This is a genomic window from Bacillus sp. 0909A (assembly GCF_036765115.1).
GTDB classification, from domain to species: Bacteria; Bacillota; Bacilli; order Bacillales; family Bacillaceae; genus Bacillus; species Bacillus mojavensis.
In genome coordinates this window covers 1-115,343 of the sequence record NZ_JBAIZU010000007.1, presented here as the reverse complement: position 1 = coordinate 115,343, position 115,343 = coordinate 1, and the positions used below count along the sequence as shown (strand labels likewise).

The 115,343-nt window shown below is 45.1% G+C and carries 113 protein-coding genes and 1 pseudogene (1 of these 114 running past the window's edge); 41 read left to right on the top strand and 73 right to left on the bottom strand.

Annotation, left to right across the window (positions count from 1 at the left end; genetic code table 11):
• The 4 genes from V6D42_RS19150 to V6D42_RS19135 form a co-directional block, all read right to left on the bottom strand.
• Nucleotides 1-337, bottom strand: partial view of a hypothetical protein gene (locus V6D42_RS19150; protein WP_333514318.1) — the 5' portion only. The gene continues 35 nt to the left of window position 1, outside the view; the window shows 337 of its 372 coding nt (coding positions 1-337); it begins with the start codon at nucleotides 335-337; the stop codon falls past the left edge of the window.
• Between the two features lie 58 nt (nucleotides 338-395).
• A complete protein-coding gene (locus tag V6D42_RS19145; protein WP_010331654.1) occupies nucleotides 396-1,748 on the bottom strand; it encodes a glucose-6-phosphate isomerase in 1,353 nt (450 codons plus the stop codon).
• A gap of 111 nt (nucleotides 1,749-1,859) precedes the next feature.
• Entirely contained in the window at nucleotides 1,860-3,032 is a 1,173-nt protein-coding gene (locus V6D42_RS19140) for an iron-containing alcohol dehydrogenase (protein ID WP_333514285.1), read from the bottom strand.
• A 101-nt stretch (nucleotides 3,033-3,133) separates the two neighbouring features.
• The gene (locus V6D42_RS19135) at nucleotides 3,134-4,297 is read right to left on the bottom strand and encodes an iron-containing alcohol dehydrogenase (protein WP_010331656.1); all 1,164 of its coding nucleotides are present in this window, start codon (nucleotides 4,295-4,297) and stop codon (nucleotides 3,134-3,136) included.
• Between the two features lie 240 nt (nucleotides 4,298-4,537).
• Between V6D42_RS19135 and V6D42_RS19130 the strand changes: the two genes are divergently transcribed.
• Nucleotides 4,538-4,774 carry a DUF378 domain-containing protein gene (locus V6D42_RS19130; RefSeq protein ID WP_010331657.1) on the top strand — a complete coding sequence of 79 codons (237 nt, stop codon included), beginning with the start codon at nucleotides 4,538-4,540 and terminating at the stop codon, nucleotides 4,772-4,774.
• Between the two features lie 45 nt (nucleotides 4,775-4,819).
• On the opposite strand, the gene yugI is transcribed toward V6D42_RS19130, so the two are convergent.
• From yugI to V6D42_RS19115, 3 genes are all read right to left on the bottom strand, one after another.
• Nucleotides 4,820-5,212, bottom strand: coding sequence for a S1 domain-containing post-transcriptional regulator GSP13 (gene yugI / locus V6D42_RS19125; protein WP_010331658.1), 393 nt, complete (start codon nucleotides 5,210-5,212; stop codon nucleotides 4,820-4,822).
• Nucleotides 5,213-5,411: 199 nt separating this feature from the next.
• Nucleotides 5,412-6,572 (bottom strand): aminotransferase, encoded by a 1,161-nt coding sequence (locus V6D42_RS19120; RefSeq protein WP_326218254.1) that lies wholly within the window; start codon nucleotides 6,570-6,572, stop codon nucleotides 5,412-5,414.
• Nucleotides 6,573-7,073: an Lrp/AsnC family transcriptional regulator gene (locus V6D42_RS19115; protein ID WP_010331660.1), complete on the bottom strand. Its 501-nt coding sequence runs from the start codon at nucleotides 7,071-7,073 to the stop codon at nucleotides 6,573-6,575.
• Between the two features lie 150 nt (nucleotides 7,074-7,223).
• On the opposite strand from V6D42_RS19115, the gene V6D42_RS19110 reads away from it, so the two are divergent.
• On the top strand, nucleotides 7,224-8,048 hold the full coding sequence (locus tag V6D42_RS19110; RefSeq protein ID WP_333514284.1) for an alpha/beta fold hydrolase: 825 nt from the start codon (nucleotides 7,224-7,226) through the stop codon (nucleotides 8,046-8,048).
• 25 nt (nucleotides 8,049-8,073) lie between these two features.
• Here V6D42_RS19110 and V6D42_RS19105 read toward each other — a convergent pair whose 3' ends face one another.
• Nucleotides 8,074-8,334: a YugE family protein gene (locus tag V6D42_RS19105; protein ID WP_010331662.1), complete on the bottom strand. Its 261-nt coding sequence runs from the start codon at nucleotides 8,332-8,334 to the stop codon at nucleotides 8,074-8,076.
• A gap of 88 nt (nucleotides 8,335-8,422) precedes the next feature.
• Here V6D42_RS19105 and V6D42_RS19100 point away from each other — a divergent pair, with 88 nt between their 5' ends.
• The 3 genes from V6D42_RS19100 (at nucleotide 8,423) to V6D42_RS19090 (ending at nucleotide 11,430) form a co-directional block, all read left to right on the top strand.
• A complete protein-coding gene (locus V6D42_RS19100) occupies nucleotides 8,423-9,586 on the top strand; it encodes a MalY/PatB family protein (protein WP_333514283.1) in 1,164 nt (387 codons plus the stop codon).
• A gap of 125 nt (nucleotides 9,587-9,711) precedes the next feature.
• Nucleotides 9,712-10,998: a HAMP domain-containing sensor histidine kinase gene (locus V6D42_RS19095; protein ID WP_333514282.1), complete on the top strand. Its 1,287-nt coding sequence runs from the start codon at nucleotides 9,712-9,714 to the stop codon at nucleotides 10,996-10,998.
• A gap of 45 nt (nucleotides 10,999-11,043) precedes the next feature.
• Nucleotides 11,044-11,430 (top strand): kinase-associated lipoprotein B, encoded by a 387-nt coding sequence (locus V6D42_RS19090; protein ID WP_333514281.1) that lies wholly within the window; start codon nucleotides 11,044-11,046, stop codon nucleotides 11,428-11,430.
• 27 nt (nucleotides 11,431-11,457) lie between these two features.
• On the opposite strand, the gene kapD is transcribed toward V6D42_RS19090, so the two are convergent.
• Together kapD and V6D42_RS19080 are read right to left on the bottom strand one after the other, a co-directional pair.
• On the bottom strand, nucleotides 11,458-12,075 hold the full coding sequence (gene kapD, locus V6D42_RS19085) for a 3'-5' exonuclease KapD (RefSeq protein ID WP_010331666.1): 618 nt from the start codon (nucleotides 12,073-12,075) through the stop codon (nucleotides 11,458-11,460).
• 77 nt (nucleotides 12,076-12,152) lie between these two features.
• The gene (locus tag V6D42_RS19080; protein ID WP_333514317.1) at nucleotides 12,153-12,356 is read right to left on the bottom strand and encodes a hypothetical protein; all 204 of its coding nucleotides are present in this window, start codon (nucleotides 12,354-12,356) and stop codon (nucleotides 12,153-12,155) included.
• On the opposite strand from V6D42_RS19080, the gene V6D42_RS19075 reads away from it, so the two are divergent.
• The 3 genes from V6D42_RS19075 (at nucleotide 12,259) to V6D42_RS19065 (ending at nucleotide 15,866) form a co-directional block, all read left to right on the top strand.
• On the top strand, nucleotides 12,259-13,467 hold the full coding sequence (locus V6D42_RS19075; RefSeq protein ID WP_442893263.1) for a multidrug efflux MFS transporter: 1,209 nt from the start codon (nucleotides 12,259-12,261) through the stop codon (nucleotides 13,465-13,467). The two genes, V6D42_RS19080 and V6D42_RS19075, sit on opposite strands and share 98 nt — an antisense overlap.
• 92 nt (nucleotides 13,468-13,559) lie before the next feature.
• The gene (locus V6D42_RS19070) at nucleotides 13,560-15,434 is read left to right on the top strand and encodes a transglycosylase domain-containing protein (protein WP_168748634.1); all 1,875 of its coding nucleotides are present in this window, start codon (nucleotides 13,560-13,562) and stop codon (nucleotides 15,432-15,434) included.
• An 18-nt stretch (nucleotides 15,435-15,452) separates the two neighbouring features.
• On the top strand, nucleotides 15,453-15,866 hold the full coding sequence (locus V6D42_RS19065; protein WP_333514279.1) for a thiol-disulfide oxidoreductase DCC family protein: 414 nt from the start codon (nucleotides 15,453-15,455) through the stop codon (nucleotides 15,864-15,866).
• A 17-nt stretch (nucleotides 15,867-15,883) separates the two neighbouring features.
• On the opposite strand, the gene V6D42_RS19060 is transcribed toward V6D42_RS19065, so the two are convergent.
• Complete coding sequence (locus tag V6D42_RS19060; protein WP_268471507.1) at nucleotides 15,884-16,441, bottom strand: YufK family protein; 558 nt, start codon at nucleotides 16,439-16,441, stop codon at nucleotides 15,884-15,886.
• Between the two features lie 177 nt (nucleotides 16,442-16,618).
• On the opposite strand from V6D42_RS19060, the gene maeL reads away from it, so the two are divergent.
• The 7 genes from maeL (at nucleotide 16,619) to maeN (ending at nucleotide 25,630) form a co-directional block, all read left to right on the top strand.
• On the top strand, nucleotides 16,619-18,220 hold the full coding sequence (maeL, locus tag V6D42_RS19055) for a two-component system sensor histidine kinase MaeL (protein WP_333514278.1): 1,602 nt from the start codon (nucleotides 16,619-16,621) through the stop codon (nucleotides 18,218-18,220).
• Nucleotides 18,213-18,920 (top strand): two-component system response regulator MaeM, encoded by a 708-nt coding sequence (maeM, locus tag V6D42_RS19050; protein WP_024122665.1) that lies wholly within the window; start codon nucleotides 18,213-18,215, stop codon nucleotides 18,918-18,920. The genes maeL and maeM overlap by 8 nt, the downstream gene beginning before the upstream one ends.
• Before the next feature lie 469 nt (nucleotides 18,921-19,389).
• Nucleotides 19,390-20,469 (top strand): BMP family lipoprotein, encoded by a 1,080-nt coding sequence (locus V6D42_RS19045; RefSeq protein ID WP_333514277.1) that lies wholly within the window; start codon nucleotides 19,390-19,392, stop codon nucleotides 20,467-20,469.
• Nucleotides 20,470-20,598: 129 nt separating this feature from the next.
• Complete coding sequence (locus tag V6D42_RS19040) at nucleotides 20,599-22,131, top strand: ABC transporter ATP-binding protein (protein ID WP_333514276.1); 1,533 nt, start codon at nucleotides 20,599-20,601, stop codon at nucleotides 22,129-22,131.
• Nucleotides 22,124-23,170: an ABC transporter permease gene (locus V6D42_RS19035; protein WP_333514275.1), complete on the top strand. Its 1,047-nt coding sequence runs from the start codon at nucleotides 22,124-22,126 to the stop codon at nucleotides 23,168-23,170. The genes V6D42_RS19040 and V6D42_RS19035 overlap by 8 nt, the downstream gene beginning before the upstream one ends.
• The gene (gene nupQ / locus V6D42_RS19030) at nucleotides 23,171-24,130 is read left to right on the top strand and encodes a guanosine ABC transporter permease NupQ (RefSeq protein ID WP_268504715.1); all 960 of its coding nucleotides are present in this window, start codon (nucleotides 23,171-23,173) and stop codon (nucleotides 24,128-24,130) included.
• 153 nt (nucleotides 24,131-24,283) lie between these two features.
• Nucleotides 24,284-25,630, top strand: a complete 1,347-nt coding sequence (gene maeN / locus V6D42_RS19025) for a sodium/malate symporter MaeN (protein ID WP_333514274.1) — start codon at nucleotides 24,284-24,286, stop codon at nucleotides 25,628-25,630.
• A gap of 36 nt (nucleotides 25,631-25,666) precedes the next feature.
• Here the strand turns inward: maeN and V6D42_RS19020 are convergent, their stop codons facing one another.
• The gene (locus V6D42_RS19020; RefSeq protein ID WP_010331681.1) at nucleotides 25,667-25,882 is read right to left on the bottom strand and encodes a hypothetical protein; all 216 of its coding nucleotides are present in this window, start codon (nucleotides 25,880-25,882) and stop codon (nucleotides 25,667-25,669) included.
• Between the two features lie 233 nt (nucleotides 25,883-26,115).
• Between V6D42_RS19020 and V6D42_RS19015 the strand changes: the two genes are divergently transcribed.
• From V6D42_RS19015 to mnhG, 7 genes are read left to right on the top strand one after another with little or no spacing between them, the layout of a single operon-like run.
• Nucleotides 26,116-28,521 (top strand): Na+/H+ antiporter subunit A, encoded by a 2,406-nt coding sequence (locus V6D42_RS19015; RefSeq protein ID WP_268471513.1) that lies wholly within the window; start codon nucleotides 26,116-26,118, stop codon nucleotides 28,519-28,521.
• Nucleotides 28,514-28,945 (top strand): Na(+)/H(+) antiporter subunit B, encoded by a 432-nt coding sequence (locus V6D42_RS19010; RefSeq protein WP_024122673.1) that lies wholly within the window; start codon nucleotides 28,514-28,516, stop codon nucleotides 28,943-28,945. Before V6D42_RS19015 ends, V6D42_RS19010 begins: the two co-directional genes overlap by 8 nt.
• Nucleotides 28,945-29,286, top strand: coding sequence for a Na(+)/H(+) antiporter subunit C (locus V6D42_RS19005; protein WP_010331684.1), 342 nt, complete (start codon nucleotides 28,945-28,947; stop codon nucleotides 29,284-29,286). Before V6D42_RS19010 ends, V6D42_RS19005 begins: the two co-directional genes overlap by 1 nt.
• The gene (locus V6D42_RS19000; protein WP_333514273.1) at nucleotides 29,279-30,760 is read left to right on the top strand and encodes a Na+/H+ antiporter subunit D; all 1,482 of its coding nucleotides are present in this window, start codon (nucleotides 29,279-29,281) and stop codon (nucleotides 30,758-30,760) included. Before V6D42_RS19005 ends, V6D42_RS19000 begins: the two co-directional genes overlap by 8 nt.
• A gap of 5 nt (nucleotides 30,761-30,765) precedes the next feature.
• Nucleotides 30,766-31,242 carry a Na+/H+ antiporter subunit E gene (locus V6D42_RS18995; RefSeq protein WP_010331686.1) on the top strand — a complete coding sequence of 159 codons (477 nt, stop codon included), beginning with the start codon at nucleotides 30,766-30,768 and terminating at the stop codon, nucleotides 31,240-31,242.
• On the top strand, nucleotides 31,242-31,526 hold the full coding sequence (locus tag V6D42_RS18990; RefSeq protein ID WP_024122677.1) for a Na(+)/H(+) antiporter subunit F1: 285 nt from the start codon (nucleotides 31,242-31,244) through the stop codon (nucleotides 31,524-31,526). The genes V6D42_RS18995 and V6D42_RS18990 overlap by 1 nt, the downstream gene beginning before the upstream one ends.
• Nucleotides 31,510-31,884 (top strand): monovalent cation/H(+) antiporter subunit G, encoded by a 375-nt coding sequence (gene mnhG, locus V6D42_RS18985; RefSeq protein WP_333514272.1) that lies wholly within the window; start codon nucleotides 31,510-31,512, stop codon nucleotides 31,882-31,884. Before V6D42_RS18990 ends, mnhG begins: the two co-directional genes overlap by 17 nt.
• 38 nt (nucleotides 31,885-31,922) lie before the next feature.
• Here the strand turns inward: mnhG and V6D42_RS18980 are convergent, their stop codons facing one another.
• The 6 genes from V6D42_RS18980 to degQ all read right to left on the bottom strand — a co-directional run bounded on the left by V6D42_RS18980 (nucleotide 31,923) and on the right by degQ (nucleotide 36,710).
• Nucleotides 31,923-32,303, bottom strand: a complete 381-nt coding sequence (locus tag V6D42_RS18980) for a hotdog fold thioesterase (RefSeq protein ID WP_333514271.1) — start codon at nucleotides 32,301-32,303, stop codon at nucleotides 31,923-31,925.
• A gap of 17 nt (nucleotides 32,304-32,320) precedes the next feature.
• The gene (gene comA / locus V6D42_RS18975; RefSeq protein ID WP_010331690.1) at nucleotides 32,321-32,965 is read right to left on the bottom strand and encodes a two-component system response regulator ComA; all 645 of its coding nucleotides are present in this window, start codon (nucleotides 32,963-32,965) and stop codon (nucleotides 32,321-32,323) included.
• A gap of 80 nt (nucleotides 32,966-33,045) precedes the next feature.
• Nucleotides 33,046-35,349 carry a histidine kinase gene (locus tag V6D42_RS18970; protein ID WP_333514270.1) on the bottom strand — a complete coding sequence of 768 codons (2,304 nt, stop codon included), beginning with the start codon at nucleotides 35,347-35,349 and terminating at the stop codon, nucleotides 33,046-33,048.
• 13 nt (nucleotides 35,350-35,362) lie between these two features.
• Nucleotides 35,363-35,536, bottom strand: coding sequence for a competence pheromone ComX (comX, locus tag V6D42_RS18965; RefSeq protein WP_326130752.1), 174 nt, complete (start codon nucleotides 35,534-35,536; stop codon nucleotides 35,363-35,365).
• The gene (locus V6D42_RS18960; protein ID WP_164848141.1) at nucleotides 35,505-36,362 is read right to left on the bottom strand and encodes a polyprenyl synthetase family protein; all 858 of its coding nucleotides are present in this window, start codon (nucleotides 36,360-36,362) and stop codon (nucleotides 35,505-35,507) included. The genes comX and V6D42_RS18960 overlap by 32 nt, the downstream gene beginning before the upstream one ends.
• 207 nt (nucleotides 36,363-36,569) lie before the next feature.
• The gene (degQ, locus tag V6D42_RS18955; protein WP_010331694.1) at nucleotides 36,570-36,710 is read right to left on the bottom strand and encodes a degradation enzyme regulation protein DegQ; all 141 of its coding nucleotides are present in this window, start codon (nucleotides 36,708-36,710) and stop codon (nucleotides 36,570-36,572) included.
• A gap of 460 nt (nucleotides 36,711-37,170) precedes the next feature.
• Here degQ and V6D42_RS18950 point away from each other — a divergent pair, with 460 nt between their 5' ends.
• On the top strand, nucleotides 37,171-37,539 hold the full coding sequence (locus V6D42_RS18950; protein WP_333514269.1) for a hypothetical protein: 369 nt from the start codon (nucleotides 37,171-37,173) through the stop codon (nucleotides 37,537-37,539).
• On the opposite strand, the gene V6D42_RS18945 is transcribed toward V6D42_RS18950, so the two are convergent.
• The 16 genes from V6D42_RS18945 to V6D42_RS18870 all read right to left on the bottom strand — a co-directional run bounded on the left by V6D42_RS18945 (nucleotide 37,515) and on the right by V6D42_RS18870 (nucleotide 55,853).
• Complete coding sequence (locus V6D42_RS18945) at nucleotides 37,515-38,744, bottom strand: EAL and HDOD domain-containing protein (protein ID WP_333514268.1); 1,230 nt, start codon at nucleotides 38,742-38,744, stop codon at nucleotides 37,515-37,517. The two genes, V6D42_RS18950 and V6D42_RS18945, sit on opposite strands and share 25 nt — an antisense overlap.
• A gap of 135 nt (nucleotides 38,745-38,879) precedes the next feature.
• Nucleotides 38,880-40,349, bottom strand: coding sequence for a nicotinate phosphoribosyltransferase (locus V6D42_RS18940; RefSeq protein ID WP_229149092.1), 1,470 nt, complete (start codon nucleotides 40,347-40,349; stop codon nucleotides 38,880-38,882).
• A gap of 15 nt (nucleotides 40,350-40,364) precedes the next feature.
• The gene (locus V6D42_RS18935; RefSeq protein WP_044158950.1) at nucleotides 40,365-40,916 is read right to left on the bottom strand and encodes a cysteine hydrolase family protein; all 552 of its coding nucleotides are present in this window, start codon (nucleotides 40,914-40,916) and stop codon (nucleotides 40,365-40,367) included.
• 96 nt (nucleotides 40,917-41,012) lie between these two features.
• A complete protein-coding gene (locus V6D42_RS18930; protein ID WP_333514267.1) occupies nucleotides 41,013-41,411 on the bottom strand; it encodes a YueI family protein in 399 nt (132 codons plus the stop codon).
• Nucleotides 41,412-41,481: 70 nt separating this feature from the next.
• Nucleotides 41,482-41,730, bottom strand: coding sequence for a YueH family protein (locus V6D42_RS18925; RefSeq protein ID WP_333514266.1), 249 nt, complete (start codon nucleotides 41,728-41,730; stop codon nucleotides 41,482-41,484).
• A 73-nt stretch (nucleotides 41,731-41,803) separates the two neighbouring features.
• Nucleotides 41,804-42,025: a spore germination protein gene (locus V6D42_RS18920; protein WP_333514265.1), complete on the bottom strand. Its 222-nt coding sequence runs from the start codon at nucleotides 42,023-42,025 to the stop codon at nucleotides 41,804-41,806.
• Nucleotides 42,026-42,084: 59 nt separating this feature from the next.
• Entirely contained in the window at nucleotides 42,085-43,194 is a 1,110-nt protein-coding gene (locus V6D42_RS18915) for an AI-2E family transporter (RefSeq protein WP_229149095.1), read from the bottom strand.
• 485 nt (nucleotides 43,195-43,679) lie between these two features.
• Nucleotides 43,680-43,916 (bottom strand): YuzF family protein, encoded by a 237-nt coding sequence (locus V6D42_RS18910; protein ID WP_010331703.1) that lies wholly within the window; start codon nucleotides 43,914-43,916, stop codon nucleotides 43,680-43,682.
• 185 nt (nucleotides 43,917-44,101) lie between these two features.
• Nucleotides 44,102-44,632, bottom strand: coding sequence for an HD domain-containing protein (locus tag V6D42_RS18905; RefSeq protein ID WP_333514264.1), 531 nt, complete (start codon nucleotides 44,630-44,632; stop codon nucleotides 44,102-44,104).
• Between the two features lie 197 nt (nucleotides 44,633-44,829).
• Nucleotides 44,830-45,561: a (S)-benzoin forming benzil reductase gene (locus V6D42_RS18900; RefSeq protein WP_333514263.1), complete on the bottom strand. Its 732-nt coding sequence runs from the start codon at nucleotides 45,559-45,561 to the stop codon at nucleotides 44,830-44,832.
• Nucleotides 45,562-45,624: 63 nt separating this feature from the next.
• On the bottom strand, nucleotides 45,625-46,077 hold the full coding sequence (gene essA / locus V6D42_RS18895; RefSeq protein WP_333514316.1) for a type VII secretion protein EssA: 453 nt from the start codon (nucleotides 46,075-46,077) through the stop codon (nucleotides 45,625-45,627).
• 31 nt (nucleotides 46,078-46,108) lie between these two features.
• A complete protein-coding gene (gene esaA, locus V6D42_RS18890; RefSeq protein WP_333514262.1) occupies nucleotides 46,109-49,336 on the bottom strand; it encodes a type VII secretion protein EsaA in 3,228 nt (1,075 codons plus the stop codon).
• Nucleotides 49,333-53,820, bottom strand: coding sequence for a type VII secretion protein EssC (essC, locus tag V6D42_RS18885; protein ID WP_333514261.1), 4,488 nt, complete (start codon nucleotides 53,818-53,820; stop codon nucleotides 49,333-49,335). The genes esaA and essC overlap by 4 nt, the downstream gene beginning before the upstream one ends.
• Before the next feature lie 60 nt (nucleotides 53,821-53,880).
• Complete coding sequence (gene essB / locus V6D42_RS18880; protein ID WP_333514260.1) at nucleotides 53,881-55,236, bottom strand: type VII secretion protein EssB; 1,356 nt, start codon at nucleotides 55,234-55,236, stop codon at nucleotides 53,881-53,883.
• A gap of 14 nt (nucleotides 55,237-55,250) precedes the next feature.
• Entirely contained in the window at nucleotides 55,251-55,490 is a 240-nt protein-coding gene (yukD, locus tag V6D42_RS18875; protein ID WP_010331710.1) for an ESX secretion system protein YukD, read from the bottom strand.
• 69 nt (nucleotides 55,491-55,559) lie between these two features.
• Entirely contained in the window at nucleotides 55,560-55,853 is a 294-nt protein-coding gene (locus V6D42_RS18870) for a WXG100 family type VII secretion target (RefSeq protein WP_003220661.1), read from the bottom strand.
• Between the two features lie 511 nt (nucleotides 55,854-56,364).
• Between V6D42_RS18870 and V6D42_RS18865 the strand changes: the two genes are divergently transcribed.
• From V6D42_RS18865 to V6D42_RS18855, 3 genes are all read left to right on the top strand, one after another.
• Entirely contained in the window at nucleotides 56,365-57,588 is a 1,224-nt protein-coding gene (locus V6D42_RS18865) for a PucR family transcriptional regulator (protein WP_333514315.1), read from the top strand.
• 101 nt (nucleotides 57,589-57,689) lie between these two features.
• Nucleotides 57,690-58,826 carry an alanine dehydrogenase gene (gene ald / locus V6D42_RS18860; RefSeq protein ID WP_333514259.1) on the top strand — a complete coding sequence of 379 codons (1,137 nt, stop codon included), beginning with the start codon at nucleotides 57,690-57,692 and terminating at the stop codon, nucleotides 58,824-58,826.
• A 113-nt stretch (nucleotides 58,827-58,939) separates the two neighbouring features.
• The gene (locus V6D42_RS18855; protein ID WP_333514258.1) at nucleotides 58,940-59,617 is read left to right on the top strand and encodes a YukJ family protein; all 678 of its coding nucleotides are present in this window, start codon (nucleotides 58,940-58,942) and stop codon (nucleotides 59,615-59,617) included.
• Nucleotides 59,618-59,666: 49 nt separating this feature from the next.
• Here V6D42_RS18855 and V6D42_RS18850 read toward each other — a convergent pair whose 3' ends face one another.
• The 8 genes from V6D42_RS18850 to V6D42_RS18815 all read right to left on the bottom strand — a co-directional run bounded on the left by V6D42_RS18850 (nucleotide 59,667) and on the right by V6D42_RS18815 (nucleotide 73,530).
• Nucleotides 59,667-59,876, bottom strand: coding sequence for an MbtH family protein (locus V6D42_RS18850; protein ID WP_333514257.1), 210 nt, complete (start codon nucleotides 59,874-59,876; stop codon nucleotides 59,667-59,669).
• Nucleotides 59,877-59,889: 13 nt separating this feature from the next.
• A complete protein-coding gene (locus tag V6D42_RS18845; protein ID WP_333514256.1) occupies nucleotides 59,890-67,029 on the bottom strand; it encodes an amino acid adenylation domain-containing protein in 7,140 nt (2,379 codons plus the stop codon).
• A gap of 18 nt (nucleotides 67,030-67,047) precedes the next feature.
• Nucleotides 67,048-67,983 carry an isochorismatase gene (locus V6D42_RS18840; protein ID WP_333514255.1) on the bottom strand — a complete coding sequence of 312 codons (936 nt, stop codon included), beginning with the start codon at nucleotides 67,981-67,983 and terminating at the stop codon, nucleotides 67,048-67,050.
• Between the two features lie 25 nt (nucleotides 67,984-68,008).
• Nucleotides 68,009-69,628, bottom strand: coding sequence for a (2,3-dihydroxybenzoyl)adenylate synthase (locus tag V6D42_RS18835; protein WP_333514254.1), 1,620 nt, complete (start codon nucleotides 69,626-69,628; stop codon nucleotides 68,009-68,011).
• A 28-nt stretch (nucleotides 69,629-69,656) separates the two neighbouring features.
• Entirely contained in the window at nucleotides 69,657-70,853 is a 1,197-nt protein-coding gene (gene dhbC, locus V6D42_RS18830; RefSeq protein ID WP_333514253.1) for an isochorismate synthase DhbC, read from the bottom strand.
• A gap of 25 nt (nucleotides 70,854-70,878) precedes the next feature.
• Nucleotides 70,879-71,664, bottom strand: a complete 786-nt coding sequence (locus V6D42_RS18825; RefSeq protein ID WP_333514252.1) for a 2,3-dihydro-2,3-dihydroxybenzoate dehydrogenase — start codon at nucleotides 71,662-71,664, stop codon at nucleotides 70,879-70,881.
• A gap of 187 nt (nucleotides 71,665-71,851) precedes the next feature.
• Nucleotides 71,852-72,721 carry a ferri-bacillibactin esterase BesA gene (gene besA, locus V6D42_RS18820; RefSeq protein WP_333514251.1) on the bottom strand — a complete coding sequence of 290 codons (870 nt, stop codon included), beginning with the start codon at nucleotides 72,719-72,721 and terminating at the stop codon, nucleotides 71,852-71,854.
• Nucleotides 72,722-72,933: 212 nt separating this feature from the next.
• A complete protein-coding gene (locus tag V6D42_RS18815; protein ID WP_333514250.1) occupies nucleotides 72,934-73,530 on the bottom strand; it encodes a sulfite oxidase-like oxidoreductase in 597 nt (198 codons plus the stop codon).
• Nucleotides 73,531-73,631: 101 nt separating this feature from the next.
• Between V6D42_RS18815 and V6D42_RS18810 the strand changes: the two genes are divergently transcribed.
• The gene (locus tag V6D42_RS18810; RefSeq protein ID WP_333514249.1) at nucleotides 73,632-74,234 is read left to right on the top strand and encodes a biotin transporter BioY; all 603 of its coding nucleotides are present in this window, start codon (nucleotides 73,632-73,634) and stop codon (nucleotides 74,232-74,234) included.
• Nucleotides 74,235-74,306: 72 nt separating this feature from the next.
• Here the strand turns inward: V6D42_RS18810 and V6D42_RS18805 are convergent, their stop codons facing one another.
• On the bottom strand, nucleotides 74,307-75,635 hold the full coding sequence (locus tag V6D42_RS18805) for a Na+/H+ antiporter family protein (protein WP_333514248.1): 1,329 nt from the start codon (nucleotides 75,633-75,635) through the stop codon (nucleotides 74,307-74,309).
• A 144-nt stretch (nucleotides 75,636-75,779) separates the two neighbouring features.
• A complete protein-coding gene (locus tag V6D42_RS18800) occupies nucleotides 75,780-77,282 on the bottom strand; it encodes a leucyl aminopeptidase (protein WP_333514247.1) in 1,503 nt (500 codons plus the stop codon).
• Between the two features lie 156 nt (nucleotides 77,283-77,438).
• Between V6D42_RS18800 and V6D42_RS18795 the strand changes: the two genes are divergently transcribed.
• Nucleotides 77,439-77,915, top strand: a complete 477-nt coding sequence (locus tag V6D42_RS18795; protein ID WP_044158979.1) for a divergent PAP2 family protein — start codon at nucleotides 77,439-77,441, stop codon at nucleotides 77,913-77,915.
• 32 nt (nucleotides 77,916-77,947) lie between these two features.
• Here V6D42_RS18795 and V6D42_RS18790 read toward each other — a convergent pair whose 3' ends face one another.
• The 4 genes from V6D42_RS18790 to V6D42_RS18775 all read right to left on the bottom strand — a co-directional run bounded on the left by V6D42_RS18790 (nucleotide 77,948) and on the right by V6D42_RS18775 (nucleotide 80,608).
• The gene (locus tag V6D42_RS18790) at nucleotides 77,948-78,595 is read right to left on the bottom strand and encodes a 3D domain-containing protein (protein WP_333514314.1); all 648 of its coding nucleotides are present in this window, start codon (nucleotides 78,593-78,595) and stop codon (nucleotides 77,948-77,950) included.
• A gap of 103 nt (nucleotides 78,596-78,698) precedes the next feature.
• Nucleotides 78,699-79,019, bottom strand: coding sequence for a YuiB family protein (locus tag V6D42_RS18785; RefSeq protein WP_010331727.1), 321 nt, complete (start codon nucleotides 79,017-79,019; stop codon nucleotides 78,699-78,701).
• Between the two features lie 50 nt (nucleotides 79,020-79,069).
• On the bottom strand, nucleotides 79,070-79,213 hold the full coding sequence (locus V6D42_RS18780; RefSeq protein WP_024122716.1) for a YuiA family protein: 144 nt from the start codon (nucleotides 79,211-79,213) through the stop codon (nucleotides 79,070-79,072).
• A 174-nt stretch (nucleotides 79,214-79,387) separates the two neighbouring features.
• A complete protein-coding gene (locus V6D42_RS18775; protein WP_333514246.1) occupies nucleotides 79,388-80,608 on the bottom strand; it encodes an NAD(P)/FAD-dependent oxidoreductase in 1,221 nt (406 codons plus the stop codon).
• A gap of 330 nt (nucleotides 80,609-80,938) precedes the next feature.
• Here V6D42_RS18775 and yumC point away from each other — a divergent pair, with 330 nt between their 5' ends.
• Nucleotides 80,939-81,937 carry a ferredoxin--NADP reductase 2 gene (gene yumC / locus V6D42_RS18770; RefSeq protein ID WP_010331730.1) on the top strand — a complete coding sequence of 333 codons (999 nt, stop codon included), beginning with the start codon at nucleotides 80,939-80,941 and terminating at the stop codon, nucleotides 81,935-81,937.
• Between the two features lie 40 nt (nucleotides 81,938-81,977).
• Here yumC and V6D42_RS18765 read toward each other — a convergent pair whose 3' ends face one another.
• Nucleotides 81,978-82,118, bottom strand: coding sequence for a hypothetical protein (locus tag V6D42_RS18765; protein ID WP_010331731.1), 141 nt, complete (start codon nucleotides 82,116-82,118; stop codon nucleotides 81,978-81,980).
• A 277-nt stretch (nucleotides 82,119-82,395) separates the two neighbouring features.
• Here V6D42_RS18765 and guaC point away from each other — a divergent pair, with 277 nt between their 5' ends.
• A complete protein-coding gene (guaC, locus tag V6D42_RS18760) occupies nucleotides 82,396-83,376 on the top strand; it encodes a GMP reductase (protein ID WP_333514245.1) in 981 nt (326 codons plus the stop codon).
• A 48-nt stretch (nucleotides 83,377-83,424) separates the two neighbouring features.
• Here the strand turns inward: guaC and V6D42_RS18755 are convergent, their stop codons facing one another.
• The 4 genes from V6D42_RS18755 to V6D42_RS18740 all read right to left on the bottom strand — a co-directional run bounded on the left by V6D42_RS18755 (nucleotide 83,425) and on the right by V6D42_RS18740 (nucleotide 86,430).
• The gene (locus V6D42_RS18755) at nucleotides 83,425-83,787 is read right to left on the bottom strand and encodes a HesB/IscA family protein (protein WP_010331733.1); all 363 of its coding nucleotides are present in this window, start codon (nucleotides 83,785-83,787) and stop codon (nucleotides 83,425-83,427) included.
• Nucleotides 83,788-83,865: 78 nt separating this feature from the next.
• Entirely contained in the window at nucleotides 83,866-84,720 is an 855-nt protein-coding gene (gene dapF / locus V6D42_RS18750) for a diaminopimelate epimerase (protein WP_326203606.1), read from the bottom strand.
• 122 nt (nucleotides 84,721-84,842) lie between these two features.
• Nucleotides 84,843-86,057 carry a NupC/NupG family nucleoside CNT transporter gene (locus V6D42_RS18745; protein ID WP_326130145.1) on the bottom strand — a complete coding sequence of 405 codons (1,215 nt, stop codon included), beginning with the start codon at nucleotides 86,055-86,057 and terminating at the stop codon, nucleotides 84,843-84,845.
• Nucleotides 86,058-86,193: 136 nt separating this feature from the next.
• Complete coding sequence (locus V6D42_RS18740; RefSeq protein WP_010331736.1) at nucleotides 86,194-86,430, bottom strand: YuzB family protein; 237 nt, start codon at nucleotides 86,428-86,430, stop codon at nucleotides 86,194-86,196.
• 262 nt (nucleotides 86,431-86,692) lie between these two features.
• On the opposite strand from V6D42_RS18740, the gene V6D42_RS18735 reads away from it, so the two are divergent.
• Nucleotides 86,693-87,760, top strand: a complete 1,068-nt coding sequence (locus tag V6D42_RS18735) for an NAD(P)/FAD-dependent oxidoreductase (RefSeq protein ID WP_010331737.1) — start codon at nucleotides 86,693-86,695, stop codon at nucleotides 87,758-87,760.
• A gap of 20 nt (nucleotides 87,761-87,780) precedes the next feature.
• On the opposite strand, the gene V6D42_RS18730 is transcribed toward V6D42_RS18735, so the two are convergent.
• The gene (locus V6D42_RS18730) at nucleotides 87,781-88,107 is read right to left on the bottom strand and encodes a YuzD family protein (protein WP_333514244.1); all 327 of its coding nucleotides are present in this window, start codon (nucleotides 88,105-88,107) and stop codon (nucleotides 87,781-87,783) included.
• A 101-nt stretch (nucleotides 88,108-88,208) separates the two neighbouring features.
• On the opposite strand from V6D42_RS18730, the gene V6D42_RS18725 reads away from it, so the two are divergent.
• Entirely contained in the window at nucleotides 88,209-88,544 is a 336-nt protein-coding gene (locus V6D42_RS18725) for a NifU family protein (RefSeq protein ID WP_173400510.1), read from the top strand.
• 39 nt (nucleotides 88,545-88,583) lie between these two features.
• On the opposite strand, the gene V6D42_RS18720 is transcribed toward V6D42_RS18725, so the two are convergent.
• The 5 genes from V6D42_RS18720 to yutH form a co-directional block, all read right to left on the bottom strand.
• On the bottom strand, nucleotides 88,584-90,560 hold the full coding sequence (locus V6D42_RS18720) for a S9 family peptidase (protein WP_333514243.1): 1,977 nt from the start codon (nucleotides 90,558-90,560) through the stop codon (nucleotides 88,584-88,586).
• A gap of 108 nt (nucleotides 90,561-90,668) precedes the next feature.
• Complete coding sequence (thrB, locus tag V6D42_RS18715) at nucleotides 90,669-91,598, bottom strand: homoserine kinase (RefSeq protein WP_333514242.1); 930 nt, start codon at nucleotides 91,596-91,598, stop codon at nucleotides 90,669-90,671.
• Nucleotides 91,595-92,653: a threonine synthase gene (gene thrC, locus V6D42_RS18710; protein ID WP_333514313.1), complete on the bottom strand. Its 1,059-nt coding sequence runs from the start codon at nucleotides 92,651-92,653 to the stop codon at nucleotides 91,595-91,597. The genes thrB and thrC overlap by 4 nt, the downstream gene beginning before the upstream one ends.
• Before the next feature lie 5 nt (nucleotides 92,654-92,658).
• The gene (locus tag V6D42_RS18705) at nucleotides 92,659-93,954 is read right to left on the bottom strand and encodes a homoserine dehydrogenase (RefSeq protein WP_333514241.1); all 1,296 of its coding nucleotides are present in this window, start codon (nucleotides 93,952-93,954) and stop codon (nucleotides 92,659-92,661) included.
• A gap of 204 nt (nucleotides 93,955-94,158) precedes the next feature.
• Nucleotides 94,159-95,172, bottom strand: coding sequence for a spore coat putative kinase YutH (yutH, locus tag V6D42_RS18700; protein WP_029441126.1), 1,014 nt, complete (start codon nucleotides 95,170-95,172; stop codon nucleotides 94,159-94,161).
• Between the two features lie 154 nt (nucleotides 95,173-95,326).
• Between yutH and V6D42_RS18695 the strand changes: the two genes are divergently transcribed.
• Entirely contained in the window at nucleotides 95,327-95,827 is a 501-nt protein-coding gene (locus V6D42_RS18695; RefSeq protein WP_024122730.1) for a phosphatidylglycerophosphatase A family protein, read from the top strand.
• 26 nt (nucleotides 95,828-95,853) lie between these two features.
• On the opposite strand, the gene nucF is transcribed toward V6D42_RS18695, so the two are convergent.
• Genes nucF through V6D42_RS18680 form a run of 3 tightly spaced genes read right to left on the bottom strand, consistent with a single transcriptional unit; the run spans nucleotide 95,854 to nucleotide 97,387 of the window.
• Nucleotides 95,854-96,624: a 5' nucleotidase NucF gene (nucF, locus tag V6D42_RS18690; protein WP_333514240.1), complete on the bottom strand. Its 771-nt coding sequence runs from the start codon at nucleotides 96,622-96,624 to the stop codon at nucleotides 95,854-95,856.
• 28 nt (nucleotides 96,625-96,652) lie between these two features.
• Nucleotides 96,653-97,087, bottom strand: coding sequence for a DUF86 domain-containing protein (locus tag V6D42_RS18685; RefSeq protein ID WP_333514239.1), 435 nt, complete (start codon nucleotides 97,085-97,087; stop codon nucleotides 96,653-96,655).
• A 24-nt stretch (nucleotides 97,088-97,111) separates the two neighbouring features.
• Nucleotides 97,112-97,387: a YutD family protein gene (locus tag V6D42_RS18680; protein ID WP_003228682.1), complete on the bottom strand. Its 276-nt coding sequence runs from the start codon at nucleotides 97,385-97,387 to the stop codon at nucleotides 97,112-97,114.
• Nucleotides 97,388-97,499: 112 nt separating this feature from the next.
• Here V6D42_RS18680 and V6D42_RS18675 point away from each other — a divergent pair, with 112 nt between their 5' ends.
• On the top strand, nucleotides 97,500-98,126 hold the full coding sequence (locus V6D42_RS18675; RefSeq protein WP_333514238.1) for a YhcN/YlaJ family sporulation lipoprotein: 627 nt from the start codon (nucleotides 97,500-97,502) through the stop codon (nucleotides 98,124-98,126).
• Between the two features lie 15 nt (nucleotides 98,127-98,141).
• Here the strand turns inward: V6D42_RS18675 and lipA are convergent, their stop codons facing one another.
• Nucleotides 98,142-99,038 (bottom strand): lipoyl synthase, encoded by an 897-nt coding sequence (lipA, locus tag V6D42_RS18670; RefSeq protein WP_010331747.1) that lies wholly within the window; start codon nucleotides 99,036-99,038, stop codon nucleotides 98,142-98,144.
• Nucleotides 99,039-99,275: 237 nt separating this feature from the next.
• Here lipA and lytH point away from each other — a divergent pair, with 237 nt between their 5' ends.
• On the top strand, nucleotides 99,276-100,256 hold the full coding sequence (gene lytH, locus V6D42_RS18665; RefSeq protein ID WP_333514237.1) for an L-Ala--D-Glu endopeptidase: 981 nt from the start codon (nucleotides 99,276-99,278) through the stop codon (nucleotides 100,254-100,256).
• Between the two features lie 27 nt (nucleotides 100,257-100,283).
• On the opposite strand, the gene yunB is transcribed toward lytH, so the two are convergent.
• The 7 genes from yunB to V6D42_RS18630 all read right to left on the bottom strand — a co-directional run bounded on the left by yunB (nucleotide 100,284) and on the right by V6D42_RS18630 (nucleotide 106,416).
• A complete protein-coding gene (gene yunB, locus V6D42_RS18660) occupies nucleotides 100,284-101,051 on the bottom strand; it encodes a sporulation protein YunB (RefSeq protein ID WP_333514236.1) in 768 nt (255 codons plus the stop codon).
• 71 nt (nucleotides 101,052-101,122) lie between these two features.
• A complete protein-coding gene (locus tag V6D42_RS18655) occupies nucleotides 101,123-101,428 on the bottom strand; it encodes a YunC family protein (RefSeq protein ID WP_010331750.1) in 306 nt (101 codons plus the stop codon).
• Between the two features lie 65 nt (nucleotides 101,429-101,493).
• Nucleotides 101,494-102,882: a bifunctional metallophosphatase/5'-nucleotidase gene (locus tag V6D42_RS18650; protein WP_333514235.1), complete on the bottom strand. Its 1,389-nt coding sequence runs from the start codon at nucleotides 102,880-102,882 to the stop codon at nucleotides 101,494-101,496.
• Between the two features lie 19 nt (nucleotides 102,883-102,901).
• Nucleotides 102,902-103,723 (bottom strand): sulfite exporter TauE/SafE family protein, encoded by an 822-nt coding sequence (locus V6D42_RS18645; protein ID WP_326203592.1) that lies wholly within the window; start codon nucleotides 103,721-103,723, stop codon nucleotides 102,902-102,904.
• A gap of 17 nt (nucleotides 103,724-103,740) precedes the next feature.
• Nucleotides 103,741-104,589 carry a DUF72 domain-containing protein gene (locus V6D42_RS18640; protein ID WP_333514312.1) on the bottom strand — a complete coding sequence of 283 codons (849 nt, stop codon included), beginning with the start codon at nucleotides 104,587-104,589 and terminating at the stop codon, nucleotides 103,741-103,743.
• A gap of 37 nt (nucleotides 104,590-104,626) precedes the next feature.
• Nucleotides 104,627-104,974 carry a YunG family protein gene (locus V6D42_RS18635; protein ID WP_333514234.1) on the bottom strand — a complete coding sequence of 116 codons (348 nt, stop codon included), beginning with the start codon at nucleotides 104,972-104,974 and terminating at the stop codon, nucleotides 104,627-104,629.
• Between the two features lie 98 nt (nucleotides 104,975-105,072).
• Complete coding sequence (locus V6D42_RS18630) at nucleotides 105,073-106,416, bottom strand: allantoinase (RefSeq protein WP_333514233.1); 1,344 nt, start codon at nucleotides 106,414-106,416, stop codon at nucleotides 105,073-105,075.
• A gap of 179 nt (nucleotides 106,417-106,595) precedes the next feature.
• On the opposite strand from V6D42_RS18630, the gene V6D42_RS18625 reads away from it, so the two are divergent.
• The 5 genes from V6D42_RS18625 to uraH all read left to right on the top strand — a co-directional run bounded on the left by V6D42_RS18625 (nucleotide 106,596) and on the right by uraH (nucleotide 112,838).
• Nucleotides 106,596-108,191 (top strand): PucR family transcriptional regulator, encoded by a 1,596-nt coding sequence (locus tag V6D42_RS18625; RefSeq protein ID WP_326332082.1) that lies wholly within the window; start codon nucleotides 106,596-106,598, stop codon nucleotides 108,189-108,191.
• A 200-nt stretch (nucleotides 108,192-108,391) separates the two neighbouring features.
• Nucleotides 108,392-109,687, top strand: a complete 1,296-nt coding sequence (locus V6D42_RS18620) for a nucleobase:cation symporter-2 family protein (RefSeq protein WP_442893262.1) — start codon at nucleotides 108,392-108,394, stop codon at nucleotides 109,685-109,687.
• A 6-nt stretch (nucleotides 109,688-109,693) separates the two neighbouring features.
• Nucleotides 109,694-110,986 (top strand): nucleobase:cation symporter-2 family protein, encoded by a 1,293-nt coding sequence (locus V6D42_RS18615; protein ID WP_333514231.1) that lies wholly within the window; start codon nucleotides 109,694-109,696, stop codon nucleotides 110,984-110,986.
• 14 nt (nucleotides 110,987-111,000) lie between these two features.
• Nucleotides 111,001-112,485, top strand: a complete 1,485-nt coding sequence (pucL, locus tag V6D42_RS18610; protein ID WP_333514230.1) for a factor-independent urate hydroxylase — start codon at nucleotides 111,001-111,003, stop codon at nucleotides 112,483-112,485.
• On the top strand, nucleotides 112,485-112,838 hold the full coding sequence (gene uraH / locus V6D42_RS18605; protein WP_333514229.1) for a hydroxyisourate hydrolase: 354 nt from the start codon (nucleotides 112,485-112,487) through the stop codon (nucleotides 112,836-112,838). Before pucL ends, uraH begins: the two co-directional genes overlap by 1 nt.
• Nucleotides 112,839-112,953: 115 nt before the next feature.
• Here uraH and terS read toward each other — a convergent pair.
• A pseudogene (gene terS / locus V6D42_RS18600) lies at nucleotides 112,954-113,289 on the bottom strand (phage terminase small subunit); the annotation flags it as partial.
• 166 nt (nucleotides 113,290-113,455) lie between these two features.
• On the opposite strand from terS, the gene V6D42_RS18595 reads away from it, so the two are divergent.
• Nucleotides 113,456-113,533: a YjcZ family sporulation protein gene (locus V6D42_RS18595; RefSeq protein ID WP_072175780.1), complete on the top strand. Its 78-nt coding sequence runs from the start codon at nucleotides 113,456-113,458 to the stop codon at nucleotides 113,531-113,533.
• 1,129 nt (nucleotides 113,534-114,662) lie between these two features.
• Here the strand turns inward: V6D42_RS18595 and pucE are convergent.
• Nucleotides 114,663-115,223: a xanthine dehydrogenase subunit E gene (gene pucE / locus V6D42_RS18590; RefSeq protein WP_333514228.1), complete on the bottom strand. Its 561-nt coding sequence runs from the start codon at nucleotides 115,221-115,223 to the stop codon at nucleotides 114,663-114,665.
• Nucleotides 115,214-115,343, bottom strand: a 130-nt coding sequence (locus V6D42_RS18585; protein ID WP_333514311.1) for a hypothetical protein, incomplete at its 5' end; no start/stop codon positions are given. The genes pucE and V6D42_RS18585, both read right to left, overlap by 10 nt.

Here is a 115,343-nt window from a genome sequence, read left to right as displayed (position 1 = left end):
CCGAAAAGAAAGCGCATTCAATTAAGAAGTAAACAGCTATCGCTGCAGCAATCCCCGCCGCAGATTCCCATGAAACATATACAACAGCCGCATAGAGTCCTAACTTTGTTAAAAGGGTGTGAGATTGCTTCAATTGCAAAATCTGATGCACTGCATCAGTAAAAATGGCAAGCGGAAGCCCGATCAGAAGAAAGGTGTGGATAAAAAAGTGTGAGAGTGTGCCGCCAAGGTGGGAAGAAAACTCTGTATTCACGGCATCAAAGGATATGAGAATAACTAAAACAGCTGCCGATAAGCCCGCGATGATGAGATGTTTGACCATTTGTTTCATGAACATCAGCACCTTTCTGATTTTATAAAAAGCCGACCGGCAAATGCCAGTCAGCTTTCTTACATTAATCTTCGAGACGTTTTTCAAGCTCAGCCTTTTTCTCTTCAAAGCCAGGTTTGCCAAGCAATGCAAACATATTGACTTTATATGCTTCTACTCCTGGCTGGTCAAAAGGATTGACGCCGAGGAGATATCCGCTCATCGCACAGGCTTTTTCGAAGAAATATACAAGATATCCAAAAGTATATGCATTCAGCTCAGGAATGTTGACGATTAAGTTCGGAACATTTCCGTCTGTATGAGCTAGCATTGTACCTTGGAATGCTTTTTTGTTAACGAAGTCTACCGTTTTTCCGGCTAAATAGTTTAAGCCGTCAAGGTCGCTATCCGCTTCTTCGATTGTCAGCTCGTGTTTAGGTTTTTCGACATTCAGCACCGTTTCGAACAAGTCTCTGCGGCCTTCCTGTACGTACTGTCCTAATGAGTGAAGGTCTGTTGAATAGTTGGCAGAAGAAGGATAAATGCCCTTCTCGTCTTTGCCTTCACTTTCGCCGAACAGCTGCTTCCACCACTCCGCAAAATATTGAAGCGCTGGCTCATAGTTGATAAGCATTTCAATCGTTTTGCCTTTATTGTAAAGCACATTGCGAACGACCGCATACTGGTATGCAGGGTTTTCTTCCAATTCTGATGTGGCAAAATCCTTGCTCGCATCAAATGCGCCTTTCATCATGTCGTCAATGTTGACGCCGCTGACAGCAATCGGCAGGAGACCAACAGCTGTTAAGACAGAATAACGGCCGCCGACATCATCAGGAATGACAAATGATTCGAAGCCTTCTTCGTTAGAGAGTGTTTTTAACGCGCCGCGCTCTTTATCAGTTGTCGCGTAAATCCGCGCTTTCGCTTCTTCCTTCCCGTATTTCTCTTCCAGAAGCTTGCGGAAAATACGGAAAGCGATTGCAGGTTCAGTTGTTGTACCTGATTTAGAGATCACGTTAATGGAGAAGTCAACATCTTCGAGAAGATCCATGACATCTCTCATATATGATGAACTGATGTTGTTTCCGATAAAAATGACTTGCGGATTGCCTCGTTTTGCTTTTGGCAGTGTATTGTAAAACGCGTGATTAAGCGCTTCAATCGCTGCCCGCGCGCCGAGGTAAGACCCGCCGATACCGACAACAAGCAATACATCAGAGTCAGATTTAATTTTTTCCGCGCTTTTTTTAATACGCGCAAATTCTTCTTTATCATAATGTTCAGGGAGGTCCACCCAGCCTAGAAAATCGCTGCCCGCGCCTGTTTTTTCATGAATATTATGGTGTGCTGTTTTTACAAAGTCGCGCAAATATGTAAGTTCATGTTCGTTGAAGAAAGTCAACGCTTTTGAGTAGTCAAAGCGTACATGCGTCATTGCTTGTCCCTCCATAACGGTATAATGTTTTCATCTTTCACTTTATATGAACTTATCTGTGAAATCAAGTCAAGAAGAAAGGACGGAATGACTGCATTCCGTCCTTTGACATTAGAGTGACGCGCGAAGGATGGCAAGCACGTCATCTTTGTTCAGTTTTTGGAAGTTGCCGAAGCCGCCGTGCTCCATTTCTTTGGCTGCGATATCAGCAATCAGTTCCAGTTTTTCTTCTCCAATCTCGTAGTCGGATAGACGGGAAGGCGCACCCAGACTTGTCCAGAACGCAGACAGCTTGTCGATTCCTTCAAGCGCAATTTCTTTATCCGTTTTGCCCTCTGTATCAATGTCAAACATATTGAGCATGAGGTTTTTAAAACGGCCGACATTCGTATCAAGCGTGTATCTCATCCAGTTCGGGAACAGGATCGCAAGTCCGCCGGCATGCGGAATATCATATACAGCTGATACGGCATGCTCCATGGTGTGAGAAGCCCAGTCGCCGAAGTAGCCCATTTGAAGCGTGCCATTCAGAGCGATAGTGCCTGCATATAAAATCGTCTCACGATGTTTATAATTTTCCAGATCCTCCAATAGTTTTGGAGCTGTTTCAATCACCGTCTGCAGAACGGCAAAGCACATTCTGTCTTGCAGCGGTGTGTTTTCGACATTATGGAAGTATTGTTCAAACACGTGGCTCATCATGTCAACCATGCCGTAAACCGTTTGATTTTCAGGCACTGTGAACGTATTTTCAGGGTCTAAAATCGAGAACCGCGGATGAGTTACATTGCTTCCCCATACAAATTTCTCATTTGTTTCCCAGTTTGTAATCACAGAGTCAGGGTTCATTTCAGAACCTGTGGCAGCAAGGGTTAGAACTGTACCAAACGGCAGTGCATCCTCGGCTGTTACTTTCTTGCTGAAAATATCCCAAGCGTCTCCGTCGTATTTCACTCCCGCAGCAATCGCTTTTGTGCAGTCAATGACACTTCCGCCACCCACAGCAAGCAGAAAATCAATATCATGCTGTCTGCATAGGTCAATGCCTTTTTCCACAGTCGCAAGACGCGGGTTCGGCTCGACCCCTGACAGTTCATGGACAGCCGCGCCTTCTTCTTTTAATATGCCTGTTACTTGGTCATAAAGGCCATTACGTTTAATGCTTCCGCCTCCGTAGACAAGCAGAACATTTTTACCGTATTGCTTTAATTCTTTTCTTAATTGTTCAAGCTGGCCTTTTCCGAAGATCAGCTTCGTCGGGTTATAATAAGTGAAATTTTCCATTGTAAAACCTCCATATATTCCTGTATCAAAAAACAGGTTAACAATTCTAACATAAGTTCAAAGAAAAAGGGAAGCAGCCTGATCGGCTGTTTCCCCTTTTGTTATAGAGATGCTTTTAAGATAGCAAGTACATCTTCTTTGTGTAGTGATTTAAACTGGCCGAACGTACCGTTGGCCATTGCCTTGTCGGCAATTGTGTCGAGCTGTTCGTCATTGATATCGTAATCAGCCAGTCGATTTGGAGCGCCGAGGCTTGTCCAGAAAGCAGACAGCTTGTCGATACCTTCCAGCGCAATTTCCTCATCTGATTTTCCAGCTTCTTCTACACCAAATACACGCACCGCAAGCTGCTTCATGCGAGCCGGGTTTTCTGACAATGTATGTCTCATCCAGTTCGGGAAGAGTATTGCGAGTCCGCCGGCATGCGGAATATCGTAAACGGCTGAAACGGCATGTTCTATATTATGAGTGGCCCAATCCCCTCTTGCACCCATTGACAGCATACCGTTTAAAGCGATTGTCCCTGTGTAAAGAATCGTTTCACGGAGTTCGTAATTTTCAAGATCATTGATCAGCTTAGGCGCTGTTTCGATGACTGTGCGTAAGAGCGATTCGCACATGCGATCCTGGTAAGGTGTGTTTGATACATGGTGGAAGTATTGCTCAAACACGTGGCTCATCATATCAACCATTCCGTAGATCGTGTGATTTTTAGGAACAGTAAACGTGTTCACTGGATCCAAAATAGAGAACTTAGGGAACACGAGCGGGCTTCCCCAGCCATATTTCTCTTTTGTTTCCCAGTTTGTAATAACTGAACCTGAGTTCATTTCAGAGCCAGTTGCAGCGAGAGTCAAAACAGTTCCGAACGGTAAAGCTTCCTTCGGCTGGTGTTTTTTCGTTACGATATCCCACGCGTCACCATCATACTTTGCCCCCGCAGCAATCGCCTTTGCACAGTCGATGACACTGCCGCCGCCGACAGCCAATAAGAAATCAATGTTGTTTTCTTTGCAGATCGCAACACCTTTATTAACAGTCGACACACGCGGGTTCGGCTCTACGCCTGCTAATTCATGTACCGTGACACCGGCTTTATTCAGCTGTTCCATCACTTGGTCATAAAGGCCGCTGCGTTTAATGCTTCCGCCTCCGTAGACTAACAATACATTTTTTCCGTAAGGTTTCAGTTCCTCCGGTAGTTTTTCAACTTCGCCGCGGCCGAAAATTAATTTCGTCGGGTTCCAATATGTAAAGTTTTGCATGACATCTCCTCCTTAGATTTTTATTATGCAGAATGCCTGCGCTCCATGTAAAGCAATCAGCTCGTTCTGTTTTCAGCGTATCAGGCAGTTTTGATTTGCAAGATGCTGGGAAAGGAACAGATACAAGCTGAGTTTGAGCCGTTTCGTCCGGCTTCTCACAATATGGAGAATGCATGTATAGATTCTCCAATATGTCACAATCTATAACTGTTTTAATAATTCATGGAGGAGGTTGTAAACATGAGTACTATTCAGAGAATTTGTCTTGTATTAACGATCATTGGCGCTATTAACTGGGGACTGATCGGATTTTTCCAATTTGATTTAGTAGCAGCCATCTTTGGCGGCCAAGGGTCAGCCCTTTCCCGTATCATTTACGGACTTGTCGGAATCGCCGGCTTAATCAACCTCGGTTTGCTGTTTAAGCCAAACGAAGAAGCTTCACGAGAAGAAGCAGCGAAGCCTGAAATGCGATAGGATAAAAAAAAGCACCGAACATTCCTGTCCGGTGCTTTTTCATGCTTACTTTTTGATAAGATCTTTGCGGTTGGACATTTCGATCCACTCTTCAAGCTTATCTTTTAATGTGTTGAAACCTTGTGGTGCAGAAGCTTCTTCGCTCACTTGTGCTGATTTAGGTTTTCTTGGTTTGCTTTCTTTTTTCTCAGGTGCAGCTTGTGTCGCACGAATAGAAAGGCTGATTTTTCCTTTTTCTTCGTCAACAGCTAGTACTTTTACTTGTACTTCGTCACCAACAGAAAGGTGCTCGTTGATGTCTTTTACGAAACCATGAGTTACTTCAGAAATGTGTACCAGACCTTGAGTCTCTTCATCTAATGCAACAAACGCACCATACGCTTGTAATCCTGTAACTTTGCCAGTGTAAACACTGCCCACTTCAAATTTTGCTGCCATTCATAACAACTCCTAAGTTAAATTAAATATCAGTTTATACGCAATTTAAAATTATATCATACATGTCTCATTTCCGCAAAGAAAACTTTTTTATGATATCAGGTTTAAGCATATCAAAAGAGGGGTATACTGCAAATACCAAAGGCTTTCTAGTATTCCCCCTTTTATTGGATGCGAACCAAAAGTTCGTATCTTTTTTTTATGTTGTTTTGTGTAAGAAGCGTTTCATTCTGACCAATGCTTCTTGCAGCTGTTCAATTGATGTCGCATATGAACAGCGGATATATCCTTCTCCGCTCGGCCCAAACACATTACCCGGAACAACGGCTACTTTTTCCTGCAGCAGGAGCTCCTCGGCAAACTGTTCTGAGCTCATCCCAGTGCTCTTGATGGATGGGAAAGCATAAAAAGCACCGCTCGGATGGTGGCAGCTGAGACCGATTTCATTAAGCGTTTCGACAAACAAATTACGTCTTCTTCGGTAGCTCTTTTTCATCTTTTCTACATCTTCTATTCCGTTTTTTAACCCTTCAAGCGCTGCGTATTGCGCCATTGCAGGCGCGCACATCATCGCATACTGGTGGATTTTAAGCATCGCGTTGCGAATTTCTGAAGGCGCCGCGGCAAAACCGAGTCTCCAGCCTGTCATGGCAAACGCCTTTGAAAATCCTGAAATGACAACTGTCCGCTCTTTCATTCCCGGTAACGCTGCTATGCTCGTGAATTCCTCATCGTATGTCAGTTCAGCATAAATCTCGTCGGCCAGTACAATCAAATCATGTTTTTTGGCAAACTCAGCAATTTCATGTAACTCTTTCTTTGAGTAAACCGAGCCGGTCGGATTCGAAGGCGAACAAATGAGAATAGCCTTTGTCTTTTCGGTCACTGCCGCTTCAAAATCCTCAGCCGTCGCTTTAAATCCTTTATCAGCCGTCGTATGGACATGAACCGGAACGCCGCCTGTCAAAGAGACAAGCGATTCATACGCCACAAAACACGGTTCTGGAATAATCACTTCCTCACTTGGATTTACAATGGCGCGGATTGCAATATCCAAAGCCTGGCTCGCCCCTACCGTCACAATCAGTTCATCGTCAGGTGAGTATGTAAGATTAAACCGGCTGCTTACATAACGGCTGATTTCCTCTCGCAATGAGTATAAACCGGCATTAGCGGTATATGACGTATACCCTTGTTCAAGGGAAAGAATGCTTGCTTCACGGACATTCCAAGCCGTTACAAAGTCAGGTTCTCCGACTCCTAAAGAAATAACCCCTTCCATCGTTGCCGCCAAATCAAAGAATCTGCGGATGCCGGATGGTTTTATTTGTTGTACATAATCGGATAAATAAGAAGTCATTTACGGTGACACCACGATTCTTTTGTCGTCGTCTCCCGTTTCAAATACTTTGCCGTCGTGCTTGTATTTTTTCAGGATAAAATGTGTTGTCGTAGACACAACTGAATCAAGAGTTGACAGTTTATCAGATACAAAACGCGCAACGTCAGACATTGAATTGCCGCGGATCACGACAGACAGGTCATATACGCCTGACATCAGGTAGACTGATTCTACCTCTTGGAATCGGTAAATCCGCTCCGCCACTTCGTCAAAACCGACTCCGCGCTTTGGAGTGACTTTAACATCAATCATGGCAGTCACGCCTTCATGGCCGTCCACTTTCCGCCAGTCGATCATAGCGGAATAATCGATAATAACCTTTTCTTTTTCCAATTTGTCAATGATCGCTTTTACTTCATTTACAGGGATACCGGCCATTTTTGCGATTGTTTCCAGGTCGGCGCGGCTGTTTTCGTCTAAAATTTCTAATATTTCTGTTTCTTTATCGGTCAATTTCATTCATTTCACACCTTTGCAATGTCAAGAAATCTTCATGACATTATATCACGTTTTTTGACGAATGCTAAGAAAAAACGAGGAGAAACTTCCGCTAGAACTGACAATTTCAGGGCATAATACAGGACATCCTATGAAGGGAGTGACGGCAAAATGGAGGCGATTACACCAATAAGGCGTATTAAAGTCGGAGGCGTAAATGTATATTATGAGCACTATCAAAACCCGGGCAAACAAACAATTGTCTGCGTACACGGTTTTTTATCTTCTGCTTTCAGCTTCAGAAAATTAATCCCCTTGCTTCGGGACCAGTATGACATCATCGCGCTCGATTTGCCTCCTTTCGGCCAATCAGAAAAATCAAGGACATTTAGATATACCTATCAAAACCTCGCAATGCTTATCATCGGACTCCTCGAGCACTTGCAAGTCAAACAGGCGGCGCTTGTCGGGCATTCGATGGGAGGGCAGATATCGCTGTCGGCTGCTCTATTAAAGCCTGAGCTCTTCTCGAAGATTGTGCTTCTTTGCAGTTCAGGTTATTTAAAACGCTCACACCCGACGATTATTTTCGGGACTCACCTCCCATATTTTCATCTTTATATCAAACGCTGGCTTTCCAAAGAAGGCGTGATGAAAAACTTATTAAATGTCGTCCACAACAAATCGCTGATTGACGAGGAGATGATTGACGGCTACGGCAAACCTTTTCAAGATGAACAGATTTTCAAAGCTATGACAAAATTCATCCGGCACAGGGAAGGAGATTTACAGTCTGAGGAATTGAAAAAAATGAACAAACCCGCCTTATTAATTTGGGGCGAAGAAGACAAGGTGGTTCCGGTGAAAATCGGCGAACGTCTGCACCATGACCTGCCGGATTCCAAACTGTATTCATTGCGGGAAACAGGCCATTTGGTGCCGGAGGAACGCCCTGAATTCGTTTCCGAACGAATTGCAGAGTTTATCACAGAATAAAAAAACCGGTTTGTATACCGGTTTTTCAAGGCGTGCAAGAGCTGCTGTCTTTAATGAACAGCAGCTGTCCAGCCACATTCAGGCAGCTGTCGATCGGAAGTGTTTGTTCAAAAGAAGCTTCGAAAATATGCTGTATGCTTTTCGCTAACACTTTAGGATCGTCCTCATCATAGACGGCCTGAACGACATCAACAGCCTCCGTTTCATAAAAATCTTCACCATATTTAAACGGGTCCCATTTGGCAATGACATTGATCATTTCCCTGACAGCTTGACTTTCTTCCATTTTCATCACCGCTTATAATAAAATTTGCAGATCTATTTTATCATAGTTACGCTAAGAAAAATAAACATACATAAGAGGTGGAAACAGAATGAACTTTGATAAACAAGAACAGCGCCTCGGCACCCAATCCGTCAAATGGGACAAGATCGGCGAATTATTCGGCGTGACAGACGCACTCCCGATGTGGGTGGCGGATATGGATTTTCGTGCGCCGGAAGCCATAACAGAAGCATTAAAACAGCGCCTAGAACAAGGGATCTTCGGGTATACAGCGCCAGATCAGAAAACAAAAGATGCAGTGTGTGCATGGATGCATAACCGGCACCGCTGGAAGGTGAACCCGGAAAGCATTACATTCAGTCCCGGGGTGGTCACAGCTTTAAGCATGGCGGTTCAGGCTTTTACAGAACCAAAGGATCAAGTGATTGTCCAATCCCCTGTTTACACGCCTTTTTACCATATGATTGAGAAAAACGGCCGGCGTATTTTACATAATCCGCTTAAAGAAAAAGACGGAACTTATGTAATGGATTTTGAAGATTTGAAAACAAAAATCAGTGATCCGAGCGTAAAATTGTTTATTTTATGCAATCCGCATAATCCTTCAGGGCGGGCATGGGGCCGGGAAGATTTACTGAAGCTCGGCGAATTATGCCTTGAACACGGCGTCACAGTCGTTTCAGATGAAATTCATTCCGATTTGATGCTGTACGGAAATGACCATACGCCGTTTGCCTCTCTTTCTGACGAATTCGCTGAGATTTCTGTGACTTGCGCGGCACCGAGCAAAACGTTTAATATCGCGGGTTTGCAGGCGTCAGCAATCATTATTCCAGACCGGCTGAAGCGCGCCAAATTTTCAGCCAGCCTGCAGCGGAACGGTTTAGGCGGATTAAACGCGTTTGCCGTGAGCGCAATCGAAGCCGCTTACTCAAAAGGCGGGCCATGGCTCGATGAACTGATTTCTTATCTTGAGAAAAACATGGACGAGGCTGCAGCCTTTTTGACCAGCGAGCTCCCAAATGTCAAGATGATGAAGCCTGATGCGTCTTACCTGATCTGGCTCGATTTCCGCGCATATGGCTTGTCTGATGCAGAGCTGCAGCAAAAGATGCTGCACAAAGGGAAAATTATTTTGGAGCCTGGCACGAAATACGGCCCTGGCGGAGAAGGATTTATGCGTTTGAATGCAGGATGCCCTCTGGCAACCTTGCAGGACGGACTGCGCCGAATAAAAACAGCGGTAGAGTAAATATTCGTCACAAACGCCTTTACGTATCACTCGTAAAGGCGTTCTTTATTAAGAAATTTTGTATTTTACTTCTTATGATAAGTGTTATAATAGATTCATATTTTATACGAAAGGATTTCACTCGAATGGAAATTCTAAAAGACTATCTCCTACATATCTGCTTTATTTTGTTTCCTATTCTTCTTTATCAAGTGTTTTGGCTTGGAAAACCGTCGATCATTGTACCAAAAATCAACAACGTATTGGTCACAATATTTGCATGCGGCGCCTCAGTTTTATGCATTATATTCCCTATACAGGAAATGGACTACATCCAATATGGCCTTCAAATCATTCCTGTCATCATTTGTTTATTATACATAAACACTGCTTCCGGGCTAACAGTCGCCGCATCCGTCTTATGTTTTGAACTGCTGTTTTTTGAGCCTTCCGCCATTTTTGTATACGTTTTGCTGCCTTTTCATATCATCATTCCAACTCTACTTCAAAAAAAGTGGCCATTCATGTCCAAAGCGAGAAAACTGCTGCTGTCTTTATTCATCGGTTGCTTGGAGATCTTCTTATTTTCCGCCTCCATCTTGGTTTTTTCTGCCGTGAATATTTTAAATTTTCAAAATTCAGAAATGATATATTATGAGGCAGCTGTCTCAGGTCTGTTCCGCTGCACCGTTCTTCTTTTAAGCATTTATCTGATAGAAAGCATCGCAGAAAATATCGCCCTCCGTTCCCAGCTTATCCATTCGGAAAAAATGGAAATTGTGAGTGAACTTGCGGCAAGTGTGGCTCATGAAGTAAGAAATCCGCTGACAGTTGTCCGGGGATTTGTCCAGCTGCTTTTTAATGATGAATCCCTTCAAAACAAATCCAGTGCGGATTATCAAAAGCTTGTGCTGTCAGAGCTTGACCGGGCTCAGGGCATTATTACAAATTATCTTGATATCGCCAAACAGCAATTGTACGAAAAAGAGATTTTTGATCTATCTTCTCTTATCAAAGAGACGAGCTCCCTTATGATTTCGTATGCCAATTATAAATCTGTGACAGTAGAGGCGGACGCCGAGCCGGACCTTTTGGTATACGGGGATGCAACAAAGCTGAAGCAGGCTGTAATCAACCTCATGAAAAACAGCATTGAAGCTGTTCCTACGGGTAAAGGGGTTATCCAAGTTTCAGCAAAAAAAATCGGCCATATAATTGTAATCAAAATCTCAGATAACGGTGTTGGCATGACGGATCACCAAATGCAGAAGCTGGGTGAACCTTATTATTCTTTAAAAACGAATGGAACGGGACTTGGGCTGACTGTGACGTTTTCCATCATTGAACATCACCACGGAACCATTTCGTTCAGCAGCAGCTTTCAAAGAGGAACCATTGTGACGATTAAGCTCCCCGCCGACCTTCCTCACTAGCAAATCAATTGGAACTTTTATAGAATGAATGCGAGGTGATAACAGATGAGTACATTTGAGAAAGGCTCTATCGTAAAAGGATTTTACAAAACAGGTACATACATAGGAGAAATTACAGATTGCAGACCGCAGCATTATTTAGTCAAAATTAAGGCGGTTCTCACCCATCCCGCTCAAGGAGACCTTCACCATCCAAAACAGGCAGATGTGCCGTTTTTCCATGAAAGAAGAGCACTTGCTTTCGGCGAACAAACTAATATCCCTCATCATATGGTGAAGCCCTATGACAGTGAAGTGCCGGATTATAACGAGTCTTTGCGGGAAGCGGTTGCACAGCTGAGAGCCAAACTGGCCGGAGATGATTCACAATGGGCAAAGCGATCCCTGAACAATCTGGACGTTTTAGAAAAAGAATACTTTACCCGGTCATAACCCAGTCTGACGAAAGATTGGGTTTTTTTATGTTGCGCGCCGGAATAGTTCAGATAAATCAATCCTCTCGCCGATTGTCGGGGGTTTTGGTTTTTCTAGGTACTGCTTATCCTGCTCGACAAGCTTAAAAAGCTTATAGGCTGTAAGAGCATCGTCAAGCGCCTTATGATGGGTGCCGGTTCCCTTATCTCCGTACTCTTCCGCAGCCTTCCACAAGCCGGTCAGTGTCCGGTCTCCAAAAAAGTTTTTATATTCAAGCGATAAATCTCTCATCTCCCCTTTAAACGGGAAAGGAATATGGTTAAACATACAATTTTGCTTCAGCACTTTCATATCCATGTTACCCCACGTGATGATCGTGCAATTTTTTTCAGGGTCAAGCTCATTTAATTTACGGATAAAGTCCTCGAACCTCATCCCCTCATCTACTTGGTTTTGCGTAATGTTTAAAAATGATTTGCAGCGCTTCGTCAGCTTGGGGAATTTTTTCGGCCTAATGTAACTTGAAAACGTCTCAACTACTTCACCATTAACCGACTTTACAATTCCTGCTTCAATGATTTCCGGAAAAAAATTTTGCGGACTGTATTTTCCTTCGGGCATCGTAAATTCGAAATCAATAATGAGTAAGTTGCCTGCCTCCACTATTTTTACACCTACCTTTCCTCCGATCAGAAGAATGCTATCTTTATAGTATATCAATTCTCCTTCTCTTCATTTCTTCATTTTCTAAAAATAATGAAATTTCCCAGCCGCATTGTTTCTTTTAAATGGTGCACTGTTTCTTTATAATTAGTAAGGAACCCGAAATAATAAGAAGGTGATGTTATTTCTATCCGCAAGAAAAACTTTGTCATTGTGTGGCTGGCGAATTTCTTTGTATCAGCCAGCACAACAATGATCGTCCCTTTTCTCTCCTTGTATATCGAGACGCTTAGCACCTTTTCCAACGGCTTTGTGCAAAGGTGGAGCGGTTATGTGTTCGGCATTACATTTTTAATGGCTTTTTTGGTATCCCCGTTCTGGGGGCGGTTCGGAGACAAACGCGGTTACAAGAAAATCCTTTTGACAACCGGAATCGGTATTGCTGTCAGCATTTTATTAATGGGCTTTGTCACATCGGTTTATCAATTGTTTTTTCTGCGTATGGCTATGGGGCTTGTAACCGGATTTATTCCGACATCCCTTGCAATGATTTCCGCGCAGACGCCTAAAAGCTCAGCCGGCAAAACGCTTGGCACACTCCAAATGGGGCAAGTGTCCGGAAGCTTGTTCGGCCCGCTTTTGGGAGGCGTGCTTGCTGACCACTTCGGCTTTACGTATACCTTTTTTATCACATCCTTTGTGATTTTCTTGGCCGTTCTTCTCGTGTTATTCGGGGTCAAAGAACAGCCGCTCACAGAGAAGATGAATAAACGTCAGTCTTATACGAGAAAAGAAGTGCTCTCCTATATTTTTCACCAGCCCGCGCTTTGGGTCATGATGCTGTTAACTATGCTGATTCAAACAGGAAATTTCAGTATCCAGCCGCTGCTCGCTTTATATGTAAACGAGCTGCACGGACCTGCCAATCTGGCCTTTTTCTCCGGCATGGCATTTTCGGCAACCGGACTCGGCAGTTTGCTGCTGGCAAGAAAATGGGGAGATTTAGGAGACCGCTACGGCCACCGCCGCATCTTAATCGGGCTTTTAATCGCCGCCTCTTTATTTTTTATTCCGCAGGCACTCGCGTCTTCATTCAGTGTGCTTCTTGTTTTCAGGTTTTTGTTCGGGATGGCGATGGGCGGCCTTCTTCCATGCATCACAGCGGCAATCCGCGTTCAGGCTCCCGGCTCCATCCAAGGAGAAGTCCTCGGCTACAATGTCAGCTTTCGCTTTTTAGGAAACGTTCTCGGACCTCTTCTCGGCGGTATTATATCGAGTCACTTCAATATCTCTGTAGCCTTTTATGTCACAGCATTTCTCTTTTTCGCAGGAGCCTGCCTGCTTTGGATCATGAAGAAATTCCAAAAAGAATCGTATGCCAAAGCAAGCTGATTTTCAGCAAAAATTGAGGAGTCTTCTAAATTTAACCTTCTCGTAAACTCAAAAGAATGGTACGATATGGCTAGAATTTAGGAGAAAAGAGAGTGACCATGTTACGAAAAATTATCGGATGGATTTTGCTCCTTTGCATAATCCCATTGTTTGCATTTACAGTTATCGCTTCCGGAAAAGAAGTAAAACAAATGAAGTCCCTGGATCAGGTGCTTGATAAGAATATTGATTTGAAAGAGATCAGCCTTGTTCAAAACAGCTACATGTACGACAGGGACGGGTCTCTGGTCTCGGAAATCGTCAGCGATGATGAGAACCGGGTGCTGGTTCCCTTCAACAAGATTCCCGAAGAAGTCAAACAGATATTTTTAACTTCTGAGGACCGCCATTTTTACGAACATAAAGGCTTTGACTTTATGGGGATGGTGCGGGCGGCCGCTTCCAACGTGAAGGACAAAAAGATTGACCAAGGGGCCAGCACCATCACACAGCAGCTTACAAGAAACTTGTATTTGAGCCACGAGCGCTCTTTCAGCCGCAAACTGACTGAGCTCGCGTACTCCTATCAGCTTGAGAAAAAGTATACAAAAAATGAGATTCTTGAAGCCTACTTAAATACGATTTATTTTAATAACGGCGTTTATGGCGTCGGATCAGCTGCTGAATTTTATTTCAGCAAACCGCTGAAATCTCTCACACTAGGAGAAATGGCTTTTATTTGCGCTATACCTAATAACCCTACATTATATGATCCTCTCAAGCATTTTGACTACACGAAAAGCCGTCAAGAACGCTTACTTAAAGGGTTAAAAAATGCCGGGGTTATAACGGACAAAGAGCTGAAGAAAGCCGTAAAACAAAAAATCAAACTGGATGTCGAGGAGAAAGAAGACAAATTTCCAGACTACGTTTCCTACGTAAATGATGAATTCACTCAACTCGTGTCTGAATCTGAAGGTTATGATAAGCGTCTTCAAAAAGCGTCAGGAAAACAAAAAGACAAAATAGAAAACGAGCTGTCCGCTAGAGTCAGCACACTTCTGAAAGACGGTGTAAAAATTTATACCGCACTTGATCCGTACATGCAAAATCAAGTCGTGGCACAGATGAATTCGAAGCTGCCGTATGCGGGCGTACAGGGCGGAGCGGCTGTTATTAATCACCAGACGCATCAAGTTGTCGCTCTATCCGGCGGAAAAAACTATCATAAGTATGATTTTAACCGTGCCTACCAAGCATACAGACAGCCGGGGTCATCCATTAAGCCGCTTCTCGATTACGGACCTTATATTGAACAGACAGGTGCGACAGCAAGCAGCACAATTGATGCCGGCAAATTTTGCAGCAGGGATTACTGTCCGCAAAACTACAATAACCGCACATACGGAACAGTGACGCTCGATACAGCGTTTAAAAACTCGTATAATACACCGGCCATCAGAATGCTGGACCGTGTAGGCATCCAAAAAGCTTTCAGCTATATTGAACCGTATCATTTTTCAAAGCTTGTCAACAGCGACTATCTGCTGCCGGCGGCGCTTGGCGGATTTACACACGGCATGACGCCTCTCGAGATGACAAAGGCGTATACAACATTCGGCAACAGCGGAAGCTACACGCCGAGCCACGCGATTACAAAAGTGACGGATTTAAAAGGAAAAACGATTTATAAATGGAATGACAAAGCAACACAAATATTCAGCGTCCGCACAAACATGCAGCTGAAAAAACTGATGTCTTCCGTTGTCAAAAGCGGGACAGGGAAAAAAGCATATTTTAATGCGCCTTATATCGGCGGAAAAACGGGAACCTCAAATGATTATCATGATATGTGGTTCGTCGGCCTGACAGATACGTACACAATGGGTGTCTGGGTTGGAAAAGATACACCGAGCAGCGTTGAATACCTTCACAGTATCAGCCCTCAGCTTTCCATCTGGAAAGGAACGCTGCAAGCGGCTTATTAAAATCGGAGGGGATCTGCAGTGACATCAGAACAAATTCCAAATCGCGTCTTGCTGTTTGACGGTGTGTGCAATTTATGCAACGGAGCCGTTCAATTTATCATAAAACGTGATCCAAACGGTTTAATTTCATTTGCATCGCTTCAATCGGAAACAGGACAGAGCCTGCTGAAAAAAAGCGGGCTTCCGACTGAGCATTTTGACAGCTTTGTCTTTATTGAAGACGGCCAGGTTTACACTAAGTCAACTGCAGCTATAAAGGTTTTCAGGCATCTGCGGGGCCCATGGCGGCTCTTTGTCCTGTTTCTTGCAGTGCCGAAACCTCTCAGAGATATGCTCTATTCTGTTATCGCCAAAAACCGCTATAAGTGGTTCGGCAAAAAAAATGAATGTATGCTCCCCTCCCCTTCTATAAAAAATAGATTTTTACCATAAACGAAAAAATGGCTAGCTTACACAGGTAAGCTAGCCATTATGCTATTATAAAGCTTGATAAATATGAACAGAATACCGATAACAAATGTAAACCAAAACAGCAGTTCCATTAGAATGAATCCGACCAATGACATGATAGAAAGTGTTGAATAAATCCTGTAAACAACGAACACAAAGTAAGCAAGTGTAACAACTGCAAACCAGATCACAATCCAGATGACATTTTGCAATAGCACAAAGGATACGATCCCGCCGCCTAAATAAATGATGGAGCCCATTCTGATTGTTTTCAGGTTGTTTCCTTCAGGATCATTTGCGAAAAACAGCAGTGACAGCTCAGTCACGGTATTCGCAATTAATTTCAGAGCGGACAGAACCATAAAATATAAAAGGGCAAAAGCCGCAAATAACGCTAGTCTGATTCCTTTCTCTGAGAAGTAATCGAGCATTCCATCGTACATTCCAAATGAAGAAAGCATCTTCAATGCATAGAGTGAGGTTGAAATGGATAAAGACGAACTAAAAAGCAGGATCGCAATCAGCGGAAAGTATCCTGTTAAATAAGTATTTTTCATATAAAAAAGTCCCTTTCTATAATCTACCTCATTTATTATGGAGGACTTAAAACACATTGACAAGATAAATTATTCCATTTTTTCTCCTTTTTACGAATTACGGTCCCAAATCTTCACAAAGCGACATTTTGAGAGTAAAGTAGTACGCAGGAATCATAAAACGTAAGGAAGTTTTATATGAAAAAAACATTAAAACTGCAAACCAGACTCACCATATTTGTCTGTATCGTTGTGTTAATCGCATTGCTCATCACCTTTATTACCGTTGGTGCCCAAACCTCCAAAAGGATACGTGATCAGGAAAGAGACACAGCGCTGCAAACTGCTGAAATGGTTGCCGACGCACCGATCACTGCCTCCGCTTTGGAGAGCGGAAAAAAACAGAAGGAACTGCTCAGCTATACGCTGAACGTCCAGAAAATTACCGGCACAGAATTTGTCGTCGTTATGGATATGAACGGCATTCGCAGAACTCATCCGGACCGCAGCAAAATCGGAAAAAAATTCAGCGGCGGGGATGAAGCCGAAGTATTAAAAGGACATGTCCATATCAGCACCGCCTCAGGCACGCTTGGGAAATCGCAGAGAGCGTTTGTGCCTGTCTACGCCGAGAATGGAAAACAAGTCGGAGCTGTTGCGGTCGGCATCACAGTGAATGAAATTGACGAAGTCATCAGCCACAGCTTACGGCCGCTCTATTTTATTATTTGCGTCAGTATATTCGTCGGCGTCATCGGTGCTGTTATCGTCGCACGCACGGTGAAAAATATCATGTACGGACTTGAACCATATGAAATCGCGACACTTCTTCAAGAACGGAGCGCCATGCTTGAATCAACGAAAGAAGGCATACTCGCTGTCGATGAGCACGGCAAAATCAAGCTTGCCAATGCGGAAGCGAAGCGTCTTTTCATTAAAATGGGCATAGAAACAAATCCCGTCGATCAGGATGTCAATGATATATTGCCAAAAAGCCGTCTAAAAAATGTCATTGAGACCAGAAAACCACTTCAAGACAGAGATGTGCGCATTAACGGATTAGAGCTTGTATTTAATGAAGTGCCCATCCAGCTGAAAGGACAAACCGTCGGAGCGATTGCGACATTCCGGGACAAAACCGAGGTAAAACATTTAGCTGAACAGCTTTCCGGTGTTAAAATGTATGCAAACGCACTGAGAGCGCAGTCTCATGAATTTATGAACAAACTGCATGTGATATTAGGTCTCGTCCAGCTGAAAGAGTATGACGATCTTGGAGATTATATTAAAGATATTGCCATTCAGCAAAAATCAGAAACGAGTGAAATCATAAATGATGTCAAAAGCTCCGTACTGGCCGGTTTTCTGTTGGGAAAACAGAGTTACATACGAGAGCAGGGCGCAAATCTCGATATTGAATGCAGCGGGGTTATTCCAAATGCAGCAGATCCTTCAGTCATTCATGAACTGATTACGATTATCGGAAATCTGATCAACAATGCCTTAGATGCTGTTGCCAATATGCCGAAAAAACAAATCACGATGTCCATGCGTTTTCATGACAAAATATTGGACATCGAAATTACCGATACAGGAGCCGGCATGTCTGAGGAAGACCAAGTCAAGGTATTCGAACAAGGCTATTCAACAAAGGGCAAAAACCGGGGATTCGGCCTTTATTTCACCCAGCAAAGCATGGAGAATTTGAAGGGTCAAATGATTATCACCAGCGAAAAAAATGAAGGAACCACATTCAGTCTTCGAATCCCGTACGAACCGAAGGAGGAAAACCATGATTAATGTACTAATAGTTGAAGATGACCCCATGGTGGGTGAATTAAATAAACGATATTTGAGCCAAATAGAAGGCTTTCAGCTGAAAGGAATCGCCTCTTCCTTTCAAAGCGCTCTGCATATTTTAGGCGAGCATCACATCGACCTCATTTTGCTTGATATTTACATGCCGGGTAAAAACGGGCTTGAGCTGCTGACGGAATTAAGAGCCCAAAATGAAGCGGTTGACGTGATTGTCATCTCTGCGGCAAGCGAGCTGGACGTCATCAAAAAAACACTTCGTTACGGAGCTGTGGATTACTTAATCAAACCGTTTGAATTTGAACGTTTTCAGACTGCCCTTTCTGATTACAGACGAAAACAAAAAGTCTATTCCACCCACCGAAACATGAGCCAAAAAGAATTGGACGCGGAACTGTTTCATAAGAAGGAAGCGACAGAAAAAGTGCATCTGCCAAAAGGGCTGACAAAAAGCACGCTGAAGCTGATTTGGTCCAGCATACAATCCTTTGAAAACGAATCCTTTACGACAGAGGACCTGGCGAATCATACTGAAATATCTCAAGTATCCATCCGAAAATACTTAAAATTTCTTGAGGATATACAGGTTCTGAATGTCGAAATGGCGTACGGAACGATCGGAAGACCGGTGTTTCAGTACAATGTCAATACAGGCAACCTTAACGGAATTAAGCAATATTTATAAAAAAACGCACTGTTCATGTCGAGCAGTGCGTTTTTTTCTGTCACATCTCTTGCCAAGCTGCTTGAACCTTTCGGCAATAAGTTATACAAAAATAATAAAGGACTTTTTGGCATATTTGAAATACAATTCTAAAAATACATATTTTTTAAAAAATTATGCGCAATTCTATTTATTTCTTGTAAGTAAAATGATAAATTATGATTGGTTAGTTGATCCCTAGACTAAGTCATAAGTCACACTTCAGAAAGAGATGTCACGGTTTTCCGCCCGGAACACCTTCCGCATCCTTCTCTTCCCCGCCTTTCGAAGGAAACACCCACATCACACTTACTAAGGGAAGATCAGAACTGTCTCAGCTCATTCTAATTGTTATTATCTGAAAATTTTACCGATTCTAAGAATTGAGTGAGGCAACCATCCCATGACTGACCGGATCAGCTCAGGCCAAATTTTTCTGGGGGGTTATATCTTGAAGAAACGCAAAATCGGATTGGCGATGTCACTTGTCATCGCAGCGGGCACCATTTTAGGAGCGTGCGGAAACAGTGAAAAAAGCAGCGGTAACAGTGAAGGCAAAAACAAATTCAGTGTGGCGATGGTCACCGACATTGGCGGGGTGGATGACAAATCTTTTAACCAATCAGCATGGGAAGGCATCCAAGCCTTCGGTAAAGATAATGGTCTGGAAAAAGGAAAAAACGGATACGACTACCTGCAATCTAAATCAGATGCAGATTATACAACAAACTTAAATAAATTAGCGCGTGAGCATTTCGACTTGATCTATGGCGTCGGCTATTTGATGGAAGATTCAATCAGTGAAATTGCCGATCAGCGCAAAAATACAAACTTTGCGATTATTGACGCAGTCGTCGATAGAGACAACGTCGCAAGCATTACGTTTAAAGAGCAGGAAGGCTCATTTCTTGTCGGAGTGGCCGCAGCCTTAACAAGCAAATCAGGAAAAATCGGATTTGTGGGCGGCATGGAATCCGAGTTAATCAAAAAATTCGAAGTCGGCTTCCGTGCAGGGGTTCAGGTCGTAAAACCTGACGCAACTGTCCAGGTAAAGTATGCGGGCGGATTCGATAAAGCGGACGTTGGAAAAGCAACCGCCGAGAGCATGTATAAGTCAGGCGTTGATGTGATTTACCACTCCGCAGGCGCCACCGGCACAGGTGTCTTTACAGAAGCCAAGAACCTGAAAAAAGAAGACCCGAAGCGTGATGTTTGGGTGATCGGAGTCGATAAAGATCAATACGCAGAAGGCCAAGTAGAAGGAACAGACGATAACGTCACCCTTACTTCCATGGTCAAAAAGGTTGATACAGCAGTTGAAGATTTAACGAAGAAAGCAAGCGAAGGCAAATTCCCCGGCGGAGAAACGCTTACATACGGGCTTGATCAAGACGGAGTCGGCATTTCTTCCTCTAAACAAAACCTATCGGATGATGTAATCAAAGCGATTGATGATTGGAAGAAAAAAATCATCGGCGGATTAGAAGTGCCGGGAACAGAGAAAGAGCTGAAAAATTTCAAAGCTGAATAAGAATCGCGGGGATAAGGAGAAGAGCCCTTATCCCTTGTTTTTCTTTCAGAGCAAAGCTGCACATTTCCTTGGGCTTTTCTATTGCCAGTCTCTAATTTAAAAGCATGAAAAAAAGGAGCGGTCAATTCTGTGGAATATGTCATTGAAATGCTCAATATACGCAAGGAGTTTCCCGGTATCATCGCAAATGACAACATTAATCTTCAGGTCAAAAAAGGCGAAATCCACGCGCTGCTCGGTGAAAACGGAGCGGGCAAATCAACTTTGATGAACGTCCTGTTCGGGCTGTATCAGCCAGAACAGGGAGAAATTCGGGTCCGCGGTGAGAAGGTGCACATCAACAGCCCGAACAAAGCGAATGATCTCGGAATCGGCATGGTGCATCAGCATTTTATGCTTGTCGATACATTTACAGTTGCTGAAAATATTATTCTCGGGAAGGAGCCGAAAAAGCTCGGGCGGATTGACCGAAAACGGGCTGTCCGAGAGGTTCAGGACATTTCCGACCGATACGGACTTCAAATTAATCCCGAGGCAAAAGTAGCAGACATATCCGTCGGCATGCAGCAGCGTGCAGAAATATTAAAAACCCTCTACCGCGGGGCTGACATCCTGATTTTTGATGAACCGACAGCTGTGTTGACGCCTCATGAAATCAAAGAGCTCATTCAAATCATGAAGAACCTCGTCAATGAGGGAAAATCAATTATTTTAATTACCCATAAACTGAAAGAAATCATGGAGGTTTGTGACCGCGTTACCATTATCCGCAAAGGAAAAGGCATCAAAACACTGGATGTCCGGGATACACATCAAGACGAGCTCGCCAGTCTGATGGTCGGCCGCGAGGTATCGTTCAAAACAGAAAAAAAAGCGGCTCAGCCGGGATCTGCAGTGCTGGCGATTGACAGAATCACCGTAAAAGATACTCGCGGAGTAGAAGCTGTAAAGGATTTGTCGCTCTCTGTCAATGCCGGAGAAATTGTCGGCATAGCCGGCGTTGACGGAAACGGACAGTCAGAGCTGATTGAAGCGATTACAGGACTCCGAAAAACGGAGTCTGGAACCATTTCCCTAAACGGAAAACAGATACAAAACCTGACGCCGAGAAACGTAACGGAGTCCGGAATCGGGCATATTCCGCAGGACCGCCACAAACACGGTCTCGTCCTGGATTTTCCGATCGGTGAAAATATCGTGCTCCAAAGCTATTACAAAAAGCCTTATTCAGCATTCGGTGTTTTACATAAAGGCGAAATGTATAAGAAAGCCCGCAGCGTGATCAGCGAGTACGATGTCAGAACCCCCGATGAATATACTCACGCGCGGGCATTGTCAGGCGGAAACCAGCAAAAAGCAATTATCGGAAGGGAAATTGACCGAAACCCTGACTTGTTAATCGCAGCCCAGCCGACTCGCGGTCTTGATGTTGGAGCGATTGAATTTGTCCATAAAAAACTCATTGAACAGCGTGATGCCGGAAAAGCCGTTCTTCTTTTATCGTTTGAGCTTGATGAAGTCATGAATCTCAGTGACAGAATCGCCGTCATTTTTGAAGGCAGCATTATATCCAGCGTTAATCCGCTGGATACAACTGAGCAAGAGCTCGGCCTCTTGATGGCGGGAAGCACGCAAAGGGAAGCGGGGAAAGCAAATGGTTAAACGACTCTCTCATTTACTCGTGCCGCTCATTGCAATCATGCTCGGCTTGCTGGCTGGCGCACTTATTATGTTTGCGAGCGGATACAGTGTAATCAAGGGCTATTCCGCTTTATGGAATGGGATATTTGGAGAAATCTATTACATCGGGGAAACCGTCCGGCAGATTACACCTTATATTTTATCCGGATTAGCTGTTGCTTTCGCATTCCGAACCGGACTTTTCAATATCGGGGTAGAGGGACAGCTGCTAGTGGGCTGGACAGCTGCGGTTTGGGTCGGAACGGCGTTTGACGGACCGGCTTATATTCACATGCCGCTTGCACTGCTCACAGCGGCTGCAGCAGGTGGTTTATGGGGATTTATTCCCGGCTTTTTAAAAGCACGGTTCTATGTTCACGAGGTCATTGTCACCATTATGATGAATTATATCGCACTGCATATGACCAATTATTTGATTTCAAAAGTCATGACAGACAATCAGGATAAGACGGAAAAAATTCACGAATCCGCCTCACTTCGCTCGCCGTTTCTTGAGCAGATTACGGATTATTCAAGGCTTCACTGGGGGATTGTCATCGCCCTTCTCGCAGCTGTTGTTATGTGGTTTATGATTACCAAAACAACGAAAGGCTTTGAGCTTCGGGCAGTCGGATTCAATCAGCACGCGTCTCAGTACGCCGGTATGAGCGTGCGGAAGAATATTATGACCTCCATGCTCATTTCAGGAGCTTTTGCAGGCCTTGCAGGTGCCATGGAAGGTCTGGGAACGTTTGAATACGCAGCTGTCAAAGGCGCATTTACCGGCGTCGGCTTTGACGGTATTGCCGTCGCTCTCCTGGGTGGGAATACTGCGGTCGGTGTTGTGCTTGCGGCAGCTTTGCTTGGCGGCCTCAAAATCGGAGCGTTAAATATGCCAATTGAATCAGGCGTACCTTCTGAGGTTGTCGATATTGTGATTGCCATTATCATTCTGTTTGTTGCTTCAAGCTATGCCATTCGTTTTGTCGCGGATAAGTTGAAGAAAAAGGGGGCGAACTAAGTGGACGTTCTGCAGATTTTATCAATTATTGTCCCGGCCACACTCGTATACGCAGCCCCGCTTATTTTAACCGCTCTCGGCGGCGTATTTTCCGAGAGATCAGGCGTTGTCAATATTGGCCTCGAAGGCCTCATGATTATCGGAGCATTCACCAGTGTTTTATTCAATTTATTTTTAGGTCCTGAATTGGGAGCCGCGGCGCCTTGGCTTTCGCTCATTGCCGCTATGGCAGCCGGCGCGCTGTTTTCACTGATTCACGCGGCAGCGGCGATATCGTTTCGCGCAGATCAGACAGTCAGCGGCGTCGCCATTAATATGCTGGCGCTTGGGGCTACTTTATTTATCGTAAAGCTGATTTACGGAAAAGCGCAAACAGACAAAATTCCCGAGCCTTTTTATAAAACGAGTATTCCCGGCTTGAGCGACATCCCTGTATTGGGAAAAATCTTCTTTTCAGATGTCTATTATACGTCTATTCTCGCAATTGTCCTGGCCTTTATTTCGTGGTTTATCTTGTTTAAAACGCCGTTCGGCCTCCGTATTCGTTCCGTCGGAGAACATCCGATGGCGGCCGATACTATGGGGATCAATGTCTACAAAATGCGCTATATCGGCGTGATGATCAGCGGATTGTTCGGCGGCCTCGGGGGCGGCGTATATGCGTCAACGATAGCGCTCGACTTTACGCATTCTACCATTTCCGGGCAAGGGTTTATCGCACTCGCGGCCCTTGTATTCGGAAAATGGCATCCAATCGGCGCACTCGGCGCCGCCCTGTTTTTCGGATTCGCCCAAAGCTTAAGCATCATCGGCTCTCTGCTCCCTCTTTTTAAGGACATACCGAATGTATATATGCTGATTGCCCCTTACGTATTAACCATTCTAGCCTTAACCGGCTTTATCGGACGCGCAGATGCGCCAAAAGCAAACGGTGTGCCTTATATCAAAGGAAAACGGTAAGCACATCTCCCTGGGAAGCGGCTTCTCAGGGATTTTTTCTGATCCAAAATACCCCCTTAATTTAGTTGTTTATTAATTATTTAACTTAAAAAAATATCCTTTGTTAGCGCTTTCTTGTAGACTGTAACAAACAATACATGGGGGTGTACGACAATGGGAGCAATTCACAAAACAGAGGAAGTTTTACCTGAGCACAAAGACACACAGGAGAAAAGCCTGTTTAAAAAAATATGGACCTGGGAAATCGGCGTGATTCCTCTCCCATTATATACAGCATTAGCTGTCATTATTATTCTTGCGGCTTATTACAACGAGCTGCCCGCAAACATGCTGGGCGGGTTTGCCATCATTATGATTTTAGGTGTCTTTCTTGGCGATATCGGCCAGCGGATTCCGATTTTGAAGGATATTGGCGGTCCTGCTATTCTTTCTTTGTTTGTGCCATCTTTTTTAGTTTTTTATAATGTGCTGAATCCATCATCATTAGATGCTGTTACCAATTTAATGAAAACATCTAACTTTCTTTATTTCTATATCGCTTGTCTTGTTGTAGGAAGCATTCTTGGAATGAACAGAACTGTTTTAATACAGGGATTCATCAGAATGTTCGTTCCTTTAGTAGCGGGCACAATTGCGGCGGTTGCGGCTGGCGTGCTCGTCGGATTCATCTTCGGCTACAGTGCCTATGATTCCTTTTTCTTTGTTGTTGTGCCGATTATTGCCGGGGGAATAGGTGAAGGAATTTTGCCTCTCTCGATTGCTTATTCGCAAATATTGGGGTCTTCCGCTGATGTGTATGTGTCGCAGCTGGTTCCTGCTGCTATCATCGGAAACGTTTTTGCTATCATCTGTGCCGCTTTAATGAAAAAACTGGGTGAAAAACGTCCTGATCTAAACGGCAATGGGCGTCTCGTTAAATCTAAGAAAGCAAACGATATTTTCAATCAAAAAGAGGCTGAAGCTAAAGTTGACTTTAAACTGATGGGAGCCGGAGTTCTGCTCGCCTGTACATTCTTTATTTTCGGCGGTTTACTGGAGAAATTTATCTTCATCCCAGGCGCTATTTTAATGATTATTTCAGCAGCCGCAATCAAATATGCAAATATCCTTCCAAAAAAAATGGAGGATGGCGCGTATCAGCTTTATAAGTTTATTTCATCAAGCTTTACATGGCCGCTTATGGTAGGCCTCGGGATTCTCTTTATCCCTTTAGATGACGTGGCATCTGTGATTTCTATTCCGTTTGTCATCATTTGTATTTCAGTTGTCGTTGCCATGATTTCTTCTGGATACTTTGTAGGCAAACTGATGAACATGTACCCTGTTGAATCCGCAATCGTGACCTGCTGTCACAGCGGTCTCGGCGGAACGGGAGACGTCGCCATTTTGTCCGCTTCAGGAAGAATGGGCCTTATGCCATTCGCCCAAATTTCTACCCGCCTCGGCGGAGCAGGAACTGTCATTTGCGCGACGATTTTACTTCGCTTCTTCACTTCATAATCAGAAAAAGAGTTCCGTTTTAGACGGAACTCTTTTTTATTTATTCACAATCCGCATATACTCCCTGGACCCAAACGGCCTATCCTTAGATTCCGCCTCACTCATGTTAGTTGACAGGTGGTGCTCCAATAAATACAGTTCCCAATCATCATTGTCTGCCACACGGGCACGGCCGTCATACTGATTCAGCATGAATGCCCCTGCAAATATCGAGCAGAATAAACCTGAGCACATAAGGACCTTTCTCTTCACATGATCAGCTCCTTACATACAGCTTGATCAGGAGCGATTTTAAATATACAAATGATCTGTTTTTTGTTAAACTTATTTTGAGGTCAAAAGAACTCGTAAAATCCAATCGCGGAAGGTCGAAGCATGGCGGCTTCCAAAAAAGTGCGATATAATTTGGACTGGGTCGTTTGACCGTATATTCTAATTATTTATACATAGAACAAGTTTCAATTAGAGAAAAGGAGGTCTTGTCTTTGCAGCTCTTACATTTTGCTATTTTATCGCCGTTTGTATTTGCTTTTATCATTCCCTTTCTGGCAAAATACGCAAAAAGAGTGCATACGGGCTGGTTTGTTCTGATACTGCCCGTCTTGCTGTTTATATACTTTCTTCCAATGATCAGAATGACTCAATCGGGAGAAACATTACGATCGGTATTGGAGTGGATTCCTTCATTAGGCATTAACTTTACCGTTTATGTAGACGGTCTCGGACTGCTATTCGCCTTACTGATAACAGGGATCGGCTCGTTGGTCACTCTTTACAGTATTTTTTATTTATCGAAAGAAAAAGAACAGCTTGGACCTTTTTATGTCTATTTATTAATGTTCATGGGCGCCATGCTCGGTGTTGTTCTTGTTGACAACGTCATGGTTCTCTACATGTTTTGGGAGCTTACCAGCCTTTCGTCCTTTTTGCTGATTGGATATTGGTACAAGCGTGAAAAGTCTCGCTACGGCGCCGCAAAATCACTCTTGATTACGGTAAGCGGCGGACTGTGTATGCTGGGAGGATTCATTCTCCTTTATCTGATCACAGATTCATTCAGTATCAGAGAAATGATCAATCAGGTTCAGTTGATTGCCGGCCATGATTTATTTATTCCGGCGATGATTTTGATTTTACTAGGCGCATTTACAAAGTCCGCCCAGTTTCCTTTTTACATTTGGCTGCCTGATGCCATGGAAGCGCCGACGCCTGTCAGCGCGTATCTCCATTCAGCCACGATGGTCAAAGCGGGAATTTATGTGATTGCACGATTCAGTCCGATTTTCGCCTTTTCAGCTCAGTGGTTTTGGATTGTTTCTCTCGTCGGGATTTTTACCATGGTTTGGGGTTCATTCCATGCCGTCAAACAAACCGACTTAAAATCCATTTTGGCGTTTTCAACGGTCAGCCAGCTCGGCATGATCATCTCGATGCTTGGTGTCAGCGCTGCAGCCCTGCATTACGGCCATACAGAGTATTACACAGTTGCCGCCATGGCTGCCATTTTCCATCTCATCAATCATGCTACCTTTAAAGGAAGCTTGTTTATGGCAGTCGGCATCATTGATCATGAAACAGGCACGCGGGATGTCAGAAAGCTCGGCGGACTGATGGCGATTATGCCGATTACATTTACAATTTCCTTGATCGGCACATTTTCAATGGCTGGTCTCCCGCCGTTTAACGGATTTTTGAGTAAAGAAATGTTTTTCACCAGCATGCTTCGTGTGACACATGTCGATTTGTTCAACGTCCAGACGTGGGGAGCGCTGTTCCCTGTCCTCGCTTGGGCTGGAAGTGTGTTTACATTTATCTACAGCATGAAACTGCTGTTTAAAACATTTAAAGGCAATTACCAGCCTGAAAAACTCGAAAAACAGGCTCATGAAGCGCCGATTGGAATGCTCGTATCACCTGTCATTCTTGTTGCGCTCGCTGTCAGTCTCTTCTTTTTCCCGAATATATTGTCCTACAGCTTGATAGAGCCTGCGATGAATTCGATCTATCCGACACTGCTGGACAGCCATGAGAAGTTTCATGTTCATATTTCGCAGTGGCATGGGTTTACAGCCGAAGTCCTGATGACACTGGGCATTATCGTTGTCGGTACGATCGGATACTTGACGATGAACAGGTGGAAAGGGATCTATAAGCTGTTTCCATCGAAACTCACGCTCAATCGGTTATATGAGAAGCTCCTGACCATCATGGAAAAAGGCTCTTATCGAGTGACAAAACAATATATGACCGGATTTTTACGGGATTATCTTCTGTATATCTTCGCTGGATTTATCATTTTGATGAGCGGGGCTCTCGTTTTGAAAGGCGGATTTTCCTTTACAACTGAGGGTATGGCGAAAATCGGCATATTCGAAATGATCCTGACACTTGTGATGATCAGCGCGACAGCGGCAACTGTATTTGCCAGATCCAGACTGACGGCGATTATTTCACTTGGTGTTGTCGGTTATACGCTTGCATTGTTTTTTGTTATTTTCAGAGCGCCCGATTTGGCTTTGACCCAGCTGGTCATTGAGACGATTTCCGTCGCCCTGTTTCTGCTTTGTTTCTATCATTTGCCGAAACTGCGGCTGAAAAAGAAAACAAGAACGTTCCGAATGACAAACTTTATCATCGCTTTAGGAGTCGGCATGATTGTCACCCTGCTCGGTATCGCATCCTCAAGCCAGCGGACAAAAGACAGTATCGCCTCCTACTTTACAAAGCACAGCCATGATCTAGGCGGAGGAGATAATGTCGTCAATGTCATTCTCGTTGATTTCAGGGGTTTTGATACAATGTTTGAAATTACGGTATTAACGATTGCCGCTCTCGGCATCTTCAGCATGATTAAAACAAAAGTAAAAGAGGAGGGGAAAAGCGGTGAATGAACAAAAAACAAATGACCTTATTTTGCAGACCGTTACAAAGCTTGTATCCTTTATCATTTTGCTTTTCTCTTTCTATTTATTTTTATCAGGCCATAACGCGCCTGGAGGAGGATTTGTCGGCGGGCTGATCACATCCTCTTCCATCGTTTTGCTGCTGCTGGCTTATGATTTAAAAACCGTGCGTTCCATTTTGCCGGTTAATTTCATTTACGTCGCAGGAGCCGGTCTTCTGCTCGCTGTTTTAACAGGAGTTGGCTCCTTTGTCTTCGGGGCGCCCTTCTTAACCCACACATTCGGTTACTTTCATCTGCCGATTTTAGGGAAAACGGAGCTTGCCACGGCGACGCTTTTTGATTTAGGCGTTTATCTAGTTGTCGTAGGCATTACGATGACCATTATTCAAACGATTGGAGAGGAAGAATAATGGAAATCTTAATGGCTGTTACGGCCGGTATTATATTTATGGCTGCTACCTATTTGCTGCTGTCTAAAAGCCTGCTTCGGGTCATTATCGGAACAGCGCTTTTAAGCCACGGCGTTCATTTAATGCTTTTAACTATGGGAGGATTAAAAAAAGGCGCCGCTCCGATTTTGAGCGAGCATGCCAAGTCATTTGTCGATCCGCTTCCGCAAGCCCTGATTTTGACCGCTATTGTCATTTCTTTTGGGGTTACATCCTTCATCCTCGTCATGGCGTTTCGGGCCTATCAGGAATTGAAATCGGACAATATGGATCAAATGAGGGGAAATGATCAACATGAATAATTTTGTTATATTGCCAATCCTGATCCCGCTGTTGTCGGCCATTCTGCTGATTTTCATGAACAAACACATCATGCTCATGCGGATTTTCAGCACTGCTGCATCCGCACTCGGGATTGTGATCAGCGTTTTACTCGTACAGACCGTTTTTACAAACGGCATTCAGACACTGAATTTGGGCGGCTGGAAAGCCCCCTACGGAATTGTGCTTGTTGCAGATCAATTTGCCAGCCTGCTCGTTCTCACAACGGCAGTTATCGGCTTATTGGTTGTGCTTTATTCCTTCCGTTCTATCGGTGAGAAACGGGAAAGAGCCTTTTATTACTCAGGCGTGCAGTTTTTGCTGGCCGGGGTAAGCGGAGCGTTTTTAACAGGCGATTTATTTAATATGTACGTATTTTTCGAGCTTCTGCTGATCGCTTCTTATATGCTGATTGTATTAGGCGGCACAAAAATTCAGCTCCGGGAATCGATTAAATACATTGTGTTTAATATCGTGTCATCAGCATTGTTTGTCATCGGCGTAGGCTTTTTATACGCTGTGACCGGCACCTTAAACATGGCGGATTTAAGTGTGAGAATCAGCGAATCCGGCCAAACTGGGCTGATTACTGTAATCGGTGTCCTGTTACTCATCGTGTTTGGTATGAAGGGCGGAATCTTCCCTCTCTACTTTTGGCTTCCCGGCTCTTATTACGCTCCTCCGGCAGCCATCTCCGCATTGTTCGGCGCATTGCTGACAAAGGTCGGATTATATGCGATCACAAGAGTGTTCACACTGATTTTCATTCACGATACAGCGTTTACCCACCAGCTGATGATATGGCTCGCGGCTCTCACTGTCATCTTCGGTGTCATCGGTTCGCTTGCCTATCAGAATGTCATGAAAATCGTGATCTATAATATTATTACCGCTGTCGGCGTTATTTTGTTCGGTGTTGCAGTTCATACGCCGGCATCCATTCAAGGTGCGATTTACTATCTGATTCACGACATGCTGATTAAAGGCGCATTATTTATGCTGGCAGGCACGCTGATCGCTTTGACTGGAACAGCAAGCCTTCAACGAATGGGCGGGCTGATCAAGCGATACCCCATTCTTGGATGGATGTTCTTCATTTCGGCTGTATCTCTTGCCGGCATCCCGCCTCTCAGCGGATTTGTAGGCAAATTTAAAATTGCGGAAGGCGGCTTCGCTGAGGGTGAATTTACGATTTCCATGCTGATCCTGCTTTCAAGCCTGCTCGTCCTGTATTCCGTGTTGAGGATCTTTATTCATGCGTTTTGGGGCGAAGAAAAAGAAACACCAAAGCAAAATCTTAGAACAGCTAAAGGACTTCTATATCCGGCAGCTATTTTTCTCTTCCTGTCTCTTCTCTTCGGATTGGGTACAGAATGGGTGTCACCGTACGTTGATCAAGCGGCCGAGACATTGCTGAATCCGGAAAAATATATTGAAGCTGTACTGAAGGAGTAGATCGCATGGCATTTCAAATTTTATTAAATGTGTTTCTTGCTTTTTGCTGGATGTTCCTGAGCAATGATGGAAGCGCCGCCGGATTCATTACAGGCTTTATCCTGGGAATGATCTCCCTCTTTTTCTTCCGGCGCTTCCTTGCTCATCCGTTTTATCTATGGAAAATGTTTTCGATTATCAAACTTTTTTTGATCTTTATAAGGGAATTATACCTTGCCAACGTCAGTGTGCTGAAAACAGTCCTATCGCCAAAACTGGATATCAAACCAGGCATATTCGCATTTAAAACGGAACTGACAACGGATTGGGAAATTACCCTGCTATCACTGCTTATTACATTAACACCGGGAACATTGGTCATGGATATTTCCGATGACCGGACCATTCTCTATATTCACGCGATGGATATTGAGGATGCGGAAAAAGCGATTTTTGATATTCGTGAGTCATTTGAAAAAGCCATACAGGAGGTGAGCCGCTGATGTTTACGTTAATCCTTCAAATCGCGCTCGGCATTATGGCGGTGTCCACCCTGTTGTATGTCGTTCGTGTCATCAAAGGGCCGACTGTTCCTGACCGGGTTGTGGCTCTGGATGCAATCGGCATTAATCTGATAGCGATGACAGCGCTTGTCTCCATCCTGCTGAATACGAGTATTTTTCTTGATATCATATTATTGCTGGGTATTTTGTCTTTTATCGGAACCATTGCGTTTTCTAAATTCTTAGAGAAAGGAGAGATTATCGAAAATGATCGTGATCGCTAAAATAGCAGTGGCAATATTGATCCTAATGGGGTCGCTAATTTGTCTTGTGGCTTCCTTCGGGACGCTTCGCCTTCCCGATATGTACACACGCTCTCACGCTGCTTCTAAAGGCTCAACGTTAGGCGTCAATATGATTCTGCTCGGTGTCTTCTTCTTTTTGTGGTTTATAACAGGAGAGATATCGGCAAAAATTCTGCTCGGAATTTTCTTTATTTTTATTACGTCGCCGGTCGGGGGACACTTGATCTGCCGAGCTGCGTACAACTCTGGCGTCAAGCTGGATGAAAGAAGTGTACAGGATGACTATAACGGAATCAGAAACTTTGTGATTAAACGAAAAGAGGATTCTTACCTATAAAAATGAGCAGCCGGACAGGCAGAGTTCCGGCTGTTTTTTTATTTTGTGATGACAGCCAGCGTGCATCTGGATATACAGATCAGCCTCTCTCGCTCGTCATAAATGTGAATCTGATACACAATGGTTGTTCTTCCTTTATGAACGGGCTCGGCTACGGCCTTTACCGTTCCTTCCTTGACAGATTTCAGATGATTGGCGTTGATCTCCAAACCGACACATACTTGTGTACTAGAATCGATTAGATGCTGCGCACCCACGCTCGCCGCAGTTTCCGCAAGAGCCACTGAAGCGCCTCCATGCAAATAACCAAAGGGCTGGACTGTCCGGTGATCCACCGGCATCACTGCCACGCAGCGTTCCGCTGTGCTTTCTACAATTTCAATTCCCAGCGCTCCAAGCAATGTATGTTTCATATCCATAGCTTACACTCCCTTATTTAAAGCACACCGTCTGATTTTGCAATCAACACCGCTTCCGTCCGGGAACCGACATTAAGCTTGTTGAAAATCGACGTCAGGCTGTATTCAATGGACCGCTTGCTTAAATGAAGCGCATCTGCAATTTCTTGGTTGGTAAAACCTTTTTCAACTTCTTGAAGAATCAGGCATTCTCTTGGTGTGAGCACATCTTGTTCTTTTTGAGAGGAAGGGGCCGGCTTTGTTTTTTGCTGAGTCATCAGCTGTTTAAAGTAAGCGAAATCGACTAAAATTTCTCCGTTGAGCACGTGATATATGTATTGGGTGATCTTTTCCTTTGATTCGGTTTTGCTGATGGCGCCGTGCAAACCCGCACGAATCGCTTCCTCAAAATAATCCTCGACCTCATAACCGGTATACACGATAATTTTACAATGAGGATTCTCTTGTAAAATCTGTTTAGAAAGCTCCATCCCATTGACATCGCCGCCTAAGTTCAAATCCATTAAAATGAGATCATATGATGAGAAATCATGCTGGCGTATGAACTGTTCGCTGGGTTCAGGACTGAGACAATCAACAGACAAATTCGAATCCGTTTCCAAAATTGTCTTGGTGCCTTCCATGACAGCCGGATGGTCATCAATCACTAGTATCTTTTTCATGTTTTCCTCCCTTTTACTCACTCATTTCCATTTTATAAAAAAGACTTGGCTTATGCCAAGTCGTTTCCGTTATAAAACCATTACAATTCCATTTCAATATCGGCCTTAAAGCCCTTTCCTTCACTTGTTTCGATTCGGAGGCGTCCATCTAAAGCCCTGACTCGCTCCTTAATGCCAGAAAGACCCATACTCATGGAATGTTCGTTGGTTTTCTCTTGATCAAATCCCACACCATCGTCCTCATAATGAAGAACAATTTTGTTTTGAATGCTGATCAGCATGATAAGCACTTCCGTCGCCTGAGAGTGTTTCACTGCATTCGATAAAAACTCTTGAATGATCCGGTACAAATTCAGCTGCGAATCCAAATCAAGCGACGCCGTAAATCTGCCGGTATTTAAGCGAATATGAAACGGAACCCGCTCCTGCTGCTGCGCCACCAGCTTGGACAGCGCCTTCACCAGTCCCAAATCATACAAAAGCTGCGGCCGCAATTCATGACACGTCTCCCTCGTCATCGAAATCACATCAGACATCTGCTCATTCATCTGTACGAGCTTGTCCTGCACCTCTTCACGGCATGGATCATCATCCTTCTTAAAATCAGCCAAAAACAGCTCACACTGCCGTTTTAATGATATCAAATCCTGAAGAACTGAATCGTGGAGATCGCGGGCGAGATCAGAACGTTGTTTTTCTTCGATGGTAAACATCAGCTTTTTGAGCCAGACCGGGTTTGTCTCCTGTTTCTTTAAATCTTCGAGATGATTCATAAGTTCTTCGATTTTAAGCACGTTCTCCATCGTAATGCTTGTGTAGAATGATAAGGTTTTTAACCAAGAAATCTCATCCCAAGTCAGCTTGGGAGTATTCATGAATGATAAACATAAAACAATGTATGATTTACTGCCCCGTTCCCCTATTTTCATAAAAAAACCTTTATCCACCTGAACTATTTTGCCGATTTCTCTGGTCGTTTCGGCTAATTGATGAGAATACGGCTCCCATAATTTTTTCTCATTATCATTAAAAAAGTATCTTACATTTAAGTCTCCTTCGACTTCTAAAACACATACTTTACTAATCATTAAGACTTCAAGAAGAGTAGATTCAAGTTCAGTGAATACTTGTTTTAACGATGAAGCTCCTTTAATTATTTGGGTAAACTTGAATATACTATCCTGATAATTATGTTTTTCAGAAAACCGCTTTAAACGGAAACGAAAATCTAAGAGCTCTTTGGAATAAAACACAGCCAGCATAATAATATACGTAAGCAAAGTTAGTTTAAACGTATAAAATTCTGAATTTGGCTCTTGTATAAGGTCATAAATTGTAATAATAAGCAGAGTAGGAGTGACAGCTAAAAGACTATAATATTTCAACCGCCCGACGATAAAATCAATTTCATAGATTTTATTAGTCATAAATTGATAAACTAAAGAAAACGGAATTAATAAAAGAAAAGGCGCAACCAAAAAAGAAGAAACATAATAGTCATCAAAAATAATGTAAGGTGCCACAAACAAGAATACAAATGGTGAGAAAGCAAAAATATTAATCAAAAGAAAGGTCTTAAGAATATTTGCTTGCTCTGTTTTTTTGTGCTTTATTAAGCCTACAGCAATGAAAAATAAAGCTATTAAATAAAGAAGAGATATTGAAACTAAATTAACCTTTCCCAAAACTCCTCTATCAAAACAATTTCTAAACAACTCTAATATTACATTAATAACAGGGACTGTATATAAAACAACAAAAATTTTCCCATTAAAAATCTTGTATCCAAATTCCTTAATATATTGGTAGATAAACAAGAGATAATTTACAGGTACGGATATTAAAGTTATAACATTTACATATCGACTTATTAGATCTCCTTTTGACGAACCTCCCGCACTTACATATGCCATACCAGTAGTGAGTAAAAAGATGTTCAATATAAAAGCTGAAACTAAATTTTTTTCCTTATTAATTTTTAAAATAAGGATAATACAACTAAGGCATACGAAGAAGAAAATAACAGGTATTAAATAAACAAATAAGTTGTCTTCACTTATTAAACTTAAGTTTTTGATTTCAACTATTCCACCAGATCTTATTACTGTCATAGATCTAACGTTTTTTAATGTATTCTGTTTTAAATCTTTTGGTTCAACATTCTGATTCTGATTAATTTTAATTACAATGTCGCCTTTTTTGACACCTGCATAATAAGCCATTGTGTAATCTGACACTCTGGTAATTTCTATTTGACCTTTGTTATTAACATTTGCGGTGGCTCCTACAAATAGATTATTTACATTTATATAAGTTAAATAGAAAATATAAGACAAGCTGAGTAAAATTAATATAATGGAATACGTATTTTTAGATAATTTCATATTCTCTCCTGTTTCAATACGGTTTCCAGTATATTTCGTCTTTAGAACTCATTGAGATCAATTGATCAAATCCAAGCAGTACTCCTTTCACCTCTTCTTTATCTAAACCTATAATACTGACTTCTTCTCTCATCAATTTTTGAACAATTTCGGGATTACGAACTAAATAATTTACTATTTCCTGCATTTTCATCCACCCTCTTATCACAAATTTTGTTAATTAAATAGTTTTTGTTTTCTAAAGTTAAATTTGACTTTTTGAGTCCATTTTCAACTTTCAAATTATATATATTAATCATTACTGACATATAATGTATAACTCCAGATTCCAAGAGAAGTTGTTTTAATTCCGACTGCCGAAAGTTATTTCTTAACAATTCAACTGATGCTGTATTGAACTTTTTCTCTAAGAATTGAATTGCCAAGTTTGTCTTTTTGAAAAGAGTATCTATATTATTCATATACATTATTTCAAATAAATCATTTTTTAATTGTGCCGCAACGCCTATATAGAAAGCATACTGTTCTACATCTGGCTGATGATGTTTAGTTGCGAGTACAGCACCCAGCATACTTGCTAAAGCAGTCAACGCTCCTGATTTTTTCTTTATCATTGCAATACATTGTTTTTCAGTTAGTGTATTATCCAGCAAATCAATGTGTTGACCCTCCATGGCTTGGACGATATATTTTAGAGCTGTCTTGAGCAGTAACCCTTCCGTATCTCTAGAGGATATGACTTGGAGAGCTAACGTATAAATCAAGGTTGCAATATTTAAAGATACAGCATGATCAACCTTCATCCATTCTGCATTTGGGCGATCCTTATCTTGTATATCATCAAAAATATCTGCCGCTAAGATAAGGAGTTCAATCCCTGTTCCTAAATCTAATATTTCTTCAAAATCATTCCCTCCAAAAGCCAAGTAATGATCTAAAGCTAGCTCGGCGAATGGAAAGTTATTTTTTGTATCAGCAAAATTTAAAACATATTTACTTAATTCTTTATTCACACCATTTTTTTTAAGAATATGGTGTATTGTAACCTTTACATTTTCTGTTTTTAGAGTTAATTTCTTAGCTATATGAATCCCTCACTTTATTTTACTAAACCCTTTTGTTCAAGGACAGCAGGTTTTTCGTTTTTTAACAATCATATAATACTTTATCCATTTATTGTATGGGTAGAACGAAAAAAAAGACTTGTTTCCAAGTCTTTTTTACGAAATTTTCATTGCGTATGTGAATTTATCGAGCTGATCAATGCTTTTGTTAATGTTTCGTAATGAATCTGTCGTTTCTTTAATATCAAGTTCGAGTCGGAATAACAATTGTTTTACTTCTTCAAGTTTCTTTTCCATCGTTTCCACACTCCTTTTTTTGAAAGATCAATGAATTGTGTATGGTGAACGAGTCCTAGGTATTTGATCTGTTACTAATAGTGTATCTGCTTTCGGCTCATTTTTCACCGAAAAGTATACAAAAAAGTCCTGCGTGACACCGCAAATCTCAATAGGTCTTTGTACTCAAAGGAATCACAATGAGAACGGGACTATTTTTCCACGCGTAAAAACGGTGATTCCGGGTGGAATTGAGAAAGATTCTTAATTCTCTTGATTTTATTGTATTTAACTGTTTCACCAAGTGAGACTATAGTCCCCCTTGCTGCTTTTTCAAAATTTAATACGCGATTCTTGGCGTATCGTGACCGACAAACACCGAAAAGACCGCAACGCAAAGTTGTGGCCTTTTCGCTTTGTCATATCCGGCACCTGAGTGATCTATACATATAGACATATCCCCTTTTTGCGAGGTGCTTCCATGAGATATCCTTATCCTTGGTTCTACGTCTATCCGTACGACATACGCCGCCCGCCCGCTCCTGCCGCCAATACAGAGACCTTTATCCGTTCCGCAAAGGATGCCGCCGGGCTGCTCGCTGATGCTCAGCTTGTACTTAGGCGCATTGCGGGGTCACAGGAGCTTTCGCGCCGCATCATGACTGCAGCGGAGCAGTCAGATAAACAGACAGTAAAACGTCTGATCAAACAGACAGGCGTCCGGCATGATGTGGATTCGGTCTTTAATCCCGATGGCATATACATCAGCCTAATCAGCACGCAAAGCCGAATCATCGTGGCGTTGCGGTGGTCAGAAGACCGCAATTACTTTTCGCCCATAAGCTTATGACACCACTCCAAGGCTTCCAAATAACAGTCGTACGCTTCTTCCTTGTCCAATTCTTTTGCTAATTCTCCGCAAGTGTCCCAATTGTTGGTTTCGATTAACTTCACAAGCTCAAGCATTTGGTAATAGTCATTTTGATGACCTAATAACGCTTGACCTACTTCATCTATTAAAGGCAATTCTTGAATAATCTCTTCTATTTCTCTGTGCAAAAGGGTGTCTATGAGAGAAAACATCCCGATCAGCATATACGAGGCCGGCTGCGGGCGCGCTGTTTTTCTTGCCAACAGTTCACATAGTTTTGCTCTCATTAAAGAAATTTTTATGATTTCGTGTTTGCTGGAATTCCCTTTTCTGCTTAAATCCTTAAAGGATAGGATGTATATCCACCGTTTGATTTCGTTAAACCCAAGAAGCATGATAGCCTGCTTAATGCTGTCGATCTTTTGGGTTAAGCGGTTATGAGAAGAGTTTAAGAATTTTAAAATTTGATATGACAGCGATAAATCACGTTCTATGTACTCAGTTACACGCTGGATGTTAGGCTGCTCTTTGCTTAATTCGTTGAGCAATTCATAGTAAGAATAAAAATGGGTCGACAGATCATGGCCGCTGATGATACGCGGTTCGCTGAAAAAGTAGCCTTGAAATAACTGAAAGCCATCTTGCACCGCCTGTTCATATTCTTTGCGTGTTTCTACTTTCTCAGCTAAAAAAATCAGGCCGCAACGGCTGTAGGTTTGCAAAATGTTTCGGCGTTCCATTCGGGTGGTTTTAAGAAAATCAATTTTCAATATATCAATATAGCTCATGAGCTTTTCCAATAATTTTTCATTTTTCGGGTTTATCGCGTAAAAATCATCGAGTGCCAGCGTATACCCCATTTTTTTCAGCTCTCTGCACCTTGAAACGAGAGCCGGAGTGATCGGTATATCTTCAAGGATTTCAATCACAAGCTGTTTTGGATTGAAGGAGGTGGGGAGATCCGAAAACATCAGGCTTTCAGTGAAATTGACAAAACAGCGTTTTCCTTCCGTCAGCTTCTCGATTCCGATGTTTAAAAAGCTGTTAATCACCAAATCTGTTGTAGCCTGATCGCCGTCTGCAGCGGAATACACATTCTCTTCGCTCTCTCTATATAAAAGTTCATAAGCGACAACCTGTTCTTTTCGATTAAATATAGGCTGTCTTGCAACAAACACCCTCATTGATTTATCCTCCTTACAAAACACGCGGCTTTCCACCCTAAGTATATCAAATAATTTGACGAAATTTGTCTAAACATGAAAAATATTATTCCCACAAAAAAACTGGCCTCTTCGCGAACGAAAGGCCAGTTTGCTTTATTCTTCGAGCTCTTCTTCAAGTCTGCTTTTCACTTCATGGATCCGCTGCATTTTGTTGCTCCAGCAGTCCTCGCTTAAATCAACCGGGTATTCTTCAGGTTTGCTGATTCTCTTATATTCCTCCCACAGAAGGCTGAGGTTGTCTTGTACGTATTGCTGAATGTCAGAAATCTCAGGGTTCTGGTAGCATAGGATGCCTTTTTCAAAAATCAGCTCGTGAAGATCCTTCGCATAGAAATTCGTGACGAATTTGCTGATGAAGGTATGAACCGGGTGGAACATTCTCAGCCGCTTCTGGTCATTCACCTGCTCGTCATAAAGCGCAATGTAATCACCTTCAGAATGATGATTTAACTGATTAATAATTCGGTACACTTTCTTTCTGCCAGGTGTCGTCACTTTGTCAGGGTTGGATGAAATTTTGATCGTATCGACCATTTCTCCGTTTTCTTCGATGGCGACGAGCTTATAAACTGCACCGAGAGCAGGCTGGTCATAGGCTGTAATCAACTTCGTGCCGACACCCCAGACATCTATGCGCGCTCCCTGAGCCTTTAAATTCATAATGGTATGCTCATCCAAGTCACTTGATGCAATGACTTTCGCGTCTGTAAACCCTGCTTCATCAAGCATTTTCCGGGCTTTTTTTGACAGGTACGCCAAATCGCCGCTATCCAGGCGGATGCCAATGAAGTTGATGCGGTCTCCGAATTCCTTAGCCACTTTAATCGCATTCGGCATGCCTGAACGGAGCGTATCATACGTGTCGACTAAGAAGACGCAATCCTTATGCGTTTCCGCGTATTTTTTGAACGCTGTATATTCATCGCGGTAGGCCTGCACAAGCGCATGTGCATGTGTGCCTGATACCGGGATATTAAAGCGCTTTCCGGCTCTTACATTGCTTGTCGCGCTGAAGCCGCCGATTAAGGCTGCTCTCGCTCCCCACATAGCCGCATCCATTTCATGCGCCCGTCTTGTTCCGAATTCAAGTGCAATTTCGTCGCCAATGACGCCCTTGATGCGCGCCGCTTTTGTCGCGATTAATGTTTGGTAATTCACAATGTTAAGCAAAGCTGTTTCAATAAGCTGCGCTTCTACAAGGGGAGCTTCCACCCTCATAATCGGCTCATTGTTAAAAACCAGCTCTCCTTCTTTCATGGAATAAAGAGAACCTGTAAAAGATAAACCGCTCAAATAATCAATAAAATCTTCATGATAACCAAGCTCATCTCGTAAATAAGTCAGGTCACTATCGGTAAACTTGAAGTTTTCCAGATATTCAATGGCTTTTTCCAAGCCCGCAAAAACCGCATAGCCATTCTCAAACGGAAGCTTTCTGAAAAAAAGCTCAAAAATCGCTTTCTTTTCATGAATGCCGTCTCTCCAGTAAGTTTCCGCCATATTGATTTGATAAAGGTCTGTATGTAATGACAGGCTGTCATCTTTAAAACCGTACTCTAACACTGTTTTTCCCCTTCCTTACTCTGCCACTTGCGCTCCGATGCTGTTTGCAAAATGGGAAAGAGCCCACGTATGCCCCTCCTGATTAAAGCTGGCAACAGCCTGTTTATGCACAACAATCCGGAAACCTTTGTTGTATGCATCAACCGCTGTATGCAAGACACAGATATCTGTGCAGACGCCGGCTAAATGTAGCTCGTCAATCTGCCGCTCTCTGAGTTTCAGCTCTAAATCAGTACCCGCAAAAGCAGAATATCTCGTTTTTTCCATGTAATATACATTATGATCATGTGCATGTTTCTGATATAGAGGCAAAAGCTTTCCGTACAGGTCTTTTCCTTCCGTACCCTTGATATTATGCGGTGGAAACAGACGGGTTTCAGGGTGATATTGATCCCCTTCATTGTGAGAATCTACTGCAAATACGACGTAATCACCGTTTGTGATAAAGTGTTCTGTCAAATTGACGATCGCCTCTTCAATCATTCTGCCGGGCTCCCCGCAGGTCAATTTTCCGTCACTCGCCACAAAATCATTCGTATAATCAATACAAATAAGTGCTTTTTTCATAGCCGGCCTCCCCGCCATCAGTATGAGAACATTATATCTTATCTCCCGTTGTAAGGGAATTGCCACGAATAAAAAGACAAACGGTCCGTTTGTCTCTTAAGATTTCAGCACCGACCGATTAAAAATGTCGTCCTGAATATATATAGATTCATGATTTACCGCACTGTCCGCCGCAATGACAAGGCCTAAAGGCGTCTGAAACTGAAGATCAGATACGACTTTAAAAGGCACTCCATTTCGGTTCGCCATTTTTACATAAGGGGAATAAGACTGATACTGAAGCTCTCCATTGATAAGAAGAGATATATGTTTATTACGTTTAAACGCCTGCTCGACTTCGTCATATGGTTTGCTTCTGAGCACCTGCCCTTTTGTCAGTGCCAAAAGCACTCTTTCCCGCAATGAGCCTAAAAACAAGTGGCGCTCGTCAGGTTTTGTTTCCAGCGGCCCGTACATTCCTTGCTGCAAATAGAGATCCAGCGTTTCATCACTCAAAAGCTCGTCCTCCCGTCTTGTTTGTCTTCATTATCGCCTGATCCTGCGGGGGCTAAACTTTCAATTGCTGTTACATTTCCGTTACCCAGTGAATGATTTTTTTTGCCAGCTCACCAGCAGGCTCTTCCTCTGTATGCCGGCGCAAAGAAGCCTCCAGCCGTTCTGGCAGCGATGATTTTTCGTCCTCGTATGAAATTATTGTGCTCCACTCCAGCTGCGGAACGGCTACGAGCGTATGCAGTTCTTTTCTGTTTTCATGCAGATATACATCAGTGATCATTCCTGTTTGTGTGCTGATATTTGCTTTTCTGATTTTCATAACATGACCTCGCTATTTAAAAGACTATCCATATTATACAATAAAAAAGCAACAGCCTCTCTAGAAAAGGCTGTTACCCATTAAACGAAACGGTTTCATCAATGATATCGGCATCGTTAAACATTGTTTTACTATATTCGTTATTGATCTTCACAAAATCCCCAAGCTGAAATGTGCCAGACCCAGCACCTGTGTGATCAACGCTTTTCGGCGCGATCGCAAACACATCTCCAAAGCTGGCTGCAGCATCACCTGATATAGACATAATATATATTGGCCCTACAATCGCAGGCATTTCCCCACCTCCGCACTGATTTACAGCATCATATGCGGAAAGGAGCCGATGGTGCCCGCCTATTCAGCGGGACGTTCGTTTTCTTCAAGGCGTGAACGCTGGCGCAGCTTGATCAGCCGCACGATATTCAAGAAAAATGCCTTGACTACCGCATACACCGGCACAGCTAAAATCATGCCGAGAATGCCGCCGAAGCTTCCGGCTCCGATCAACAGCAAAATGATGGTAAGCGGGTGCGTATTCAAACGTTTTCCGATAACGAGCGGAGAAAGTAGATTTCCGTCGAGCTGCTGAACGATCACAACCACGATGATCGCAAAAAGCGCTTTGGCCGGTGAATCCATAAAGCCGATAATGACAGCCGGCGCAGCGCCGAGAAAAGGTCCGACATATGGAATGATATTTGTAATGGCCATGACAATTCCAAGAATCAGCGCATATGGCAGCCCTGTTATCAAGTATCCGATAAAGCACGCTGTCCCTACAAAAAGACAGATTAACAGCTGTCCCTGAAAATACGCAGCGAGTGTGTCGGTTAAATCTTTAAAGATTTTTAGACCTTCTGTCCGGTATGAAGCCGGAAGTATTTTGACTGCCAGGTGCGGAAAGCGGTGTCCATCCTTCAGCATATAAAAGAGGATAAACGGAACAGTGATAATGACAAGTGTGATATTAGTCACGACACCAAACACCGCGGATAAACTGGATGTAATATTTTGCGGCAGGTTTTGGAGAAAGCTTGTCAAAGACTGTTCAATTTTTGATATGGATACATAATCCTGTGTCATCATCCAGGTAAACCATTGAGAGTGAGATAAATCCTTTGTCAATGCCTGAATCTGTTTTATATATTCAGGAAGATTGTTAAACAGCCCGGTCACCTGCGATGTAATGACAGGCCCGACTGCCGCAGAAACAAAGGCAAGCAAACCGATAAATACTAAATAGATGAGCAGAATCGATAATGTCCGCGGCATTTTTTTCTCAAGCAGACGGACGACCGGATTGAAAATAAAATACAGAATTCCCGCGATCAGCATCGGGAAAAACAATGTCGTGATAAACACGATGAACGGCTGAAACACAAATGAAACTTTTGTTGCTACGAAAATAATCAGCAAAACAAATAAAATTTGCAATGTCCAAAAATGGACTTTTGATTTCAACAATCTTGTTCCTCCTAGTTTTTCTTTGTCTAACAGATAAAAGAACTTGCACCCCATTATTGTAACAAAAATAAACTGATATCAGAACTTTTAATCAGTGAATAGACTGTTGATTATACAGACTGTGACATACGGTAGGGACGCCGGACTTATGTACATAAGGTGTCTATGCTTCCAACAGGAATTTCAAGACTGAGAAGCTTGACGTTTAGATTTTATCCTGCTTGATGTGAATCAAAACAATAGAATGCTTGAGCGGCGGCCGCGCTGTGCTCTGTTTGCCGGGAAGCACCGTTTATATGTAGATGTGGCGGGTATCACTTCGGTTGTTCAAGCTTTACAGTGTATAGCGCAACATTCTGTTTTTCAGATGACCGCTCCGGTTTTGATCTTTGCGGCACAATTAATTTATGACGGGGCGTTTTTACAGCGCTTAACTGAAAAATAGGACGTCCCGGTGTACGCCTATTTTTCAAACGCAAGCACTGTTACACCCGTTCACTGTAATCTGGCGTGACGGAAACCATGTGCTGGATACTGATTAAAAAAACAGAATTTCGGGCTGCTTCAATGATGATATGGTCCGGTTTTACATCAATCAGTCTGCCTCTGACCGTGTCTCGTACTGTCTGAATAATGAATTTTGAGCCGATGAGCTTTTTAATGGTCTGATAGACATAAGGATCGACTAATGAGACCAGTTGCGGACTACCTTGGTTGGCCATACTTCAATCCCCTTTATATGTTTTATCTCAGCTTATGCCACGGGTAAGGATAATGACACAGGCTTACCGGATAACACCAGGGGATGCGGAGACGATGGGGGAGTGTGATTCACGCGGGTGTAAGGAAATGGTGATGAAACGGAGACAGCGAAGAAAACAGACGCTGTTCCGAATACAGGCGGGATCTATACAGGCTTTTTTATAGAAGACTGGGCTTGGTCGATTAAGCGGTCCAGCTTTTCTATTTTTTTCAGTGCGATTGCTTCGTCAATTTGTCGGTAATGATGATGGCCGCCAGGTTCTTCATCAAGTTCGTCCGCTTTTTTGACAATCTGCTGCAGCGTATTTTTATCGAGTTCACCTTCAGGCAGATAGGAATCGGTATGAAGCAAAATGGCAAGGGCAATCTCTTTTGCCGCTTTCGGTTCTTCACCAAGACGAATCAAGAGCTTATGTGCCCGTTCCGCCCCTTTAATGGCATGGATGTCATTTCTTCTGTATTTTTCATAATCCCACTTTCCGTCTGTATACCATTCATAATGGCCGATGTCATGCAGCAATGCCGCTTTTGCGGCTAAATCAGAGCTGATGTCAGCCTTTACAGACAGCCTGTATGCATGATAGGCGCAGGCAATCGCATGAGCCACGCCTGAACGCTGTAAATATTTTTGTGCAATTGGATGGGTAAAGACATCCATTAATGTAACCTTTCTCATGGAAACCCCTCCTTTAGATATTTTTAGAATCCTAACATAATTTGAAGAGAAACTCAATTCTTATGTCATATCATTTTTGTTTATTTTTCATGTTTGTTATACCCTAAAAGCAGAGTTTCAGTCAGTATATGCAGCCAAACTCCAGAACGCTTAAGCGATCGCCTTTTTATATAAAAAAAGAGCAGATTCACTCTGCTCTACAAAAACTCTTTTATATCATATATGCGCCCGTTTTCCGCGCCTGTCTCTAATAAAGAAAGCAGCGTGCCGGCAATAAAGGCCGGACTGCGAAGGCTTCCTGTTTCATTCAATTTCCGGAACCGCTCGATGTCGTGGAAATCCTTTTTCGATGATGCACGGATGACGGCCTGCATGTCAGTGTCCATGACACCCGGTGAGAAAGAAATCATATTCACCGGCCGTTCTTCGTCCTCCTGTTCAAATCCGAACGTTCTCGTAAACATATCAAGTCCGGCTTTTGAGCTGCAATACGCGCTCCACCCCTTGTATGGGTTTTTGGCCGCGCCAGACGTAATATTGACAATTGTTTTTCTGCCGCTGTACAGAGCAAACTGTTTTGTAAACAGCTGGCTTAAGAGCACGGGCGCGGTCAGATTAAGCTGATAATGGTGCTGCAGCTCTTCTAGAGACGCTTCTCCCGCGCGTTTGATCGGCGTTACCATTCCGGCGTTATTGATCAGTGTGATGGCTGAATAATCAGCTGGATTGATGGATGAAAGCAATGTCTTGAATTGCTGTTCAGCCTCTGTGAGATTGATCAGGTCAATCTGATACTGTGTCAGTTTCTCATGCGAAACATCTGTTGTTGTTCTGGACAGGGCATGGACTTCATGGCCTTTTTCTAGAGCCTGTAATGCAATGGCTTTCCCCAGTCCTTTTGACGCTCCGGTGATGATATAAAGTTCCATTGGAAACCTCCTCCTTCCGTTCTTATTGTACGGACCGCTTTTAAGCAAAACAAGCGCAGGCGCTTACGCCTTTTTATTATCCTGCACGATCACCTTTGGTATGAGAAAAACAATGCCTGCGATCCCGAGCAGAATCAACACAATATAGATGATCGGAAGCAGGAGTGAAGATGATTCTTTTTCTTCCATTTCCGTTGATGACGCTTTTTTGATCGGTTTCTCGGAAAATGTAATCCCCAGCTGTTTAGATTGAGCTGCGATGGTGTTGGAGCCCTCGGCATCTGTTGTTGTAAACAAATCCTTTATCAGCTCGGCGTCCCGATCCTTCGGTTTTTCAAAGGTGATGTCCTTTTGTTCCTCAGGCAGTTCTGTTTTCTCCTCATAGGAAGAATCTTCATGCAAATAATTCGTATCGATTTCAATGTCTTTCTTCTCATATTGATTTGGCGCGACATCCGTATTTTCTTCGGTTTCGGCAGCAGCGGCAGAGGGTATGAAAAGGGAAAAGGAGAGCATACATATCATGATCCCCTTTTCCAAGCTGCGATTACGCTTCATACGTTTCATCGCTTTCCGCTGTTTTTTCTGCTATCAAGCGAATGACAAGCGGCAGAGCCGCTGCAATCAACGTAATGATCAGCAGAACCGATATTCCCATTGTAAACAAATGCCCTGTTCCGTACTGGATGTCGATATATACCTTCGACACCGGATCTTCAAATGTGAAGTTCGGCATAATCAAGTCAATAAGCGGCGCAACATAGAATAAAATCATTGCCGCTGAAGCAACCCATCCTGGAATTGATCCGAATCGGAATGCCGCCCGAATAAAGGCAGAGCTCGCGACCAGCAATAAAATCGTAAACACAGACCACTTAATCGTCTCATCGTCCGGCAGTGAATAAATATTCAAACCGAACAAGCTGATCATCAATCCGACAAGGATATTCAGAATTCCGAAAAGCGCTCCTTTGACGAGCAGCGGCGCATTCTGGTAATACGAGCTGAAATATCCGATTAACAGACTGCTGATCAAAATAATAACCAGGATGACAACCGGCGGCACCGTCTGAATTTTTTCTTCCGGAACCTGACCGCTGATTTTAAGCGGGTTTGCCAAGTAATCATATACATAGCCGTTGTTTTGCCCATCTACTAATGTATTGCCCAGAATGCCGTATACGTCACTGCGTACAAGCTTCGTGGAGGCAACATTTTTACCCCAGTTGTTATTTAATGTGTCAGCTTTCGTCTGTACATCATTTACGCTTTGCTGCATGTTGGTTGTGTAATCAATAATGCCTGACTGGCGTTCCGATAATGAGCCCATCATGTCTGACATTTGCAGCACTTCCTGGCCGACCGTATCTTGCACGCTCAGTGCCATTGTGCCTGACAGACCATCATTATTGAACGTTGCAGATTCCTGCGCTGCACCGGTTACAAGCTGTTCTGACGCTTTAGACGCACTCTCAGAGATTTTCGTCAGTTCATCGAGAACACCTGCTTGAGAATCACGGATATAGCTGCCGTAGTTGTCTGCAAACTCGGTCATGCCATTGATGAAATTGTCGATGTCTTCATCGGTTTGCATCGTGTTGTTTTTGAGATCTTCCCAGCTTGCTGATTCTTCCGGTTTGATGGCTAGGATTGATTTGACGTTGCCCTGCTGGCCGTCAATGGCATAGTTTTTTGCAGTGCTGTCTATCGTTCCGGATAATACAGAGTCATACACAGATAAATATTTATAGTATCTCATTAAAGCGGAGATGCTTTCTGTGTTGATTTCCCCCGGGAATTGAAGCTGATCTTTATTTTCCAGCTCGCGAATCGCTCTGTAAATCCCTTCGAACTCCCTCTTCCGTTTCGCTTCAAGATTTTCAAGTTTACCTTCTAGCTTTTTTACTTGGTCTTTCAAGTCATCAATTTCATCATTAAGACCATCCATTTGCTCTTTTAGTTCTTCTAATTTCTTTTTCAGCTCTTCATTATGGGCAGTTTCTTTTTCTTTGAGCTCTTCTTCAATTTGCTTGATTCGCTCAGACGCTTTGCTGAGCTGTTCTTTCGCTTTTGCGATATCAGAAATGTCGTCATTTCCTGGTTGATCTTCATTACCGGGCTCTGTTGTGTCTCCGTCGCTTCCGGTTCCGTCTTCATTTGCCAGCTGGATAAATTGTAGGGCTGAGTCAGATGAAGCAGTCTGTTCGGCAGATGTGCCCGTTTCGGTTTGTCCGCTGTCTGACTTACCATTGGAGGCATCTCCGTTCTGCTCCTGACCGTCTGTTCCCTGCTGCTGGTCTTGATCCTGATTATTGCCGTCCGTTTGTCCGTCATTCCCTGTATCACTGCTGTTATCATCGTTTCCGGTGTCTCCCTGTGTATCATCGGGATTGGTGCTGCCTCCGTCATCTGGATGATCCGGCTTGTCAGTGGACGGCTCGTCTGTTCCCGGTTTTTCAGTTCCCGGGTCCTCGGGTGTCGGATCCTCTTTTTCAGGCTCCTTCAGATTGTCTGAAATATCTTGAATGTCAGCGGCAATGTTTTTCAATTCTTCACGCTGTTTTTCAAGATCGATTTTCAGTTCTTCAGGATTTTCTTCGTTCGGGTCTTTATCTTCATCATCTGAACCATCATCTCCATCAGGCTGCGGGTCTGCTTTCGCAACAGTGAGCGCCTCGCGCGCTTCAACAAGCAGTCCGTATACTTGATTTAAAGCTGCCTGTCTTGATGCGGTCTGGTATTGGTTAATTAAGTCGCTTTGTATCTTCGCCATACCAAGTTCCTGCTGAGGCACTTGGCCTTCCCTGATTTGCTGGGCGGCTGCCAGAACTGTGCTGGTTTGTCCAAGCTGTGTTTTCACTTGGCTGATCCCAGTTGCCAGTCCGCTCATCTGCTCGCTGAACTGATTGGCCTTTTGCTGTGCTGAAATGGCATCCAATCCTGTCTGGATTTGCTGCTGAGTTGAATCCTGGGCTGCCAATAGCAGCTTCTTTTGATTTTCTTGATATTCTTTGTATCGTTCCACAGTATCAACGAAGTCTTTCAGGGTGTTTTTTGCTTCCTCCGCTGTCGAAGCCTTTTCTTTTGTCGTGCCTTGGGCTTCATTCATTGATTTCTTCAGCTCATCGATCAGGTCTTTCTGGCGTTTGATTTCACCTGCTAAATCGTTAGAGCTTGGTTTGTAGAAATTGTACATGACATTTTGGAATTCAGATTCTTTATTGACGATCTTGTCAAACTCTCCTCTGATATTGTCCACTTTTTGTGAGACAAAGTTCCAATATAAGGCCGACATTTTTTTGTTCATTGTTTTTTGGGCATCTTCAAGCTCACGCTGCACTTTTTCTTTGTTGACCGCATTCAGGTTATCTTGAATGCTGAACTCAAGCGTGGCTTTTTGAGGACGCTCTTTGTCGTAGCTCAAAATATTTCTTGAGAAATCTGAGGGGATGTAGACGATCGCATCGTATTTTTTCGATTTCAGGCCTGTTTCCGCTGCACTTCGGTTCACGACCGTCCAAGAATAATCAGGACGTTCCCCCAGTACGGCAGCTACTTCCTTACCGAACTGGGCGGATTGATCATCTTCATCGTCCGCTTTCACCTCATCACTCAATACGCCTGTGTCTTCATTCACCACTGCGATTTGCCGCGTGGAATTGGCTGCTTTTTTCGTCGGATCTTCCCCGATAAATCGGAAAAACAAAACCGGCAGCAGCAAAATAATGATGACGGCGGATATTAACTTGATTAAGTTTTTTCGTTGTTCTGTCATCTAGCACTCTCCCTTTCAGCAGAACATAAAGGAATTTGAACTTTTTGCTCCTTCCCGTTTTCCACAACATATCCGAAGCCCGGCTGAATCTCCGGCTCCTGTCTTTGGTACGGAAGAGGAATGACATTTTGTTCAGATTTTTTCATCAGCAGGATAGCGTGTCTGATTTGCTTCATCTCAGTCGTCAGGGAATCATAGCCTTTGGAGAACTCACTGTGATTGCCTGCCGGAATAAAGCTGAAGCCAAGATGAGCGTAAGATTTCATAAAGTTCGCCAAGCGGTCTTGAATTCTCGTATCGATCGTCTGCTGGAATCTCGTAATTCCGTCAATCATCAGAACCACTTGAGAGAATCGCAGGCTTTGTGCGTCTCCCTGGCGAACGGCTTCTACATACATGGCTTCTCTTGTTTTAAAGATATCTTCTGCTGTTTCAATCCACTGCTCAATATCATCTTTTGTTTCCAGATATGCGACATCTGTTTCTTTTGCATAATTGGATAAACCGCGGTCGATCGAGTCAAACAAACCGATCATTTCCGTTTCATCCTCAAGCAGATGCTCGAGCATCACTTTTAAGACGTTTGTTTTTCCTCGCTGTGTCTGCCCTAATATCAGGCAATGCTTGTGCTTAGCCAAGTCAAAGTACACCGGGCTAACGGTTTCTTCATGAAGCCCGATCGGCACAGATAAAGGCTTGCGTTCCAGCTTGAAGCGGAGAGAAAACTCTCTCGTCGACAGGCTTTCCGGCAGCATCGGAATCGGAGCCGGCTGCTGAAGTGAAGCGTAGCGATCCTGAAGAACCTGCACTTCTGCTTTTAGCTCGTTGAACATGCCGATATCATCCTCTGCTTCAACAGGCAGGAACATTTGGGCGAAATAAAGCTCTTCTTTTTGAATGATCACGCGCCCCGGGATCGGCTCAAGGCTGAACTTCGGCCGTCCGTAAATGGAATATCCCTCGGATTGATCCATCAGGTAATGGACAACCTTTGTTTTCAGGTTGTTCAAGAGCGACTGGCGGACAGCATTTACGCGCGTCGCCGTCAGCATGAAGTAAATCCCCAAGCTTTGTCCGTCTCTGGAAAGCTGGACAAATTCCGATTCAAGCTCATGCATCTCATCCTTGACGATATCAAAGTTGTCGATTGTGATGAAAATGAATGGAAGCTCTTCTTCGCTCAGCGCATTGTACATTTTGATATGGCTGATTTCTTTTTCACGGAACAGACGTTTTCGGCGGTCAATTTCCTCTTTGATCCGGATCATGAACTTTTCAATTTTTCTCGACTGATCCATCAGGAAGTAATCCGCCGTGTGCGGCAGCTTCGCTAATGGGAGAAGCGTTCCGTTCCCGAAATCAAAGATATAGACATGAAGCTCTTCAGGCGTGTAGACGTCTGCGAAACTCATCAGGAATGTTGCCGCTGCAATCGATTTTCCATAGCCTGAGGAGCCGAAAATGCCGATATTTCCGTCTTCCATCATTTTATAAGCAATCGGTGCCTGTCTTTGCAGATCAGGTTCATCAACATAAGCAAAGTGGAAATGGTCCTTTTCTTCTGATGGGAAAAGGGTGCGCGGGATACGTTCCGCAAGCGGCGGCAGCCAAGGACTCGGCAGCTTCTCAATTCCCATTTCCTCTTGAATGCGTTCGATTTCGTCAACCACTGCTTCAATTTCTGATTGAACTTCTTTTTTCGCCATTTCTTCGGTGTCGACCTCAGAAAGCGGGATCAGGCCGGTATCGGTGACAATCGCGATTTCATCCTCTGTTCCGTAAACTTCCTCTAAGTAAGGGGCCCCGCTCCAGGCGGATTGGAACAGCTCGTACACTTCATTGTTTCCGACCTGCAAATAACCGCGTCCGGTAACAGTGATGTTCGCGGCATCGCTGTTTTTCAAAATCTCTTTACTATCAGTGGCATCCTGAACTTTAAGCGCTACTTTAAAGCGCGAGTTACTCCAGATTTGGTCGTCGATGATACCGCCCGGCTTCTGTGTCGCCAAAATCAAATGTACACCGAGGCTTCGGCCGATACGTGCGGCACTGACAAGCTCTCTGATAAAATCAGGCTCTTCGCTTTTCAGCTCTGCAAACTCATCGGAAATTAAGAATAAGTGCGGCATTGCTACTTCTGCTTTCCCCTGCTTGTACAGCTTTGTATAGTCATTGATGTGATTGACTTGATATTGATCAAACAGACGCTGCCTTTTTTTCAGCTCGCTTTTAATCGAAGCAAGCGCACGCATACTGAAGTTTTGGCTGCCTTCAATATTGGTGATCGTGCCGAGCAGGTGGGGAATATTGCGGAACGGTTGCGCCATTCCTCCGCCTTTATAGTCAATTAATAAGAAAGCCGCCTCATGTGGGTGAAAATGCACCGCAAGTGACAGGATGTAAGTCTGGAGAAATTCACTTTTCCCCGAACCTGTTGTCCCCGCGAGCAAACCGTGCGGCCCGTGGGCTTTTTCGTGAAGGTTCAGATGCACAATGTCATCTTTCCCTTTATAGCCGATCGGCACCGACAGCGACTTCGACGATTCACTCGTCAGCCATCTTTGCTGGATTCCGATTTCTTTTACTTCCTTCGCATGGAAAAGCTCTAGGAACGAGACCATTTCCGGAATGGAATTCGTAATGCCCACCTGGTGGTTCAGCGTGCGAAGCGTCCGTGAAAACCGTTCGTTGTCCTCGCGCTGATGTTGATCAAGCCTGAACGGGATTCTTACCGCTTTTTTCTTTTGTATTAAAATGTCGCCTTCATTTTCGTTGATATAGCGGACAAGAGTCGTAATGTTTTCTGATAAACTTTCCTTTGTGTCCGCAGCGACAATGGTAGAGATACCCAGATGCTCATGCTGCCCTTCCAGATATTCAAGAATGACGTGCTCTGAAATCAGCTGCTGATTTGTAATGACAAAAACAAAATGCGGTTTAAACTGCACTTTTTCTTTGTCCTCTTCCAAGTCACGCTCTCTTATCAATTCGTAGAGAGAAGAAAGGAGCTGGTCACGGGTCTGTTCATTATAAATAAAGCCTTTTGCATAAATATGGGGCATTTGAAATTGCGGAAGCCACTTCATCCACTCCCAGTCTTTATACTCTTCTTCATGAAAAATAAAAACGAAACGTAAATCGTGATAGCTGTTAAAGAACGACAGCTGGCCGATCAGCTGGTGAATCTCATTCTTAACAATCTGAGATTTCCCGACAAGGCCCATCGGCCCCTCCGCCAAATCCACCGTAACCGGCGCATTGCGAATGTCCTTATAGACACGCTGCATGTGCTGCGATTTCTCCATAAGGTCATCAATATCACGGTTCGCCAGGTCTCCGCCGCTCATATTGATTTCATAGCTTGCAGGAACTGTTCCGGTCCCGAGCCGAATCTGGAGATAATCCTTGCTTTCGAGTGATTTTTCCCAAATTCGATCACTGATTTCACTTGTTAAGTATTTCATTTGTTCAAAAGAAGGAAAATGAAAGTCAAGAACCTGCTTTTGCTTTTCAGCAAGTGCCTGAAGCTCTTTTCTCTTATTATCTAAGTAAAGCTTATACACGCGCTCCCGCTTTTCCTCGCGTTTTTTCCGCTGGTTTTTATCCCGGAAATATTGAACGGTCGAGGTAATAAGGGTCATCATAAACATTGCCAAAGAAACGAGTATAAATATGCCGCGCGGCTGGATGATGGCGACAACGCCCATCACAATCAGCATCACAAGCGGAGGCAGGATGACGAGCCACAGCCCTCTATTGGTTTGATCGCTCTCCTGAGAGGGAAAACTGAAGGACACACGGTCATCTGGCAAATCGTACACCATCCGCGGTGTTCTTCTGTACTGCGGATATTTCTTCTGCATTTCTGTGCTTGGTTTGACCGTTTTGGTTAACACTGTTTCAAGCGGTGTGTAGTGAACGATTTCTAAGAGGTCTTGTTCAGTTACTCTCATTAGCGTAAAAATCCAGAATATTTCATCTCCCGGTTTGAGCGGTGCAACACTTATTACCTTCTCGCCGTTCAAGAACACATTCCCGCTTTCTGGGAGAATCGACCATTTCTTACCGATATGCAGTAATGAAAATGTACTTTGCTCCGCAAAAGCAAAATCATTCGGATTCAAATAGATATCTGCATCTGTCTTTTCTGAGGAACATGTCATTTCGTCTCTGTTTCCTGTAAAATAAACGGATTTTTCAGGCTTGCCGGCAATTAAAAACAGACGGATTTCCTGCTGGTCCGTTTGAAGAGAAAATGATGCATCAGTTTCAAGACTGCCCAGGCAATCATTTCCCAGGAAAACATCGTACTGGCTGCCGGATTCCTTCCTCTGAAGAGAAATGACTCCGTTCTTAAACGGAATGGTGCCGATCGTAATGGAATCCTTCACATCTGGCCCTATGGTCACCGGCTGGGACGCAGGGAGGTCAGACAGTTTTAGTTTTTGGACGTTTTGCTGGTAGAAAACCCATAATAGACTCAAATGGCGAACCCCCTAACGGCCGAAATACGGCGTGCGATGACCTGAACTTCATGTTTCACTTTATTTGTCATCTTTTTTCTCATCTTTCTTTTCTTTCTCTTTCTTCTCTTGTTCTTCTTTTTTCGCTTTTTCCTCGGCTGCGGCCTTTTCTTCTGCCGCTTTCTCTTCAGCTTGTTGTTTTTCTTTGTCTGATTGTTCTTCAGCGGCTTGGCTGGCTGTATCAGTTTCTGCCGTGTCTGTTATCGCTTCTTCTTTTTGTTCTTTCATTTGTTTGGTAATTTGATCGATCTCGCTTTGTACCGTATCCAGTTCTTTTTGCTTTTCATCATCTTTCATACTGTCATCTGCTAATATTTCAGCCTTATATCGAATCAGCCCCAGCCCTATGTACGGGTTATACTCCAGCTTTCTTCCGATACTAACGGCTTCTTTATTCTCGCCTCTCCCTATGTCTATCCAATAAAGAAAGTGCTGTGGATCTGATTGCAGCGTGACCAAATTATTTTCAATTTGTTTCTTTTGAATATCGCCTAATTTTTCAACCTCAACATAAGACATTGCAAGCTGATACTGCACTGAATCAGGCAGGCTTTCCGCATCATATTTAGCCAGCGTGCTGATAACCTCACTGTACTGCTTGTTTAAGAAAGCACGGTTGCTTTCCACAATCGCCTGATGCTTCGGCTGCGCGAAAAATAAAGCGTACATCGAATAAATCAGAGCCGGCACAAGCAACACAATGAGTCCCAGGCCGATATATCTTTGGATGTTCCATTTCTTTTTCGGGATATGTATGTATGTTTTGGCTTTGGCTTCGAGCTCATCGATATGTGTCTGAATCAGCTCGAGCAGTTCATCATAGGACTTCGCATCCAATATCGCTTTTGTCTCCGGAGAGAATGTCAGCGTTTCATTGAATTTCAAGTAGTCCTCAAATGCAAAAGCGCCGTCAACTGCCAAAGCCGCTGCAGCTTTTAGCTCCTGCCAGACTCTCTCCTCATCATGCTCGTAAGGCGGAATGCTTTCTTTTACGCCGTAATGAAGAAAATATGGGGTCAGCCCTTTATCGAATACAATGTTTTCCGGGGCCACAATCAAATGCAGCCTTGATAACATGTGCTGCTGTACAGCCTGAACAAGCTGATAGGCAAATTGCCATTTACTTTTTTTATCTTTAGCTTTTATCAAGCGAAATTCTTTATAGGAGGGAGGAGGTTGGATTGTGATGATCACTTCGTCTTCCGTCACATTGATCTCTTTATGAAAAAATGGATTTACATCCTTGATCACGTTCGCTTCGAGACCGTCCAGAAGCTTTATTTTTTCCCGTTGAAAGGTAAATGTAAAGCCGTCTTCCGTTTTCTGAGCAGCAGCTTCTAATTGGTTTTCTAAATATGATGTTTGTTCACCTGACATTCAACCAGATCCTTTCATAATATTTCAAGCCGGTCTCCGCTTGTAATGCCGCAATCAGATAGCTTGCATTCTCCGGAAAACACCGTATCCTTATTGACCACTCTGATCCAGTGCCCTTCGCGCGGAGGTATGGAAACGCTTTGGGCCTGCCAAGCGATGTCAATGACTTTTTTCACCGGGTGGTAATCTGACAATCTGAGATCGAAGACACTTCCGTTATAATGTTTCAAATCTATCGTAATATCAATATACATGTTTATTCACCCTTACATAGAAAGAGCGCCGTCTTCTGGTGAATCAGGCGCTCCTTCCCTTTCATACTGTTATCCGCGGATTTGATTTGCGATGTCTTGGTCAGTAGACTCAAGAGTATTTGCTGTTTGATCAAGCTGCTGGTTAACATCTTGAAGCAAATCTGACATTTTGATAAATGAAGGTTTGAGCTGCTCGTATTGATCTGCGAACGCTTCGCTAGAAGCACCTTCCCACATGCTTTTTAAATCAGAGATCATTCGGTTTAAACGATCAACCTGATTTAATACTTCTTGGCTTTCAACGCCATATTGCTTCGCCATCGCTCTTAGCTCTTCGGGTGTGACACGAATTAATCCTGCCATATTCCTCATTACCTCCTGTGCCATCAGCCTAAATATGGGCTAATTCACTTATTTTTAGAACGTAATTATTATAAAAACAGTTTTTCGGTACAGTCAAACAAATATGTTTTAATTTTACAAAATGAGTCCAATGGTTTACCTCTCGCCTCTTAAAAATTACATATTTTGTTAAACAAATAGGTTTATTTTCTCAATCCATGTCGCCTTCTTGGAATAATCCAAAAGACCCAAATGATTCTCTAACTCCCAAAAAAACCTTTCAGAAAATTTGATGCTACAGCACCATCTCTGAAAAGGTTTTTCTGAAACATTCATCAGCCTGTTTCTCGCCCCAGACAGAACATGTATTTCATTATATTTAAAAAGTGTTTTTTGGCTTTGTTCACTTCTATTAAACTGTATTCTTTGTTGTTGATTTTCACAAACAAGAACAATCATAATAAAAGCAAGACGATTTGATGTCAAAGAGAACAAAGAATACAAGGATGGAAAAGTAGGGATAATGATGACCATGCCAAAGGATCCGTTTAAATACAGTTTTGACAGACTGGAAGAAGTGGCTGATCATATCAGTGAAGTGCTGCAATGTCCGATCACCATTGAAGATGTGAACCACAAACTGCTAGCCTACAGCACCCACAGTGATTGTACTGATCCTGCCCGGACGTCTACGATCATTGGCAGAAGAGTGCCAGAGAAAGTTATTAATAAATTGTGGAAAGACGGGACGATTCCCGCACTGCTAAAAACAGACCAGCCGATCAGAGTGAAGGAAATTGACGAAGTCGGACTAAGCAACCGCGTCGCGATTTCGATTTGGAAGAACAACCAGGTGCTGGGGTTTATTTGGGCGCTTGAAATTCAAAAAACATTGTCGGATGATGATCTGCTGACATTGAAAATGGCGGCTAATGCAGTAAGAAATAAGCTGCTTAAGCTCCAAATCAGAAAAACGAAAAATGAGGAACGCAGCCAAGAGTTTTTCTGGAAAATGCTGACCGGACACATCTATCAAGAACAGGACATGACGGATGGGTTTAACAAGCTTGGAATGGTCGTTCCCTCTGAATTTTCCGTGATGATCATCCGGGTAAACGGCGAGCTGACCGAAAAAACAGAACAGCAGCTTCATTATCTGCAGGAAACGACCCAGCAGGTTCATGCTCTGCTGACGACCGTTGATTCCAATGAACTTATCATTTTAACAGCGCCAAAAACGGATCGTCCTTTTCAAGATTTAAAACAGTTCGCTTTCAGCACGCAAAGACAGCTGAGGGAACGTTATAAAATAGAAGATGCTTCTATTGCATTTGGCGGAATATACAATTCAATTTCGTTTGTCTGCCGTTCATATCAGGAAGCATTGTCCGTATTGAAAGCAAAGGAACGTTTTGCTGAAGAAACCAAGCATCTTTTCAGTTTTTCAGAATTAGGCATTTATCAATACTTGGACGTGTTAGATGAGAAACGGAAGCAAACGGGATATTTCAACTACTCCCTTTCAAAACTCGAGCAGTACGACCGGGATCACCAGTCCAATATGGTCGAAACGCTCGAACGTTTTATTGAAGCCGACAGCAATGTGAATACCGCCTCTAAGGTCTTGAATATTCACGTTAATACATTGAATTACCGGCTGAAGCGAATCAGCCAGATCGCTGAGATCGATTTAAAAAATGTGAATCAAAAGTTTACTATATATCTGGATATCAAACTTCGTAACATGGGTTTGTGAAATTTCACAAACCCATGTTTTTTTATTTTCTGTTTCAAACAAAGAATTTTCCAATAAATCAAGCTACACTAAACATATCACATATACGGGAGGAAATAGAGATGATCATTGGGGTTCCTAAAGAGATAAAAAACAATGAAAACCGTGTCGCTTTGACGCCTGGGGGCGTTTCACAGCTCGTTTCAAACGGTCACCGCGTGCTGGTTGAATCTAGCGCAGGCCTTGGAAGCGGCTTTGAAAATGAAGCTTATGAGTCAGCAGGAGCGGAAATCATTGCTGATCCGAAACAGGTCTGGGATGCTGAAATGGTCATGAAGGTCAAAGAACCGCTTCCGGAAGAATATGCATACTTCCGAAAAGGGCTTGTACTGTTTACTTACCTCCACTTAGCTGCTGAACCGGAGCTTGCACAGGCACTGAAGGATAAAGGCGTCACAGCGATCGCGTATGAAACGGTAAGTGAGGGACGGGCATTGCCGCTGCTTACACCGATGTCCGAGGTTGCAGGCAGAATGGCAGCGCAGATCGGAGCCCAGTTCCTAGAGAAACCTAAAGGCGGAAAAGGAATCCTCCTTGCCGGAGTGCCTGGCGTTGCCCGAGGAAAAGTAACCATTATCGGTGGGGGCGTAGTCGGAACCAATGCGGCGAAAATGGCTGTCGGCCTGGGGGCAGATGTGACAATCATCGACTTAAACGCGGATCGCCTGCGTCAGCTTGATGATATATTCGGCCATCAAATTAAAACGTTAATTTCTAACCCTGTCAATATCGCGGATTCGGTAGCCGAAGCGGACCTTCTCATTTGCGCCGTGTTAATCCCTGGTGCTAAAGCGCCGACGCTTGTCACAGAGGAAATGGTGAAACAAATGAAGCCTGGTTCAGTGATTGTGGATGTTGCAATTGACCAAGGCGGCATCGTTGAAACTGTCGACCACATTACGACACACGATCAGCCGATATATGAAAAACACGGCGTCGTTCACTATGCTGTTGCGAACATGCCGGGCGCTGTGCCTCGCACTTCAACAATTGCGCTAACGAACGTTACGGTTCCATATGCACTGCAAATCGCAAACAAAGGGGCAGCAAAAGCACTTGAAGACAATGCGGCACTAAGAGCGGGGTTAAACACAGCAAACGGCCACGTGACCTATGAGGCTGTTGCCAAAGATTTAGGATACGAATATGTCCCTGCCGAGAAAGCCTTACAGGATGAATCATCTGTGGCCGGCGCTTAATTCATATGGAGCTTGCAGAACAATTTCTGCAGGCTTTTTTTATCTTTTAAAAAGGAAAAAGGAAATGATGTCTCGAATTAAAACGAAGAACTTGATCATAAAGGAGGATTCATATGGCTGTTCAGCAATATGGCGTGTTAAAAGGCGTTGTCTTAGATATGAAGCGGGAAACAGATGATGACAGTCCTCATTTCCAAGTCAAGGTGCTCGGTGAAGAGAATACGTATTACAGGTGCGCCATCAATGTCATGTCCAGTTCCGAGGAATCTGAAGTATTGTATTTGGCAGACGATCAGTTTGATTCGAGCTCCATTACCATCCTTCCGAACATGCCGTATGGATATACGAAGATCAATGACGAAAACCGTGAAGTAGCACTGGATTATGTGCGGGGCAATCTTTTTGATTCACGGGAAATGAAGCCTTTGCCTCATGAAATCACGGGGCCTGATAATGATTTAAATGATTTTATTGAAACGTATATGAAGAAAGCGAAAGAAGAGAAAGCGCCGGTTTATATATTCGGGTCAAAATTTGGACCTGAACAGGCAGCAGATAAAATATTCGGCTTTACCCCGACAAACGGTATGCATAACATCCACATGAATCAAGGCAATGCGCTGGATACCCGCTGGAAAAAAGACAACGGCTCTTGGCATGACGGAGGTATTCTGATTCAATTTGCCGATCAGTGGGCGGCTGTGTTTTTGGCGTTTTTATCCCAGTCATGGTGTACGGATGAAAACGGGAACCCCGTCAGAGATTGCGATCATACCCAAACGTCTGCGTAAGATTAAAAAAGAGACTGCCTGCTGCAGTCTCTTTTTTATCGTCCATCCTTTAGACATTTTCGACAGGCTTTAAGCTGTTCGGCCTCATATCGCTCCAATGCGATTGGATGTAGGCCAGACAAGCCTCACGCCCTTTTTGTTCATGAACGACTGTCCAGCCGCTCGGCACATCGATAAAGCCGGGCCACAAGGAATATTGGCCCTCTTCATTGATGAGAACAAGGTATATGCCATCCGCATTTTCAAAAGGATTTGCCATTGCTTTTCCTCCTTTATTGATTCATTTCTTCCAATTTAGATGCCAGAACCCGGCCAATGACTGCGAGCGGTTCCGGCTGACAGAGATCTTTATGGCGGCAGTCAATGTCGATTTGTTCAATTTGTCCATCAATATAAGGCTTCCACGAATCAGGTTCAATTGGGTCAAACCATTCAGGAATGATAGTTGATCTGAAAAACAGAACATTTCCACGGAAGGTTTTCGGTGCATATGAACCTAAAATGCCGACAGAATTGACGTACGTATTCTTTAGGTTTAAAATGACTGATTCGTCCAGACTGGCTAGTGCGCTGCCATCTCGCCGCAGAATCTCAATAGCTGTTTCAAAATCAAGCGGCTTGTCTCCTAAGCTGTCTGGGTCGTACCCGCCTAATGCGAGAAGGGCAACAAGCGCTTCTTCATCATCCGGTGCCTCTTTTATAGGAAGGAAGTGGTTTGGATAGGCGTCCAGCATAACCAATAGAGAAACGTCTTCCCCTTGCTTTTGCAGCTGTGTTGCCATTGCTTGAACGACATTTCCGCCTAAGGACCAGCCAAGCAAATGGTACGGCCCTTTCGGCTGGATCGTCCGAATCTGTTCTATATAGTCGGCAGCCATGTCATCGAGCGTTTTCGGAAGCGCCTCCTGCTGTCCAATTCCCCGCGCTTGCAGTCCATAGATGGGGTAATCCGTTCCTAATGATGTCATCAATCCTGCATAACACCAGCTAAGTCCGCCCGCCGGATGTACGCAAAACAACGGAAGCCGGTCTCCGCTTGTTCGGAGCGGCAGCAAAACATCAAGAGCGCTTTGGCTTGAACCCATCTCCAGTCTTTCGGCAAGCCCTGCCACAGTCGGTGCTTCAAATAGATTGCCAATGCTGAGTTCAACCCCGAGTGCTTCACGTATGCGGCTCATCAGCTGAACTGCGAGCAGGGAATGTCCTCCCAAATCGAAGAAACGGTCATCAATACCGACACGCGGCAAATGAAGCACTTCCATAAACAAGTCACAAAGGATTTCTTCCTGCGGGGTTCTCGGCCCGCGACCTGTCACCGCAGCAGCAAAATCTGGAGCAGGCAGCGCTTTACGGTCAAGCTTTCCATTCGGCGTCAGCGGCAATTCTTTCATCGTCACAAAGGCTGAAGGCACCATGTAATCCGGCAGTCTCTCGGCAGCATACCTCCGCAGTTCCGCCGTATCAAACGTTTCCTCCGAGGAAGGTATGACATAAGCTGCCAAACGTTTATCTCCCGGCTGGTCCTCACGAACGATCACTGCCGCATCTTCCAGCTGTGAATGCTGAACAAGCGCGGCTTCAATTTCTCCCAGTTCAATTCGGAAGCCCCGAATTTTCACTTGATGATCGGCACGGCCGACATAATCGAGAGAACCATCAGCACGCCTGCGGGCTACATCTCCCGTGCGGTACATCCGTGTGCCCGGTGGTCCGAACGGGTCAGCGATGAAGCGTTCCGCCGTTAAACCGGGCCGTCCTAAATAGCCTCGGGCCAATCCGGCTCCTGACACATACAGTTCTCCAGCCACACCCGGCGGAACGGGCTGTAAACTCTCATCCAGCACATACACGCCTAGATCGGGAATTCCGCAGCCGATCAGGCTGTTTGCTCTTATAGCTGCAATATTTCGGTCTAATTCGATATAGCTGACATGCACTGTTGTTTCAGTAATACCATACATATTGATCAGTTTTGGCGCCTGTTCAGGATGGCGATGATACCAATCCTCAAAACGGCTGAGTTCAAGCGCTTCTCCGCCAAAAACAACATATCGAAGGCTGAGGGCCTGTCCGAGATCAGGCTGCTCTCTTTCCGCCTGCATAAACTGATAGAACGCTGATGGTGTCTGGTTCAAAATGGTCACACCCTCTTTTACCAGCAGACGCAGAAACGCTTCCGGAGATCTGCTGATGTCATGAGGCACGATAACAAGCCGCCCGCCGTGCAGCAAAGGTCCCCAAATCTCCCAAACAGAAAAGTCAAACGCGTAGGAATGGAACATTGTCCACACATCGTCTGAACCGAAACGGAACCAGTGATCGGTCGCTCCAAACAACCTCGTCACATTTTGGTGAGGAATCATGACGCCTTTTGGAACGCCTGTTGAACCGGATGTATAAATAACATAAGCCGTGTTGAAAGGTGACAGCGGTCGAATCCTGTCCGTATGATCAGGATTCAAAGGACTGTATGTTTTTAGTTTCTCGCATAATTCCGGATCATCCAGCACAATTTTCGGCACATTTTCTGAAGGCGGGATTTGATTTTCCACCTGTGAGCTCGTGATAATCATCGCAGGCCGGGCATCGTTCAGCATAAAAGCGATTCGGTCGGCCGGATAGTCCGGATCAAGCGGCAGGTACGCAGCTCCCGCTTTCAGTACCGCTAACAGTCCGATAGTCATATCCAATGAGCGAGGCAAAGCTAATGCCACAAATTGCTCCGTTCCGACGCCTTTGCTAATCAGCAGCCGGGCAAGCCGGTTCGCCCTTTCATTCAGCTCCGTATAGCTCATCGCTTTATCTTTATACACGACAGCAATGGAATCAGGGCTCAACGCTGCTTGTTTCTCAAACAGCTCCGGGAGACACGCTTGCGGAATCTTTTCAGAAACACTTTGCCAATCCGTCGCCGTGATGCTGCGCTCCTCTGGTGCTAGAATATCCAGGCTTCCGATTTTCTGGTCAGGAGCAGCCTCGGCAGCCTCAAGCAGCCGCAGAAGGCGATCAGCAAGAGCTTGAACAGTTTCACGTTTAAAAAGATCGGTGCTGTACTCAAGCAATCCTTCCAGTCCATTTGGTGTCCCGTCATCAAGACGGCTTTCACTGATTTCTAACGTTACATCAAATTTGGCAGATCCTACGCTATGAATGTGCAGGCTGCTTTCTGTACCAGGCAGGTTCAGTTCTGCGTCAGGCGTATTCTGGAACGCGAGCATGACTTGGAATAATGGATGCGTCGCCCGGGAGCGAACAGGATTGAGCACCTCTACAAGTCTCTCAAACGGCAGATCCTGATTTTCATAGGCCGCCAGATTCACTTCCCGCACTCTGTCCAGAAGCTCACGGAAACTCGGATCACCAGAGGTGTCTGTTCTGAGCACCAATGTATTGATAAACAGTCCCACAAGATCACCAAGCGCATCGTCATTCCGCCCCGCGATCGGGCTTCCAATCGGAATATCCGTTCCAGCTCCGAGTCTCGTCAACAAGGCGGCAAGCCCTGATTGAAGCACCATAAACAGACTTACTCTATTGGCACGGGCCAGCTCCAGTAAGCGGCTGTGAAGCTCTGAGTCTATACGGAAATGAATTGTATCTCCCTGATGACTCGGCTCAGCCGGACGTGAAAAATCAGTTGGCAGTTCGAGCTGATCGGGCAGGTCTTCCAGTCTCTCTTTCCAGAAAGCTAGCTGACCGGCAATCAAACTGTCTGGATCATGCTCGCTTCCGAGCAGACTTTGCTGCCAGAGCGCATAATCCGCATACTGCACAGCAAGCGGTGTCCATTCGGGGGCTCTCCCGTGACAACGGGCGGTATAAGCAGCAGCCAGATCACGAGTCAGAGGGGTCAATGACCATCCGTCTCCGACAATATGGTGCACGAGCAGCAGCAGCACGTACTCATCGGGACCGATAACAAAGAGCTCGGCACGGAAAGCAGGCTCAGCTGCAAGGTCAAAGCTGTAGCGAGCAGCATCGGCAAGCCTCTTAGAAAGCTCCTCCTTCTTCACTTCTGTAACATATAAAACAGGACAGGCTTGATCGGCGTCTAAAATATGCTGATAAGATGTCCCCTGTGATTCAGGGAAAATGGTCCGAAGACTTTCATGGCGGCTGATGAGATCATACAATGCCGCTTGCAGCGCTTCTTGGTTCAGTTCACCTGAAAAACGGCTGGCAACCGGGATATTATAAGTAGGACTTGGCCCTTCCAGACAATGGAGGAACCATAGCCGGCGCTGTGCAAAAGAAAGCGGAATATTCTCGGGACGTTCAGCTCTTTGCAAAGCGGGACGGACACTCTGCGCCTGGTCAAGATGTGCAGCAAGTCCGGCAACTGTCGGTTCGTCAAAGAGCTTGGCGATGCCCAGCTCAGCTCCCATCGTCTCACGAATACGGCTCATCAAACGGGCGGCAAGGAGAGAATGGCCGCCCAGCTCGAAGAAACTGTCATCAATACCTACGCGTGCAAGACCTAGAACCTCTGCAAACAGATCACACAGTATCTCTTCTTGAGGCGTTCGAGGTCCCCGGTCAGTGACAGATGCGCTAAAATCGGGTGCCGGCAATGCTTTCCGGTCTAGCTTGCCATTAGGTGTTAATGGCAGTTCATCGATCTCCACAAATGCCGCAGGCACCATATAATCAGGCAGACTGGCACCAACATAACGGCGAAGCTCAGCAATATCTAGAGCTGAAGAAACAACCAGATACGCCACCAATCGTCTATCTCCCGGCTGATCCTCTCGAACCACAACCGCAGCCTGTTCAATTTGCGGATGTTTAGCAAGCACGGCATCAATTTCTCCAAGCTCAATGCGGAAACCGCGAATCTTGATTTGATGATCGGCCCGCCCAATGTAATCCAGAGACCCATCCGCACGCCAGCGGGCCTGATCTCCGGTCCGGTACATCCGTGTGCCCGGCGGTCCGTACGGATCAGCAACAAAGCGCTCCGCCGTTAAATCAGGGCGTCCTAAATATCCGCGGGCCAAGCCGGTTCCGGCAATATAGAGCTCCCCAACAATGCCTGGCGGAACGGGTTGCAAACTATTATCGAGCACATATACCTGCGTATTCCAAATCGGCTTTCCGATCGGAGGCACACCCTGCACACCTTTTTCGAGAAAAGCTGCCGCAGACCAAATGGTTGTTTCAGTAGGGCCGTATAAATTAGTTACTGGACAATCAAGTGCCTGCAAGGCCTGCAAAAGTCCGCTCGGAAGCGCCTCTCCCCCGACAAGCACCCTGAGCTCCCGAAGTTTTTCAGGTTCGTTTGTGACCAACGCATGCCACAGGGTCGGCGTGGCCTGCATAATCGTTATATCAAAATATTCAATCATTTTAACTAATGCCTGCGGCTCACGGATTGTTTCTTTTTGAGCAACAACAATACTCGCTCCGCTGATAAGCGGGAGGAACAATTCCAAAGCAGAAATATCAAAAGCGACCGTCGTCACAGCCAGCAGCCTATCTTGTTCATTGAGAGAAAATGTCTCCTGCATAGACAGCAGAAAATTACTTAAACTTTTCAGCGTGACAACAACACCCTTTGGCCTTCCTGTTGATCCTGATGTATAGATGATATACGCCGGATGAACAAGAGATACATGTACATTTGGATTGTAGGCAGAATAACGCTTCACCATTTCTTTTGTCACAGGCTGATCCAGCACAAGCTGCGGTGCCGTTATATCATCAGGCAGAGTGGCTGCAATTTCCTCAGTCGTTATCATGCATGATGGCTTCGCATCCTTCAGCATGTATGAAATTCTGTCGGCTGGAAACTCCGGATCAAGCGGAAGATAAGCAGCGCCAGTCTTTAGTACGGCAAGCATTGCAGCTACCATCTCGGAAGACCGCGGCAGAGCCAAGGCGACAAACTGCTCCGGGCCAAGGCCTTTTTCTATCAAAAGATGCGCAAGGCGGTTTGCTTGTTCATTCAGCTCTTGATAGCTTAATTGAATGTGATCGCAAATCAGGGCGATACGTTCAGGCGAACGGTTTGCCTGCTCCTCAAACATATCCGGAAGGCTGAGCAGCTGCTCGGGTTTTGCTGTCTCATTCCATTCGCTTATGACCCGTGCTTTTTCTGCCGGCAAAAGAAATTCCATTTGCCCAATCAGCATGTCCTCACCGGCTGATGCCGTTTGTAAAAGCTGTAAGATCCGCTGCTGATGCACCTTTATTTCTGACTCGCTGTACACTTCAGGATTGGCATCCACATCAATTCGCAGCCCGCTTCCGTCTGTTCTGTCATAGACATTTATCGACAAATCATCAACAGGACCGGCTGAAAGATTGTGCGTGGTCCCACGGGCTCCGGCAAAGTCGAGACCGTAATCAAAAGGCATCAAATTAATTTGCGGGCCAAATAATCTATGATTTTCTCCTATTAGTTTCAGATCCCGCCGCAGTTCCTCATGGCGGTATTTATGATGCTGCCGGATACTGCGGATTTCCCGGGAAATTTGCAGCACAAGCTCAGAAAAGCTCATCGAAGGACTCACAGACAGCCTCAACGGGAGAAGATTCATCACCATAGCCGGAACATTCAAGGATGCAGATCCCATCCGTCCCATCATTGGCAGTCCGAGCACAACATCCTCAGAGCCGGTCATGCGGTGTACATAAGCAGCTGATACCGCAATCACGACTTCATGCCAGCTTCCGGCATAATAGCGCGCCGCTTCTTTCAATGCGTTTACATCTGATGGCGGCAAATAAGAAGTCTGGCGCAGAAAGCTTTTTGAGGTTCTCGGCGCCCGTTCTGCCAAACTGACAACTTCAGGCCTGTCCGCAAAACGATTCAGCCAGAATTGACGATCCTCTTCATATGTATCAGACGAGCGGTAGTCTGCGTCCTCCGCCAAAATATCCTGCAAAGAGCCGAAGGAACGATCATCAGCGGACCGCCCTCCTGCAAGTGCAGTATAGGCATGTGCAACCCGCTGGGCGATCAGAGAAAATCCAAAGCCGTCGATCGCTATATGGTGAATGCGCTGATACCAAAAGAAACGCTGAGGCCCGGCTTTAAACAAAGCTTCGCGGAACAACGGGTCATGCTGTAAATCAACCGGCTTTGCCAAGTCAGCTTCCATCCAGTTTAAAGCGGTCTTTTCCGGATTAGGTTCAGAGCTGACGTCAATGACTTGGAGCTGTACATCCGGTGATGGATTCATCATCTGCCAAGGCCCGTCATTATCTTCACCAAAGCGGACATGAAGTGATTCCACTTCTTTTATGACGTGCCGTAAAGCTTCTTCAAAAAGAGAAATATCGATCGGGCCGTTGATTTCTATATACTCGGCTGTATTGTAGATAGGATTGTCCGGATCAAGCTGCTGAGCAAACCAAATACCGCTTTGCGCTCCGGTTAAAGAATATTGAAGATCTTTTGTATCAGGCATCCGTCTTTTTACCTCCTTTTATAAATAGTCCGCGTTTGGCAGCACTCTCTCAATGCGGATTGAAAGCAATTTCTGCCATTCTTCTATCGTCGGCCGTTCAGCCAGTTCGACGAATGTCACCTCGGCTCCGTCACGGCGCCATTGTTCCACTAATGTCATGATCCTTACAGAATCAAGTCCCCTATTCAGTAAGTCTTCATTATCTGCAATGTCATCAGGAGATTCTTGGAGAAGCTCAGCAATTTGTGTGCGGATACTCTCGCAGGTAAATCTATCTTTTTCAGCTTTTTCTGATGGCTTCTGAGCCGCAGAAGGCGCATGTTTCAGCTGATTAAGCAAGCTGTCGGTCATCACCGTAAACGCACAGCGCCCAGCCGCATATTCAAGCGCCATTTTATGCTTGTCCTGAGAAAAATCCGCAACTGCATCAGCAACAAAAAACGCTTCGATGTCCTCCATAAACGCTTCACATGCTGTAACGAGACAGCCAATATGAGCATAAATCCCAGAGATGATCAGCTGATCACGCCCCTGTTCACGCATGATCTCAAGCAGATTCGTTCTCTTAAATGCGCTGTATCTCCATTTTGTCAATACGAGATCATTGTCTTCCGGCGTAAGCTCGGCCACAATTTTTTCCTCATAAGGGCCGCTGCTTAATCCAGGTCCCCAAAAATCAGTCAGCAATGCCCGGTCCTCCGGGTTTTGACTGCCGGGCTGCGCTGTGTAGACAACAGGTATCCCGAGCTGAACACATTGATCCTTCAGTTTGCGTATATTTGCTGAAAGCTCTATTACCGGAGACGCTCCAGCTGTAAACGCGTCGACAAAATAGTTCTGCATATCGTGTATTAAGAAGACTGCCCGATTTGGATCAGGCACCCATGATACTTTGTTTGTTGGCATATCAGACGCTGTCGGCATTTGATACGGCTGAATGGCAGGAATAGCCATTTGAACACTCCCTTTCAAATCGTTTCTATTTTTTTGAACCTGCAAGAAGTTTTTCGGCGATCGTTTCGCGAAGCGCCTTTTTGCTTACCTTTCCTACCCCTGTCTGCGGGAAGGTCTTAACAAATTCGATCCGGTCTGGAATTTTATACGCTGCAAGCCCGCGTTCTCTTAGAAAAGCTTTGAGCTCTGCGGCTTTCGGCGCTTGATCCCGGGGAATAATGAACACACAAGATCTTTCACCAAGAAATTGGTCAGGCATTGATACCATCGCCGCATCATGCACAGCCGGATGCGCCAGAAGATGATTTTCGACCTCTTCCGCCGCCACTTTTTCTCCGCCGCGGTTGATTTGATCCTTTGCCCGTCCTTCCACGACAATATAGCCATCGGGTGTCAATCTCACTAGATCGCCAGTGCGGTAAAAACCGTCGTCGGTAAACGAAGCCGCATTGTGCTCATCAGCCTTATAGTAACCCCTGATCGTATACGGTCCCCGTGTCAGCAGGTGCCCCGTTCCACCTGGTTTCACGTCACGATCCTGATCATCCCACACACGTATTTCATCGTAAGAAGACATCGGCTTACCCTGGGTATTGACAATAACTTCCTCCGGGTCATCAAGCCTTGTATAATTAACGAGTCCTTCTGCCATTCCGAAGACCTGCTGCAAGGTGCAGCCGAACACAGATTTCACTTTGCGCGCGGCTTCAGCGCTGAATTTCGCGCCGCCGACCTGCAGCACTTGAAGGCTTGATAAATCGTCATCTCGTGAGGCAGCCGCGTCCATCCATACCATTGCAAGCGGCGGGACAAGAGCTGTCATTGTTACCTGTTCCCGTTCAATCAAAGGGAACGAGTCGTCCGGACTCGGAGAAGGAGATAAAACCACTTTTCCTCCAGCGTATAATACGCCTAGCACCCCTGGTGAGCTCAGCGGGTAATTGTGCGCCATCGGCAATGCGGCCAAGTACACAGTGCTGTGATCAAGCCAGCAAACCTCCGCGCTCATCCGAAGGCTGTATATGTAATCATCGTGGGTTCGCGGTATCAGTTTCGATAAGCCGGTGCTCCCGCCAGAAAGCTGTAGGAACGCTACATCCGAAGATTTTACTTCAGGCAGCTCGCCAGGTTCTGTATGCAATGCCTCAAGCGGCTGGAATTCCTCCGCATCACCTGCGACAATCACGTGTTTCAAGGACGGCAGCTTGCTTCGAACCTGTCTGGCAAGTGTGCGGTAGTCAAATCCCGAATGGGAATCGGGGATGATATAAGCCTCCGCTTCAGCAAACTCGCAAAAATATGTAATCTCACTGCTTCGATGAGAAGGCAGTGCAAAGACCGGGAGCGCTCCCAGCCGAAAAAGCGCAAAGATGACTTCAAAAAACTCAGCGATATTCGGCAGCTGCACGACTACACGATCCATTGGTTTAATACCGAGCTTTTGCAATCCGGCTGCCAGACGGTCAGCCCTTGTGTCAAGCTCTTGATAGCTCCAATGGGTGTCCCCGCATGTAATCGCGATACGATCGCCATGTTTGGCAGCCCGGTCTCTTAACATGTCTCCAAAAGTCTCACCGGCCCAGCAACCGTTCTCCCGGTACTTTTCCGCAAACTCCTTGGGCCACGGCGTAAATCCATTCAGCATGCTGTTTCCCTCCTGCAATTATTTCTGATCATATGGTATTGACACCCATTGCGCGAAGCATTGTCCGAAACTTTGCGGATGTCTCCTGAAGCTCGTCCTCTGCTTTTGATCCGGCTACAACACCGGCCCCGGCAAAAAGACGAAGTGAGCGTTCTTCAGCCTCTGCACACCGAATCGTAACAATCCATTCGCCATCGCCTGCATCGTCACACCAGCCTACCATGCCGGTGAAGAAACCGCGGTCAAAAGGTTCAATTTCCCGGATGGCTTCTCTTGCAAGGTCAGTCGGTGTTCCGCAGACTGCCGGCGTAGGGTGAAGCGCGGCGGCTAGCTCCAGCGAGGTTACAGTCGGATCAGAAAGCTCTCCTTTAATGACACTGGACAAATGCCACATCGTCTCCGTTTGGATCAGCGAAGGCTTTTCCGGAACGTCCAGCGTCCGGCAAAAAGGCCGCAGCCCGGCGGCAACCGCATCAGCTACAACAGCATGTTCATGAAGATCCTTTGCGGAAGAAAGCAATTCATCGGCCCGGCGCTGGTCCTCAACAGGATCATCACTGCGAGGTCTAGAGCCTGCTAACGGATTGGATACCACCTGAGTTCCCATTCTTGAAACGAGAAGCTCGGGACTTGCTCCGAGTAATGTCCGATGGGAAGATGAGTCATCTGGGATGGATACATCGGCTGCAAAAGTATAGCCTTGTGTATTATGCCGCGCCAGATGGTGAAGCAGTTCACCCGTTTGTATCGCTTCAGGTGATGTTAGATGCAGCGATCTGGACAGGACAATTTTGCTGAGAGTGCCGTCAGCAATGCTTTCCAATCCTTGTTCTACACCTTTTTTATAGTCCTCCGGTGCAGGAACAGGCTGTATGTGATATGTATGTTCCGGCTGCTGTTCAATCTTGGCATCACCGAATTGAAGCGGTCCCGACCACCGTACCTCCTCCGGAACGACGAGCCGGGGCGATTTTAAATAATCAAATGGAACAGCTCCCACAACAACCGGACGGCTTTGCCCCGATTGCTTTGCTTTGTTTAGCGCCTCAGCAATGCGGCCGGGTAAGGTTTCTAATTGGTTTTGGCCGTCTGCATCCGGCACGGCTTCACTCATTCCTTTTCCAAGCAGCACACGATGAGGGGAAGCCAAGAAAAAAGCGCCCGGCTGATACTCATGAAGCAAATGCTCCGCCTTCGTTTCAGATATAACGTTTTGTTCCAACATCCTCATAAACCTCCTTTAAGTTAACTTATACGCCTAATGTCGCGCCGCCATCTACACATAAATTATGCATCGTAATATGGCCTGCCTGCTCAGAAACCAAAAAGAGCACGGCATCTGCAATATCCGAAGGCTGGGCCAGTTTTTTGAGCGGAATTCCCGTTTTAAATGTATCAAGCGATCCTTTGATGACCTGCTCTGCTCCATTTTCATCAGCCCATAAAGACCACTGCATGTCTGTTTCCGTTGATCCGGGAGAAACAATATTGCAGCGGATGTTATATTCTGCAAGCTCAAGGCCAAGGCACTTTGTAAACATCACAGCCGCAGCCTTTGATGAGGCGTATGCCGCCATAGATGTCCTTGGCACACCGGCTGCATTTGATCCTACCGTAACAATTGAACCGGATCTGCGGTTCATCATATATTTGCTGACTGAGCGTGACGCGTTAAAAACACCAGTCGAATTCACTGAGAAAGTGGCCTCCCATTCCTCATCACTTAGAGAATGAATCAGCCCGGGCCGAAGCACGCCCGCTACGTTCACCAATATGTCAATCGGGCCCATGTCACGTTCGATTCGAGCCGTGACGCCGTCAATCGCCGCACTGTCTCTCACATCCGCAGGAAAGGCTTCGGCACGGCATCCCTCCGCTTTGAGGCTGTTCACGACTTTTTCAAGCTTTTCTGGATTGTAATCAACCGCAGCAATGTGTGCCCCTTGACCGGCAAGCGTCCGTACAACAGCTTCACCTATTCCTTGGGCGGCCCCTGTAATCAATGCGATCTTGCCTTCTATACCTCTTACCTTCATTTCATCATTTCCTTTCTTCGCTTTTAACGCCAAAAAGGGCATGTTGCGAAAAAGACTGCTTCACCTTACTATTAACCGCAATTAATTGATAATGATTATCATTATCAATTATAAAAATAATCATATCCAAATGTCATCCGACAGTCAAATATAATTTTTGTGACAAATATGGGAGCTGAGGCAATTCTCAGCTCATTGAAATGTGCGGGCCATCAGGGTGAAGCGCGAAACGCAAAGCCCTGCTGACCAAAACAGGAAGAACCGAAATATGTCCTTCTCCTGAAAACTCGCAAAATTCAGTCCGTACGCCTTGTTCAGCCAAAGCGGATAGCCGCTCGTAAAGCTCCTTCGCGTTATCGTTCATTCGGCATTTATGATGCTTTTCCAATTCTCCTGCCGCTAGCAGAATATTGACACGCTGCTCGTTTTTCTTTACACAGGAAGCGAAACGCTCAGCTTCCTTTTCAATAAATGGTTTGTTCCAATGAATGGACGGACTGCCTGCGATATACGTTTGGAATGCATCCGGTTTCGTTAAGAGCACCTGTAAAACGAAGAGCCCGCCAAGAGAGTGGCCAAAGATTGTTTGTCTGTTTCTGTCAATCTCATAATCTTGTTCAATCTCTGGTTTGAGGTCCTCCTCAATAAATCTTAAAAAGTCCCCCGCTCCTCCATGCTCCGGCCATTCTTTGCCGTCAGGCCTTACCGGCAGCTCCGAGTAAGACGTAGGCATTGTAAAATCCCGGTGGCGCGCAGAAGAAAACGGTTCTGTTGTGTCATAGCCAATACCGACAATTACAGCGGGAATTACCCCTGTTTTCTCAGGACGGCGCCCCTGTACTCGAACAGCTTCCGACATTGTACCGAAGATAGAATTGGCGTCGAGCAGATAAATAACCGGATAACCAGAAGGCGGCGGCTCCGTGCTCGGTTTTGAGATAAAGATTTGATAGCCGCTGCTGCCATTGCGTGAAGACATTTTACGCACTTCCGTTCCAGGAATGGTAAATGCGTTGTAGGTCCCGCCTTTAGCCCCATCTGTTTTTTTCTCAATCATGCAGTACGACATTCCTCTCTTTAAAACTGGCTGCATACATGATAATGATTTTCACTATCAACTAGACAATTCAAATAATAGGTTTTCTGGCAAACAAAGTCAACTTTTTCCTTAATAAAAAAAGCACCTTATTTAAATAAGGTACCTGATAACTAGTAATATGGAAATAAAAACCTGTAAGAGATGCTGATTATCCTACATTCACTAGAACCTTAATCCCATGTAAATCTCTGATTCTGCCAAGGGTCGCCTCTCATATGATAGCCGTTCTGCTCCCAAAAACCGGGATGATTTTCTTTCGTAAATTGGATGCCGCGCAGCCACTTAGCGCTTTTCCAGAAATACAAATGAGGAAACACTCCCCGCAGCGGGAAGCCGTGTTCAGGCGTTAAAGGTTCGCCGTTGTGCGCATAAGCGAGCAGTGATGTTTCAGCCAAAAAGTCATCGAGCGGCAGATTTGTCGTCCAGCCCTCTTCCGCGTGTAAAATGACATAGCCCGCCTCTTCTTTTACTCCGGCCTTCTCCGCGATATCCCGTGTCCGCACCCCCTGCCAAACGTTATCAAGCCGTGACCAGCCTGTTACGCAATGGATGTCATTTTCCGATTCGCACTGAGGAAAGGCTTTTATCTCTTCAAAGCTTAAAAGCATCGGGTGATCAACCAATCCGTATACTTGCAGATTCCACTTCGTCATATCCTCATAATATGGAACATTTCCCGTATGAAGCACAGGAAACGAAGTCGTCACATTTTGATTGGGCGGCACTCTTCCTGACTGATCGGCCTGTTTTATTTTTCCGAAATACACGTAAACCCCTCCTTTTGTTAACCTAAATGATATTCATGTTGACAATCATTCAGATCTTTATTACTCTATGATTGTGTATGAAAACCTAAGGGGGAACAACGATGAAACAACATAAACTTCGTGCGGGTGATATGGCACTGATCGGCATGTTCGCCGCACTTATGGCTGTCGGCGCCAACATTACATCAGTCGCGCCCTTTTTGCAAGTTGCTGGCATTCCTCTGTCGATGCAGCCGTTTTTCTGCCTCTTGGCGGCTCTGCTTCTCGGCAGCAAACGCGCTGCTATCGCAATGCTTGTATATGCGCTTGTCGGATTGGCCGGGGCACCAGTGTTCGCTCAGTTTTCCGCGGGCTTCGCACCATTTGCAGGTAAAAGCGGCGGATTCATTATCTCATACATTCCGGCAGCATTTGCAGCTGGATGGTTATTAGAACGCAAAATTAAGCCAAGTAAAATCCGTTTTCTGATTGCTTCTCTTACCGGAACGGCCATTATGTATATCATCGGCACCACCTATATGTATCTTGCGCTGAAGCTGTGGATTCATACACCGGTGAGCTACAGCACGGCTTGGGGCTTTATGACTTGGTTTATGGTAAAAGATACGGTGCTGTCTGTGCTGCTGACGTTTATCGCGCCTGCGATCTACCGCTCTATTCATAAAGCAACCGGCTTTAACAGACATCAAATATCGTCCACTTAAAAACCGTTCCGATGAGCGGTTTTTTAACATGATAAACGAAAATAGGCTCTCCCATTAAGGAGAGCCTATTTTCTATAAGACAAGCGCCGCAATCCAGCCAAAAATAACAAGCGGAATGTTATAAAAGATAAATGTCGGCACACAAGTGTCCCAAATGTGGTGATGCTGTCCGTCCGCACTCAGACCCGAAGTCGGCCCAAGTGTACTGTCGCTGGCAGGTGAACCGGCGTCGCCAAGCGCGGCAGCCGCTCCGATAATCGCAACCGTTGCCATCGGGCTGAATCCAAGCTGCATACATAGAGGCACAAAGATCGTTGTGATCACCGGAATCGTTGCAAAAGATGAGCCGATTCCCATAGTAATCAACAATCCGACGATCAGCATCAGCAATGCGCCCAGTGACTGGCTGTGCCCGATAATACCAGCTGATGTTTTGACCAATGACTCGACATCTCCGGTTTTTGTCAATACATTTGAGAATCCGGCTGCAACAAGCATAACAAATCCGATAAAGGCCATTAATACCATACCGTCAGTAATCAATGAATCCGCTTCGTCACGTTTCATTACACCGCTGACAAACAGGATAATCAGGCCGGCCAGCGCCCCCATAATCATCCCTTCTACTCCCAAGGTCTGCGATAAATAAAGCTGGACGCCGAGTGACACTACAATGGCGAGAACCGCAATTCCCAGACTTTTTTTCGTATATGGAGATGGTTTTACACCTGAGATTTCTTTTGTTTCATACACTTTTGGTTTGCGATAAACGATTGCTGATAAAATCAAACCGACAACCATGCCTGCAATCGGTATGATCAGCGCGTACGGAATATCGCCAAGCGGAACGTTTAAACCCGCATCGGCCATGTTGTCCTTCAGCATGCCTTGGAAAATCTGGCCGAAGCCGACAGGCAGCAAAATATAAGGAGCCGTTAAGCCGAACGTAATCACACATGCAATCAGCCTGCGGTCCATTTCAAGCTCATTAAAGATTTTCAAAAGGGGCGGTATCAGCACAGGAATAAATGCGATGTGAACCGGTACCACGTTTTGCGAAAAACAAGCTACGATTAAAATAATCAGTACGATGAGCACTTTAGACAGTGCCTTTTTTCGTGTATCTTCTTTATTTCCAATTAATTTCACAGAAGCTTCCACCATAGCATCCGGAAGACCTGTTTTCGTTAAAGCCGCAGCAAACGCACCTAGCATAGCGTAGCTGACTGCAACGGTGGCATTTCCGCCGAGCCCCTCTGTAAAGGCTTTAACTGTTTCACCAAGGCCGAGTCCTCCTGTTAAGCCGCCGGCCAAGGCACCTATGATTAAGGCAATAACTATATTGACACGCAGAAGGCTTAAGACAAGCATAAGCAGGACTGCGATGACGACTGCATTCATGATACCCCTCCAAAAATCCTTTAGTTTGCTAATGTAGTAGATAAATAAAGTACGAACGTATCTTATCATATCATAATACTTTAGTCAACTAAAGATTTTGGAGGAGAAATACCCTGCCGCGAAATCGCAGCAGGGCTGTATTTGTTACGCTTTTGTGTGTTCTTCCGCTGTAAATCTTTCTGCCAGCGTAGCCAGTGTCCTTGCCATGACGCCGGTTGCACCGGACGGACCGAAGCAGCTTGCTTTACTTGAAGTTGCTGTGCCTGCAATATCAAGATGGACCCAAGGTGTCGTTTCAGCAAACTCACCAAGAAACGTTCCTGCCATAATCGCATGGCCTTCCCGTCCCGGTGAATTGTTTAAATCCGCCATTTGGCTGTTTTTCACACGTTTTTTATCCTTTTCTGTAATCGGCAGCTGCCAGATGGCCTCACCGCACTCTTCCGCAGCTTCAGCCACCTGCTGATAGAAGCTCTCGTTATTTGTCATGGCGCCGGTTGTTTCTGTGCCCAATGCCACAACAACGCCGCCAGTGAGTGTTGCCACATCAACAAGAACAGACGCGCCATGCTGTTTCGCATATGTAAGGCCGTCTGCAAGCACAAGCCTTCCTTCTGCATCCGTATTAAGGATTTCAATCGTTTTTCCGCTTAATGACACGATGACATCGTCAGGCTTCATCGCCCCGCCTGAAATCATGTTGTCGGTTGACGGAATGACAGCCAGCACATTTTGCTCTGGACGAAGTTCGCCGATCGTTTCCATAGCACCAAGGACCGCTGCCGCTCCTCCCATATCGGATTTCATGCCGACAATTCCTGTTTTGGTTTTAATAGAGTAACCGCCTGTGTCAAAGGTAATTCCTTTTCCGACAAGTCCAATAACATTTTCCCATTCCTTTTTGCCCTGATACTTCAAGACAATCATTTTGGGCGGTTCGGCAGAGCCTTGATTTACCGCAAGGATTCCGCCCATACCGAGCTCTTCCATATCCGATTTCTCCAATATTTCACGCTCAAAATCATATTTCGCCGCAAGCTCGGACGCATATGAAGCCAGGTCAGTTGCTGTCAGCATATTTCCCGGCATATTCACAAGCGTTCTTGCCGAATTTGTGCCCTGCCCGTATGCCTGGCCGACAAGAAGCCCGGCCTGCACTTCTTGTGTATCTTCATCTGTGACGGCATAGATGGATTCAAGCTGTTTATCCGGCTCATTTGATTTGTGTTTATAATCCTGCACCTCATAAGAAGCAAGCAGGCAGCTCTCAGCTAATGCGTGAGCGGCATCCGCTGCGGGCACTTCTTCACAAATAAATGTGTCAAGCAGTACGGCAGCCTCTTGTTTCCTGTCTTTATGAATGGCTTGAAAAACATGGGCAAAGCTTTCCTTCGCCTCTTCAAATGAATAATTCGCCTCCCTTCCCAAACCGACGAAATAAATACGTTTCATACCGGCAGAGGACGGAGGGAATACTTTTGATACTTGATTCCGTTTGGCAGAGACATCACCGTCTTTCAGAAGCTGAGTCAGATGGCCTTCCAGTTTTTCATCAATTTCCTTTGCTTTGCCTGTCAGCTGGCTTTTTTGAAAAAGTCCGACCACTAGGGTTTCAGTATGCTCTAATTGTTGAACCGCATAAAACATAAGGCTTACACTCCTAACGTAATGGGTATTTGTAATGAACAATGGTATAATAGGAAATACATTCTTTCCTTACATTTATTTTATCAAACAACAGACGAAGACCTGCTTTTTTCTTTTGTAACACGAAAGATTTTCCATATAGAAAGGATGTCGCCTATGGAACTTTTTATGAATTTTCCTTTATTATCAAGCCTTGCTGCCATCATCTTTGCACAAGTCATTAAAGTGCCGATACAATTTATCGTTTCCAGAAAACTGGACTGGTCGCTGGTGACAAGTACAGGCGGCATGCCGAGTTCCCATTCCGCGGCTGTGACGGCGCTTTCTACAGGCGTAGCCTTAGAGCATGGATTAGGTTCCTCTCTCTTTGCGGTTTCAGCCATTTTTGCAGTCATTACCATGTTTGACGCAACCGGCGTCAGACGTCATGCCGGTGAGCAGGCAACAGTCATTAATAAGCTTGTGATTGATTTTAACCGTTTTGTGAATGAAGCAAAAGATTTCCCGAAAGCTGAAGAGAAAGAAAAACAAAAAAAGCTAAAAGAGCTTCTCGGCCATCAGCCAATCGAGGTCTTTTTTGGCGGATTGACAGGAATATTATTAACACTGGCACTGGCATATTTTTTTCTGTAAAAAAACAACGCTTCAGCCGTAGCTGGAGCGTTTTATTCTTTCACGGTTTTGTATTGATTTCTGAACACCTGCAATGATTTTGTTTCATTAAGCTTTACCAGTTCATCCTCAGTGACTTTTCCGGTCCCCTTCTTAATTACATACACATCTAGGGTTTTTTTGCCCCATTCATTGTAGACATCATGAACGGTTTCAAAGTACAGATCAATGCGGTTTCCCTTAATGGCCGATCCTGTATCCGCCACGACGCCCAAACCGTAGTTTGGGATGAATAAAATGGTGCCGATCGGAAAAACGGATGGATCCGCGGCAACCGTAGAGTATAAATCTCTTTTCACTTTAACACCTGAATATGTAAGCCCGTATAATGGATCTCCAGGCTTTTTACCCGTCGATTCGACTCCCGCTGTGTAGCCTGTAGCCGTTACTTTCCGTGCCGGATACTCGTCCCAGTCAAAGGCTTCTTCCAATGGTTTGTCTGCAGCGGACATCGTTTTTTCGTGTTTCTGCTGCAATGCTTTTAATGTCAGTCCAGTATTCTTCGAGTGCTTCTCATTATTTTCTTGCACCCATTTTGTCAAGTCCTTCGCCTCTACTCCTGATACGGCTAAATATGTCGTGGCAAACGCGAGCAGAAATAAACAGGTCATCAGCAAACGTCTGATCATTTTCAACATTATTCACCTCTCCTCCGAATCATTGTTCCCACATAGCGGGAGCAATATTCAAAATGGTGAATGTGCTGAAGGCACAAAAAAAGCTTTCTTTAGAAAGAAAGCGGCATTAGAACATCTGATATCCTCTTTTTCTGAGCATGTTGATCGCTATACCTGATACAATGGCGCCGGCCAGACCGCTGGCTAAAATCAATACATCTGCAGCAGCTAACGATACGACTCTCTGAAACAGGCCGGCAAAGGATTCGCCTGGTGATTGAATATAGCTGATCAGCTTTTCCTTACTGATAATGAAAAGGCATACAATCGGATAAATCACAGCCATAATCCAGGACATTCTCAGCAGCATGTTTAATAAGAAACCGATTCCAAAAAACAAAACAAAAAATAAAACAATTGAGATGATAACGACTGGCAGACTAATCAAAACCCCACCCCCTGCGTTACTTTTAGTGTACCGCGGGGGCTTTTAAAAAGTCAACGGCTGGAAAATGAATGACTGTCTTTACCTGTCCCCTGACATGACGGACAAGTTTCTGAACCGCCGAGGATTAATTGAAAATACCCTTTCCCTGAGCAAAACGGGCATGCCTGTGAAGCGGTTGTCGTTGCGGTTTTCATCTTAGCATCACCTTTTTCTTAATTTTCAGATAATAATACCATATCAAGCTGTCAATGATAAAGTCAGATCATGTGACAAATCTTTTGATGTAAGCGGAAACATTTTTATTTTGCTCTTGTTCTCTTTTTGTTTTGGCGTTTTTTAATAAAACAAAACCCGCGGAGCGCGGGTTTTTAGAAAAACTTAAATTTGCCTTTTTTCAGTGTGAGTCCGAGTCCGCCGATTAAAAACAGCGAACGGTTATCGATGACTTTTTTCATAAAAGAAGCCGGCGTGCCTTTCAGTTTTCTTCCGTACACGACTCCGACCGCATTATGCTCACCGAGAGAAGCAACCGTTCCTTTTATGTCAGGTTTGAATTCTTCAAGCTCGCCGCCCTTAATGAGTTTTGCAATGTTTTTAGCGACCGTAGTTCCCTGTTGCATCGCGATTTGGGCGGTCGGCGGATAAGGACGGTCAGTTTCTTCATTGATAAACAGCGAGCTGTCGCCGAGAATAAACACGTTGTCATGTCCGGGCGCGCGAAGATCAGGATTGACTTTCACCCGGCCGCGCATATTTTCAAAGCCGGCTTCTTCAACAATCGGATGACCGCGGACACCTGCTGCCCACACTACTGTTTGCGATTTGATTTGCTCTGGCTCCTCATCTTTTTTGCCGACTGTGACTCCTTCTGCAGTACACTCTTGAACCGCCGTGCCGATTTTAAACTCAACGCCATGCTCCTCAAGATAGTGAACAGCATAATCGACAAGCTCGGGATCAAAGCCCGGCAATACGGTCGGCGCTGCTTCTACACAGATAATGCGTACAAGACTTCTGTCAACGTCATACTCCTTGCAGAGCTCCGGCACACGGGCAGCCAGTTCGCCAAGGAATTCAATACCCGTAAATCCGGCTCCTCCGACAACGATTGTTAACCTGTCCGGCCGTTTTTCAGCTTCAATGTTGTAAGTCGCAAATTGCAGCTCAATATGTTCACGAAGCACACGAGATGTATTGATATTGGCGATCGGAAACGCAAATTCTTTTAAACCTTTAATGCCGAACGTTTCAGGTACCGCTCCGAGGCCGATAACTAAATAATCGTACTGCAGCTCTCCATTGGCAAGCACCACTTTCTTCTCGTCTATTTTGATTGCCTTCACGGTATCCTGTACAAAATTGACACGTGACTGGTTGATTACATCTTTTATCTGATAACGGCAGCGGTCATGATGGAGCGTGCCGGCGCTCGCTTCGTGCATCCATGTTGTTTCATAATGATAATTGTGTTTATTCACAAGCGTAATATCAGCATCATTCGGACCGACATGCTTCGTCAGCCTTGTCACTGTCATCAATCCGCCATAACCTGCACCTAAAATCACGATTTTGGGCTTATTCAATGCCATCACATCCACCTTCTCTTTTTTTTGCTGTTAGACGCATATAAAAATCATCATTTGTGTTATCTTCAGCTTATTGGCAGGATTTTATGAAATATATTGAAAAGTTTTTTTGTGAAGTCCACACCCATAGCACTACTATCATGTTTATCCGGCTGGTTCATGAAACATTCAGAAAAAAGATGAATTCATTTTTTTCTTATCGTATCGGCCTGCGGGCATATGATCAAGAATGAATACGCATACAATGTACCGCGAATTTTTCTGCTGACTCGTCAATTTTAAGAGCAATATGGTATAATTAATAACAATTTTCATTTAGGAGGCAATTTTCGTATGCGAGAGGATACAAAGGTTTATGATATTACCATTATAGGCGGGGGACCGGTCGGCTTATTCACCGCTTTTTACGGAGGTATGAGACAGGCAAGCGTCAAAATTATCGAAAGCCTGCCTCAGCTTGGCGGACAGCTTAGCGCCCTGTACCCTGAGAAATATATATATGACGTAGCAGGATTCCCGAAAATCCGCGCACAAGAGCTAGTGAATAACTTAAAAGAGCAAATGGCGAAATTCGACCAAACCATTTGTTTAGAGCAGGCGGTTGAATCTGTTGAAAAACAAGCAGACGGCGTGTTTAAGCTTGTGACAAACGAAGAAACCCATTACTCTAAAACAGTCATCATCACTGCAGGAAACGGCGCATTCAAACCAAGAAAGCTCGAGCTTGAAACAGCTGAACAATACGAAGGCAAAAACCTTCACTACTTCGTTGATGATTTACAAAAATTCGCCGGCAGACGCGTTGCGATTCTGGGCGGAGGAGATTCAGCGGTTGACTGGGCACTTATGCTTGAGCCAATTGCAAAAGAAGTTTCCATCGTTCACCGCCGCGATAAATTCCGCGCGCATGAGCACAGTGTGGAAAACCTTCACGCATCTAAGGTGAATGTCCTGACACCGTTTGTTCCGGCGGAGCTCATCGGAGAAGACAAAATCGAGCAGCTTGTGCTTGAGGAAGTGAAAGGCGAGCGCAAAGAGATTTTAGAAATCGACGACTTAATCGTCAACTACGGCTTCGTCTCATCTCTTGGACCGATCAAAAACTGGGGACTTGAAATTGAGAAAAACTCCATTGTTGTCAAATCTACAATGGAAACAAACATCGAAGGCTTCTTCGCCGCAGGTGACATTTGCACATACGAAGGAAAAGTCAATCTAATCGCAAGCGGCTTCGGCGAAGCACCGACAGCTGTTAACAACGCGAAAGCTTATATGGATCCAAAAGCTCGCGTACAGCCGCTGCACTCTACAAGTCTTTTTGAAAATAAGTAATAAAAAAAGGAGTTTGTGTCAAAGTGACACAGCTCCTTTTTTATTTGAAGATATTGATATAATTCATCGCAGTTCCAATAACCAGCGCAATCACAAGAGCTGCTACAATCCAGATCGTAGTCATGATAATGCGGTCTTGGATCTTTTGGGACTTCGGTGGTTTTTCTTCGCTTTGAGTCATCTCCATTCGCTCCTTTCACATGTCCATGTCATAAAGAAAGCCTGGTGCTGAAGGACCAAGCTTTGCTGAACGTATATAATTTCGTTTTTATCCGCATTCTATGTCCATTCAATTAAAACTATCATACCCAAACTCACAGTGCATGACAAGCTTCGGCACTTGCACTCACCTGTAAGCGAATAAAACGTTTGACATCCTAAATAAAACAGAGTACATTATACAAGGCGAACATTTGATATATTTCTATTATAAATATTCGTATTTAGGAGTGAATTCTATGGAAAACGTGTTTGATTACGAAGATATTCAGCTAATTCCTGCAAAATGCATTGTGAACAGCCGTTCTGAGTGTGATACATCCGTACGGTTAGGCGGACGTACATTTAAATTGCCCGTCGTTCCTGCCAATATGCAGACGATCATAGATGAGAAACTTGCGGTTTCATTAGCCGAAAACGGCTACTTTTATGTGATGCACCGCTTTGAACCTGAAAAACGGATTGACTTTATAAAGGACATGAACGCCCGCGGATTATTCTCTTCTATCAGCGTCGGGGTCAAGGATGAGGAATATGAATTTGTCCGTCACCTGGCAGAACAAAACCTGGCACCTGACTACGTGACCATCGACATCGCTCACGGACATTCTAATGCCGTCATTGAGATGATTCAGCACCTCAAAAAGCATCTTCCGGGCAGCTTTGTCATTGCGGGTAATGTCGGAACACCGGAAGCTGTAAGAGAGCTCGAAAATGCCGGAGCGGATGCCACAAAAGTCGGTATTGGACCGGGAAAAGTATGTATAACGAAAATTAAAACTGGCTTCGGCACAGGCGGATGGCAATTAGCCGCGCTGCGCTGGTGCGCAAAAGCCGCCAGCAAACCGATTATTGCTGATGGCGGCATCCGCACCCATGGCGACATCGCAAAATCAATTCGATTCGGCGCCACCATGGTCATGATCGGCTCACTATTTGCCGGGCACGAGGAATCACCTGGACAAACCATTGAAAAAGACGGAAAGCTCTACAAAGAATACTTTGGCTCAGCCTCTGAATATCAAAAAGGCGAAAAGAAAAATGTCGAAGGCAAAAAAATGCACGTGGAGCATAAAGGCGCAATCATGGATACGCTGACTGAAATGGAACAGGATCTTCAATCTTCTATTTCTTATGCTGGCGGAACGAAGCTGGAGGCTATCCGCAATGTGGATTATGTCATTGTGAAGAATTCGATTTTTAATGGAGATAAGTATTAAAAAAAGCCAAGTCAGCGGTTCGCCGCTTGACTTGGCTTTTTTCTATCATTAGCACTCCTCTGGTTTACCTGCATTCGTCGCTGTTCTGAAAGAAGAACCGCAGCCGCATGAGGCGATGGCGTTTGGATTATCGATGGTAAAGCCGCCGCCAAGCATGGATTGCTTAAAGTCTATAATAGTGCCGTTCATGATATCAAGGCTTTCTTTGTCAACGAGAACAGTAATGCCGTGCTCCTCAAACATACTGTCTGCTTCGCTTTTTTCATGCTCAAAGCCCATTCCGTATGAAAGGCCGCTGCAGCCGCCGCCTTTAACGCCGACGCGCAGAAACGCGTTTTCTTCTTCATGCTCTTTCATCATATCTTTTATATGCAAAGCTGCTGCTTCTGTAATTGTTACAGGGTTGCTCATTATGGTGAACCTCCTTTTAAAAACCGGATGTTGTCTTATATTATAAACTTGATGGGCTCATTTCTCAAACTAGCTGTTTTATAAAAAATAGACGCCCTCACAAACAGTCTCCGCCGGACCCGTCATCATCACATGGCCATTCTCTTTCCAGTTAATGACCAGATCTCCGCCCGCCAAATGAACCGTAATGTCTTCATTTTGTTTTGATACACCGTTTAAAACAGATGCGACAGCTGCTGCACATGCGCCTGTACCGCATGCCTGTGTGATGCCTGATCCCCGTTCCCACACGCGGAAGTGCAGTTCATGTTCATTCACGGTTTCCACAAACTCGACATTCACACCTTCTGGAAATCTTGGATCCTTCTCAATCACCGGCCCCAGTGTCGTCAGCGGTGCCTGTTCAATATCGGCAATCGGAAAAACAATATGCGGATTGCCCATGGAAACCGCGGTGCCTTTTAGTTCAGCTTCGCCAAATGTCATTGCTTCATTAATGGTTTGCTCCTCACCGCCGCCAAGCATCGGAAGCTCGGCTTTTGTCAGACGAGGTTCACCCATATCGACAGTGACAACATTCACCTTTCCGTTTTCAGCTTGAACCTCTGCTTTCACAAGTCCGGAGAGGGTTTCAATCAGAAATGATGTTTCCTCAACCAGCTTATGCTCATACGCGTATTTTGCAACGCAGCGCAGGCCGTTGCCGCAGTTTTTCCCTTCAGACCCGTCATTATTAAAAATCCGCATTTTGACAGGCGCTTGATCTGAAGGGCATATGAGGATCATTCCGTCGGAGCCGATCCCTGTATAAACGGAAGACACCTGAATCGCTATTTCAGACAGTTGTTCTTCCGGCAGTTGTTCTTCAAATTGATTCACGTATATATAGCTGTTTCCAAGACCGTGCATTTTGGTAAATCGAAATGAGTTCATAGATGCCTCCAACTTTTTCTCTTTTTCTTAGTATAAAAGCTATTATAAACGGACACAATACAATTATCCCCCGTTTTTCATACATAAAAGCTCCTTGCAATGACGCAAGGAGCTTTTATCTTTTAAATGAACATGCCGGCAATAGCCGCGCTCAGCAGATTGGCTAATGTTCCCGCTAGAACCGCCTTCAACCCAAGGCGTGCGATATCTGAGCGGCGGCTTGGCGCTAAACCGCCAAGCGTACCGAGCATAATCGCAATCGAGGAGAAATTTGCGAATCCGCATAACGCAAAGCTGATAATCGTAGCGGTTTTTTTAGAGAACTCGCCAATGTGCGGACCGAAGTTAGAATAAGCGACAAACTCATTCAGCACCAATTTCTGGCCGATAAAGCTTCCAGCATGCAACGCTTCATGCCATGGCACACCAATCAAAAAGGCGATTGGAGAAAACACATAGCCGAGAAGAGATTCTAATGTGACATCTTTTAAACCGAACAAGCCGAAAACACCGCCGAGAATACCGTTGACCACGGCGATTAATGCCACGAAGGCAAGCAGCATCGCACCAACATTTAGGGCAATTTGCAGACCTGTTGACGCACCCTTTGCAGCCGCGTCAATTACATTGGCCGCTCCTTCGCCTTCATCCATTTTGAAATCGTCTTTTACTGTTTGCGGCGTTTCCGTTTCAGGAATGATTAATTTCCCGAAAACCAGACCCGCGGGAGCAGCCATGAAACTCGCCGCAAGCAAGTATTCAATCGGAATACCGAGAAGGGCGTAGCCAAACAAAGTTGAACCCGCAACAGCCGATAGACCGCTCGTCATAATTGTAAACAGTTCAGAGCGCGTCAGCCCTGCAATGAGGGGCCTGATCACCAAAGGAGATTCCGATTGCCCTACAAAAATATTAGCAGCAGCCGCAAGAGATTCCGTCTTGCTTGTCCCAAGAAGCTTCGACAATCCGCCGCCGATCACACGGAAAATGAGCTGCATGATTTTTAAATGATATAGAACTGCGATCAGTGCCGAGAAAAAAATGATGACAGGCAGTACACTTAAAGCAAACGCCGGGCTGTCGCCGACTTTTAAAAGCGGCCCAAATATGAAACTGATGCCTTCATTCGCATAATCAATCAGAAGCTGTACACGGCTTGAAAACCATAAAAAAACAGCGCGTCCCGCTTCCCATTTCAACACGATGTATCCAAACGCCACCTGTATACATAAACCAACGATGACGGTTCTTATTCTAATATTGCTTTTCTTTTCTGAAAATAAAAACGCGATGGCGATTATTCCAACTGCGCCAAGCAGTCCCCACAGAACATTCATGAATACACCTACACCTCTTAACATTTATTTAAAACAAATCTTTTATACGATAACAATAATATTTTTTGATGTCTACACATTTTTTCAGTCCTTTTGTACAGCAAAATAAAAAAGGGCCTGTCACAGGCCCTTTTCTTCAAAACATTGGGTTTTCTTCAATAAATGTATATATATTCTCAACAAGCTCAGCAGGTGTTTCACCCGTAACGACTTCTCCGTTTACTAAAGCGAATAGTGATTCCATACATTTCCCGCAATAGCTTAAACAGCCGTATTCAAGAACATCCAGATTTGGATCTTTCTCTAAAATCGCTCGGGCTTCCTGAGAGCCGTGAGCCAGATTGCTGACACAAAATTCAATCATTGGATTCATGCGATTTCACCTCACATATGAACATTATCGCGAATTTTTCACTATTCGTCAAAGAAAAGAACACTTCAAAATTTATTATCGTAACATATCATTCCTTCAATAACGTTTTACTAATTTGCGTTTTAAGGCTAATTTGTAGGTTATTTTGAAACTAATATTGTGATTTTAGATCAAATTCGATATAATTCTAGATGTTATTTTACAAAGTTCGTATTTTCCATCAATGTATCTATCATACTCTTCGGGTTAAAGGGGAATTCAAATGAAAAAATTGGTCTTGATCGGCGGAGGTTACGGAAACATGCGTGTTCTTCATCGCTTATTGCCCAACCAGCTGCCTCATGATGTTTCAATCACGTTAATTGACAGAAATCCTTATCACTGCTTAAAAACAGAATATTATGCCCTTGCCGCAGGCACAATTTCTGACCACCATATCAGAGTGACGTTCCCAGAGCACCCTCGCCTGGATGTCGAGTACGGCGATATTTCATCAATTGATATTGCACAAAAACAAGTGCTGTTCCATGACCGCGAACCGATTTCTTATGATGACGCAGTGATCGGGCTCGGCTGCGAGGATAAATATCATAACGTGCCGGGAGCGCCTGAATTCACCTATAGCATTCAAACCATCGATCAGTCCCGCGAAACCTATCAAAAGCTGAACAACTTAAGCGCCGAAGCGACTGTTGCCATTGTCGGAGCAGGCCTAAGCGGCGTTGAACTTGCAAGTGAGTTAAGAGAAAGCCGTGACGATCTGAACATTATTTTGTTTGACCGCGGAGATCTCATTTTATCAAGCTTTCCCGAACGTTTGAGCAAATATGTGCAAAAATGGTTCGAAGAGCACGGTGTCCGCATTATTAACAGGGCAAATATCACAAGAGTAGAAGAAGGCGTTGTATATAACCACGATGACGCAATTTCCGCAGACGCCATCGTATGGACAGCCGGCATACAGCCGAATAAAGTCGTCAGAGACTTGGATGTGGAAAAGGACGCACAAGGCCGTGTCGTGTTAACGCCTCATCACAATGTCCCGGGTGATGAGCATCTGTACGTTGTGGGTGATTGTGCCAGCCTTCCTCACGCACCGAGTGCCCAGCTGGCAGAAGCTCAAGCAGAACAGATTGTCCAAATATTGCAAAAACGCTGGAATGGTGAAGCCCTTCCTGAATCAATGCCTCAATTTAAGCTGAAAGGCGTTTTAGGTTCACTCGGAAAAAAAGCCGGCTTCGGACTTGTTGCTGACCGGCCGCTGATCGGCCGTGTTCCGCGTTTGCTGAAATCCGGCTTGCTGTGGATGTATAAACACCATAACGGATAAAAGCAGAACCGCTGATGAAGTCAGCGGTTTTCTGTGTAACCGTATCTCTCCATTTCCTCATATATATCCTTCAACTTTGGGTTGCCCTCTCCGACAATTTTATTCTCTACGAGGACGAGCGGATAAAAATATTCGTCATTTCTGATTTTTTCCGCAAGCTGTTTTATGTTTTCGGCATCAGGCGGCTCGTAAATGTCGATGTATTGCATTTCAAAAGGCTGATTCGGATATTTTCTTTTCAGCGCAGCCTCAAGCCATTCATATGTATCTTTAGCTGTCGGCATATTGACACAGCTTGCACAAACGGTTTCTGCCCCATATACGCTGAGCATGACTGTTTTTGTCATTGATAAGTGCCCCCATTTCTCTGTGTTACATTCTTTCTATTAAGTATACAGAGACAAAAGACGTTTTTATAGAAAAAAACCGTTTTTGTGTTCAAGTCTGAATGTGCTATAATAATGGGAGCAATTCTGCAAACCAAACAATAGATTTTTATTGTTACACTGAATATAATGGTTTTATGACGATGAAAGGAGCGAATGTCATGACTGAAGTTGAAATGAAAGAACAGGTGCAGGAAGTACTGGACAAACTTCGTCCGTTTTTACTTCGTGACGGCGGTGACTGTGAGCTTGTAGACGTTGATGAAGGTATTGTTAAGCTTCGTCTTCTAGGCGCGTGCGGCAGCTGCCCAAGTTCAACAATTACGCTGAAAGCCGGAATTGAACGCGCTCTTCTTGAAGAAGTGCCGGGTGTAATTGAAGTAGAACAAGTCTTTTAATCAAGCAGCCAGGCTGATATTTGATCAGCCTGGCTTTTTTTATGAGAGATATTGGTCAAACCATGAGCTTATATAGGTCAGGCGCTTAATCCTCTGTCCCGGGTGTCCGCTGCGTGACAGATTGTGCGTCGCTTTCGGAAAACGAACCAGCACAGTTTCCTTGTCCATTTTTTTCAAGGCGATAAAAAGCTGTTCAGCCTGTTCAATCGGACAGCGGTCATCACGTTCGCCATGAAGAATTAAAAGAGGCGTCTCCACGTTTGCCGCATATTTTAAAGGGGAACGGTCCCACAGCTTTTCTGTGTCGGTCAACATGTCATGCTCAAGCTGCCAGTCCGTGAAAAAATAGCCGATATCACTAACGCCGTGAAAGCTGAGCCAGTTTGAAATCGAACGCTGGGTGACAGCTGCTTTAAAACGATTTGTCTGCCCCACGATCCAGTTGGTCATAAAGCCTCCGTAGCTTCCGCCTGTGACGCCTATCCGCTCGGCATCAATCTGCGGGTCTCTTGTAATCGCCTCATCCACTGCCTGCATCACATCCAGATAGTCTTTACCGCCGTAATCCCCTCTGACTGCATTCACAAATTCCTGTCCGTAGCCATGACTTCCTCTTGGATTTACATAAACCACTGCATATCCTTTCGCCGCCAGCACCTGTAACTCGTGAAAATATGTATGCCCGTACATCATATGCGGACCGCCATGTATATTGAGAATAAGCGGATATTTTTTGTCCTCTGCAGCCTGAGCAGGTTTCATCAGCCAGCCGTTCACTGTCATCCCGTCTTCTGTCACATATTGAATGTCTTCAGGTAACGAAATGAGGTGCTCATCAACAAACTTGTCATTCGCATCAGTCAGCCGTTTTTCTTCCTGTCCAAGCGGAATACTGTATAGCTCACTAGGTCTGTCGGGCTTTGTCACACTGGCAATAAAGCTTTCTTCGTCAGGGTGCATGGAAAAGCTGTTAATATATTCTTTTTCTAACCGAATCGGGTATACGAGTCCTTCTATAGAAACATAATAGATTCCCGTGCTGCCTTGTTCTGTACCGATGACATAAAACCCTTGACTGTCTTTCGTCCAAACCGGACGCTGTTCAGCACCTCCGATCAATGAATCCCCAATCAGCGCATCGGCTAAGTGAACGTCCAGCATATCAGTGAGACACGACAGGCGGTCTTGTTCTAGATCATAAAGCCACGCTTTTTCTAGCGTTGCGTTCCGGTATTCCTGTTCATGTCCAAGCAAAGCAAGATACCTTCCGTCCGGTGAAAATGAGCTTGGTCCGAATGAGCCGCGATGAGAGGTAATCAGCTTGAGATCTCCAGTCTCCAGCGACAACATGCAAACATCATGAGGTTTTCTGGCATCATCTGTTTCAGTCATATTAGCTGAAAAAACGAGAAATTTGCCGTCAGGAGAAAAAGCCGGGTCGAAGTGGTCAGCTTTTTCGTTAGTCAGCTGTTTGACCTCACCAGACTTCACGCTGACAAGCACAAGCTGTGCATACGCGCCTCTCGTCAGCCCTTTTCCGTCCCGTTTATAGGCTAAACCATGTACTTCAACCGGTTCAAAGCTGTCAGGTTCCGTTTTCTCTTGATCATAAACGCTTTCTTCATCTCCAAGACTGACCGTGACAAGCACTGACTCTCCATCCGGAGACCATACCGGCTGAGAGACGCCATACGGAATATCAGTCAGTTTTTTTGCCTCACCGCCTTCAGCGCTCATTATATAAAGCTGAGACACATCGCCATCACGGTCAGAAACAAATGCAATCTGGCGTCCGTCAGGAGACCATCTAGGATCAGTGCTCCGCTTTTCTCCGTATGTCCAAGGAGCGGACGTCCCGCTATCCGCATCATATACCCATATATTTGAAGTATATGAATCTTTCTCTTTGTTTGCTTGTGACTTCACATAAGCCACACGCTTGCCGTCCGGGGCGTATTGAGGATCCGTCACCGAGACAATGGCTGTCATATCTTCGGCGGTCATCAGTTTTTTCATATCATTCTCCTCCTTTTTACATGTATTTCGTTTTTCTAAATAAAAATCCCTTTATATCATAAGAAAAAAAGCGTTCCTCTGCTGACGCTGAGGAACGCTTAGAATGCTCTATACACTTTTCATTTGATAGAAAGGATTTCGCTCTATTATACTTCCCTCTTTCGGAACGGTCAAAGCGTCGACTTCACAATGCGGGAAATGAAGTGCGAGCTGCTCTTTCAGCGCGTCCCCTTTTCCTTTTTCGGTCATGACGAGAATCGTCGGGCCCGCTCCGCTGAGAGCAGTTCCATAAGCGCCTTTCATCTCGGCAACATGCTCCACTTTAGACAACTCTGGGACTAGCATCGCCCGATACGGCTGATGGAACATATCTTTTTTCATGATTTTACCGACGAGCGGCCAATCCTTTGACATGATCGCCGCGATGAGAATGTTGCTGACAGCACTGGCTTTTACAGCGTCCGCATAGAGAAACTCTGTCGGAAGCACGTCTCGCGCGTCTCTTGTCAGCACCTCGTAAAAAGGAATGACAACCACAACATCAATGTCGGCATCCGGCACGCGGATCATTTGTGTCTCGTCGTCTTCATGCAGCCCGATGACAAGCCCGCCGACGAGAGAAGCGCCTGCATTGTCCGGATGTCCTTCTTCAAGGCTGGCTAAATGCAGCTTGTCCGCTTCGGAGAGCTTTAACCCGCATAATTCGTCAGCCAGTTCTATAGCCGCCACTATAGCCGCAGCACTGCTGCCAAGACCGCGTGCAAGCGGGATGTCGCTCCACACTTTCACATGTACAGGTGGCATTTCTTTTCCGTACATATCTGCCGTCCGTTTAGCCACTTGATAGATCATATTATCTGTACCCGCCGGTATTCCGGCGACTGTTTCTGTTTCAGCTTCAAAAGACCATTGATCGCCTTCATAGACTGTCAGCTTTAAATATCTGCTGAGCGCCATTCCGACTGAATCAAAGCCGGGGCCTAGGTTAGCTGTGCTTCCGGGAACAGTGACAGAGAACAGCATGTCAGCATCGTTCATACACGAGCCGCTCCTTTTAAGTATTCGAGAATGCTGTCTTCATCAGTCGGCAGGGTGACCGGCTTCATGTCAGAAATGTCGACCGCTGTGTTCGGGTCTTTCAGCCCGTTCCCTGTTAACACAGCCACAACCTTGCTGCCTTTTGGAATTTCTCCGGATTTTACTTGTTTCAGCACACCTGCAATAGATGCGCAGGAGCCCGGTTCTGCAAACACGCCTTCTTCACGGGCAATCAGCTGATACGCATGAAGAATTTCATCGTCAGTGACTTCGTCAATTTTTCCATTGGACTCCTCAGCTGCTTTTACAGCTTTATCCCAGCTTGCTGGGTTTCCGATACGAATCGCTGTTGCCACGGTTTCCGGATTTTCAATGACTTCGTTGCGGACGATCGCAGCTGCCCCTTCCGCTTCAAAACCGCGCATTTTTGGAAGGCCAGTGCCGTTTTTCTCATGATATTCTTTGAAGCCCTTCCAGTACGCTGTGATGTTTCCCGCGTTTCCGACCGGAATCGCCAAAACGTCCGGGGCGTCGCCCAGCTGTTCGCACACTTCGAAGGCAGCTGTTTTTTGGCCTTCGATACGGTAAGGGTTGACCGAGTTGACAAGCGCGATCGGTGATTTTTCACAAATTGAGCGGACAATTTTAAGCGCATCGTCAAAGTTGCCATCGATCGCAATGATTTCAGCTCCGTACATGACTGCCTGAGCAAGCTTGCCAAACGCGATTTTTCCGTTCGGGATGATGACAATACATTTCATATTGGCGCGGGCTGCATAAGCAGCCGCAGCCGCTGATGTATTTCCGGTTGACGCACACATAATCGTGTCGTTGCCTTCTTCTTTCGCCTTTGCTACTGCCATAACCATCCCGCGGTCTTTAAAAGATCCAGTAGGGTTTACGCCTTCTGTTTTGACATGGAGCTCAATCCCGAGCTGTTCAGAAAGCTTCGGCAAATGAATAAGCGGCGTATTGCCTTCATGTAACGTAAGCGCCGGTGTTTGATCTGTTACAGGTAAAAACTCTTTATATTGATGGATAAGTCCCTTCCACATTAGCTTCAACCGTTCCCTTCTACACGATATGTGCTTTTTACTTCTTGAACGACTTCCAAATCATTTAAGTTTTGCAGGATATCACTGAAATCAGCTTCTGATGTATGATGTGTGACGATGACGATTTCTGCTAACTCATCATGCCCCTTAATCGGCAGCTGAAGGATTTTTTCAAAGCTGACGCCCCGTTCTGAGAACACAGACGTAATTTTTGAGAATGAGCCTACCTCATCCTTCACGTGAATTCTCAAAAATTGCTGTGCGTAAATGTCGGACGGCGACTTCATGTTTTTCTCGTATTGCGGCGCAACAAAGCTGTTGCCGGTTACGCCGAGACGCATGTTTTTCATGACAGCGACCAGGTCAGCCACAACTGATGTGGCTGTCGGCATGCTTCCCGCTCCCGGGCCATAGAACATCGTCTCTCCGACAGCTTCGCCATATACGTAGACGGCGTTAAATTCATTATGCACGGCAGAAAGCGGATGGTGGTCTGGAAGCAGCGTCGGCTGAACGCTGACTTCAATTTTGCTGCCGTCACGCTGGGCAATCCCGATCAGCTTCATTGTGTAGCCGAGGCGTTTGCTGAAGCTGATATCCTCGTCTGTAATCTGGGAGATCCCCTTCACTTTGACATCTTCCAGATCGACGTTCATTGAGAAGCCGAGACGTGCCAATATTGCCATTTTCCGCGCGGCGTCAAGCCCTTCAACATCTGAAGTCGGGTCAGCTTCGGCAAACCCCAGATCCTGCGCTTCCTTAAGCACATCCTCGTAAGGGCTTTTCTCTTTAATCATTTTTGTTAAGATAAAGTTCGTTGTTCCGTTTACGATTCCCATCATTTTAGTAATCCTGTCTGATGAGAGGCCTTCCTCTAATGTGCGAAGAATTGGAATTCCGCCGGCAACGCTGGCTTCGAAGTAAATGTCACAGCCATTTTCCTTTGCTTCTGCGAGCAGTTCAGAACCGTACACGGCCATTAAATCTTTGTTCGCCGTGACAACGTGTTTTTTCGATCTCAAAGCATCGAGCAAATATTGTTTTGTCTGCTCAACACCGCCGATCACCTCGATGATAACATCAACATCGGGATCGTCGATCACATCATATACTTCTGTCGTGAGCGCTTCCTTCGGCAAATCTACTTCTCTTTTTTTCTCTAAATCTTTTACAAGCACTTTTTTTATCGTAATGGGACAGCCAACCTGATGCATCAGCTTATCCTGATGGTCTTGAATAATTTTAACGACACCGCTTCCGACGGTACCTAAGCCTAAAAGCCCTACACGAATTGCTTTCAAAAAAACTCCACCCTTCTTCAGATTGTCCTCTCAAGAGAGACAATTGTTAACTCAACACAGACATATAAGTTACAAATATTATATAAGCCCACTCCTGTTTTGACAAGACAACAATCTGCTGAATTTCGCGAATGTAAACGCTTAATCAACTGATATGACAAGATTCTTTATTTTCTAATTATTTTTGTCAGATTTTCTCCTTCCTTACAAGCCGCCCTTTCCGAGCCAGCTGACAGGGGGAACAAACATGTTCTGCGCTCTCATGTTCATAAACTCCTGGGCGGCATTCAGAAATTGCTCATAGCCCGAATCACTGAGAATGTAGTCGAGCTGCTCTTCATAATAGTGCTTTTCCGACTCTGAAGAAATATAGTAGCCTTCCACGATTTCATAATAATGAAGCGGAAAAAGGAGACGGCTGTACAAAAGACGCTTCGAAAATGAAGACAGCGGTGTGATTTGCTCGTATTCCTGCAAAAAGCGAAAGCCCTGTCGGTTAAAATCATCACGGTGATGCAAAAATGAGTGTCTCATATATTCGGCTAAATCGCGTGCAGCGTGGTCAAATACCCAGTCAGCCGGAATCCTGATAAGGGATTCAGGAGACCACGTATTTCTTTCCATCCGCTGATGGCATATCGTTCCTGAATCAGTTGCTTGCGGTTTGTCATCGAGCTCAGTATCGACTAAATATTGAATCGCGTTTTCTGACAGCCCTAAATAGTATGGAAACGATTCAATCATTTTTTTATCAAAAGGCTCGTGCGGAGGGGTGTGAACCTTTCGCTGCCAAAACGCTTCAAGCTGATCAATGCGTTTTCCCCACAGGTCTTTCCACTGCCCGATTCTCCCTGCCTCCTTCACTTCATACGGGTATCCTCTGCCCTTTCGGTGAAACTCCGCCAGTTCTGTCCCTATGGAAAATGCACGATTTGAAAAAGGAGGAGCCGCCTTCAGCAGAGCGTACGTTTTTCCCTCATGTTCAAAGGTCAGTTCTCCTTCTTTTGTAAAGATAAAAACGGAAACGTATGGGTCACTTTGTTCTTGTAAATACTGACTCATGTAATAAAGCTCCGCCAGCTCCGCATCTGAAAAATGGGAAACGGGAACAATCAAAAAGAAGGAATTCGGTGTTTGAAAGCATTGATACGTATGCTGATACATTGAAAGCTGCCTGATATGAATGCCGTATTTTTCTTTTATTGTGCCTTTCACAATGATCACCTGCCTGTTGAATTAGGGCTCATCACATCGTAGTCATACACAGCCGGAATTATGAATACATATTTTAATCCGACGAAGGAGCAAGAAAAAGTCGTAAACATCTCATACGTTTTGTATAAACTAGTAAAAAAAGATTTGGGTGAAGTTGATGTCAGATAAAGAACAAATCAGTCAGATGGAAGCTAAAGCAAGAGAACGGATGAAGGAGCGCGGTGTTGAGGTATCCGATATTGCCGAGCTTGTCTTTTTTCTGCAGAAAAAATATCATCCGGATTTAACCATGGATGAATGCACGTTGAATGTGAATCGGGTTCTCGCAAAACGCGAGGTGCAAAACGCGATTTTAACGGGCATCGAATTGGACGTTCTTGCTGAGCAGAAAAAACTGTCTGAACCGCTGCAAACGATGCTGGAGATAGATGAAAGCCTATATGGAGTAGATGAAGTTCTGGCATTTTCCATCGTAAATATTTACGGGTCCATCGGGTTTACAAACTATGGCTACATCGACAAAGAAAAACCCGGTATCCTCGGCCGTTTGAATGATAAATCAACCGGCGAATGCCATACATTTCTTGATGACATTGTCGGCGCCATTTCCGCTGCGGCCTCCAGCAGGCTCGCACACCGCGCACGGCATACAGAATAAAGGGCACCCTTTTGGGGCGCCCTTTTTTATATATGTTGAATCCACTCAGTCAGAGAATCAATAGCATGAGTCGGTTTTTCCATATCGTCTGTCATATGCTCTCTTTTCGTTACGCCTGTGTGGACAAGCAGTGTATCCATCCCTGCATTAATGCCTGCCATAATGTCAGTCGCGTAGTTGTCGCCGACCATAAGTGTTTCGGATACATCAGTGCCGAGAACACGCATCGCCTGCTCCATGATGATGGATTCCGGCTTGCCGATAAATACCGGCTGCACGCCTGTGGATACGGTTAACACAGAGGTCAGTGAACCATTGCCCGGCAGGAGGCCCCTTTCAGTCGGTATGGCAATGTCACCGTTTGTGGAAATAAAGCGGGCGCCATTTCTGATTGCGAGGCAGCCAATGGCAAGTTTTTCATATGTAATCCCACGGTCAATTCCGACAACAACAAAGTCCGCATCTTCCTCTGCAAAGGTCAGGCCGTTCTCTTCAATCGCCTGGCGAATTCCTTCTTCCCCGATCACATACACAGACGCGTCTTTTTTCTGCTGGGCGATATGCTGGGCAGTCGCCATGCTTGTCGTAAAGACCTGCTCCTCTGTTGCCGGAATATCAAAAGAGACTAGCTTGTCCGCCACCTGCTTCGGTGTACGGGAAGAGTTGTTTGTCACAAAAAGATAAGGAATGCCGCGGTCTTTCAGCGTTCTGACAAATTCACACGCTTCCTCAAATTTTTCTGTGCCGTTGTACATCGTTCCGTCTAAATCAATTAAATATCCTTTATATGTTTTCATTTTTTACACTCCTGTGGCTTTCCTGTCGTTATTTAAACGCGGAAACAGGGCCCAGCTCTGTTTCCAAGTAGTTTCTGATTCGTTTCGGAAAGGCTTGAAGGACGGCTAGATGCGCGGTGATCAGCTTGTAAAGCTCTGCGCTGTCCGCGAGCTGGTATTGCTGAACCAATGTTTTTCGGTACGCAATCAATTGCTTCAGCTGTGCTCCCTCTTCTTCCGTTACGACTTTTTCATCAACCAGTATGTCCATGATATCATCATAGCTGCCCGGGTCCCGCATAATAAAACCGTCGATCATGTCATTTCCTGTATCTAGAATGCATTCGATTAACAGGTGGCCGATGCGTTCAAGCGCGAGCCCCTCGATCTCGGATTTCCAGTCTGTTTGCGAATGAAACAGCGCCAGCTGACGCTCGAAGAACCCGAGTGTATGCTCTATCTTGTTTCTGTCAACAAAATACATGACAGCATCCCCTTTGTGAAATAGTTATTTTCTGATCCGTTTTAAGACAAAATACGCACAGCCGAAATTACAGTATTCGTAAATGTATTCGTCCAATGTGCTGATTTTCGTTTCAAAGGTCGCCTTTTGATTCTGGTCATCAAAGAAGCCCTTGAGCCTGAGCTGGCCGTATCCCCAGTCTCCCACAATGTAATCGTATTTATTTAAAATATCGGAATAACGAGCTTTAAAAGCCTCTTCGTTGAAGCCGTCTTTGAAATTGTGCACCAACTCAAATTCGGCATTTTGAATAAGAATCATGATCTCACCTCTTTTTCACTCATTCCTATCATAATTCATTGCCCCTTCCCCATCAATTGCTAAAGAATAATTCGTGTGATTTGGCTACCCTACACAAGAGGAGGGATTACAAATGAAACGAACTGCTGTCAGCCTCTGCCTGATGACCGGGCTTTTATCCGGATGCGGAGGCGCAGGATTCAACGCTGAGCAGGATGTCCAGCATCAAAATGAAACCAAGCCCATTCATGTATCTGACCGCGATGAGGCTTTTAATAGGCATGATAAGAATGAACAATTTGGTTATGTTCGTTATCAAAAAGAACAATTTGACGGCGAACAGCAGGAGACACCGGCGCCAGACCGTGAAGAAACCGCTCACATCATATCAAGCTTAACGGTTCAGCTCCCTCATATTCAAGATGCCGCAGTGCTCGTAACTGACCAAGAAGCGCTTGTCGTGTACAAAACCGATTCGAGAAACCGTGAACTGACAGCTGATCAAGTGAAAAAAACGGCGGTTTCGGTGATTCCGCGTTACTATCATGTGTACATTTCTGACAATCCGAATCATATGCAGGCCATCAAAAATTACAGCAATCTGGGCTCCGGTTCAAGAGATGTCAGAGACATCATGTCAGGGACGATACAAGAAATGAAAAACTCCCCGCAAGGAAGCCCTGTCTCGGAAAACGAAAATGCCAATGGAGAAACACGCCAGGACAAGGAAACGAATAGGAATGACAAAAACGCCAGATGATCTGGCGTTTTGGCATTATGCTTGCGCTTGGCGTTTTTTTGATGCTTCGTTAACCTGTTCATCCGCATGGTAGGAGGAACGGACAAGCGGACCGGCTTCACAGTGACTGAAGCCTTTTTGCATCGCGATTTCCTTCAATTCTGCAAATTCATCAGGATGATAATATTTTTGGACTTTTAAGTGCTTCTTCGACGGCTGCAGGTATTGGCCGATTGCCATAATATCAACATTGTTTGCCAAGAGGTCGTCCATCACTTCGATAATTTCTTCTTTCGTTTCACCGAGTCCGATCATGATGCTTGATTTTGTGGGAATGTCTGGCTGCATTTCTTTCGCGCGGCGCAAAAATTCCAATGAACGGTCGTATGTCGCACGTGCGCGGACTCTTGGCGTCAGGCGGCGAACCGTTTCGATATTGTGATTCAGGATGTCAGGGCGCGTATCCATTAACGTTTTTAAGTTATCATAGTTTCCGCCCATATCTGACGGAAGCACCTCAATAGTCGTAAACGGGCTTTTTCTGCGGATTGCACGGACAGTTTCCGCGAAGATACCCGCACCGCCGTCTTTTTGGTCATCACGCGCAACAGCTGTGATTACCGCGTGTTTCAGATTCATCAGAGCGACGGAATCTGCTACGCGTTCCGGCTCTTGCAGGTCAAGCTCAGTCGGAAGGCCCGTTTTGACGGCGCAGAAACGGCACGCTCTCGTACAAACAGATCCTAAAATCATAAATGTCGCTGTACGTCTCACTGCCCAGCATTCATGAATATTCGGACATTTTGCTTCTTCACATACGGTGTGCAGATTGTTTTCCCGCATGAGCTTTTTCAGTCCTGTATAATTTTCATTTGTATTTAATTTGATTTTGAGCCATTCGGGCTTTCTGAGGTGTTCGTCTTTCTTTGCCAATTCCCATCATCTCCAATATCCAATATACTCAATTTCTGACACGAAACATTCTGAAAACGAGATAGGTGCAGTTCTTTCATTTCTGCAACAAAAATAATGTTTTTCTAACTAAAGAAAGTCTTTTCTTTAGACACTTTAACATAGGAAAAATTTCTCGACAAGGGAAGATGATTACTGACATTTTCTTGCCGGGTTGCCGCAAACTATGTGTATTCAATATTGAAAGGAGATTATTTTGTGAAAGTTGTGTTATCTGCCCTTCTTCTCCTTTTGTTTGCATTTGAACCTTTTGCATCTGGAAAAGAGCTTTCAGATCCGGTGCTTTCTAAACGGATGGAATTATATCATAAAGTCGAAGCTGTGACGCAGATTCCTTGGTATGCGCTCGCCGCTGTTGATCAATACGAGGAGAATGTGCGGAGCAACAGAAAGGATCTGCCTGACAAAACGGGAATCATCAGCATCTATGTACCGGATGAAATTTGGAGCGGACCAGAAAACCCGAATCCGAAAGACGATGCACCGTTAAGCATAAAAGTGTTTGACGGAATCGGAATGGACGGTGACGGCGATGGGAAAGCCGAGGTCAGCAATGATGAAGACATTTTGTATACATTCGCACAATATCTGCTGTCGTACGGCACAGATGAGGAAAATATCCGCATCGGGCTCTGGAATTACTACCGCCGTGATCAAACGGTGGGAATCATATCCGAGTTCATGAAGCTGTTCAATGCTTACGGTCATATTGATTTGGGCGAGCATGCGTTTCCGCTTCCAATCAAAACGGATTACAGCTATCGCAGCACGTGGGGAGACGCCCGCGGCTTTGGAGGAAGGCGGATTCATGAAGGAACGGATATCTTTGCCCATTATGGCCTTCCTGTTAAATCCACCTGTTACGGCGTCATTGAAATGAAAGGCTGGAACCGCTTTGGAGGATGGAGAATCGGCATCAGAGATATTAACAATACGTATCATTATTTCGCCCACCTCAATGGGTTTGCGAAAGGCATTAAACCAGGGCAGATCGTTGAGCCCGGCCAAGTGATCGGGTCAGTCGGCAGCTCAGGATACGGCCCGCCTGGCACAGCCGGAAAATTTCCGCCGCACCTCCACTATGGCATGTATAAAGATAATGGAAAAACGGAATGGTCGTTTGATCCTTATCCTCATTTGAGAGCGTGGGAGCGCTATGAGTACAAGAAAAAGAAATGACGAAAGCCGCCTCATGAAAAGGCGGCTTTATTTTTTGTTTTTTTCATTTTTTGAATTATGGCTATCTTCTTCTTTGCTGCTTGGAAGCTGGACAGAAGGCGTAACACCTGAACCGCCGCTTCCGTTATAAAATTGCGGCACTTCGCCCTGCACTGCTTTAATTGATACAGGAACATTATTGGTGACCACGGCCGTTTTGCTTGCGAACGGGATGATGACCTTCACTTTAATTTCTACAAAGATGCTGATATCAATAAGTGCGTTATTAATGCCGTATGGCTTTATTTTTGTTTTGACGTCTGTAAAGGCGTCACCGATCAAATTGAACCGGACTGGAATTTTCGGGCCGAGGTTTCCAAGAAGGCTGTTTCCTGTCACCTGTCCTAATGGGATGTTGATCATAATATTTTCACTGGCACCGCTGTGTCCCGTGTGGGTTTCCATCTCTTTCAGGTGAGACTGAAGCTGCTTTGTCACCTTTGTTTTCACACTGTTTATAACCTGTGTATTAAAATCGATTGTCGTTAAATTTCCGTTTTCATCAGAATTCATTTGAAACATATCTTTCATATTTTCGCTGTCAGACATATAATCCTCAATGGAATCCTGAATTACCTCTGTTGCCACACGCTTCGTTTCCATTTCACCGATGCTCATTAATACCGGTTTAATAGAGCCGTTGATCATCCAAAGGCTGACTGTTGTCGATATGATAAAAAATACGAGTGACAGCAGCAGCACGTACCGGAAAGGCAAAGGTCCTCTCTTGCGAAGAGGGCCGCGATATCTTGGCAAGAAAATCCCCCCTTACATATCACAATGTATGCTTGTAAGGGGGGACATAGTAATAGCCGGGCCAATTTATTTTATTTCACCATTTTTAAAAGCGCTTCTCTGCCGCTCATGCCGGCATGAATGCCAAGATCTTCTGCGGCATATGTGACGGATTCCAAAGGGGCGTCTAACAGCTGGTCAATTGTTCGTACACCAACCGCCCGTCCCGCCACAATTCCACGCTCCTTTAATTTTTCATTCAGCAGCGCCACATCAAGCGCGCCGCACATAATATATCCGTGATCATTGGAGACTGCCATGAAATTTGTTTTTGGAAGCTTTACTGTCACAGCTGTAAAAGGCTGTCCTTCTATCATAATCGGTGTCAGATTTACCACGTCAACCAACTCCCTTCATTTATCACTTTATGATGAAGGGCACGGCTTGTTGTGGGCTGACCTCCTTATTGTGCAAGCTTCCAGGCAAGCAGATCCCGCAAAAATTCCGGCATAAAATATTCTTTTACCTCGGCGTCTCGGATAATTGGAAACAGCCTGCCGAGCGTAAACATGTCAAGCACAGCCACAGCGTATTGTTTATGTTTATCAATGTCATCACCGTTCAGTGTCATCCGGGTAACGTGCGTCATCCCATCGTCCAGCCGTTTTGTTTCGACATCGACACCCGCGTACACCATTTTTCCCATTACTTCTCCCCGGAAGCCCAATCCTTTAATTCGAAGCTGCTCCATCTGTTCTGAAGCGGCATGGACAATCGTTTCTTTCAGTTCCTCTCCCGTCAGGCGGACAGTAACCGGGTTAATGGGGTGAGGGCAGATGCGGTGCAGGTCAAGCTTCGTCACCGGGCCGGCTTTAAGCGGTCCGAGGATGACACCGGAATTCACCATGCTGATGTCGGCTCCGCACCATTCCTTTAACGCATATGCCAACAGTAAAGGCAGCTCGGATTCTTTAAACCACTTGACTTCAGCATCTTGCGCAAGCTCCGCAACGGCAACGGACAGCTTTTGCTCGGCTTCACGTTCTTTTTCCTCAAGAAATGCTTTGGTTTCCGCCGATTCCCCTGTCCATTCCGCCACATTTTGAACAGACGCTGTTTTGCTGATGATTTTTCGCTTTTCGCTGTCAAACGTGATGTCTACACAGCCGACATAGTTTCCGTATTTCTCAGCGCTGGCAAGCAATACACCGTTGACCATTTGTCCATTTTCAAGCAGGTGGTGAGTATGAGACTCGAGAATTACGTCAATCTCCGGAACTGCTTCAGCAACCGCTTGATCGTCAAGAATTCCCAAATGCGACAGGAGAACGATGATATCAGCCTGCCCTTTCACTTCCTGTATGGTTTCTTTTATGCTTTCGAGCGCATCAGTAACAGTCCATTCCAGCTTGTCATAGACAGGATAATACGGCACCGTTACGCCTAACAAAGCGATGGTCATGCCGTTTCCCAATGTTTTGATATGGTAAGGAACCGCCCAGGACGGGCGGTTTCCGTTTTTGTCATACAGATTAGAGACGATAACGGGAAACTCGGCATGATCATATAAAGAAGCAAGCTCTTCATGAGGAAGCGTAATCCCCTCGTTATTGCCGATAGCCGCTCCATCAATTTGAAGACGGTTTAAGAGGTCTACATTCGCTTTTCCGAATGTTGCCTCAGTCACAAAATGAAAACGATCAATATGATCACCAATATCAAAAACGAGCGTCTCTTCGCTGTGCAGCTGATGTTCTTTTCTTTTATGCTCAATATAATCTGTTATTTTTGGCCAATTTTCAAAATGGCTGTGCAAATCATTTGTGTGATATAAGCGGAGCTTCTCTTTCATACCATTCTCTCCTAATCGTTCAGCTGAACATGCCTTCATAAATGAGCTGGCAGCCGATCAAAATTAATACGATCCGCATGATCATGACGATCGTTTTCGTCTGCATTTTTCGGTTGATGGCGGCGCCAAGCCTTCCGCCGAACCAAGCGCCGGGCACAAGCGAGAGGGCGTACAGCCAATTCACATGCCCGGACATAATATGTGAAACAGATCCTGTCATAGAAGACAGGAAAATAATGAACATGGACGTTGCCACCGCAACCTTTGGCGGGAACAGGAATAACAGCATCATGGCCGGAACCATCAGCGAGCCGCCGCCTATTCCAAAGAGCCCGCCTAAAAAGCCGACAACAAAGGCGATGGCAATCCCGACAGACGCCTGATACGAGTAAGTATAAGGCTCTCCGGCATCATCCTGAAAAGTCCGTATTATTCCTCTGTGCTCTTTGTTTACCGGCCGCGCCTTCGCTTTCAGCATTAAGGATAATGAAATAAGAATCATAAATATGCCAAACCAAATGGAAAAAGAGCTGGAATTAAAAAGCTTTGATACATAGGCCCCGATTATGCTGCCGGGACCTGAACCGATAAAGAAAATGAGCCCGCTTTTATAATCAACCGTTTTATATTTAATATAAGCCAAAGTTGAGGAAAGACCCGTAAAAATAATGACCAGAAGCGAAGTCCCGATGGCGACCTGCGGCGTCACATCCTGAAAATACGGCGTCACCGCGCTTAAAAACATCATGGCCGGAACGATGACAATCCCGCCGCCGAGTCCAATCAAACTTCCTACAGTACCCGCAATAAATCCCAGTACGACCAAAATCACAAACGACATCAATCAAAACCTCTTTTCTAAAATAAACCGAGCTGTCTCGGAGAAAGTCCGGAGTACTCGATATCAAGCAGTTCAAGCATTTGCTTGCCATTATCCGCGGCGTCTCCGCCGGAATTGTTGTTGAAGAGGACAAATACATCTTTACATTGCTGCTGCAATGCGTTCAGATGCTTTTTCCAGTCTTCCAGCTCCTGTTTGTTATAGCGGTATAAATATCTGACCTCACGCCAGTTCTTCCCGCCATCGGGCTTCATCCAGCCCTGCTTATTGCGTCCGTGAAACCTGACGAGCGTTTTGTTTTCATCGGTCGCCCGCAAAACAGTCGGAACGCTTCCCTCGCCGATTTGCGGTTCGTCACAGACACTGTGAATCCAGCCTTCCGCTTTCATAAAGGAAAGCGTCTGCTCATAAAATGGCGGTGAAAACCAGGAGCGGTTTCTGAACTCAAGCGCGCAAGGAATATCGCCCATTTGTTTTTTGCACCATCTTAAATAAGCGACATTTTCTTTCTTGCAGTCAAACCACGGCGGAAATTGAAACAGCACCATGGCGAGCTTATTGCTATGTAAATATGGCGTTAAGGACAGCTTAAAAGCATCAAACATCTCCTCTTTCGAGTCAAACGGAATGTCGCCGCGCTGATGCCCCGTCATGCCCTGATACGCTTTAATGATAAATTGGAAGGTTTCCGGTGTTTCCTTCACCCACTTTTCATTGTTGCGCGCCGGCTGAATCGCGTAAAAGCTCGCGTCTACTTCCACGATCGGAAAATGGGAGGAATAGGCCTGCAATTTTTTCTGGCTGGGTGTTTTCGGCGGATAAATGCTGTCATGATCCCCCCATCCCGTCAGTCCGATATAAATCACAATCATTCACCTCTCTTCCAGTTTATCACACGCGTTTTCAGGTTTCCTCGGAAATGCTGTTCATATTGCGGAAAAACGCTGAGCGCAGATGCTGATATTGTTCCTCATTGGTATCCATAAACGCCTCCTCTCTTGAGGAAGGGATATTTTGGTACACAATAGGCTCCTGAAACTGTTCACTCGTAAAGTCATACACAGTCCCATTTATGATGTTATAAAAGTGCCAGCTCTCACCGACCTTTGTTTTGAAAATAGCGCCCCCGAATTGTTCCTGTACCACCAATGCCGTCACGCCGCATTGGCCGCATGCCGGGCATTCTTTCGTCCATTTTGAACTCGTATGCAGCGACCATGATTGGTTTAGTATGTGTTTGACGTGTTCCATCATCGCAGCCCCCTTTTTAAAAAGATACCACGATGCTTGATTTTTAAAAACCAAAGTCACTGACATAAAAAAACCCCGCAGATTTCAATCTGCCGGGTTTACGAAGGAACGACCAGCGCTCCCTCAATTCCGCTATCTGCTTTCTCCCCATCACTATACACGCACCGTCCTCTGCTGTAGGTGGCCGAGATGCGGCAGGGGAAGGTATGTCCTTCATAAATGCTCTGCTTATGCTTTGCAAACATCGTTTCTGTTGTGACTGTGTACGGCTCCATGCTGACGAGAACGACATCCGCGTCCCGTCCCTCTTCAAGCCTCCCTTTTTGCTGAAGGCCGAATCGCTTCGCGGGTGCCCCCGCTGTCCATTCAGCAATGGTTTCAAATGGAATATCCCGCTCAAGGGCCAGTTCAAGCATGGCCAATAAAGTAAACTGCCCGCCGCTAATTCCGCCCCATGACAAAAACATATTATCCTCCCGCTTCAGAGAAGGACGGCAGGGGGAGTGGTCTGAGGACACCATGTCAATTTTCCCCGCGATCAGCGTATCAATTAACGCCTCTTTTGATGGCTGGGATCTGAGCGGAGGGGCGCATTTTGCGACAGAGCCCCTTTCGCATAAATCGTCATGGCTGAACAAGACATAGTGAGGACATGTTTCCACCGTGACATCTAATCCCTCCTGCTTCGCCTCCCGAATCAAGCGGACCGCTTTTGCCGTACTGATGTGGACAAAATGAACCGGACAGCCCGTCACTTTCGCGTACTGGATCGTGCGATACACCGCTTCAGCTTCAGCTTCCTCCGGGCGGGAGGCCGCATACGCATCCGCATTCACTTTCCCTTTATTCGCCCATTCCATCTGCAAAAAGCTTGTGATCGCATCGCTTTCTGCGTGAAGAGCAAGGATTTTTCCCGCGGCCGCGATTTCTTTCATGCCTTTAAGCAAGGTCCGTTCATCAACAGAGCGAAACTCCTCTGTGCCTGATTTTGATAAAAATGCTTTAAATCCTATCGCACCCGCTTCAGCCATCGGATGTATGTCATCAATATGACCCGGTACAAGGCCGCCCCATAACGCAAAATCCACCGCCGATTTCCGCCTGCCGATTTCAGCTTTTGCGAGAAGGTTTTCTGCCGTCACCGTGGATGGAATGCAGTTCAGCGGCATATCAAAATAAGTGGTGCAGCCGCCTGCAGCCATCATCCGTGAGCCCGTTTCAAACCCTTCCCAATCCTCTCTGCCCGGTTCGTTGAAATGAACATGACAATCGACCGTACCCGGAAAAACATATTGACCGCTAGCCTCCACAACCGGTGCCCCCACTGCTTCAATTGCAGAACCGATCTTGGCAATGATCCCGTTTTTCATGGCAATATCCGCTTCTTTAACACCATCCGGCGTGACTGCCTTCGCTCCTTTTATCACCAAATCGTAAGCCATACTGATCCCTCCCCTGTATGATGATGAATTTTTATGTCAGTTTATGTAACACATTCAGTCTATTTTCAACATTTTACTGTTACTATGATCGTATTACATCAGCAAAACAGCTAGAATTAATAATGAAATTTATTCATCTTAACCAATGATTATTTTTTGCAAGAAAAGGAGATTGAGCTATGAATATTTTTGATGTGATGAAAATACCGGCTTACGAAAATGCAGTTTTAATTGCGGGAAAAGCGGGGGGAGAAAGAGAGGTTCAGCATGTCAACATGATGGATGCTCCTGATATCGCGGATTTTTTGCATAAAGACGAGCTGCTCGTCACCACCGCATATCACCTGAAGGACAATCCCCACCAGTTATCAGAGCTAATTCGGCAAATGGCAAAACGCGGCTGTGCCGGTCTCGGCATTAAAACAAAACGCTACCTGGAGGATATTCCGAAAGAAATCATCGACCTGGCCGATTCACACGCGTTTCCGATTATCGAGCTCCCTGAGCATATACGCCTCGGAGACATTGTCAATGCCACGCTGAGCCATATTCTTGACATGCGTTCAAACGAGCTTCAGCAAGCCATTTACGCACATAAAAAGTTCACAAACCACATTATGAGCGGCAAGGGGCTGCAATCTCTGCTCAAAAAGGTATCAGACCTCCTTCATCTTCCCGTGCTGCTCCTTGACCAGCATGCCAAAATGCTTTCTGCCTCTCATCAGATGTCAGTTGAAACCGAAAAGCTCAAAAGCACGCTGCACACCGTGTCCGGACCGTTTTTCACTTGTTTCTCTTCGATCTCGAATCAGAAAACATATTCTGTCCTTCCTATCTATAATCACGAAAAAAGCTGCGGCTACCTGCTGATACCGGAAATGATCCAAGCCGCTGATAAAGGATTGATTCTCACCATTGAACAGGCTGCGAACGTGATTTCCTTTGAGCTGCTGAAGGAAAACGCGCTGAAGCAATACAGCCGGCGGGCGCGGAATGAATTTTTCAGTAATTTTATCGAGCGGTCGTTCTCTTCAGACGACGAAATCAAAAACCGGGCAAAAGAATTTAAGCTCAGCTGGGATCAAAAATATATGTGCATCGCCGGAAAGCTCGACCGGAATGACAGATCGATCAGCTTTACTGAAAATCAGCTGGCCTCTGACAGCGTATTTGAATTTCTCGAAGGTGAATTGTCTGCCTTCCCATTTCCGCCTCACCTCTTTATTAAAGGAAATGTCGGCATTCTGCTGATCGAGGCGACAGACAGCTGGAGTGAAATGCACGCCTCGGTGATCAGCTTTTTAGAACAGTTCCAGGCACAGGTTAAAAACCAATTTAAACGGACATTGTCCTTTGGCATCAGCAACATTTGCCAAAAGCTCATCGATGTTCCGGACGCTTTCACAGAAGCGTCTGACGCTCTCCAATCAGGGCATTTATCAAGAAGCACGGAGTTTATCCAAGTGTACCACGCGAAAGATGTACCTGAGCTTCTCCGCCTGCTCCCGGTTGAGGATTTGAAGAAATTTTACAATTCCACTCTTCAAAGCCTGGCTGAAAAGCAGCAGGAGGATCAAAGCCTGCTTCACACACTGTCTGTCTATCTAGAGACACACTGCCAGATTTCCGAGACGGCAAAACGCTTGTACGTGCATCGCAATACGGTCATCTACCGCCTCGAAAAATGTGAAGAATTACTGGGCAAAAGCTTAAAAGATCCCGAAACGACCATGCGGTTGCGGCTTGCCTTGCGGATGCAGCGGCTGATCAGCTAGCATTTGTCACATTATGTTACAAAAGAAATGGCTTTTCGTTACTTTCAGCAATAACGCTCCTATTTTTCAGCTGATGTACCCAATGACATCTGGCAAACGGCACGCTATCATGTTACTAAAGTTTACATGTAAAAGGAGGAGCTATAGTGAAACAAAAACCGTTTGCGGTGTTCACTCTTGGCCTGCAGCACGTGCTGGCCATGTACGCAGGTGCGATTTTGGTGCCTCTGCTTGTCGGCAGAGCGCTGAATGTAACACCGGAACAGCTGTCCTACCTATTGGCGATTGACCTGTTAACATGCGGAGCCGCAACACTTTTGCAGACCTGGCGAGGAGCGTACATCGGCATCGGCCTTCCCGTCATGCTCGGCAGCTCGTTTGTGGCCGTCACCCCGATGATTGCAATTGGTGCAAATTACGGCATTTCAGCGATTTACGGTTCAATCATTGCAGCCGGTATCTTGATCTTCTTGTGTGCCCGTTTCTTCGGCAAGCTGACCGTGTTATTCCCTCCTGTCGTAACAGGAACTGTTGTGACCTTGATTGGTCTTTCTCTTGTTCCGACAGGTGTGAAAAATATGGCTGGCGGAGAAAAAGTAAACGGCAGCGCCAATCCCGAATACGGTTCGCTCGAAAACCTTCTTCTTTCTGTCGGTGTCCTTATCCTGATCTTAGTCCTCAACCGCTTTCTCAAAGGGTTTGCCCGAACGCTTTCCGTTCTGATCGGGATTGCGGCGGGCACTGCGGCGGCTGCCGTCATGGGCAAGGTCAGCTTTTCATCTGTATCTGAAGCCCCATTCTTTCAAATCCCGAAGCCGTTTTACTTCGGCGCTCCATCTTTTGAAATCGGTCCGATCATCACGATGCTGATCGTCGGAATTGTCATTATTGTTGAATCAACCGGTGTTTTTTACGCCATCGGAAAGATATGCGGCCGGCCTCTAACCGAAAAAGACCTGGTCAAAGGCTACCGGGCAGAGGGAATCGCCATTATGATAGGCGGGCTGTTCAACGCCTTTCCCTATAATACATTTGCACAAAACGCCGGATTATTGCAGCTGACAAAGGTGAAAACGAGAAATGTCGTCGTCACCGCGGGCTGTATCCTTCTAATCCTTGGGCTGATTCCTAAGTTTGCCGCTCTTGCTTCCTCCGTTCCCGCGGCTGTACTCGGCGGCGCAACCGTTGTCATGTTCGGCATGGTTATCGCCTCCGGAGTAAAAATGCTCAGTACAGTGGATCTGAAAAACCAATATCATCTGCTGACCATCGCCTGCTCAATCGCACTCGGTATCGGCGCCAGCACAGTACCGGCGATTTTCACAGAGTTTCCCGCTCCGATCCGCATTCTGGTCAGTGACGGCATGATCACAGGAAGCCTGACTGCAATCTTTTTAAACCTATTCTTCAGTTTGCGCGCCAAAAAGGAAAAAATCGCTCAAAAGGAAGAACTGCCCGTAATAGAAAACAAACTGGTTTTAGAAAAAGAGGTGTAAATAGAGATGATGGAACAGCAAAATTCCTTTCAGCTTTTGATGCTTGGGCTTCAGCATATGCTGGCGATGTATGCGGGAGCCATTCTCGTCCCTCTGATCGTCGGAGCTGCGATCGGGCTGAATGCGGGCCAGCTGACGTATTTAATTGCCATTGATTTGTTTATGTGCGGGGCGGCCACTCTTTTACAGCTCTGGAAAAACCGCTATTTCGGCATCGGCCTTCCCGTTGTCCTCGGCTGTACGTTTACTGCAGTCGGCCCGATGATTTCCATTGGCAGCATATACGGTGTCTCAGCGATTTACGGTGCGATTATCGCAGCCGGGCTGATTGTCGTTTTAGCCGCGGGCTTCTTTGGAAAGCTTGTCCGTTTTTTCCCGCCGGTCGTAACCGGCTCAGTCGTTATGATTATCGGCATCAGCCTGATTCCGACGGCGATGAAGAACCTGGCCGGCGGTGAAGGCAGCAAAGACTTCGGCTCACTAGGCAACGTGCTGCTTGGCTTTGCCGTTACAGCCTTTATTTTAGTGCTGTTTTATTTCTTTAAAGGGTTCATCCGCTCCATTGCGATTTTACTCGGCCTTGCAGCTGGAACGGCAGCCGCTTTCTTTATGGGAAAAGTCGATTTTTCTGAGGTCGCGGAGGCGTCCTGGGTTCATGTTCCTTCTATATTTTATTTCGGCACGCCAACCTTTGAGCTGCCTGCCATTCTCACCATGCTATTGGTTGCGATTGTCAGCCTTGTTGAATCAACGGGTGTTTACTTTGCTCTCTCCGATATGACAAACCGGAAACTAACAGAGAAAGACCTTGAGAAAGGCTACCGTGCGGAAGGGCTTGCAATTGTGCTGGGCGGCTTGTTTAACGCGTTTCCGTATACGGCTTTCTCGCAAAACGTCGGCATCGTTCAGCTTTCAAAAATCAAAAGCGTCCATGTCATTGCCATCACTGGATTTATGCTGATGGCAATCGGACTGATGCCAAAAGCCGCGGCATTGACGACCGTGATCCCGAATGCAGTTCTCGGCGGCGCGATGATCGTTATGTTTGGCATGGTCATTTCTTACGGTATTAAAATGCTTTCCGGCGTCGATTTTGAATCACAGGGCAATCTGCTGATCATTGCTTCTTCTGTCAGCTTAGGGCTTGGCGCCACGACGGTGCCCGCCTTGTTTTCCTCTCTCCCGGGAGCAGCTTCCGTGTTGACCGGAAGCGGCATTGTCATTGGCAGCTTAACCGCGATTGCATTGAACACTTTTTTTCAATTCAAACAGCCCCATGGCGCGGAAATCAATACGTAAAGGGGAGATGGCTCATGTTCACAATTGACGACCTGAATCAAATGGATAGACAAACACTGACTGGCACACTCGGATCTATTTTTGAGCACTCTGCTTGGATTGCGGAGGAAGCCGCGGCACTGCGCCCCTTCTCCTCTCTTTCTGATTTGCATCAAAAAATGTCCCGCTTTGTAAAAGCTGCCGACCGCAAGACACAGCTTGAGCTCATCTGCAAACACCCTCGTCTCGGCACCAAGAAAACAATGAGCGCTTCCTCAGTAAAAGAGCAGCAAAACGCAGGGCTCAGTAAGCTTGAACAGCAGGAATACGAGGAATTTCTCAAACTAAATGAAGACTACTCTCAAAACTTCGGTTTTCCTTTTATTTTAGCGGTAAAGGAAAAAACGAAACAGGAGATCCGCCAAGCCCTGCTGACAAGGCTGAAGAACAAACCGGAAACAGAATTCCAGCAGGCTCTTGAGGAAATATACCGCATCGCCCGCTTTCGTTTAGAGGACATCATTACAGAAAAAGGAGAGATTCAAATGAAAAGAACCATGTCTTACGGCAAAGGAAATGTGTTTGCATACCGAACGTTTTTAAAACCGCTCACAGGCATAAAGAAAATCCCTGAGTCTTCTTTTACAGGGAGAACCAATACAGTTGTTGGCATTGATGTGACATGCGAAATTGGCGGAGATGCCTTTTTGCCGTCATTTACAGACGGAGATAATACGCTTATTGTGGCTACGGATTCGATGAAAAACTTTATTCAGCGCCACCTCGCATCCTATGAGGGAACAACCACCGAAGGCTTCTTGCATTATGTAGCTCACAGATTTTTAGACACCTATTCTCATATGGATACGATCACTTTGACAGGTGAAGACATTCCGTTTGAAGCGATGCCTGCATACGAGGATCAAGAGCTCGGCACAAGCCGGCTTGTCTTCAGAAGATCGCGCAATGAACGCGCCCGGTCGGTGCTCAAAGCAGAACGAACTGGGGATACGATAACGATGAAGGAGCAATACAGCGAAATCACGGATCTCCAGCTTGTCAAAGTGAGCGGAAACTCCTTCGTTGGCTTTATCAGAGACGAATACACGACTCTTCCTGAGGATGGCAATCGTCCGCTCTTTGTCTACTTAAACATCAGCTGGCGTTATGAACAGGCGGAAGATGCATACGCCGACGATCCCGCCCGTTACGTCGCGGCTGAACAAATTCGTGACTTAGCGAGCACTGTATTTCACGAGCTCGAAACTCCTTCCATTCAAAACTTAATCTATCATATCGGATGCCGAATATTAACGAGATTCCCTCAGCTCACGAATGTCAGCTTCCAATCCCAAAATCACACATGGGACACTGTCATTGAAGAGATCCCAGGATCGAAAGGAAAAGTCTACACCGAACCGCGCCCGCCATTCGGTTTCCAGCGTTTCACCGTGACGAGAGAAGACGCCGAGAAAGAAAAACAGAATGCCGGGGAAGCATTAGGGAGCCTGAATGCCTGATGGGGAAGCTGACAACACATATCTTGGATTTAACCTGCGGCAAACCCGCGGCAAATGTAAAAATCGAATTGAAGCGGCTTTGCGAAAACAAAAGTCTTATTCCTATCAAAGGGGCTTTTACGAATAAAGACGGCCGAGTCGATGCTCCGCTCCTTGCGGGAGAAGAGCTGAAGTCCGGGGAGTATGTGATAGAATTCCATGCAGGGGATTACTTTGCGGGAAAGAAAATGAACACGGCTGAGCCGTTTTTAACGATTGTAACAGTTCGTTTCCATCTTTCTGATCCTGAAGCTGATTATCATATCCCGCTTTTGCTGTCGCCGTTTGGTTATCAGGTGTATAGAGGGAGTTAAGAAGAAGGAAGCCCGCTGGTGAGGCGGGCTCCGCATATGTTTAGGGGTTTACTGGATCACTGCATAAATAAAAGACCTTCTCTATTGTGAGAAGGTTCCTGCGTAATATGTTTGAGTCTGTTTCGATTTGGCCAAACAGATCTTTTTCTGTATCATCCATGAAATCAAATAAGATTGATTCATACTCACCAGTACGCACAGAGTTTTTATGCCCCTTTTGGGCTGCGCCGCCTTTATTCCCTTTTGCATTTTGATTGCCTTGTGGAGCACCCGGACGAAAAGGAGCGCTCCCTTTCAATTTTTCCTTCCCAATCATCGTATGCCTTCCATTTGCGAACAGTGTTGCTTGTGACGCCTAATATCTCGGCAATGTCTTTAACTTCTTGCTTCCGCCGGTCTCTTCCCACAAACGAAAAGCTTCGTCTCTGCGTGGCTCTCGTGGTCTTGGCATTACATCTCACCCACCCCCAGACCTCGTATTTGAGTTTGTTATTAGTTTTTCGTTCTCTATTTCTACTTAGACTAAAAAATCATTTTAAATCAATTAAACTAGCATCCCTATCATGTTATCTCCATCAGCATATCATGTACTATCCTCTTTTAAGGGAGGTGAAGTTATGAGGTCATTCCCTTTGATCGTGGTGCTATTCATCCTATTAATCATCGTTGGTACTTCTTTCTTCGGTGGCTATTAAGAACTCACCTTACCCCATATCCGTCAGACGCCATAAGAAACCTTTATGGCGTTTGTTTTGCTATAGCGACAAGGTTTTGAGCAGGGAAATATAACACTTGCTACAAATCCTCATCTTTCTGAGGCTCTTTGAGCTTTTTTAAATCTTCTACAGTATTCACCTTATTATGGCCACTTTGAAAATCCTTGCCCCACTGGAATATGAGATGAGAGCGTGATGTTTTCCCACAACGCGGCCGCGCTTGATCACCTCTTCAATTAATCCCAGTAGAGTCGCTTGTTAACGGATTTGTTAGTTTCTCAAGGTGTAATTCTGCTTTCTTAGGATCGCCTATCGGTCAATTTCTTCCGCACTTACAGAATTAATACCAACACTAGACATATAGAATCCTGCCACATTCCACCTACAAAAAATTTTTTTCATTCCTTTTCCCCAAAAAGAATCATTTGATTTTTTCAATCGATTTAACAGGTACTTCCGGTGGATTGAGTATTAAGTCAATCCGTTGAACAGTGACAAAGACGACAGAAAAAATCAAGGAACAAAGAAAGGCTAGTAAAAGTATTTTCCACCAATTTAAGTTATTCATCATCTCTCCCTCTTTTCTTAATTTGTAATATTACCCATTTCCAGTTTTAAACACAACTAGGTGAAAAGCACAAGGGAAAAAGGGAACATTTTGTTAAAATCCTTGAAGCGGAAAGGTCAAAAAGATAAACACTACAATTATTTATTGTTACGACAATAACTGCTTCTTTAAAATCATTTTTGTCTTCTTTTTAATTTCTTCATCTATACTTTTGTTGAACTTCTTTCTTCTTTTCATTCGTATTCATGATTAAACCCCTCTGAATCCATTTTTATTTAGATTCATTATTCCATCCCTCTTTTAATTCATTGCGATTTTAACGCACAACAATTAAGTACAACAGTGTAAAAGGCCTTGGGGTATATCCGAACTAAGGCTCACTCACTTTGTAGATCTTTGACGTCTCAGGGAAAAACAGCCCTTAGATTATTCCAAGGACTGTTGCAATGGCATTGATAGCATGCTTCTTTAACATATAAAATTTATCTGATATTATGCCAAGCTCCATATAGATATCAGTAATCGTTCTTTGCTAAGCTTTCAGCTCATTATATCCGGTGCTTTGCTGTAGCTGCGGGAAAAGTCCAATGACTCCCTTTGCCCGCAGCTCAACTCTTTTCTAATCCTGCAAGCCGACCGCATAATCCCTCCATAACCGGTACACCGGCACAAATTGCCCGCCAGCCCTTCTTCAATATCTTCGTCAGTAGGTTGCGGGTTTTCCTGAAACAGAGCTTTAAGTGCAATCGTCATCCCGGGTGTGCAATATCCGCATTGGAAGCCTCCTTCCTCCAGGAAAGCGGTTTGGCAGATATCCAGTTCTTCTTTTTGAAGCCCCTCAATGGTTGTGATCGAATGGCCGGCCGCTTGATAGGCCATGGTCATACACGCATTGGCGAGCGTGCCGTCTAGCAGGACAGAACATGCTCCGCAACGGCCGATTCCGCAGGATATCTTAGTTCCGGTCAGCTGGAATTCCGTCCGCAGGAGGTCACTCAAGCGAGCTGCAGGAACCGCATCAACCTCCTGCTCTATTCCATTCACGGTCATTCGGAACCGCTGCTTTCTTGCAGAGAAAGATCCTGCTTCTTTTACGTCCATTGTTTTATCCCCTTTCTGTCTATCGCATCAAGCAGCTCTTCACGCGAAATCGGCAGCTTGTTCACCCAGCAGCCGACTGCATCATGCACGGCCTTTACAATCGCCGGGGTGATGGCGATG

Coding starts and splice junctions, on each gene's coding strand:
- V6D42_RS19110 (WP_333514284.1), top strand. CDS start 7,224: ATGGAGGCGATTACACCAATAAGGCGTATTAAAGTCGGAGGCGTAAAT.
- V6D42_RS18745 (WP_326130145.1), bottom strand. CDS start 86,057: ATGAATGTTCTGTGGGGACTGCTTGGCGCAGTTGGAATAATCGCCATC.
- V6D42_RS19135 (WP_010331656.1), bottom strand. CDS start 4,297: ATGCAAAACTTTACATATTGGAACCCGACGAAATTAATTTTCGGCCGC.
- V6D42_RS18725 (WP_173400510.1), top strand. CDS start 88,209: ATGTGCTATAATAATGGGAGCAATTCTGCAAACCAAACAATAGATTTT.
- essB (WP_333514260.1), bottom strand. CDS start 55,236: ATGTCAGGTGAACAAACATCATATTTAGAAAACCAATTAGAAGCTGCT.
- V6D42_RS18855 (WP_333514258.1), top strand. CDS start 58,940: ATGGCTGTTCAGCAATATGGCGTGTTAAAAGGCGTTGTCTTAGATATG.
- V6D42_RS18720 (WP_333514243.1), bottom strand. CDS start 90,560: ATGAAAAAACTGATGACCGCCGAAGATATGACAGCCATTGTCTCGGTG.
- V6D42_RS19145 (WP_010331654.1), bottom strand. CDS start 1,748: ATGACGCATGTACGCTTTGACTACTCAAAAGCGTTGACTTTCTTCAAC.
- guaC (WP_333514245.1), top strand. CDS start 82,396: ATGGAAAACGTGTTTGATTACGAAGATATTCAGCTAATTCCTGCAAAA.
- mnhG (WP_333514272.1), top strand. CDS start 31,510: ATGATCGTGATCGCTAAAATAGCAGTGGCAATATTGATCCTAATGGGG.
- V6D42_RS18850 (WP_333514257.1), bottom strand. CDS start 59,876: ATGGCAAATCCTTTTGAAAATGCGGATGGCATATACCTTGTTCTCATC.
- V6D42_RS18805 (WP_333514248.1), bottom strand. CDS start 75,635: ATGAATGCAGTCGTCATCGCAGTCCTGCTTATGCTTGTCTTAAGCCTT.
- V6D42_RS18990 (WP_024122677.1), top strand. CDS start 31,242: ATGTTTACGTTAATCCTTCAAATCGCGCTCGGCATTATGGCGGTGTCC.
- V6D42_RS19090 (WP_333514281.1), top strand. CDS start 11,044: ATGAGTACATTTGAGAAAGGCTCTATCGTAAAAGGATTTTACAAAACA.
- V6D42_RS19060 (WP_268471507.1), bottom strand. CDS start 16,441: ATGAAAAATACTTATTTAACAGGATACTTTCCGCTGATTGCGATCCTG.
- V6D42_RS19095 (WP_333514282.1), top strand. CDS start 9,712: ATGGAAATTCTAAAAGACTATCTCCTACATATCTGCTTTATTTTGTTT.
- maeL (WP_333514278.1), top strand. CDS start 16,619: ATGAAAAAAACATTAAAACTGCAAACCAGACTCACCATATTTGTCTGT.
- nucF (WP_333514240.1), bottom strand. CDS start 96,624: ATGAAAACATATAAAGGATATTTAATTGATTTAGACGGAACGATGTAC.
- V6D42_RS18620 (WP_442893262.1), top strand. CDS start 108,392: ATGTACGCAGGTGCGATTTTGGTGCCTCTGCTTGTCGGCAGAGCGCTG.
- pucL (WP_333514230.1), top strand. CDS start 111,001: ATGTTCACAATTGACGACCTGAATCAAATGGATAGACAAACACTGACT.
- V6D42_RS18685 (WP_333514239.1), bottom strand. CDS start 97,087: ATGTATTTTGTTGACAGAAACAAGATAGAGCATACACTCGGGTTCTTC.
- V6D42_RS18595 (WP_072175780.1), top strand. CDS start 113,456: ATGAGGTCATTCCCTTTGATCGTGGTGCTATTCATCCTATTAATCATC.
- V6D42_RS18740 (WP_010331736.1), bottom strand. CDS start 86,430: ATGAATCCAATGATTGAATTTTGTGTCAGCAATCTGGCTCACGGCTCT.
- V6D42_RS18865 (WP_333514315.1), top strand. CDS start 56,365: ATGCCAAAGGATCCGTTTAAATACAGTTTTGACAGACTGGAAGAAGTG.
- V6D42_RS18615 (WP_333514231.1), top strand. CDS start 109,694: ATGATGGAACAGCAAAATTCCTTTCAGCTTTTGATGCTTGGGCTTCAG.
- V6D42_RS18775 (WP_333514246.1), bottom strand. CDS start 80,608: ATGGCATTGAATAAGCCCAAAATCGTGATTTTAGGTGCAGGTTATGGC.
- degQ (WP_010331694.1), bottom strand. CDS start 36,710: ATGGAAAAGAAACTTGAAGAAGTAAAACAATTGTTATTCCGACTCGAA.
- V6D42_RS18870 (WP_003220661.1), bottom strand. CDS start 55,853: ATGGCAGGATTAATTCGTGTCACACCCGAAGAGCTAAGAGCGATGGCG.
- V6D42_RS19130 (WP_010331657.1), top strand. CDS start 4,538: ATGAGTACTATTCAGAGAATTTGTCTTGTATTAACGATCATTGGCGCT.
- V6D42_RS18840 (WP_333514255.1), bottom strand. CDS start 67,983: ATGGCTATTCCTGCCATTCAGCCGTATCAAATGCCGACAGCGTCTGAT.
- yukD (WP_010331710.1), bottom strand. CDS start 55,490: ATGTATATTGATATTACGATAGATTTGAAACATTATAACGGAAGTGTC.
- V6D42_RS18650 (WP_333514235.1), bottom strand. CDS start 102,882: ATGAAAGAGAAGCTCCGCTTATATCACACAAATGATTTGCACAGCCAT.
- V6D42_RS18695 (WP_024122730.1), top strand. CDS start 95,327: ATGTCAGATAAAGAACAAATCAGTCAGATGGAAGCTAAAGCAAGAGAA.
- comA (WP_010331690.1), bottom strand. CDS start 32,965: ATGAAAAAGATACTAGTGATTGATGACCATCCGGCTGTCATGGAAGGC.
- V6D42_RS18795 (WP_044158979.1), top strand. CDS start 77,439: ATGGAACTTTTTATGAATTTTCCTTTATTATCAAGCCTTGCTGCCATC.
- V6D42_RS18780 (WP_024122716.1), bottom strand. CDS start 79,213: ATGAAAACCGCAACGACAACCGCTTCACAGGCATGCCCGTTTTGCTCA.
- V6D42_RS18735 (WP_010331737.1), top strand. CDS start 86,693: ATGAAAAAATTGGTCTTGATCGGCGGAGGTTACGGAAACATGCGTGTT.
- V6D42_RS18680 (WP_003228682.1), bottom strand. CDS start 97,387: ATGATTCTTATTCAAAATGCCGAATTTGAGTTGGTGCACAATTTCAAA.
- V6D42_RS18845 (WP_333514256.1), bottom strand. CDS start 67,029: ATGCCTGATACAAAAGATCTTCAATATTCTTTAACCGGAGCGCAAAGC.
- yumC (WP_010331730.1), top strand. CDS start 80,939: ATGCGAGAGGATACAAAGGTTTATGATATTACCATTATAGGCGGGGGA.
- V6D42_RS19115 (WP_010331660.1), bottom strand. CDS start 7,073: ATGAAATTGACCGATAAAGAAACAGAAATATTAGAAATTTTAGACGAA.
- ald (WP_333514259.1), top strand. CDS start 57,690: ATGATCATTGGGGTTCCTAAAGAGATAAAAAACAATGAAAACCGTGTC.
- V6D42_RS19005 (WP_010331684.1), top strand. CDS start 28,945: ATGGAAATCTTAATGGCTGTTACGGCCGGTATTATATTTATGGCTGCT.
- V6D42_RS19120 (WP_326218254.1), bottom strand. CDS start 6,572: ATGACTTCTTATTTATCCGATTATGTACAACAAATAAAACCATCCGGC.
- V6D42_RS18825 (WP_333514252.1), bottom strand. CDS start 71,664: ATGAAGGTAAGAGGTATAGAAGGCAAGATCGCATTGATTACAGGGGCC.
- dhbC (WP_333514253.1), bottom strand. CDS start 70,853: ATGTTGGAACAAAACGTTATATCTGAAACGAAGGCGGAGCATTTGCTT.
- V6D42_RS18980 (WP_333514271.1), bottom strand. CDS start 32,303: ATGGATATGAAACATACATTGCTTGGAGCGCTGGGAATTGAAATTGTA.
- V6D42_RS18800 (WP_333514247.1), bottom strand. CDS start 77,282: ATGTTTTATGCGGTTCAACAATTAGAGCATACTGAAACCCTAGTGGTC.
- V6D42_RS18970 (WP_333514270.1), bottom strand. CDS start 35,349: ATGAAATTATCTAAAAATACGTATTCCATTATATTAATTTTACTCAGC.
- V6D42_RS19140 (WP_333514285.1), bottom strand. CDS start 3,032: ATGGAAAATTTCACTTATTATAACCCGACGAAGCTGATCTTCGGAAAA.
- V6D42_RS18950 (WP_333514269.1), top strand. CDS start 37,171: ATGAGATATCCTTATCCTTGGTTCTACGTCTATCCGTACGACATACGC.
- V6D42_RS18635 (WP_333514234.1), bottom strand. CDS start 104,974: ATGGAACACGTCAAACACATACTAAACCAATCATGGTCGCTGCATACG.
- V6D42_RS18910 (WP_010331703.1), bottom strand. CDS start 43,916: ATGGCCAACCAAGGTAGTCCGCAACTGGTCTCATTAGTCGATCCTTAT.
- V6D42_RS18945 (WP_333514268.1), bottom strand. CDS start 38,744: ATGAGGGTGTTTGTTGCAAGACAGCCTATATTTAATCGAAAAGAACAG.
- V6D42_RS18925 (WP_333514266.1), bottom strand. CDS start 41,730: ATGAAAATCAGAAAAGCAAATATCAGCACACAAACAGGAATGATCACT.
- uraH (WP_333514229.1), top strand. CDS start 112,485: ATGGGGAAGCTGACAACACATATCTTGGATTTAACCTGCGGCAAACCC.
- comX (WP_326130752.1), bottom strand. CDS start 35,536: ATGCAGGAAATAGTAAATTATTTAGTTCGTAATCCCGAAATTGTTCAA.
- V6D42_RS18625 (WP_326332082.1), top strand. CDS start 106,596: ATGAATATTTTTGATGTGATGAAAATACCGGCTTACGAAAATGCAGTT.
- pucE (WP_333514228.1), bottom strand. CDS start 115,223: ATGGACGTAAAAGAAGCAGGATCTTTCTCTGCAAGAAAGCAGCGGTTC.
- V6D42_RS19000 (WP_333514273.1), top strand. CDS start 29,279: ATGAATAATTTTGTTATATTGCCAATCCTGATCCCGCTGTTGTCGGCC.
- yugI (WP_010331658.1), bottom strand. CDS start 5,212: ATGGCAGCAAAATTTGAAGTGGGCAGTGTTTACACTGGCAAAGTTACA.
- V6D42_RS18630 (WP_333514233.1), bottom strand. CDS start 106,416: ATGGCTTACGATTTGGTGATAAAAGGAGCGAAGGCAGTCACGCCGGAT.
- maeN (WP_333514274.1), top strand. CDS start 24,284: ATGGGAGCAATTCACAAAACAGAGGAAGTTTTACCTGAGCACAAAGAC.
- V6D42_RS19100 (WP_333514283.1), top strand. CDS start 8,423: ATGAACTTTGATAAACAAGAACAGCGCCTCGGCACCCAATCCGTCAAA.
- V6D42_RS18675 (WP_333514238.1), top strand. CDS start 97,500: ATGAAACGAACTGCTGTCAGCCTCTGCCTGATGACCGGGCTTTTATCC.
- V6D42_RS18995 (WP_010331686.1), top strand. CDS start 30,766: ATGGCATTTCAAATTTTATTAAATGTGTTTCTTGCTTTTTGCTGGATG.
- V6D42_RS19105 (WP_010331662.1), bottom strand. CDS start 8,334: ATGGAAGAAAGTCAAGCTGTCAGGGAAATGATCAATGTCATTGCCAAA.
- V6D42_RS18920 (WP_333514265.1), bottom strand. CDS start 42,025: ATGCCTGCGATTGTAGGGCCAATATATATTATGTCTATATCAGGTGAT.
- V6D42_RS19035 (WP_333514275.1), top strand. CDS start 22,124: ATGGTTAAACGACTCTCTCATTTACTCGTGCCGCTCATTGCAATCATG.
- essA (WP_333514316.1), bottom strand. CDS start 46,077: ATGCTCTCCTTTTCCCTTTTCATACCCTCTGCCGCTGCTGCCGAAACC.
- V6D42_RS18765 (WP_010331731.1), bottom strand. CDS start 82,118: ATGACTCAAAGCGAAGAAAAACCACCGAAGTCCCAAAAGATCCAAGAC.
- V6D42_RS18730 (WP_333514244.1), bottom strand. CDS start 88,107: ATGACAAAAACAGTCATGCTCAGCGTATATGGGGCAGAAACCGTTTGT.
- V6D42_RS18755 (WP_010331733.1), bottom strand. CDS start 83,787: ATGAGCAACCCTGTAACAATTACAGAAGCAGCAGCTTTGCATATAAAA.
- V6D42_RS18905 (WP_333514264.1), bottom strand. CDS start 44,632: ATGAGAAAGGTTACATTAATGGATGTCTTTACCCATCCAATTGCACAA.
- V6D42_RS18645 (WP_326203592.1), bottom strand. CDS start 103,723: ATGTCGTTTGTGATTTTGGTCGTACTGGGATTTATTGCGGGTACTGTA.
- thrC (WP_333514313.1), bottom strand. CDS start 92,653: ATGTGGAAGGGACTTATCCATCAATATAAAGAGTTTTTACCTGTAACA.
- V6D42_RS18835 (WP_333514254.1), bottom strand. CDS start 69,628: ATGCTGAATGGATTTACGCCGTGGCCCAAGGAGTTTGCGGAAAAGTAC.
- esaA (WP_333514262.1), bottom strand. CDS start 49,336: ATGACAGAACAACGAAAAAACTTAATCAAGTTAATATCCGCCGTCATC.
- maeM (WP_024122665.1), top strand. CDS start 18,213: ATGATTAATGTACTAATAGTTGAAGATGACCCCATGGTGGGTGAATTA.
- V6D42_RS18810 (WP_333514249.1), top strand. CDS start 73,632: ATGAAACAACATAAACTTCGTGCGGGTGATATGGCACTGATCGGCATG.
- V6D42_RS18935 (WP_044158950.1), bottom strand. CDS start 40,916: ATGAAAAAAGCACTTATTTGTATTGATTATACGAATGATTTTGTGGCG.
- thrB (WP_333514242.1), bottom strand. CDS start 91,598: ATGAACGATGCTGACATGCTGTTCTCTGTCACTGTTCCCGGAAGCACA.
- V6D42_RS18900 (WP_333514263.1), bottom strand. CDS start 45,561: ATGGAACTTTATATCATCACCGGAGCGTCAAAAGGACTGGGGAAAGCC.
- dapF (WP_326203606.1), bottom strand. CDS start 84,720: ATGAACTCATTTCGATTTACCAAAATGCACGGTCTTGGAAACAGCTAT.
- besA (WP_333514251.1), bottom strand. CDS start 72,721: ATGATTGAGAAAAAAACAGATGGGGCTAAAGGCGGGACCTACAACGCA.